The organism is Williamsia sp. 1138 (assembly GCF_002095435.2).
GTDB lineage: Bacteria > Actinomycetota > Actinomycetes > Mycobacteriales > Mycobacteriaceae > Williamsia.
This window is the reverse complement of the sequence record NZ_MJEJ02000050.1, coordinates 57,672-173,014: the sequence shown is the minus strand read 5'-3', so window position 1 is coordinate 173,014 and position 115,343 is coordinate 57,672. Positions and strand designations below refer to the sequence as shown.

Here is a 115,343-nt window from a genome sequence, read left to right as displayed (position 1 = left end):
CCTGGCGATCAGAATTGTCGGTGAGGTCACCGGTGAACGGTTGGCGTTGTTGCGCAAGGCCGATCTGATCGCCCGCGAGGAATTGACGACCGCCGGACTCGACAACCAGATCTGGCAGTGCCCTGTGGTTCTGCTCGCCGATGTGCGCAGTGTGGGCGTGCAGGGCGACGGGCGAACCTACGGTCACCCGATCGTGCTGCGGCCGGTGTCGAGCGAGGATGCGATGACCGCGGACTGGACGCGGATTCCCTATGAAGTTCTGGAGATCATCTCCACCAGGATCACCAATGAGGTGCCAGAGGTGAACCGGGTGGTGCTCGATGTGACCAGCAAGCCGCCGGGCACCATCGAGTGGGAGTGATCGGCTAACTGTCCGGCGGCGATGCGGTCGTCGACTTCTTCGCATCGGGACCCCTGCCGCGGCCACCGCTGAAGATCAGGGTGAGTCCGACGATGACCGTGACACCGAGGATGACCCACGGACCGGCCCCCGACCCGTCGATGTCGGGACCGCCGAGCAGTCCCCAGACCGCGACGAGCGCGACGCCGATGCCGACCAGGGCCTGGGTGGGTGAGAACTTACTCACGGATGACCTCCACGTTGCCGATGGTCGTGTCGGCGTCGATGGTCAGCACCGGACCTGCCGTCCCGTCCGTGCCGCCGTCGAGGCCGTCGGGGCACTTCGCCTCACCGATCGCCGCGTCACACGTGGTGCGCAGATTCATGTCTTTCGGCGCGATGATCTTGAACTCTCCGACGCCCAGGTCGATGGAAACCTTCTTGTCCGCAGTGAGGTCGACTGCAGTCAGATCGAGTTCGCCGGACCCCATCATCAGTGTGTACTCGTCCCGGATATCGGCGCTCGTCAGTGGTTTCCAATCGCGGTCGCCGACCGGGCCGGACGGCATTCCGTCGATCAGCGAGGCCACCACGACGAAGCCGGCCATCGCGATCGCCACGGGGATCAACCCCGCGCCTCGTCGGAGGAAAGCGCCGACCAAGAGGCCCGCAGCGACCACCGCCAGTCCGATCGAGGCCACTTTGACCGGGTCGAGCCAGTCGGTGCCGACCGAGATCGCTGCAGCCACACCGGTGGCGATGACGGTGAGACCGAGTACCACCGGGGTGAACCTCGAGCGCGGACGGGCGTCGGTTTCCGGCTCTGTGGGTTCGGGTAGGTCCCACGCAAAGGGAGCGGCTCCCAACGGATCCCACGCCGGCGGTGTCGGGACTAGCGGGTCCTGCGAGCTGCCGGGTGAGTCTTCTGTCGCACCCTCGGGAGCGACGGTGCCATCACTCGCCGGCGCGTCCTTCAGCCACGCCCGTGGAGTCCAGCGCTGGAACGCTTGTCCGGCCTCATCGATCCCGCCGGTCGTCTCCTGCCACCAGGACCCGGGCGCAGCGGACTGTGCGACGGGTCGCTGACCCACCGTGTCGGCACTGGTGCCTGGTTCCGGAATAGGGGTCCGCTGGTACAACAGCCACCATCCCAGAGCCATCAGTGCGAGTCCGGCGACGCCGCCGCCGCTCCAGGCCAGATGGGGCCCGGCGACCAACGCGACGACCACGACGATGACGATGCCGACGATGGTCGGGGGATGCGACGAAGCATGCCGGAATCCGTGCAGCAGGCGGTTGGCATGGGTGTCCTGCGCGGCAGCTCCGGCCGACGCCGAGCCCTCGGGTAACAGGATCCATGCGGCGATGTAGATCAGGATGCCTGCGCCACCGAAAAGAGCCGAGACGATGAAAGCGACCTTGACCAGCGTCGGGTCGACCTTGTACCGCAGGCCGATGCCTGTGGCGACACCCGCGATGGACGAGCCCGCCGCCGCACGGGCAGGTCGGGTACGCCAGATGTTGTGGAGCTCGTCCGAATTGAACGGCGAACCACTCTTCGTGCCTTGATGCTCGGTATTCGTCATCGTCGAGCTCCGCTTCGCTTTTTATACGTCATCATGGTCGAGCTCCGCTCCGCTTCGTCTCCGTCTTCATGGTCGAGCCGGCCTGAAGTTCATGCCTCAATTCTGGGCACCGAGCGGAGGGTTGACCATCGGGATTCACCCTGATCTGCCCCCTGGACTTCGATCTGGGTAACAACCCTGATGTGCACAGCGGTCCTCGCATGCAAGTATCGAGTGATGCCCACAGTCGAACGCGTGCACCGCCGCGATGGTGGCCGTGTCATCGGCGGTGTTGCCGGTGGCGTGGCCGATCACCTTGGCATGGATGCATTTCGGGTGCGGGTCGTCTTCGTGATCTTGAGTGCGCTGGCCGGGGCGGGTGTGTGTGCCTATGGGCTGCTCTGGTTCATGTGCCCGCCCGGCACCGACACCGAACCGCCGAGCAGCTCTGAACGCAGGCAGGGCATCGGTCTGGCCATCGTCGGTGTGGTCGCCGTGGTGTCGGTGGGGTTCGTGGCATCCGGAACGCCTGCGCAGTTCCTCATCCCGCTGGTCGTCGTCGCCGTCGGCGCCTCGCTGGTCTGGCGCGAACTCGACTCCAGCTGGCGTCCGCGATCAGGGTCGGCGCGTGCCCTGACCTGGACCCGGATCGCCGGTGGCGCAACACTTGTGGTGGTGGGTCTCGTCGTTGTCGTCCTGGCGGGAAACAACCGGATCGGTGGGCTGAGCGCGACGCTGCTCGCGGTCGCGGCGACGGTCCTGGGTGTGTTGCTGCTGACCATCCCGTTGTGGTTGCGCATGGCACGGATGCTCGGCGCCGAAAGGGCTGCCCGGATCCGCACCGCGGAGCGAGAAGAAATCGCTGCACACCTTCATGATTCGGTTCTTCAGACGCTCGCGTTGATCCAGAAGCGTTCTGCCCACGGGGACGAGGTGCAGCGGCTGGCGCGCAGCCAGGAGCGGGAGTTGCGCAACTACCTGTTCGGGGGTGTGGGCCCGCAGAGCGAATCGCTGACCGCCGCGTTGAAGTCGGTGGCAGCCGAGGTCGAGGACCACTACGGCGTCGAGGTCGAGGTTGTGACCGTCGGGGATGTCACTGCCGACGACCCTTCCTGGAGCACCGAACAACGCCGATGGGCCGCCCTCATCGCCGCCTCGCGGGAAGCCCTCGTCAACGCCGCCAAGCATTCCGGGGAACGATCGGTCGACGTCTACGCCGAGGTCGATGGTGATCTGGTGGAGGTGTTCGTCCGCGACCGCGGCATCGGTTTCGATGCCGACCAGGTCCCGGAGGATCGGCGCGGGGTGTCGGGCTCCATCAAAGGCCGGGTACAGCGACACGGCGGTACCGTTGACATCAAGTCGACGCCGGGTCGCGGGGTCGACGTGCGGATGGCCATGCCGCGCGGGAGCGAGCCCTCGGGCCCTCCGGAAGGTGGCGAGGACACCGAGTCCATCCGGGAAACGGTGAACCGAGAGCGGGAGAGATGACCGGGCGAAGCGAGCCGTATCGGGTGTTCTTGGTGGACGACCACGGTGTGTTCCGTTCGGGGGTGCGAGCCGAGCTTGCCTCGGAGATCGACATGCAGGTGGTCGGCGAGGCCGGTGCGGTGGCCGATGCAGTCACCGGGATCCTGCAGTCGAGTCCTGATGTGGTGCTCCTCGACGTGCACATGCCCGCCGGCGGAGGCATCGCGGTGCTCCGGGGGATTGCCGACGCAGCCCCCGAGAAGGCCCCGGTGTTCTTGGCGCTCAGTGTGTCTGATGCCGCCGAAGACGTGATCGCGACGATCCGGGCCGGGGCACGCGGCTACGTGACCAAGACGATCGGTGGTCCGGAGCTCGCCGATTCGGTGCGGCGCGTGGCCGACGGGGATGCGGTGTTCAGCCCGCGGCTCGCCGGGTTCGTACTCGACTCCTTCACAGGGCGTTCTCCGTTACCCGAACCCCATCTCGACCCGGAACTCGATTCCCTGACGCCCCGGGAGATGGAGGTCTTGCGACTGCTCGCCCGCGGTTTCACCTACCGTGAGATCGCCGAGGATCTGGTGATCTCCATCAAGACGGTCGAGACACATGCATCGAATGTGCTGCGAAAGACTCAGCAGTCCAACCGAAATGCGCTGACCCGCTGGGCTGCCAACCGCCACATCAGTTAGTTCCGCATAAACCCAGGTACTCCAGGCAGACCCAGGTGTTGCAACACCTGGGTGTGCCTGGGTCGGCTGGGTTTGTTCAGCGGATGACTGCGATCAAGGTGATGGCGATCGCCGCGAGCACCACGAAGACCAGGAACACCGCGGCGGCGAGGCCGAGGTGCCGTGACTGCTGCTGTGGTGGTTGCTGCCCGAAGACGGGATACGACGGTTGCGAGTGCTGGGTGACCTGCCAGGGGTCGGGGGCGACGGGTGGATAGGGGTGCGGGGCATCCTGCCGTGCTGCGCCGGATGGCGTGACAGCGGGGAGGCCGGACTCGGTGGTGGTGGGGATGCGCCGGGTCGGGGGGCGTTGCGGCCGGTTCGATGAGGTGCGATCGAGCGGACTTGCCAGGATCATCGCCGTGTTGCCGTTGTCGCCCGCGGCCACCTGTGCGAGCCGGTCGCGAACCTCGGCCATGGTCGGGCGGCGGGCAGGGCTGGGTTCGAGCATCGCGAGCAGTGCGCCTTCGAGGTGACCCGACCGTTTCGGCGGGTTGATCTCGCCCCTTGCCACCCGGTGCAGGAGGACCAGCGAATTGTCGTCGATGCCGAAGGGTGGCTCACCTTCGGTGGCGGTGAAGAGCGTGGAGCCGAGCGAATAGACGTCTGATGCCTCGGAGGGATCGTCGCCGCGGGCGACCTCCGGCGCAAAATATGCCGGGGTGCCGGTGATGACCCCGGTCTGGGTGAGTTGTACGTCGTCTTTGGATCGGGAGATGCCGAAGTCGGTGAGTTTGACCAGGCCGGCATTGCGGCCTTCGGCGATCAGGATGTTGCCCGGCTTGATGTCGCGATGCAGGATCCCGGCGGCGTGTGCCTCTGTCATCGCATCCGCGATCTGGGCGCCGATCTGCGCGACCTGGTGCACGGGCAGGGTGCCGGTCTGATGAAGGATCTCGGCCACACTGCGCGAGGGCAGGTACTCCATCACCAGCCATGGTTCGCCCGACTCCAGGGCCACATCGTGCATGGCGATGGCGTTGCGGTGACTGAGCCTGGCGGCGATCCGGCCCTCACGCATCGCCCGCTGGCGCATCTGGGCGGCTGAGTCCTCGGTCATGCCTGCCACCGAGAGGACCTGTTTGACGGCGACCTCGCGGTCGAGCAAGGTGTCGTGGGCCAGCCACACGGCGCCCATGCCGCCGCCACCGATCTTCGAGCGCAGCCGGTAGCGCCCGGCGACCAGATAGTCCGGGCCGGGAACGCGGTATGCGGAGGCGCTCACGTGTCCGACCTTAGTGGACTGATGAGGCTCAAGTGGACGGTGTGCCTGGTGTGTGCGACTCGCCCAGACAAATCTGGCCGACGCGCCGGTCGATGTTGACGCTTGTCGGAGGGCTGTCCTACGCTCAGAAAGTTCGAAAATGTGTTCGAGTTCTGACGGTGGCCCACCTTCCCTGAGCCGCTTCCTCATCTCGGTGAGGAGTGATCTGGAGGTGCGATGCGGGTGATGGAGACAGTCCCGGACAAGGCTGCGAAGCTGGCGATGTTGCGGCAGACCCTGGCTTCGGCAACCACCAGGGCGCGACCGGAATCAATTGTGCCACAACGTCAGATGTCGGCAGTGACGACGCCGCAGGAGAAGTACTCCGATCGGGATCGGCTTGCTGTCCCGCCTGCGCTCGAACAGTTGTTGCCTGCGGCGGGGTTGGTGAGGGGCACGGTGGTGGCGCTGGAAGGAGCGCGTTCACTGTTGCTCTCACTGATCGCCCAGGTGAGTGCTGACGGCGGACATGTTGCGGTGATCGGACAGCCGCAACTGTGCTTGCTGGGGGTGGTGGAGATGGGTGGTGATCTGTCGAGGATCGCGGTGATACCAGATCCCGGCCCAGATCCCGTCGAGATCGCCGCGGTGCTGCTCGACGGGCTCGATCTGGTGGTGGCCGGACTCGGTGGCATCTCGGTGCCGCCGTCCCGCAGTCGCGTGGTGATGGCTCGTGCGCGCAGTAAAGGCGCAGTCCTGGTGGTCACCGACGGCACCTGGTCGGGGGCGCATGTCAAGCTGCAGTCGAGGGTCTGCGATTACCGGCATCAGCCTGTTGCACGGCGGCGTGGTTACGGCCGCCTCGGTGGGGTGTCGTTGACGGTGCGCTCGGTGGGGCGTGGCTTTTCCGGTGCCAGTACCCGACTCGATGTGGTCGACAGCGGGGGACGAGTGCAGTTGGTGGACGCCGTTGCCGAGCAGCATGATTCGGTTGCTGCGTCGCGCGAGTCGGACACCATGAAGGTGGCGCTGTGAGCGGTCGGGTGTTCGGTCTCTGGTGTCCGGATTGGCCGGCGGTGGCCGCGGCGTCGGACATCGACCTCTCTCCTGATCAGCCGGTCGCGGTGCTGGGGGCAGGGCGGGTGATCGCGTGCTCGGCGTCGGCGCGGGCGTTGGGGGTGCGCCGGGACATGCGTAAACGTGATGCCCAGGCCAGGTGTCCGCAGTTGACGGTGGCCGACAACGATCAGTGCCGTGACGCCCGGTTGTTCGAGCCGGTGGTGGCAGCGGTGGCCGAGCTGATTCCTCTCGTGGAGGTCCTGCGACCCGGTCTGCTGGTATTGCCTGCGCGCGGTGTCGCACGGTATTTCGGCAGTGAGGAGATCGCCGCAGAGAAACTGACGGACATCGTCTCCGCGTGCGGTATCGAATCCCAGGTCGGGATCGCCGACGAGCTCTTCACCGCGATCATCGCCGCCCGGCGGGGCATGGTGATCCCCGTGGGTGCAGGCGCTGATTTCCTTGCTCCACTGCGCATCTCCGAATTGGCGGTGGAGCCCAGCATGTGCGCAGATGATCGCCTCGCGCTGGTCGACCTGTTGTGGCGGATGGGACTTCGGACAATCGGCGACTTCGCCGGTCTGTCGGCCGCGGACGTGGCCACCCGATTCGGGGCCGACGCCATCTACGCCCACCGCACGGCCCGGGCCATGCCGCAGCGTCCGCCGTCCGGTCAGGCGCCCCCACCGGACCTGGTGGTGGAGCACCAGTGCGACCCGCCCGTGGATCGGGTGGACGCTGCGGCGTTCATCGGACGCCGGCTGTCGGCACAGCTACACGATGTGCTGGCGGCGGCGTCGGTGGCCTGCACCCGGCTCACCGTGCAGGCGGTCACCGACAGTGGCCGCGAGTACTCCCGAACCTGGCGCTGTGCCAATCCGCTCACTCCCGACGCGACGGCCGACAGGATCCGCTGGCAACTGGAGGGCTGGCTGTCCGGGCGCAATGCCGCGGACCGGCCGGATGGGCCGGTGGTGTTGCTGCGTCTCGACCCGGTGGAGGTGATCAGTTCGGGCGCATTGCAGTTGGGTTTCACAGGTGGTGGACTTACCGGCGGGGACGGGGAAGTGGCCGAACGGGTGCGCCGGGCTCTCGTGCGGGTGCAGGGGTTGCTCGGTGGAGATCGGGTGCAGATACCCCTGCGCAGTGGTGGCCGTGGTCCCGGACAACAGATCACCCTGGTGCCGTTGGGTGACGAACTCGTACCCGCGGCAGACCCGCAGGCGCCGTGGCCGGGACGGGTGCCGGGTCCGTCCCCATCCATACTGCCGATGGCGCCGGTGAGTGTGCGAGACGCCGAGGATCATCCGGTGGAGGTCACCGGACGTGGTGGTTTCACCGGGGAACCGGCCAGTCTCACCTGGGGCAGCCGGACCTGGCGGCTGAACTGGTGGGCCGGTCCCTGGGCCACCGACGAGCGATGGTGGTCCGAGTCGGAAGCAGGCTCACACGGTGGTTCGTATGCCAGAGCTCAGGTGCTGCTCGAAGATTCGCGGGCGCTGCTACTGCACTATCAGCAGGGGCAGTGGACGGTGGAAGGGGTGTACGAGTAGCCCCCCGACGAAGACGCTCCAGCTTTACGAAGACGCGCCACAAATATGTGGAGCGTCCTCGTAATTCTGGAGCGTTTGAGAAATCACTGCCTGTCGGGCCGAGAGAGCGTACCGAGAAAGAGTGGTAAACCTGTTGCGGTGTCTATGATCTGAAAGACGAAAGGCCGGTTCGCGACAAAGAACTCGGCGGGTTCCTGCGGCGGCAACGCAGTGACGCCGACGTCGATCTGGGTGACCGATGCCGCGAGGGTTCCCTTTTCTCCCACAGTGATGGTGCTGTCCTGAGCTGCTGCCGTGACCGCGAGTTGCGGACTGATCGCTGTCAGATCGGCTGCGTCACCGAACAGATCGCGAACACCGAGCTGTTGCAGAACGGCCTTCAGGTCCACCGATGTCTTGATATCCCACTTCGGCAGCCTCACCTTGGTCAACGTCTGCGGCGCCCCCCGCAGGGCATCGGAGGCGTTTGAGAGTGCCGCATCGGTGAAGAAGGTGTCCATGCCCGCCTCAGGCAGGAACACCTGCATCGCCAGGCCGGCCGAGTACGGCAGTTGCACTCCGGTCCAGCCTGCTCCACGACCGAACGGCACGGTGACAACTGCGTTCATCATGTCGACTTCACCGATCTCGCCGTTCGCGGACGTGAAATCAGCGGGGGCGGTCGATGCCGGGGAGAACGGCTGCTCCCACGCGGCGGCGAGGAACACGGTGGACAGCAGACTGATCACCGTGTCGGGATCGTAGGTCGTCGGGGTTTCGGAGATCTGGCCACCGGTGTTGATCGACAACCACCTGTTGATGGCCGCCTCCGTCTGCGACGCCGCGAAATCGACCGGGTAGACGCCACTGTCGAACACGCGCCCCAGGGTCGCGAGGTAGTCCTGACCCACATCGAGTGACTCGTCGATGAAGATCCCGGTGGCCTCGTGAAACACCGGTGGCGTCGGAGGGTTCTCTTTGTCGACGTCGCCGGGATTGCCGTCGATCCGGTCGAGCTGACCGATCATCGCCGCGATGGCGTCGTCATCGGTCGCGCCGAGCGCCGCATCGAGTTCGGCGGCGGTGGTGCCACCCGCGCCGGCGCGCAGCATCTGCAGTGCGAGCATCGCACCCCACGGTGAAACCACCTTGTTGACATCCAGCCCGGTCTGCCGCAACATGTCGATACCGAACTCGGTGGTGCCCTCGACCAGTTCGTTTGCGGCGGTGCGTACTTCGTCGATACCGATTTCGTCGAAACGAACTCCGGAGGCCTTGGTCAGTTGCGCAGTGGAAGTCGCCTCCGCGCCTTGCGCGCACGCGGTGACAGTCAGTGCGGCGGCGATGACCACCGCCCAGATCGGCTTCATGCGTTCGCCCCGCGGGCGGTCACCGGCCATCTGGTCAGTGTGCCGTGATGGTCGACGATCACCAATTCGTCGGTCAGATTGACTGCTGTACACACGTGATTGGGAGCCAGTCGCACCCGGTCGCCCAACCCGGGTCGCTCAGCGGAATCGGTGAAGTCGACGGTCGCGTGGTGCTCGGACAACGACGAGACGCGGGCGTCGGCGAACTCCGGCAACCGGCCGCCCCCGGTGGTCCAGGCCGGGTGATCAGCTCCGACCGCCTTGCTGCCCGCATCGAGGACGGCTTTGTTGCCGTCGAGATGTACAACCGTGGTCACCACGGTCAGTGCCACATCCGTCAAGGAGCACACACCCAACTCCACCTGTTGGGCATCGTTGAAGGGATAGACCCCGGGCCGGATCTCCGTGAGCACGGTGGGATCGGCGTGGGCCACCGACGGTGTCGATCCACCGCTTCGGATCACCGGATCGATGTCGACTGCCCGCAGTGACTGGGCGGCCATCGCCAGTGCGTTGGCCTCCTGGACCCCGACGGCCACCGGTCGGCCCGGAAAGTAGCTGTGTCCGGGAAACGTGAAGATCCCGAGGACCTGTAGACCTGCCGCCGCGGCGCTGTGCCCGATGTCGCCCGCCCGCTGCGGATGAACACCGGTGCGGTGCTGACCACTGTCGACCTCCACGACGACTCGTGCGTGTGGCAGGTGATGCGCCAGACGGGCGGCGCCGGCAGTGGAATCGACCGCGAGTAGAACGTCTGCGTGTTCCATGATGGCGCGGAGCCTGCGGGCCTTGCCCTCGGTGAGCCACAGGGGATAGGCGATGAACAGGTCGCTGACCCCGGCTGCTGCGAAGATCTCTGCCTCGCCCACGGTGGCCACCGTCAAGCCGATTGCGCCGCGGGAGATCTGACGGGCCCCCAGTTCCGGGCTCTTGTGGGTCTTCCCGTGTGGTCTCAGCGCGAAACCGGCGGCGGAGGCGAACTCGGCCATCCGGTCGAGGTTGGCGTTCAGCACCACTTCGTCCACCACGGCCAATGGCGTGTCGAGTCCTGCGGTCGCAGCCAGGACTCTGGAGATGCGGTCGGTGTCGTCGCCGCTGTGGGAATCTTCCGAAGGAGCTACCACGAAATCCCTGGTATTCGGTTCAGTGTCTTGCGGGCCGCCCGGCGGGCGCCACTTTCGACCATCGCCACGCGGGCTGGTCGGGCGAGTGCATGGGCGCGGTCGCGTACATCGTGCGCCCGTGAGATCACACCTGTTTCCCGATTGGCGTCTGCGGCGTCGGTTTTGCCCTGGGCGGCAGCGGAATCGGGGAAGAGCAGATAACCCTGGTGATGCAGTCGGCCGGTCAGCTTCGGCGTGAGGAACTGGCCGATCTGCGCGAGGGTGCCCAGTGGGGTGTCGATACGTCGTGGCTTCTCGACGATGCCCCGCACCACGATCGCCGCCGCCGTCTGTGGACTGAGGACCCGCGCATTGTCGTACGCCTCGGTGGGCGCGATCATCTTGGTCCGCGTCAGCGGCATGTGGATGTTGGTGAAGGTGATGTGGTCGGAGAGCGTTTCGGTGGCGGTGACGTCGCTGAACGCCTCCAGGGCAGCTTTCGACGCCACGTACGCGGCAAAGCGCGGGCCGCGCGCCTGCACACCGATACTCGACACATTCACGATGTGCCCGACGTTGCGCTCCTTCATATGAGGCAACAATGCCAGAGTCAGGTGCACCGCGCCGAAGTAATTGACAGCCATTGTCCGTTCGTAATCATGATTGCGGTCCACCGCGTCGATGGTCGCCCGTCGAATCGAGCGCCCGGCGTTGTTCACGAGAACGTCGACGTGGTCGTGTTCGGTGAGGATTGCCTTGATAGTGAGGTTCACCGCCTCGCTGTCGGTGATGTCGCAGGGGTAGGCGTAGGCCTCGCCGCGGTGTCCGTTCTGTGCGGTTTGTTCGGACCGCAGTTCATCGACCGCCGCCTCGAGTTCGTCGGCGCCACGGGCCAGCAGGAAGACCACGGCGCCTTTGCGTACGCATTGCCGGGCGGTCTCCTTGCCGATACCCGCCGAGCCCCCGGTGATCAGTATGTGTGATCCGGCGAGCGGCCCTGCCGGGTTGCGCCGGCGGTGCCGGCTGGGGTCGAGGTGCTCATGCCAGTACCGCCAGAGGCCGGGTCCGTAGTCGGCCAGGTCGGGTAGGGCCACCCCGTAACCGGCCAGTACTCCGAACGTTTTGTCGGCCTTGAAGATCGTGGGGATCGAGAGGGTGTCGAGGATGGCGGGCGGGATGCCCTGCTGCCGGGCGATGAGATCCCGTCCGGTCCGGATCACCCCGTGTGAGCTGCGGTCGACGACTGGCGCAACGAATCGGTGGGGTACCAGGTCGCGGCCGTGCGGTCCGGCGAAGGCAGGCGCGATCGCGTTGTACATCTCGGTGATCGTCTGGGGATGCGGACTGACGAGATGGAACACCTCACCGCCGGGATCGGGGGTGCCGGGCGGTGCCTCGGCCAGATCGTGCCGCATGAGGGTCACGAGTGCATCGGCGACGAAATCGACGGGCACCATGTTGGTCAGACCCATGTCGGGCATGGGGACTGTCCATCGGGAGGGGAGCCGGCCGAGTTCGCGCAGATAACCGAAGAAGTAGTACGGACCGTCGACCTTGTCCATTTCGCCGGTGACAGAATCACCTACCACGATCGCAGGTCGGTATACCCGCCAGCGAAGGTTTTCGGCATCACGGACCAGTCTCTCGGATTCGAACTTGGTGCGGTGATAGGGAGACGGGAATTGTTGTCCCAGATCGAAATCGGCTTCGGTGAACTCGCCGGCGTGGTCGCCCGCGACCGCGATCGACGACACGTGATGCAGCATCGCGCCGCGCTCGCGTGCGAATGCGATGACCCGGGCGGTGCCGTCGACATTGGCGCTCTGCTGATCGGCGGCGCTCGCGGCCATGTCGTAGATCGCACCCAGGTGCAGAACGTGTTCGATGTTCGACAGGTCGTGTGCGGTGGTGTCGACGCCGAGATCTGGCGCGGTCAGGTCGCCCTCGACGGCCGTGATGCGATCGCCGCCAGGCCAGTGCGCCTTCGCGGTGGTCAATCGCTGCACAGAGCCCGGCCGGACCAGCACGAACACCGTCGAGTCGCCCCCGGGTGACTCTTCGGCCTCGAGTGCGGCGAGTAGTAGGCGCAGAACACGGCGGCCGATGAAGCCGGTGCCACCGGTGATGAAGTAGTCGGACATTGATGCGCTCCTCCTTGAAAGGTGAAGCCCCGCCAGAGGCGCTGTCCCCACCCGCGAACCGACATTGATGTAACGAGGGTAACAGGTAACTTGTCTGTCGAATGTATGTTCGATATAGTGAGGTATGGGCTGGCACAATGGCCCTCCGACCTGGTCGGAGATGGAGCGCGTTCTTTCCGGACGGCCGACTGCTGGTGGGCGTCCGGGTGAGACATTCGCCGGTGACGGTGGTGACAGTCCGGCCTGGTCGCGCAAGCGGGGGCCCTACGAGGCAGGTGCTCTTCATCGCGGTGTTTCTGACACTCGGTACGCCGAATTGCACGCCCACACCTCCTACAGTTTTCTCGATGGCGCCAGCAGTCCGGAAGAGATGGCCGAAGAGGCCTACCGGCTCGGGCTGGAAGCGCTGGCGATCACCGACCACAACGGTTTCTACGGCGTGGTGCGGTTCGCCGAGGCGGCCCTGGAGTGGGAACTGCCGACGGTCTTCGGGTCCGAACTCTCGCTGGAACACGACTCGGCCCGCACGGGGGTGGCCGACCCGGATGGTGCGCATCTGCTGGTGCTGGCCCGCGGCCAGGAGGGCTACCGGAGATTGTCCCGGCAACTCGCGGACGGGCACATGGCGGCGGGCGAGAAGGGGTTGCTCCGATTCGACATCGACACCCTGGCCCAGGCCGCTGCCGGGCACTGGCTGATCCTCAGCGGCTGCCGTAAAGGAAGTGTGCGACAAGCCTTGTCGACCGGCGGTCCGTCCGCTGCGGAAGCGGCACTACGGGCGTTGATCGAGAAGTTCGGTCGCGAGAACGTGGTGATGGAGTTGACGGCGCAGGGCGCCGCCGATGACGATGAGCGCAATGCCGCACTCGCCTGGGTGGCCCGGCGCAACCGCGTCGCCACGGTGGCCACCACCGGCGCCCATTTCTCGGCGCCACATCGCAGGCGGTTGGCGATGGCGATGGCCGCGGTCCGTGCCAGGCGCAGCCTCGACGACATGGACGGTTGGCTCGGCCCGCTGGGCGGGGCGCACCTGCGCAGTGGTGACGAGATGATGCGACTGCTCAGCGCGCATCCCGACGCCATCGACAACGCCGCGATGCTGGCCCAGGATCTGGCGTTCGGGCTGCACTTGATCGCGCCCAAACTGCCACCGTTCGATGTGCCCGAGGGTTACACCGAGAGTTCGTGGCTACGTGAACTGACGGCCAGGGGAGCGCTGGAGAGGTATGGCCCACCCCAGAGTCACCCGAAGGCATATCAGCAGATCGAACACGAATTGAACGTGATCGACTCGCTCGGATTCCCCGGCTATTTCCTGGTGGTACACGACATCGTCTCGTTCTGTCGCACCCACGACATCCTCTGTCAGGGTCGGGGCAGTGCGGCGAACTCGGCGGTCTGTTACTCCCTCGGGGTCACCGCGATCGATCCGGTGGGGAACAGCCTGTTGTTCGAACGATTCCTGTCCCCGGCCAGGGACGGCCCGCCGGACATCGATGTCGACATCGAATCGGACCGCCGCGAAGAAGCCATCCAGTACGTGTACCAGCGGTACGGCAGACAGAACGCCGCACAGGTGGCCAACGTGATCACCTACCGCGGCAAGTCGTCGGTCCGCGACATGGCCCGTGCGCTCGGCTATTCGGTGGGACAGCAGGATGCCTGGAGCAAACAGGTGCAGCGATACGACAAGGCCCAGCCCACCGACAGTGATATCCCCGATGACGTGCTCGAGCTGGCCGGTCAGATCAACGGCATGCCCAGGCATCTGGGGATCCACTCCGGCGGGATGGTGATCTGCGACCGCCCGATCGCCGATGTATGCCCCACGGAATGGGCGAGGATGCCCAATCGCAGCGTCTTGCAGTGGGACAAAGACGACTGTGCGGCAATCGGATTGGTGAAGTTCGACCTGCTGGGTCTCGGTATGCTCTCGGCCATCCACTACGCCATCGACTTTCTTGCCGAGCATCGCGACATCCACGTCGATCTGGCAAAGATCGACCTCACCGAGGCCGCCGTCTATGACATGCTCTGCAAGGCGGACACCGTCGGGGTGTTCCAGGTGGAGTCGCGGGCGCAGATGGCGACCCTGCCCCGGCTCAAGCCCCGTGAGTTCTATGACCTCGTCGTAGAGGTCGCGCTGATCCGGCCGGGTCCGATCCAGGGCGGTTCGGTGCACCCGTACATCCGGCGCCGCAACGGCCTGGAAGAGCCCACCTGCGAACACCCCTCGATGGAACCGGCATTGCGCAGAACGCTCGGGGTGCCCCTCTTCCAAGAGCAGCTGATGCAACTGGCGGTGGACGTGGCGGGCTTCACGTCCGCAGAGGCCGATCAGCTGCGTCGGGCGATGGGGTCGAAGCGTTCCCCGGAGAAGATGGAGCGACTGCGGGCACGGTTCTACGAAGGAATGGAAGAGCTGCACGGCATCACCGGTGAGGTGGCCGACCGTGTCTTCGAGAAGATGGCCGCGTTTGCCAATTTCGGCTTCCCAGAGAGTCATTCGCAGAGTTTCGCCTCGCTCGTGTTCTATTCGTCCTGGCTCAAACTCCACCATCCCGCCGCATTCTGCGCCGCCCTGATCAAGGCGCAACCCATGGGTTTCTACTCACCACAGTCACTGGTCGCCGATGCCCGGAGGCACGGCGTCAAGGTGCACGGGCCGGACGTCAACCTGTCGCAACCGCACGCGGACCTGGAGAACGCCGGCTTGGACGTACGGCTCGGGCTCGGCTCGGTGAAGCACATAGGTATCGACCTGGCCGAGGCGATCGTCGCCGAACGCGAATCAGGTGGGGCGTTCACCAATGCCGCCGACCTCTCTCGGCGCTGCGACGTCAACACCCGGCAGCTCGAGGCGCTCGCGACCGCAGGTGCGCTCGAATGCTTCGGGACCAGTCGGCGCCAAGCCCTCTGGGATGCGGGTGCGGCAGCGCAGGAGAAGTCCGACCGGCTCCCGCTGCACGAGATCAACACCTCGCCCACGCTGCCGGGGATGAGCGATGTCGAGATGGCCGCCTCGGACGTCTGGGCCACCGGGGTCAGCCCGGGGAACTACCCGACCGAGTTCATCCGGCCACAACTGGACGCCCTGGGCGTGATCGCCGCCGTCGATCTGCTGTCGGTACCCGACGGCTCGCGGGTGCTCGTCGGGGGAGCGGTCACTCACCGGCAGCGGCCCGCCACCGCGTCAGGGGTGACCTTCGTAAACCTCGAGGACGAGACCGGGATGATCAACGTGGTCTGCTCGGTGGGGTTGTGGGCCAAGTACCGCAAACTCGCCCAGACGGCCCCGGCCCTGCTCATCCGCGGCCGGGTGCAAAACGCTGAAGGAGCCGTGACCGTGGTGGCAGAACGCCTCCAACGCATGGACCTCAGAGTCGGGACGAGGTCAAGGGACTGGGCTTGAGAGGTGCTGGTTTGGCTCGCTCCGCTCGCGGGCTGTCGGCCCTTCAGCGCGTCGTCTTCCTTCGTCGACTCGGTCGCTGCGCTCCCTCGCTCCTCCGTCCAGACAACGCGGGGCCGACCGCCGGGTCCTCGCATCGCTGCGCTCGCTCAGACCTTCATGCGTGTGGTTCCGTCGAGCGTGCCGAAACAGCCGCTGACCGTGCCGCAACAGTCGTTGAGCGTGCCGCAACAGTCGTTGACCGTGCCGTTGTTCGCATCGAGCGGGCCCATAATCGCTTCTGTGGACGACATCGTGGTGACCGTCAAGCCGAACAGTCGCAAGGGGCCGCTGGTCGAGGTTGCAGACGACGGTGCTCTGACGATTTTCGTGCGTGAACCAGCCACCGAAGGCAAGGCCAATGCCGCCGTTGCGCTCGTGTTGGCGAAGCATTTCGGCGTGGCCAGGTCTCGCGTCATCCTCACCGGTGGTGCGACCGCTCGCACGAAAAGGTTTCGTATCGACCGATAGTCGATACGATGGCACCTGTGCGCGGTGGGGAGGTGAGAGTGGGTTCTTCGAACCCGTCTCAGGGGCAACCCCTGGGTACATCTCACAGTTGGTATCAGCGTCCGACGCCGTCGGGCACGCTCCGCGTGCTGCGCGGCGCCGCCGACACAGGTTCGTGGTCACCTCCCCGCCGCGTATCCGACTCATGACCGGCCCCGCTTCATGACCGACAGCTATTCCCTGGGTGGTCTGGGTCCTGACTTGCGCCTGTCCGCCGACTCGGTCGAGCAGCTGCTGACCAGGCTCGAGGTCGATCCACGGTGGACGGTCTCAGCGATCGTGGAGATGCTCGTGGCGACGATGGAACAGGCTGTGGTCACGGAGCTACTCGGAATGCTGCTCGAACGATTCCCCGAGCGGCCCACCGATCTGGCCGCTGTCCGCACCTTCCTCACGCCGCTGATAGGCGCGCCGCGCCGACGCGCGTTCGAGGATCCGGACGAGCCGAGCATGCGCTTCGACCTGCCCCGGTTACATGACTACTCGGACGTGGCCCGCTGGCTCAACCTGACTGTCGGCGAACTGGAGTGGTTCGCTGATCGCGGTCACTGGCTACGTACGAAAGACGGCCCGCTACAGCATTACCGGTACTGGCAGGTGCCGAAACGCCACGGCGCCCGGATGATCGAGGCCCCCAAACCCCACCTTCGGGAAATCCAACGGCGCATGCTGCGCACCATTGTCGACCACATCCCACCGCATCGGGCTGCCCAGGGGTTCGTACCCGGCACCTCGACCGCAAGCTTCGCCTGGCCGCACACCGACCGGCCGGTGGTGGTCAGGCTCGACCTGCGGGACTGCTTTACCTCGATCGGAACAGCCAGAGTACGGGCTGTTTTCGACGCGGTGGGCTACGAGAGGACCGCGAGGGTCCTGGCAGAACTGTGCACGACCACCACGCCCATCAGCCATCTTCGGCACATCGATCATCGGCAGGCGACGCTGCTGAGGCAGCGGCACCTACCGCAGGGGGCGCCGACCTCTCCGGCGTTGGCAAATCTCGTCATGCGTGCCATGGATCGCCGCATCTGGGGATACGCGCAGCGAAACAGATTGCATTACAGCCGGTATGGCGATGACCTGGCGATCTCAGGCGATCACATGAACCCGGAAGCAGTGTTGTGGGTGGTACACCGCATCATCGCCGACGAAGGGTTCACCGTGCATCCGGACAAGACGAAGACGATGCGTGCGCATCAACGCCAGCAGTTGGCCGGGCTGGTGGTCAACGATCAACCGCGCGTCGCCCGACATGACTACGACAATCTGCGTGCATTGCTGCACAACGCGATTCGTACCGGCGCGCAGGGGCAGAACAGGTCGGCGCACCCGAACTTCCACGCGCATGTCCACGGCAAGATCGCCTGGATCGGGGCGACCAGCCCGCGGCGCCGAAACATCTTGCTGGCGTTGGCGGAGCACGTGGACTGGGACCGCTGAAGATGAACACCCCGCGACCGCTCTATGCCTCCGAGCGGAAGGCGCCTAACATCGGTAAATGAGCCTGAGCAATTATTCGAGCAATCTCGACCGCCAAACGCCCGGTGCTGCGGACCCCAGCGACACCAAGCAGAATCTCGACGCCCAACTCGAGCACGTTCTCGGACTCGAGGACGGCTGGCAGGGTGCCGGCTCACTGGCCCCGACCTCGGCTGCCAAGGAATTCTTCGAGAAATATTTCGACGGGCTACAGAGTTCGTACTGGGCGGAATCAACGCCCACCGCGACCCCTGAAGGGGGGCTCCACATGGAATGGAGCCGCGACGGCAGTGCCTACTCCGCAGACATCCTGGCAGGCGGTCAGCTGCTGCTGAACGTGGTCGCCCCGACCGCGGCAGACAATGCCGAACTGCATATCGAGGAACCGACCACCGCGATGCTGCGCAAGTTCATCATGCGTGGACTGCCGATCGACTGATGCGCAGACCGGCTACACCGCGCCAGGAAACCCGTGCTGTCGCCAGGCCTCGTACATCACGATGCTGGCGGCGTTCGCCAGGTTGAGTGATCGCCGCCCTGGCAGCATCGGAATGCGAACCCGCTCGGTCACGTGAGGGTCTGCGAGCACGGTGTCGGACAACCCGGTCGGTTCGGGACCGAACAGCAGCACGTCGCCCGGTTGGTAGCTGATGTCTGTATAGAACGTGTCCGCGTGAGCGGTGAACGCATAGACCCGTTGTGGGGCAAGTTCTTTCCAGGCGGCGAACAGGTCGGGGTGGACGGTCACCGAAGCCATGTCGTGGTAGTCGAGCCCGGCTCGCTTGACCTTTGGTTCCGACAAGTCGAAGCCGAGCGGTTCCACCAGGTGTAATTCACACCCGGTGTTGGCGGCGAGCCGGATCGCATTTCCCGTGTTCGGTGGGATGCGAGGTTCATGGAACAGCAGTCGAAACACCCCCTGAGCTTGCCGCACGGGTCGCACCGTCGACAAACCGGTGTCAGCCCGGTAGTGCCCATCCTGACTCCACGGACCTCGCGCACCGGCTCGGTTCGTCCCCCGCGGAGACGAACAACGCTGTCAGCATGGGTACGGCGTGGGCGAGTGCAGATTCGGGTAGGGGACCGCCTGCCACCAGAGATGCCAGCCCGTGCCCGATCATCCACTGCTGGGTCGCCAGCGCGGTCGGATCGAGATCGGACCGGAATCGTCCTGCGCTCGAACAGCGTTCGGCGCCGATGACGAGATGGTGCAGGCTTGCCTCGGCTGCAGCCGCGTCCTCCAGATCCGCGCTGGTGTCGAACATGACCCGGTACAGATCGGGGTTCTGCAGCGCGTTCGACAGATACGCGACGCCCATCATGGTCTGATCGCGGACCGGATCGTCGGACATCTGCAGGTCGGAGAGTCTGGCGGCGAGGCGAGTGAAGCCTTCTTGGCGCAGCGCCTTCCACAGGCCGTCCATGCCGTCGAAGTAGGTGTACACCGCCATCGTCGACACCGACGTCCCCGACACCAGAGAACGCAACGTCACCGATTCCCGCGCACGGAGCATCTGTGCTGCGCGTTCGATCAGCATCGACCGGGTCTGAGGATTTTTTGTCCGAACCATGGCACCACAATACATAACATTGCTATATTTACGATACGGCGACCCGCGGGCGGCGCCGACGACCGAAAGGGAACCCCATGGCCGTAGAGCTGATCAACCCAGAAGGACTGCCGAAACCCGATGTGTACCGCCAGCTCTCGATCGCGACAGGATCCAGGCTGGTGTTTCTTGCCGGACAGGTGGCGAGGGATGCCGAGGGCAACCAGGTCGGCGCGGGAGACTTCGCTGCGCAGGTCGAGCAGGCATACCTCAACATCGGAACTGCGCTGACGGAGATCGGCGGCTCGTTCGACGACGTCGCCAAGCTGACCATCTACGTGGTGGATTGGTCGCAGGACAAGTACCCTCTGCTCGGTGAGGGCGTCGCGAGGGCGGCGGCGAAGCTAGGTGTCGATCCGGTGAAGCCCATCACCCTGCTCGGCGTCGCATCTCTCGGTGAACCCGACCTCATGGTCGAAGTCGAGGCGACCGCAGTGCTCGACTGATCGCCACGGGTGAGGCGTGTAGACATGGGCACATGAGTGTTGAGGTTTCCACCGACGAACGGTTCGACTTCGCTGACTTCTCCAATGAGGACTGGTCCGAGCGCGAGTATGTAGGCTGCAGCTTTGTTGAATCGGATCTGAGTGAACTGCGCACGCGCGGTGTGACATTCACCGATTGCGACTTCAGCGGGGCCAACTTCTCCCGATCGAGTCATAGCGCGAGCGCATTCCGCAACTGCCACTTCGAACGGGCGCATCTGAACAAGGTCGAGATGACCGACTGCAGCCTGCTCGGCACCGTGATCACGAACTCGCGCGTTCGGCCGATGACATTGATCGACTGCGACCTGTCGCTGACGTCGATCGGTGGTGTCGATCTGTCGGGGGTGGTGCTACGAGGTTGCCGGCTCCGTGAGGCCAACCTGTCGGATTCGACGCTGATCGGTGCAGACCTGTCCGGGGCCGACCTCACCGGGGTGCGCGCCATCGGCACGAAACTCGACAAGGCGGATCTGCGTGGTGCGCGAGTGGACCCGGTGCTCTGGCTGCAGGCGTCCGTGGTCGATGCCCTGGTGGACGCCGGCCAGGCGCTGGAATTCGCGGCGGCCCACGGCCTGCGTATCGGAGGGCAGGGGTGACCGCTCGATCGACGGGGCGAAAGCCGGCCATCGCACCGGTCAAGTGGACGCCGACCCCGGTGGACACCGCAGGCTGGCCCACGCCGCTGACACCGGAGATCACCGTGATCGACGTCGGCTCGCCCTCGCCCGAGGACGTCGTCGCCGATGATCGCGGCCGGATCTGGACAGGGACGGTCGACGGGAACATCATCGCCATCGACGCCGCTACCGGCCGGTGGGAAGTGGTCGCGAACACCGGCGGGCAGCCGTTGGGGCTCGAGGTCATCGGTGAGACGCTGCTGATCTGTGACAGCAGGCGCGGTCTCCTCTCGATGGAGTTGAGCAGTGGGGAGATCGAGGTCGTCCTCGATCACATCGACGGTGTGCCGTTGACGTTCTGTTCCAACGTCATCGTCACCCGCCATTCCGGCGGTTCGGCACCACGACCGGTCGAGCTGCACCTGACCCAGTCGACGACCCGGTTCAGCCTCGACGACTACAAGGCCGACATCATCGAGCACGGCGGGTCGGGACGACTGATCCGGGTGGACCTCGGGGACGCGGTGCGGCCGCCGCAAGCGACCGTTCTGCTGACCGGCCTGCAATTCGCCAACGGGCTGGTGCGCCATGACGGCCGGTTGGTGATCGCCGAGACCGGCGACCGCAGTCTGCGTTCATACCACCCGCTGACAGGCGAGAGTGACGTGCTGCGGGGTGGTCTGCCGGGCTATCCCGACAACTGTTCACTGTCTCCGGACGGTGAGCATCTGTGGCTCGCGATGGCGGGCCTGCGCAGCCGCCCGCTGGAACTCCTGGCGGGTCATCCACGTCTCCGGCGATTCGTGTGGACGATCCCGGATCGATTTCTCCCGGAACCGGACGCACCGCTGTGGGTGCTGAAGATCCACCTGCCGAGTGGGCGAGTGGTCGCCGACCATCGGGTCGATCTTCCGGGGTTCGGTCAGAGCACAGGAGTCGTCGAGAGCAACGGGCGAGTGTGGATCGGCGGCATCGGTTCGTCGCGCGTTGCGTGGTTCGACATGGTGTAGTGACGGGGCAGGCGCGGCCGGCGGGCGGAACCTGAAACAATGGCGTCGTGAGCGCAGTCGTACTTGATGGAAAAGCCACCCGCGACGAGGTCTTCGTCGACCTCAAGGAGCGTGTGGACAAGCTCCGGGATGTGGGCGTCACGCCCGGTCTCGGCACCATCCTCGTGGGTGACGACCCGGGATCGCAGGCCTATGTGCGCGGCAAGCACAACGACTGCGCGAAGGTGGGCATCGCGTCCATTCGTAAGGATCTCCCCGCGGACATCACCACGGAGCAGCTGAACGCCGCGATCGACGAGCTGAACGCCGATCCGGGCTGCACCGGCTACATCGTGCAGCTGCCGTTGCCGAAGCACCTGGACGAGAACGCGGCCCTCGAGCGCATCGACCCCGAGAAAGACGCAGACGGCCTGCACCCGATCAATCTCGGCCGACTTGTGCTCGACGGCGCCGGGACGGGTACGAGCGCGTTACCGTGCACGCCGCGCGGCATCCTGCATCTGTTGCGCCGGTATGACGTGCCGGTCAGGGGCGCTCACGTCGTCGTCGTGGGCCGCGGCGTCACCGTCGGCCGTCCGATCGGGCTGCTGCTGACCCGCCGCACCGAGAATGCCACCGTCACGCTCTGTCACACCGGCACTCGCGACCTGGCCGCCGAGGTCTCGCGGGCAGACATCGTGATCGCGGCGGCAGGGGTCCCCGGACTCATCACGGCGGCGATGGTCAAACCCGGCGCCGCGGTGATCGATGTCGGTGTCAGTCGAACGGCCGACGGGCTCGTCGGCGATGTCGCACAGGACGTCTGGGACGTGGCCGGGCATGTCTCACCCAATCCGGGGGGAGTGGGCCCGCTCACACGGGCGTTCTTGTTGGCGAACGTGGTCGAACGCGCCGAGGCCGCGTTGGTTCGCGCCTGATCGCGATGCCCAGTACCTCGGCCACCGAGCCGACCACCCCGGGCAGTGGTCGCGCTCGCGCGCGGCGACTGCATCGTGTTCGGCAACTGCGCTGGGTAGTGGTCCAATTACCGTTCTTGGCGGTGATGACGGTTGTCATCGTGGCGGCCATCTTCCTCATCGTCGATCGCTGGCGGCGCGGCGCGTTCGTCTTCGGATCGGCGGCCTTGCTCGCGGCCCTGTTGCGCGCGCTGATACCGACATCTCGGGTCGGACTGCTCGAAGTCCGCGGTCGCTTTTCAGACGTGGTCTCGATGACACTCGCCGGCGTGGCGATCCTCTGGTTGGCGACCTCCATCGACCCTTTGGGCACAGATTGATTACAATGGTTCGTGGTACTGCAACTTGAACTTGCAGCCAGTAAAGATGGAACACTTTCATCCTTACGGGCGATGCAGTTCGCAGAGGGCAGTGTTGGGGTGGTGAGAGCGGCCCCGCCGGGGGATGGCAGCAACTGCGCAACCCGGACGACCGAGACCATCATCGAGCCGGAAGAGAGTCATGACCACCTCACTGGGTTTGTCCGCAGGCAGTGGAATGATCCACTGTGTACTGCTGACCACCGATGAGGCCGGTCGAACTCACACGGTCAACCGCGTCATCGACGTCGACCCCACGGACGGACTCACCCGGGCCGGCCGGGTCAATTCCGGCATCGACCTCATGTTGGGGCAAGCGCGTGACAACGACACGAACGTGGGCGCGATCGGGGTCGCGTATCGAACCGACGAGCAGGCACGAGAAATCGCCTCACGCGGTACCGGCGCGAAACGCCAGATCCATCTCGTCGCGGAGACCGAGGCGGTTACGCACCACCTGATCTCCACCGGAGAGATCAACCGTTTCGGGTCCGTCGTGGTGGTTGATCTGGGCGACACCGGGATGAGCTTGTACACGGTTGATCCCGCGACCAGGCGCATCGGTCATCACCAGCGCAGTACAGCGGTGTCGGGCAACACGCTCGACGCCTTGCTCACCTCGGAACTCACCAGTACGGGAAGGGTCCGCGGCCGTCGCAAGTCCAGCGTGATGAGCGCGTGCCGGACGGCCAAAGAGGAGCTGTCCGTCAACGAATCAACGTCGATCATGATCGGCAACCCCGCACTGCCCGTGCCGGTGACCCGCACGGCACTCGAGCGGCTTCTGCGGCCGATGGCCACTGCCGCCGCGGATGAGGTCGCCGCGTACGTCGCGACCCCGCGTGCAGCGCGTCCCGAGGCGGTTGTCCTGGTCGGGGGTCTGGCCCACATCCCACTGCTGCGCGACCTGGTCATCGAGCGCAGCGGTCTCGAACCGATCTTGCCCCAGGCCCCGGAATCCGTCGCCGCGCGCGGCGCCGCAACTCTCGCCGCGGCCGGAACCAGGACCTCGACGTTGGCGTTCATCGGGGGACGACGCAGTCGCGACTGGCTGTCGGCAGCACCCCTGGCGGTTTTCGGCGCGTTACTCGCGGGAGCGTTGATGACGGTGTACGCCGTGGGGTCCTCGCTGGCGGGTAATCCGTCGACTCCCTCGACGCCGTCGTCGGTCACGGTCGAGGCCGAGGCGACGACCACGTCACCACCGCCGCCCTCCACCGGCGAGTCGCGCGTGCCGCCCGCGGTCACCTCGCCGCAGCAGCAGGTCTCGGTCACCGCGGCGTTGCCTCCGGCGACAGTCGGGGACAACAGCGGGATCGGAGCGGGAAGCGGTAATCAGGATCCAGGATGGGCGACAACGGAATTGCCCGCGCCGAGCGGACCGACCGAGCAGCCGTCGACCTCGACGTTGAGTACTTCACTGTGGCCGTTCCCGATCCCGTCGATCACCTGGCCACCACCGCTGGGTCAGCTGCCGTCGAGCGCGCCCGGCGCCACCGCGACGACGACCCCGCCGGCCTCCTCGTCGCCGTTGCCCACTACGCCGCCTGCGGAGAGTGCTCCGGCCGCACCGCTTGCGCCACAGCAGGACTCGGTGCCCACCACGCAGCCCGCGAGCTGATACGCCGTGGCCTGAAGCCGGCGGCTAGCGCCGAGCGAGATCTATGGTCTTCTTCAGAAGCTCTGCGATGGCGTCGAACTCGGTCAGGAAACCGTCGTGGCCATTGTCCGAATGCACCACGTGCAACCCGCCGACGCATCCTGGCATGAGTTCGGCCAGCTCGACCTGCTGACGCAAGGGGTAGAGCCGGTCTGAATCGATGCCACCGATGACGACGGGGACCCGGCAGCTTTGCAGCGCCGCTTCGACACCGCCGCGGCCACGCCCCACATCGTGGTGGTTGAGGACCTCGGACAGCACCACGTAGCTACCGGGGTCGAATCGATGCACCAACTTGTCGGCCTGGTGCTCGAGATAGCTCTGCACCGCGTAGCGGCCTCCGTTGAGTGGATCTTCGTCGCCCTGAGGCGAATTCGCGAAACGCTCGTCCAGTTCCAGCTCGTGCCGGTAGTACATGTGGGCGATGCGTCGAGCGATGCCGAGCCCAGCGGTGGGGGCACGGCCGGAGCCGTGGTAGTCGCCGTTCTGCCAATTCGCGTCCGAGGTGATGGCCGCGATCTGAGTGGTCTGAGTGCCGATCTGATCGGCCGACGCCCGAGCTCCGACAGCGAGGATCAATGCGCTGCGGACCCGGTCGGGAAAGCCGATCACCCATTCGAGTGAACGAGCACCACCCATCGAACCGCCGAGGACCGACGCGACCGAGTCGATCTGCAGGGTGTCCATCAGCGCGACCTCAGCGCGCACCTGGTCGAGCACGGTGATGTGCGGGAATCGCGAACCCCACACGCGCCCTTCGGAATCCAACGATGCCGGCCCTGTTGAGCCGCGGCAGCCGCCCAGGACATTTGCCGAGATCACACACCACTCGTCGGTGTCCACAGGACCGCCGGGCCCGATCAGCCCATCCCACCAACCGGGGGAGGGCTGATCGGGCCCGGCAGGTCCGGTGACGTGGGAGTCGCCGGTGAGTGCGTGTAGAGCGAGCACGACGTTGTCGCGTGCCGGCGACAACGTGCCCCAGCGTTGGAACGCCAGGGTCACGTTGTCGATGCGCTGACCGTTGTCCAACTCGAGAGGACCGACCGACACACTGGTCAACTGCCCATCCGGAAGGGATTCCCAGTCCGGATGAGTGCGCGGTGGCGTGTGCGGGTCGATACTCACCTCACTTGGCCGCGGCGAAGCCGGTGTCGAGGTCGGCCAGGATGTCGGCGATGTTCTCGATGCCGACGGCCAGGCGCACGAGGCCGGGGGAGACACCTGCGGCGATCTGCTCCTCCGGGATCAGCTGCGAGTGGGTGGTCGACGCGGGATGGATCACCAGCGAGCGCACGTCGCCGATGTTGGCGACGTGGCTGTGCAGGGTGAGTGCGTCCACGAACTTCTTGCCCGCGTCCACACCACCGGCGATCTCGAAACCGATGATCGCGCCTTGACCGCGGGGCGCGAGTTCCTGGCCGCGCTTGTACCAGCGAGAGGATTCGAGGCCGGCGTAAGCAACAGACTCGACCTGCGCGTGCTTGGACAGGTACTCGGCTACGGCCTGCGCGTTCGACACATGACGCTCGATGCGAAGGCTCAGGGTCTCGATGCCCTGCGCGATGAGGAAGGCGTTGAACGGCGAGATGGCGGCACCGGTGTCCCGGAGCCACTGGACCCGGGCCTTCAGTGCGAACGCCGGCGCACCGAGGTCGGCGAAGATCGCACCGTGGTAGCTCGGGTCCGGCGTGGTGAAGCCGGGGAAGAGGTCCTGGCCGTCACGCTGCCCGCGCCAATCGAACGTGCCCCCGTCGACGATCACGCCACCGACCGAGGTGCCGTGGCCACCGAGGTACTTGGTGGCGGAGTGGACGACGATGTCCGCACCGTGGGCGAGTGGGTTGATCAGATACGGCGTCGCGACAGTGTTGTCGACGATGAGCGGAAGGCCGGCCTCGTGCGCGACCCCCGAGATACCGACGAGGTCGAGGATCTCGTTGTTCGGGTTCGAGATGGTCTCACCGAACAGTGCGCGGGTGTTGGGCTGGATGGCGGCGCGCCAGCTGTCGAGATCCTCGGGATCCTCGACGAAGCTGACCTGGATGCCGAGCTTCGGCAGGGTGTAGTGGAAGAGGTTGTAGGTGCCGCCGTACAGGCGGGGGCTCGAGACGACGTGGCCACCGTTCTCCACGACATTGAGGATCGCGTACGTCTCTGCGGCCTGACCTGACGCGACGAGCAATGCCGCGACGCCACCCTCTAGCGCGGCGATGCGCTGCTCGACCGCGTCCTGCGTCGGGTTCATGATCCGGGTGTAGATGTTGCCCGGCTCTGCGAGACCGAAGAGATTCGCGGCGTGCTCTGTGTCGCGGAACGTGTACGAGGTCGTCTGGTAGATCGGGAGGGCCCGCGCAGAGGTCTGCGAGTCGGGGGCCTGACCGACATGGACCTGCTTGGTTTCGAAGCTCCAGTTGTCAGCCGGATTGACGTCGTTGTCAGACATGCAAGAATTCTCTTTCTCGGTCGGTGAAACATCCAATTGAAATTGGGCCCGACCTGCGGACCCGCGCTTGCTGCGGCGAACCGCAACCAGGTCATCACCCGGAGCACCCCACCGCGGTTGGAGGGTTGCCGGTCAGCGAGCCGGGGCTTGTTGCTGACACTCATGACCTTTCGCAGTAGAGGATATAACACGCGTGGGAGTCGCTGAGAACCCTCTCGCGCACCTCGATTCCTCTCCGTTTCCGGCTCCCGGATTCCCGTATCGTTCTTGCCCCGCCGACGACGGCACATGGCGGACGTGCCCGGTGGTTCACACGTTCGATGGATAGCTGTGATCGGAGGTGGGCTTTTATGATTGTTTCTTCGCCAGTAGCAATCATTCTTCTGCGATACCTCGACCGCTCGCAGTCACGACCACCAAGGGGCCGGTATGGGTTCGCACAGAAAGCGGGCTCGTGCCCGGACGAGTTCGGGGCGTCGTTCGATGGCCGCCGCTGCCACCGTGGCGGTGACCCTGCCGGTCGTCGGGTTCTTGGCTCAGCCGGCGAACGCGGCCGATGATCCGGTCGATTGCGCGCAAGGTCGCGTGTTCGTCGTGCCCGGAACCGCCGATCCGAACTCCTTGCACACAGCCGGCCTGGAGACGCGCTACGGAACGCAGGGCAAGGACTATCGGATCGAAGTCGTCGAGTATCCAGGTGTGCTGTGGCCCCTCGGTGCGACGTCGTACGACCAGAGTGTCGACGAGGGGATCGCGAACCTCGAGACCGCGGTGGCGGCGTATCACGCAGCGTGTCCGGAGCGGCCGGTCGTGATCGTCGGGTACTCCCAGGGTGCCCGTATCGCCGGGGACGTGTTGTCGGAGATCGGCCGTCGGCAGAGCTCGGTGGACATCGATCCGGCGCAGGTATCGGGTGAGCTGTACTCCGACCCGCGTCGCACCGGAGACGCCCAGGGTCGCGGCATCGAGTTGATCCTCCCGGGAGTACTCCCCGGCATCACCATGAACGGTCCGCGGGAAGGTTTCGGCGGCGCGAGCGTCACGCAGTTCTGCGTAGAAGGCGACCCCATCTGCGACCTGCAGGATCCACTGCATTACCCGTTCAGGGCCATCGACGGATTGCTGGGCTACTTCGTCAAACACGTCACCTATGACGACGACATCGAGAACGGTCCCGACGTCAGCGGCGGGCCCGCAGACGACGTGCTCATCCCATCTGACCCTGCGATCGGGGTCATCCTCAAGAGTCTCGGCCTGCCGTACCGGTACGTCGCTGTCGACAATCCACTGCAGTTCCCGGAACTCGCGGTGCTTCGTCCGCTGTTCCATGCCTTCAACGATCTGGTGGCACCACTGCCGCATCTCGGACACGGCGCATACCTACCGGATCTCTGGGTTCTTCGCGACGCCCTGTCAGGAAGTCCCGGTGCCTGGCAGGCGATCGGTGACAGCGCTCTCAGCATCCTGCGTTACCCGGAGAACTTCGTCCGCGACTGGATTGCCGAGATCGACCGGCAGCTCGACCAACTCGACGGCACCAGGCTCGGTATCGTTCCCGAGCCGCGCGCGGAGGCGCCCGTGTCCGCGACGCAACAAACCGCGACGGAGGTCTCGCCGGAGGGCCGGGTCTGGATCGAACCGGAAGATCTCCCGCAGACCGCCGCACCTGAACCTGCGTGGGTGTCGACCCCGCCGCCTGCGACCGAGCCGGTGGCGTCGAAGCCGGCCGCGGCGACCCCTGCGACCGCCGAGCCAACCGATGAGTCGGCCGCGCCCGACTGGTCACCGGCAGGCACGTTGGCACCCGCTTCTTCTGCGCCCACCTCGGTTGACGTCGCCCCGGCAGAGGAGCCCGGTGGCGGCGCTGTGGAACCAGAGCTTGAACCGGCGGCCGCATCCTGACGGAACCACAAACCCACCTACCTCATACACACCCAGCGGTGCAGCACGTGGGTTTGTCTGAGGTACATGGGTCTGTGTGGCCGGCGTGGTCTGCGCGGAACAGCACGAGAACCGATGCTCTCGACGCTCGGACTACGGGTATGCTGATTTAGCAGTACGCCCGTCATATTTTCTTGGGTGGTGCGGCCGGTTTCCTCGCGCCGTGTCAGATCGGATGCGTCGGACGTGCGCGCGACCGGACGAGGTCGCAGTAGACAAGCCCCGTTCGCAGGGCAGCACATCGCAGGAGGACGCGTAGCCATATGGGCAAGATCAAGGTCGAAGGAACAGTCGTAGAGTTGGACGGCGACGAGATGACGCGAATCATCTGGCAGTTCATCAAAGAAAGGCTGATCCACCCCTATCTGGACATCGACCTCGATTACTACGACCTCGGGATCGAGGAGCGCGATCGCACCGACGATCAGGTGACCATCGATTCCGCGAACGCCATCCTCGAGCACGGCGTCGGGGTGAAGTGCGCGACGATCACACCGGACGAGGCTCGCGTCGAGGAGTTCGGCCTCAAGAAGATGTGGCGTTCGCCCAACGGCACCATTCGGAACATTCTCGGCGGAACCATCTTTCGTGCCCCCATCATCATCTCGAACGTCCCGAGACTGGTTCCTGGGTGGACGAAACCGGTCATCGTCGGGCGCCACGCCTTCGGCGACCAGTACCGCGCAACGGATTTCAAGGTCCCTTCGGGTGGCAAGGTCACCATCACCTACACGCCGGACGACGGCTCGGAGCCGATCGAGCACGAGATCGTCCAGATGCCCCCCGAGGGCGGCGTCGTGATGGGGATGTACAACTTCAACAAGTCCATCGAGGACTTCGCACGGGCCTCGCTGAACTACGGCCTGCAGCGCAATTACCCGGTCTATCTGTCGACGAAGAACACCATCCTCAAGGCCTATGACGGCGCTTTCAAGGACATCTTCCAACATGTCTTCGACACCGAGTTCAAGGCCGAGTTCGATGCTGCAGGAATCCATTACGAGCACCGCCTCATCGACGACATGGTTGCCTCCAGCCTGAAATGGGAGGGCGGCTACGTCTGGGCGTGCAAAAACTACGACGGTGACGTCCAGTCGGACACCGTTGCGCAGGGGTACGGATCGCTCGGCCTGATGACCTCGGTCCTGCTGACCCCCGACGGCCGTATCTGTGAAGCCGAGGCCGCCCATGGAACGGTGACGCGGCACTACCGCCAGCATCAGCAGGGAAAACCGACCTCGACCAACCCGATCGCATCGATCTTCGCGTGGACCCGTGGCCTCGATCATCGCGGCAAGCTCGACAACACCCCGGAGGTCCGGGAGTTCGCGCAGAAGCTCGAAGACGTGGTCATCGACACCGTGGAGGGCGGCAAGATGACCAAGGATCTCGCTCAGCTCGTCGGCGGTGACCAGGCCTATCTCACCACCGAGGAATTCCTGGGTGCGATCGACGAGAATCTCGAAGCGGCCATCAAGGCGGGCTGACCCCGGTCGGCGACGGCCGTTCGCATCCGCGTCGGCCCAGGGCTCGTGTCCTCTGTGTGGCAGTTCACGGCCAGTTGCGGAATGGTGCGGCGCCTGCGACGGTTTGCACCTTAGTCATTTCGGCAACGGAGCCGTCACCCCGAACGTCCCGAGAGGATGGTCCATGTCTGCAGTCAGTGCCACCGCCCCAGCTCCAACGGGGGAGATGCGTGGCAGCAGACGGACCGTCATCCTCGCCCTGGCCCTCGGTGCCTTCGGTATCGGTACCACGGAGTTCGTCGCCATGGGCCTGCTGCCCTCGATCGCGCAGTCGCTGGGAACCACCGAGCCAACCGCCGGTCATGTGATCTCCGCCTACGCGCTCGGTGTGGTCGTCGGTGCCCCGCTGATCGCGGCCCTGACCGCTCGGATGTCTCGGCGCACCCTGCTGATCGCACTGATGATCGCTTTCACGGTCGGCAATGCCGCCACCGTCTTCGCGCAGTCCTACGGCATGTTGATGTTCGCCCGCTTCATCGCGGGTCTGCCGCATGGTGCCTACTTCGGGGTGGCGTCGCTCGTGGCCGCGTACCTTGCCGGACCGTCGTCCCGGGCCAAGGCGGTGGGGCAGGTCATGCTCGGCCTGAGCGTGGCGAACGTTGTCGGGGTGCCCGCTGCCACCTGGCTCGGCAGCACACTCGGTTGGCGAGCGGCCTTCGTCGTCGTCGCCGTGATCGGGTTGCTCACCATCGCGGCACTCTGGTGGTATCTGCCGTCTCTGAGCGGCATGAAGATCACCAATCCGATGACAGAACTCGGTGCGCTCGTGCGTCCACAGGTGTGGTTCACCCTGTTCATCGGGATCGTCGGATTCGGCGGCATGTTCGCGTTCTACACCTACATCAACACGACGTTGACCAGCGTTTCGGGCGTGTCCGAGTCGCTCATCCCGATTGCGCTGATGCTCTTCGGGCTCGGCATGGTGGCCGGCAACCTCGCAGGCGGTTGGCTTGCCGACCGCGGAGTCGTCCGCGCCATCGCGATCGGCCTCGTGGCGATCATGGCGATGCTGCTGCTCTTCGCGCTGCTCGCCTCGAACGCCTGGGCGGCGTTGGCGCTCACCTTCCTGATCGGGCTGAGCGGGACCGCTCTGACCCCTGCGCTGCAGATCAGGCTGATGGACGTCGCCGATGACGCACAGACGCTGGCGGCCGCGCTCAACCACTCGGCGCTGAACATCGCGAACGCAGGTGGCGCATGGCTCGGCGGCCTCGTGATCGCGGCCGGTTACGGATACCGCGCGCCGTCGGTGCTCGGTGCGGGCCTCGCCGTGGCGGGCATGGTGGTTCTCGGTATGGCTCTGCTCTATGCCCGGCGGACCAGGAGGCGAGCGGCTCCCGTCGTCGAACAGCTGGTCACGGCAGACGCGCGATGACGTCGCAGGCCGGCGGGTCGGCCACGCCGTAATCGCAGCGGTGGTCTGGCCGCCTTTGCCGCGAGTCCCGCTCGATCTCGTGTCGGTGCCCGCCCGTAGGCTCGGCGGACGTGACGACAATCGTGACCACGATAAACGCAAACGGCATCCGCGCGGCAGTGAAAGAGCGGTCGGAACGCAATCTCGGATTGCTGCCCTGGCTGCGCGACACCGACACCGATTATGTTCTCCTGCAAGAGACTCGGGCCACCGAAGAGCAGACCTTCGAAGCGCTGGCTCCGGCGTTGGCAGCCGGGTGGCACTTGTGTATGAGTGAAGCCGCCATCAAAGGGCACTCCGGGGTCGCGATCCTGTCCAGAACCGAACCGGACAAGATCCGGCGGGGCTTCGGAAGCGACGAGTTCGACTCCACCGGTCGCTATATCGAGGCCGACTTCGGTGACTTGACGGTCGCGAGCCTGTACCTCCCGAAGGGCGCCGGTGATGGGCCGAAGAGGGACGAGAAGTTCCGCTTTCTCGACGAGTTCGCCGCGCATCTCGGCAAGGTCGCACGTAAGCGTCGCGACGTTGTCGTCGGCGGTGATTGGAACATAGCGCCCACCGAACTCGACCTGAAGAACGCCAATGGAAACGTGAAGAACCCGGGCTTCCTGCCGGAAGAGCGGGCATGGGTGGCCGGTCTTCTCGAGAGCGGCTGGAACGATGTCGCGCGGGAGCTCGCCGGGGACGTCGCCGGACCGTATTCCTGGTGGAGTTGGCGCGGCAAGGCATTCGACAACGACGCGGGCTGGCGGATCGATTACCAGCTGGCCAACAAGCGACTGGCCGCCAAGGCGACGAAGTCCTATGTGCACCGCGCCGGCGCATACGACCTGCGGTGGTCCGACCATGCGCCGGTCACAGTGGAGTACTCGTAAAACCGGTCGCGGCCGGATGAGAGAATTCACCGGTGAGTGACGTGACAACCGAGACCAGCCCACCGCAGCGGCGCAAACGCGTCTTGTCGGGCATCCAGCCGACCAGCGATTCGTTCCACCTCGGGAACTATCTCGGTGCCGTGCAGCAGTGGGTGAAGTTGCAGGATGAGTTCGACGAAGCGTTCTACTTCATCCCGGACATGCATGCCATCACCACGGCGCATGATCCGAAGGCGCTGCGGGAGCGGTCCAGGCGCAGCGTCGCCCAGCTCCTCGCGCTCGGGGTCGATCCCGGGCGCGCGACCATCTACCTGCAGTCGCACGTCCCGCAGATTGCGCAGCTGACCTGGGTGCTCTCGTGTCTCACCGGTTTCGGCGAGGCGAGCAGGATGACGCAATTCAAGGACAAGTCGGCCAAGGCCGGCGTCGACCACGCGAGTGTCGGACTCTTCACCTATCCGATCCTGATGGCCGCCGACATCCTCACCTTTCAGGTCGACTCGGTGCCGGTGGGCGAAGATCAGCGTCAGCATCTGGAGCTGACCCGAAACCTTGCGCAGCGCTTCAACTCCCGGTTCGGGAAGACCTTCGCGGTGCCGGAGGTGTTCATCGTGAAGGAGACCGCGAAGATCTACGATCTGCAGAATCCGGCCGCCAAGATGAGCAAGTCCGCAGAGTCCGATTCAGGACTGATCAACCTGCTCGACGATCCCAAACGGTCGGCGAAGAAATTGCGCTCTGCCGTGACCGACAACGGGCGCGAGATCGTCTTCGACCGGGCGGAGAAGCCCGGCGTCAGCAACCTTCTGACCATTCAGTCGGCATTGACGGGTGCCTCCGTGACCGATCTGGTCGCGGGGTACGAGGGGCAAGGTTACGGCCAGCTCAAGGTCGACACCGCGGATGCGCTGACCGCGTTCGTCACGCCGCTGCGCGAGCGTTTCGACGAGTTGCTCAGCGACACCGCCGAAATCGACCGGGTGCTCGCAGCGGGTGCCGAGCGTGCCCGAGAGGTCGCTTCCCGAACATTGCAGATGGTTTATGACAAAGTTGGGTTCGTAGCACCCAGCTGAGATGGACTGACCTACCGAACGGGGAAACCGATGTCACCAGCGCGCCACCCGCGAATCGGGGGTCGCGACTCCACGAACGTCGACACCAAGGCGCCGGAGCGCAAGTACACACCTGCGACCGAAGACAACGCTGAAAAGCCATCCTTTCTCGACAAGCAGCGCGCGGCTCGTCCCTGGTTGGACCACCTCGTCGAGGCAGGTCAGCGCTATCAGGGCAGCAAGGGTGACTACTTCGCGGCCGGGACAACGTATTTCAGCATCTTCGCCTTGTTCCCGCTACTGATGATCGGGTTCGCCGTGGCGGGCTTCGTCTTCGTCAACAACCCCGATCTACTGGACCGCGCGAAGGAGAAGATCGCGGAGTCGGTGGACGGCAGCATGGGGGACCAGCTGACCGATCTGATGAATCAGGCGATCGACTCCCGTACGACGATCGGTGTCATCGGTCTGGTGGTGGCGCTGTACGCCGGACTGGGCTGGATGGCGAATCTGCGCATGGCGCTGACGGTGCAGTGGGGTGATGAGCCCGAGTCCGACGGCGTGGTGAAGACCAAGCTGGCCGATCTCGCGGCGTTGCTCGGGCTGTTCGCGGCCATGGTGGTCACCTTCGCGCTGTCGGCCCTGTCGAGCAGCGGTCTGACGGCCAAAATCCTCGAATGGCTGCAGCTCGACGAGCTTCCGGGAGTGTTCATAGCGATCAGGGCTGTGTCCATTGTCCTTTCGATCTTCGCCTCGTGGCTTCTCTTCACCTGGGTGATAGCGAAGTTGCCGCGCATCGCGTTGCCCCTGAGGAACGCGGCGAGGGCGGGTCTGCTGACGGCCGTCGTGTTCGAGATCTTCAAGTTCGTGGCGAGTTTTTACCTGCAGTCGGTGATCACCGGCCCTGCGGGCGCCACGTTCGGCCCCATTCTGGGCATCATGGTGTTCGCGTTCATCACCACTCGCATCATCTTGTTCGCGACTGCGTGGGCCGCGACGGATCCGCGCAATCGTAAGTACGAACCGGCCTCGATTCCGGAGCCGGTGGTCATCGATCCGCGTGTGCAGGTACGCGAGGGCCTCGGGCCGCGCGGCGTCGCGGCAGCCATCGGGACCGGTGTGGTTGCTGCCGTGGGTATCTCGGCGGCGCTGACCCGGCGACGGTCCTAGTCGCGTGTGATCCGGAGTGCGAGCGGCGTCAGTGTCGTTTGTTCATCCGCAGGCCGGCGTACACGAGGCCGACGACGACGAGAGCACCGATCAACCCGATGAACAGTCGAACAGTCCAGTCGGTGCCGGACTCGGACTCGGGGGCGGCGACCCGATTGCCGTCTCGGGGCTCGGCGTCTGCGGATTCGGTCGGCTGGCCCGGCTCCTCGATCAGGGTGCCGATGTTTCGCTCGGCGGGCTGGGCGTATCCGTAGTCGAGCATGGCCTCGGCCTGGCGCCAGAACGAGCCGGGCCCGTCGTTGAGTCCGTACATCTGCACGATGAGGATCTGGCGGCCGTCACGCTCTGCCGCGCCGACGAATGTTTTTCGGGCATCGTCCGTGTACCCGGTCTTCCCGGCGATCATGCCCGGATAGCTGTAGAGCAACTGGTTCATGTTGTAGAGGTCGATACCAGGGTCGCCGGACGGGGTGGTTTCCACCGTGGTCTCGGTCGACGGTTCGGTCCCGTCGGCGTCGGTGGTCTCCGTGGGCATGCCGGGATATCCCGGGAACCGGAGTTCGTCATGCCGTGAGATCTCGACGAACTCGGGAAATTGCAGGGCCGCACGGAAGATCAGCGCCTCATCGTAGGGTGAGCTGCTCATGCCGGGCCCGTCGAGACCGGACGCGGAGGCGGCGCGGGTGTCGGTTGCCCCCAGTTCCGCCGCCTTCTCGTTCATCTTCTCCACGGCCGCGTCCTGGCCACCGAGTTCGCGGGCCAGAGCGTGCGCACAGTCGTTGCCAGACACCAGCATGAGTCCGGTGAGCAGGTCGCGGACGGTGTAGGTGCCGCCGGGACCGACTCCGGCGGCGTCGCCCTCGACCTCGTCGTCTTCCTGGGTGCCGGTGATCGTGGCGTCCAGATCCAGTTCGTCGAGGACCACCAGGGCGAGCAACACCTTGATGGTGCTGGCCGGGCGGTAGCGGCCATGCGGATCCTTCGCTGCGAGCACCTTCCCGGCGGTCAGATCGGCGATCAACCAACCAGCGGCGGTCAGGCCTGCAGGCACGGGAGCGGCTCCAGGGGCGAGGACGACCCCGCACCCTCCGAGCAGGTCTCCACCTACCGGAGGATCGGGTACCGGCAGCGGTGCAGGGGACGGCACGCCGGCCGGCACGACCTCGGACTCGTCGACGGGCGGGACCGGGGTGGTCTGGTACGGGCACCCATCGGTGACCGTCTCGGGCGCCGGTACGCCGATCGGTGGCGTCAGCGTGACGGGCGCGGCGGTCACCACGACAGGTCCACTGAGCGATAGCAGGAGTATCAGCGCGGCCACCAGGACCGAAGCACGCTGTAGTGGTCGGATCATCGACTGCGACAGTACCGGTCACAGTGCACTTCAGGTGTCGTCATATGGCGGAATTCGACCGTTTGGTGCAGGGATTCGGCCAGATGCCTGCCCGACTACTCGGCTGGAGCGGCATACGATGGCCTGATGAGCCGTGGAGCCTGTGCCGGGCGGCGCCCGACGGACCGTCGTCGGTGGGCGCGGGTGGCCGTCGCGACCGTGGTCGTGGCACTGGTTGCCGCTGTCGCCGGATGTGGGACAGGCAGTTCGGGGGAAGATCAAGACACCTCCCGCGTGTCGACAACCGCCGCCGGACTACTCCTGGACGGTCGACCCTGGTGGCCGATCGGGCTGAACGCCTATCAGCTCGGTACCGATTGGACGCTGAACAACGGCTGCGGGGCGCAGGTCGACCTCGACTCGTACTTCGGGGCCTTACCGAAGGATTCGGTCACCCGGTTCAATCTCTTCGCCTCCATGGCGGTCGACAAAGACACCCACGAGACCGACTTCTCCCGGTTGGATTCGATCTTCGACGCCGCGGGCCGACACGATCAGTTACTGGTACCCGTGCTGGCCTCAGGTGAAGGTGCCTGTGAGGACGGCAAATTCAAAGACCATCAGTGGTACTCCTCCGGATGGGACGACATGCCGCCGGAGACCGCGCCGATGCCCTATGCACGCTGGCTCGACACCGCAGTGGCCCGCTGGGGCTCCTCGTCGACCCTGGCCGGGTGGGAACTCGTCGGCGAGCCAGAGGCTAGCAACTGTGGTGACGCGGCGTGCAGCTGGCAGGCCCGAACCTGCCCGGCCGACGCCGCGCACGTGTTGCGTTCGTTCTTCGACGACGCCGGCGCACGGCTCAAGTCGCTCGATCCCGACACCCCGGTATGGGCCGGACTCGCCGGCGGTGGACAGTGCGGGGCGCAGTTCACCGAGTACGGCGACGTCGCCGCATCGGCGGGCATCGACGTTCTCGACTACCACGACTACAGTCCGCAGGAGCTGATACCGGGCACCCAGCACGATGGACTGGCGATTCGGTTGACGCAGGCGCAGGCGGTGGGCAAACCACTGGTCGTGGCCGAGATGGGGCAGCCTGCGGGGGGCTGCGTCCGTTTGCAGGAACGGGCGGACACGCTCGCGCGCAAGGTCTCGGCTCAGAGCGAGGCGGGTACGGCAGGTGCCCTGTTCTGGTCGTTCGTGCCGGATCCTCGACTCGGTGAGTGCACCTTGGACATCGGGCCCGGCGATCCCATGTTCGGCGTCATTCGCAAGTTGGCGGCCTAGTCGGACGGTTTACCGCCGCGTCGATCAGTCGTCAACGGAATCGAGGACCCGGTAGATCCGCCACACCGGCTGACTTTCGCCGTCGTTGGGCACTTCGAGCGCCAGCGTCGCGATATCGGCGCCGGTCTCGTAGAGCGTCGGATATCGGAGGTTCAGTGCATCTGATTCGCCTCGGCCGGTGTTGGGCACCGAGAGCAGATACTTCACGTTGTTGGCCGCGGGATCGTTGAGGATGGCGGTGAAGTCCTGATCGGATGGAACAACGAAGGTCTTGGGTTTCGTCGAGGCGACCACGACGGCGAAACCGTAGACGGTGTCGGTCAGGATCGACCCCTCGGGCAGATCGAGTCCGTCGAGGTACCGCGCCATCTCGCGCTCGGTCGAGAAGGTCGCCGCGATGCGATGTTCGGTGGCCTTGCGGGCGGTGACGTTGTCCGGTTCGGGCGCGAGCACAGCTCCGAGCGCGTACTCCTGGGGAGCATAGTGCGGCTTGCTCATTCCCCACGCCGAACTGGGAACGGTGACCGCCAGTAACAAGGCCGCGGCGACGAAAGCGGGCCACTTCGGGGCGTGGCTGATCCGGTGCCGGGGTGCCGGATGGCGCGATGGCGAGAGCGTCTGAGTCGGCGCATATTTGCCGCGCCGCTTGGTGATCGTGCAGGCACGGGCGGGCAGGAGCAGGATGGCCGTCGTCGCGGCCAGCGGTACTGCGAGGATGTAGAAGCGCAGGAAGCCGAACGTGGAACCGCTGGCGTAGCTGTAAGCCTGGAAGGCCAGCACCGCCCCGAAGATCAAGACCGGTACGAGCAGGGGTATCCAGTCGCGTCGCCACCAGCCGGCCACCCCGGCCAGCACCAGAAGTGGGATCAAGGTCGGCGCGAGGAGCAAGGTCGAGGTGAACGAGAACTCGAGGCCGGGTACGAACTGGCTGGGGGTGTCGGCCCCCGATTGCTGCATGATCGACGAATTGCCGTACTGCGAGCTGAATTGGGCGAACGCCTGTCCGGTGATCAGCCAACTGGTGGCTGCCCAGCCGAGAAATGCGAAGAAGCCGGGCGCCGCGACCAGTCCGCCGTCGAGGACGGCACGACGCCAGCGCAGGTGCGGGACACTGCGAAATGCCGTGACCGCGGCCACGAAGATCGCGGCAGCGCCGATGGCTGCGACGGCGTCGTACCGGGTCAGGTAGCCCAATCCGAGCGCCACGCCGGCAGCAGCCAGATGGTGGACATCGTCGTCCGTCGCCCAGGCGATCAATCGGCGGACCGCCCAGCAGGTGAAGAACACGAACGGAGCCTCGCTCATCCCGTTGGAGCCGTAGAACACGATCATCGGATTGAAGGCGAAGAGAACGGTGATCAGCAGCGTGAACGAGCGTGGGAGGCCACGATCCGCGCCGATACCGAGCACCTGTACCGCGGCGCCGGCCATGAAGAGGGCCGACATGATCACTCCCGAGTAGGCGAGTTCCGTCATCGGCTGCCAGATCTCGCTGAACCCCACGGCCGGTAACTGCACGAGAGCGGTGAGCGGCGTGAAGATGAAACCGATTGCGGCGACGTGGGGATCGCGGCTGAAGAGCACCGTCTCCGCTGATGAGACCCTGGACAGGGCATCGCCGATGATGAAGCCATGACGGACACACAGGTAGTACCCCACCACCAGATAAACTGCGGCGCAGACGAAGTAGACGATCGTGCTGAGGCGTCTGCTACCCATTGCCACTCTCCGCACCGGTCGGCGCATCGCCGGGGTTCACGTCGGTCTTGACCGAGAGGCCATGGAAGGTCTTCTCCCAGTACGAGGGGTTTCGGATCAGTTGGTAGCACCCCTTCGCGGACGCGATGCTCATCATCACCCAGTAGATGGGGACGGTGAGCGCTGGTAGCAGGAGATCGGGACGGTCGTCCTCACGGATGGCGATCAGGTTCATGTAGATCGTGGCGCCATTGCCGAAGATGAGCGAGACCAGTGCCGGAAAGTAGATGTACCAGGGGAACACCTCGCCGATGAAGGCCGGCTGGCCGAGAAACCACATCACCGTGATGAGCCAGAAGACGAGATTCAGGCAGGCGATTACGGGGGTTCCCGCCAGTAGCAGCGTGAATCGGATGAAGCTGACGGCGCCTATCGCTTTCCACAGTGTGACCGGCCGACGCACATGCACCAGCCAGGTCTGCAGGTAGCCCTTGTACCAGCGTGATCGCTGACGGATCCAATTGATCGGGTCGCTGTTCGCCTCCTCGAGGGTCACCGAGTCGATCACCGCTGTGCGGTAACCGGTTTCAGCGATCCGCACCCCGAGGTCGGCGTCTTCGGTGACGTTGAAAGGATCCCACGCGCCGATCTCTCGCAGGACAGAACGCCGCAGATGATTCGACGTGCCACCGAGCGGGATGGGTGCGCGACTTCGCATCAGCCCGGGGAGCAGGTAACCGAACCACAGTCCGTAGTCGTTGGTGAACCATCCGGTCAACAGGTTCTGCCTGCCGTTGTGGAACGCGAGTTTCGCCTGCACGCACGCGATCGAATCGTCGCCGTCGGCGAAAGCGAGGACCGCACGCCGCAATTGGAGCGGATCCGGGAGATCTTCCGCGTCATAGATGGTGACGATCTCGCCCGTGGCGAGGTGGAGCCCGTAGTTGCAGGCCTTGGGTTTGGTGCGCGGTTCGGCGGGCGGCACCAGCACGATGGTGATCATCTCGACGCCCTTGCACGCCTCGGCCGCGTTGATCGTCACGTCATCGTCCGCTTCGAGCAGCAGCAGGACCTGCATCTTCTCGGCTGGGTACTCGATGGCGGCCATCGCCCCGATGAGGTCGGCCACCACCTCGGGCTCGTTGTAGGCGGGCACGAGAATCGTGTACATCGGGAGTTCGGAGTCCGGGACGGCCCGGGCGCGTTCGTCACTGATGGAGATGGGGCCGGACGCGAGCCCGCGCCGGAAGATCAGGAGCCGGTCGCCGAGGGACCCGACGTAGAAGAGGGTGCAGAGCCCGATCAGCGAGGTCGCGGTGGCAACGGGTTGCCAGATGGCAAGACCGATGACGATGACGCAGAACCCGATCAGCACGGCCTTCTGCCATCCCACCACCGCGGTGGAGGCGGATCGCAGCGGGTCGACCGCGCGCAAACCCTCGATCGCGTCGAACAGGGCGGTGGTCTTGAACTCGTCGGAGTCCGGGTCCATCCCGTCGGTGCTCATGCCGTTCGACAACGGGGCACCGCGTCGCAAGCCCTCGGGTTCGGAGGGCCCTGTCATGAGGCCTGCCTTGCGGGTTCGAGTTGTGCGGCGACCAGTTCCCGACCCAGCACGGTGAGCATCCCGGCGTCCTTGAAGTTCGGATTGTTGTTGTCCACCACCGAATTGCCGCGGATGAGGACGGTGAACAAGGTGTTGAGGTTGTCGACCAAAGCGTCCTCGGGTTTTGGGAACGGTGCGTCTGCGTCATGGTTGTCGACGGTGAGCAGCGTGACTCGCTGGGCGGCGGACCTGTTGCGCCAGGTCCATGTCAGCTTGGTCCAGGTCACCAGCAAGGTGTCGTCGACGACGGTGAAGATCTCGCCGACGACGTCATTGCCCAGATCGATCTCGCGGCCGTTGCTGGATCGGGTCGCGGTCATGTTGTAGATGACGTTGTCGGGGTACACGGAGAAGGCCACCGGCCGGAGGGTGGTGACGCTGTCGACGACGACGGTCCTCGGCCGGGACAGTTTGTCCCAGGCGGGGTTTCCTTCCTCGGCGAGCAGGCGCTGGCGGATCAGGTTGGATGTGCGACCGAAGAAGCGCTTGACGAAGTCGTACTCGGTGACATCGGTGGTCTGCCACCCTGCTGGGGCGATGAGGGGGGAGCCGAACTCGAGTGCGTTGTCCCGCAGCACAGGCGGCGCTGTCGACCGCGGCAGACTGATGAGCGACAGCGCCACTGCGAACGCGGTCACCATGGTGACGGCCAGCAGGATGGTCTTCGCCGAGAGTGGATTGATGGGACGGTCCATGGGCGTTTTCGCCGTCCCGCGTCTGGAATAGAGATACATCGCCTCGGCGACGAGCGCGGTGGCCAGCAGTGGAGGAATTTGGGTGTACGCCATGACCGGAGCAGTCGGGAACGTGACGTACATGACCAGCAGGATTCCCATCCCGACGACCACTGTGCCTGCCGCCCCGATCAGTCCACGTCTGCGGGTGCGGCCCACCGCCAGAGCGGTCGCGCCTGCGGCCAAGACGACCATGACTCCGGCCGCAGCATATCGGGTGCCGCCCAGCGTGATGACGATGATCCGAAACCCGAGCGGGAAGACGGTCAGCAAGAGTAGCCATACCAACGCGAAGCGGGACACGGGACGCAGCCCGAACAACACCACAGCGGCACTGACCACGAACAACCACATCGCAAGTAGGTCGAGCCGTATGAGGTGGTATTGGTCGGCGTACCTGCCGACCAGGACCCCTTTGATCAACAGGGCCAGCACCAAACCCATGAAACCGATGATGAAGTCGGTTTGCCGGTCATGAATGGGGAGCTCGCCCGAACGACGCCTGGCCACGCCCTGAGCCGCGAGCAGCGCGAGCCAGGGGATCGCGAGGACATATCCGATCAGGCTGCCGGAGTACGACTCCTCGAGCACACTCGCCAGAGAATCCCAGAACGCCACCAGCGTGAGGACGGCGATCAACGCCCAGCGGAAGATGATCCGGTAGACCGGGTGCAGGGACGAGAAGAGCGGAAATTCAGCGGCCGCCACCTGAGATCAGCTACCTGGTTCGCGGCGCCGGCTGCGCAGGATCAAGAATCCGACGCCAAGTGCGATGGCGACGAGCACGCCCGCCCCGATCCAACGGACCAGCTGCTTGTTGTCATCGTCCCCGGAGGTGGATTGCTGGGAGTCGGCATCCGTGATCATCGCTATCGGATCCCGGTCGGGTACCGCGATCAACGCGTTGCCGTTCAGTGTGATCCAGCGCTCTTCGTCTGCTTCGAGCCAGCGGAGCAGCGAGTCGAGTTGTCCCGCAGCGCCCGTCGAGGAGGCCACCAGTACCGTCCGGTCGCCGTCCCGTACGGTCTGCAGCGATCCGAATGCCACTGCCGGGTCGAGCGTCAGGGTGGTCTTCTCTCCGGAACTGTCGACTCCCTCGATGTCGATCGGGCCACCTGCGGTGGTACTCACCGGCAGATCGATGCCCGGCTCATTCCAGCCGTCGGCTGAGATCAGGATCGCCGGATTGCTCGATGAGACAGCCTCTCCGAGGGGAACCACGGTGGTCTCGATCGGCACGGAGCTCAGCCGCTGCAGACCGGTGACGATGCTGGACGCACGCGCCGTGTCGGCCAGAGATCCCACGGTCAGACCGATCTGCACCGATGGCATGAAAGCCTGCGGAATCGACTGGAATCCGGGCGGAACAGGTGGATCTGCGGGGGTGCTCTGTACCGGGCTGTCACCGTCGATGGTGAGTGTGATGGGCGAGCTCTGGCCGCATCCACCGGTGTCACCGGCCGCGTCGACGGCGACATTGAGGTCGGTGAAGCGCTGCAGCAGCCGGTCGGGGATGTCGACCCACTTGTCGATCGTCCCGTTCGGGTCGGCGACCCACCGGGAGATCACCTGATCGCCGACGGAAACGACCACCTGCCCCCCGTAGTTGGGCGGCAACGGTGTATACGAACCCTTGAGATTCACCCGGATGTTCCCGGCCGGTCGTCCGAGGCGGGTCTGGTCGATGCCGATGGACACCTGGGGGTCGGTCAAAGCCGTTGCGCTGATACCGGGTTCGCCCAGGTCGCGCAGGGTGGTCGAGTCGGGAGGCAATTGCGGGCTGACCCGCAGCGGTCCGGCCACTGCTCTGGAGCTGACCGCGAGACGGGAGATGTCACTGGTCAGCAGGAGGGTCTGGTTGCTCAGTTCGGCTGCGGGACCACTGATCACCAATGCCGGCACTCCGGGGCCCTCGAGCAGGGTGACCCCGCTGGTCGGTTGTTCGATGATCGTGATCTGGCGCTCGAGTGGCGCGGAGGGGGTGTCGGGTGCGTTCCGGCCGGCCGGAAGTCCCTGCACCACAACTTCGACTGGCTGAGCCCCGTAATACGCGACCACCGCCGACGACAGCGCGACGGCAGCATTGGATTCGCTCTGGCTGGGCGTCTCGGGAACGGACACCGTGAGCTTCTCCAGAACGGGCGGTAAGAACTCTGCCACCGACGTCGGCGCCGTTTCGGTCCCGGTGAACGCCACCGAGGCGTCGGTTAGGCGCATCGGGTCTGCCTTGTCGAACACACAGAGCCCGCCGGCGGGCTCCAGGAACGACTGCAGCGTTATCGCGACAGAGTTCTCGACGACGGTTGCCCCGCGCAGGGGAATCGTGATGGGTGCCCGGTCAGCGGTGGGGACGTCGACCCGGGAGAGCGTGCGATCCTGCTGGACGGCCGAGATGCTGCCGCCTTGCAGATTCGGGGGTAATTCGACGGTCGCTCTCAGCTCGGAGGGAGCGAGGCCGGAAGGCACCGGGATGGTGACCGTCTGGGTTCCTTGCTGTCCGAAGAAGGACAGGGTGTCACCTGCGCCGAGCGTGGGCAACGCCAAAACAGGTGATTGCGAGGGGGATCCACCGTCGCCGGGCGCCGCCACGGCTGAAGGAAGCGCACAAGCCGGGATCACCACAATTGCAGCTGTGGTGATCGCGGTGAATATGCGAAGGGACCGCTGATATGCCGGAGTCATCACGGTCATAGTAAGCAGCAAACAGAATGTTTTTGCGGTCGAACCGCGCTTCAGTACGCCACGGTTATCGAATTGGTTCGCAAATCACCGTGTCGGTTTGAGGGCGAACTCGGCTCAGAGCCCGCCACCGGCAAGAAATCCGGTGACGCTGGCGTCGCTGGCCGGTTCCCATCCAACGAGCGAGCGCGGCGTTTCGACGATCGAATATCCCGATGCGTCACCTTCCAGCGAGGTCGAACGCACCCGGTCGACCCCGACGGGTACGTCTCCCGCCAGTGTGACGCGATTCACCCGGCGGAATTGCTTTCCGAAATCGGCGACACCGTAATGCTGGGTGGACCGGTTGTCCCAAATGGCCACGTCGCCGTCATTCCAATTCCACCGGAATGTGTTGTCAGGTCGTTCGATGCGTGCCTGCAGTAACCGCAGCAGGTCTGCGGTCTCCGACGTCTTGAATCCGGAGAACGATTGCACGAAATGCCCGAGGGTCAATGCACGCTCGCCGGTTTCCGGATGGACCCTGACGACCGGGTGTTCGGTGCGGAAGACCGTCTTGGAGAACTCGGCGCGGTAGGCGGCATCGGAACTGTCGCCGACCGTGAGGTGCTCCGCGTAGTCGTAGTCATTGGAGTGGACGGCGCGCAGCTGGTCGGCCAGGGCCCGCAGCGGCAGCGGCAGCGCCGCGTAGGCCGCCACCGTCGACGCCCACATCGTGGCGCCACCGTAGCTCGGACGAACGGTGGGCCGCAGCACGGAGATCTTCGGGATCCGGTCGACGAACGTGACATCGGTGTGCCAGGAGTTCGCGGCCCCCTCCAGCGGCAGCAGGTCTTCGCCGCGAGAGAGCACTGTCGGATGAGCCTTGGTGGGGGTGCCGAGCAACGCCGCGAAGGCGTACTGTGCGTCGTCGTCGAGATGCTGCTGACCGGTGAAGATGACCGCCTTGTGGGTGGCGATCACCGCGCGGATGGCCTCCACCGTCTCGGCATCGAGATCGGCGGACAGTCGGACGCCGTCCACCCTGGCCCCGAGGTGTTCGCCGAGCTTGGTCACCGTCAGCAGATCTGCCGGACGCGAGGGTGAATCTGGGGTGACGACGGGGGATTCGGCAAGAGCGGTCATGACTCCAGTTTGCGTCTGACCGCAGATCCTCGACACCTTAGACTCACGCTGATCGGAAGTAGTTCGCCTGGGTGAGGATCTATCCCTCGGTGATGAACCCCTGCGCCACCATCCAGTCCCTCGCCACGATGGCGGGGTCGCGGCCGTCGACGTCGACCTGCTTGTTGAGCTCGGTGATGACCTCGTTGGTGAGTGCTGCAGTCACCGGTGCGGTGACCGGCGCTATCTCCGGGTGCTTCTCGAAGAAACTCGCCTTCATCGTGACCGACGGGTTGTAATGCGGGAAGAACTGTTTGTCGTCGGTCAGAACGGTGAGTCCGAGCCCGGCGATTCGGCCGTCGGTGGTGAACACCTCGCCGAACTTGCATTGGTTACCGGTGGAGGTCGCCTGATAAATGATTCCCACCTGAAGAATCGGTGTCTGGGCCTGGGCCGGATCGAATCCATATGCGGCCGCCATCCCCGGGAAACCGTCTTGCCGGGCCCGGAATTCGGTGTCGACACAGGTGGCTGCCGCGGCTGGATTGGTTTTGACCAGTTCCGCGTACTCCGAAAGATTGGTCACGCCGGTTTCGTCGATGACCTTTTGGCTCGCCGCCAGGGCATAGGTGTCGTCCATGGGTCCGGGTTCGAGCCAGATCATGTCGTTCTTGGCAAGATCCTCATCGCGTACGGCCTCGAATTGCTCCCTGGTGTCCGCGATGGGTTTTTCGTGCCCGAGATAATTGATCCACGCATTGCCGGTGAATTCGTAGGCGACATCGACCTGTCCTGCGATCTGAGCGTCCCGGGTACTGCGCGAGCCCACGATCCCGGTCATGTCGCGGACCTCGGCGCCTGCGGCGACGAGGGTGAACTCGAGGATGTACCCGAGGATGACCTGCTCGGTGTATTCCTTGGAACCCACGGTGATCTCGACGCCCTTGAGGCCCTCGTTCTCGGTGATCGATCCGGGGCCGACCTTCAGTGGAACCGCGCCACCGGACGACAGTCCGCATCCGGCGAGGACCACTGCGCAGATGAGTGCGATCACGACGGGGAAGACTCGGCGCCGCGGTGAGGAGTGCGTCATGCGCGCACTCCCTTCGGTCCCAGGTAGTACTCGGCGAGCGCGCCGACCCAATCCACGAGCAAGGCCAGGCACACGGCCAGCACGCTGCCGAGGATCAGGGTGACGTTGTCGCGCAGTTTGTACCCCGTGTCGATGAGGACTCCGAGTCCACCTGCATTGACGAGGAAGCACAGGGTGGCGGTACCGACCGCGAGCACCAGGGAGGTGCGCAGCCCGGCGAGGATGTACGGCACGGCGAGCGGGAGTTCGACCCGGAACAGGATCGACGAGGGCGACATCCCCTGGCCTTGGCCGGCGTCGATCAGGGACTTGTTGACCTGGTCTATTCCCAGGATCGTGCTGCTGAACACGGGGAGCAGCGAGTACACCGCAATGGGGAGGACACCGATCCAGAAGCCAGTCTCACCGGTCCAGAGGAAGAGCAGCACGAGCAGACCGACGGCAGGCGCCGCCTGACCGACGTTCGCCACGCCGATGAACGGCGGTCGCAGAAACCGGGCGCGACCGCGGGTGACCAGGATCCCCGCGGGGACACCGACGAGGACGACGATCGCCGTCACCGTGATGGTGATCAGCAGATGCTGCCACACCAGCGTGCTCACGTTGCCGACGCTGACGTTGACCTTCTGTGTCGCCGTCAGATCCTGGCTGAAAGCCCAGAAGATGACCGCGGCGGCGGCGATGACCACCAGGATGGGCTGGATGATCAGACGCAGTTTGTCCGCGGTGCTGATCGAGGGTGTCGGCGCCTCGACTGCCGTGGTCATTTCGTGAGGTCCGGGGCATCGGCGACCTCGCCGGCCGGCGGGTCTGCGGCGGGGGTGTTCCGCAGGTGGGTGATGGTCGAGATCAGCGTCTCCAGGGTGACCACACCCTGGTAGCGGTTACCCGCACCCGCGACGACGGCGGACGCGTGGTCTTCGGCAAGCATCGCTTCGAGCGCATCTTGCAGGGTGGCCTGGATGCTGATCAGTTCGTTGAGCGGTTCGGCGACGTCGTCGACGGTGTTCGCCTGTCGTAGCCGCCCTTCCCGCACCCAGCTCACGGGACGCTCGCGGTCGTCCAGGACGACGGCCCAATCGTGCTCGCTGGTGGCGAGTTCTGTGCGCAACACGTCGACACTGTCTCCGAGATGGGCCGTGGGCCGGCTCTCGAGATCGATGTCCTTGACGCGGACCAGTCCGAGCTGACGAAGTGAGGCGCCGGTGCCCACAAACCCGGCGACCGTGTCGTCCGCAGGATTGGCGAGGATGGCCTGCGGGGTGTCGTACTGCAGAATCTTCGACTGCTGACCCAACACGGCGATACGGTCGCCGAGTTTGACGGCCTCGCTGAAGTCGTGGGTGACGAACACGATCGTCTTGCCCAGTTCGCTTTGCAGTCTCAGCAATTCGTCCTGCAGCGAACTGCGGGTGATCGGGTCGACGGCGCCGAAGGGCTCGTCCATGAGCAGGACCGGCGGATCCGCGGCCAGGGCCCGCGCGACACCGACCCGCTGCTGCTGCCCTCCGGACAATTGCCGCGGGTACCTGCCCGCATACTGAGCCGGATCGAGCCCGACCAGATCGAGGAGTTCGTCGACGCGGTCGGCTATTTTCTTCTTGTCCCACTTGAGCAATCCCGGGACCAGCCCGATGTTCTGGCGGATCGTCATGTGCGGGAAGAGGCCGGCCTGCTGGATCGAGTAGCCGATCGAGCGGCGCAGTTCGGTGGGCTTGATGGACAGCGCGTCTTTGTCACCGATCGTTATCTTGCCCGACGTCGGTTCGCTGAGACGGTTGATCATCCGCATGGTCGTGGTCTTGCCGCAGCCGGAGGGTCCGACGAACACCACGACGTCGCCTGCGGGAATGTGCAGTGAGACGTCATTTACAGCAGGTGTTTTCGACCCGGGGTACGTCTTCGACACGTGATCCAGCGTGATCTGCACGCCGGTGGGGTTTTCGGTGCGCAGACTCTTGGAGACTGCGGCTGACTGTTCTGTCACCGGATGCCTTTCGACGTTGTGAGCCGTCCGAGAAGTACGTAGAGAGCGTCGAGAACGAGGGCGAGGATGACGATGAGCAGGGTGCCGCTCAGCGCCATCGGCACCGCGGTCGGACTACCGACGCGCGCGAGGCCGGCGAAGATCAGGTTGCCCAGCCCCGGCCCCTTGACGTACGCGGCGATCGCGAGGACGCCCATCGCCATCTGGGTGCTCAGCCGCATACCGGCGAGAATCGCCGGCCATACGAGCGGGAGCTCCACCCGCACGAGGGTGATCACCCGGCCCATGCCGATACCTCTGGCGGCGTCGATGAGCGCGGGTTCGATGTTGTTCATCCCGACGATCGTGTTCCGGATGATCGGCAGCAACGAATAGAGCACCAAAGCCGTGATGCTGGGGATCACGCCGAGCCCGACGAGGGGGATGAGCAGGCCCAACAGCGCGAACGAGGGGACGGTGAGGACTGCGCTCGAGATCGAGGTCGCCAAGTTCGAGGCGATGTCGTTGCTGTAGGTGAGCAGACCGATCACGACCCCGATGACGGTGGCGATGATGACGCTCTGGATGACCGCACTGACGTGCTGGTAAGAGTCGAAAACCAACTGGGATTGGTGCGACGTGATGTAGTCCCACAACGCGTTCAAGCGATGGCCCCGCTTTCCTCGTCCTGCGACCCCCACGGGCGCCACGCCGCTTTGTCGACGTACCGAACAGTCGTATCGACCAAATAAACCACGATCAAACATTGGTGTGGTGAGGAAACGGTCGACTCGTCAGGGCGCGGGCGGACCCATCGATGCGTCCGTACCTGTTGAGGGGAGCGCCGATGAGACTGGCGGGGACTTTAAATCAGGGCGAGTGAAAAGCCGCGGCATCCGTGCCGCCGACCGGGCCCTTACAGACGCCGACCGTGCCTTTTCCGACGCCGACCGGGCCCTTTTCGACGCCGACCGTGCCGTTTCCGACGTTGAGCGGGCCTTTTTCGACGCCGACCGGGCCGTTTCCGACGCCGACTCGGCCTTTCTTGCCGCCGAACCTGCCGACGTAGACCGTAAGCGGCAGGAACCGCTACAGTCGGCGACCGGAAAAGCCCGCTCGGCGTCCGGAAGAGCCCGCTCGGCGTCCGGAAGAGCCCGCTCGGCGTCCGGAAGAGCCCGCTCGGCGTCCGGTAGGGCCCGCTCGGCGTAACCGGGTCAGATCTTGGTGTACGCCTCCGTCAGGACCGATCGCAGGATCTGCTCGATCTCGTCGAACTCGGCCTGGCCGCAGATGAGGGGTGGAGCCAGCTGTACGACGGGATCTCCGCGGTCGTCGGCGCGGCAATAGAGGCCCGCGTCGAACAGTGCCGTCGAGAGGAATCCGCGTAGGACCCGCTCGGACTCGTCGGGGGAGAAGGTCTCCTTGGTCGCCTTGTCCTTCACCAGTTCGATCCCGTAGAAATAGCCTTCACCGCGCACGTCCCCGACGATCGGCAGATCGTTCAGTCGCTCCAGGGTCGCGCGGAAGTCCGGAGCGAGCTCCTTGACCCGGCCGGTCAGTCCTTCGCGTTCGAAGATGTCGAGGTTCGCCAGCGCCACCGCAGCCGACACGGGGTGCCCGCCGAAGGTGTAACCGTGGGCGAAAGAAGTGGTGTTGTCGTTGAACGGCTCGAACAGGCGGTCGGAGGCGATCATCGCGCCGATCGGCGAATAGCCCGAGGTCATGCCCTTGGCGCAGGTGATGATGTCGGGGATGTAGTCGAAGTCGTCGCATGCGAACATCGAGCCGATCCGACCGAACGCACAGATCACCTCGTCGGAGACGAGCAGGACGTTGTACTGGTCGCAGATCTCGCGTACCCGTTCGAAGTAACCGGGCGGCGGCGGGAAGCAGCCGCCGGCGTTCTGGACGGGCTCGAGGAACACGGCGGCCACGGTGTCGGGGCCTTCGAACTCGATGGCCTCGGCGATCCGGTCCGCCGCCCAGCGTCCGTACGCCTTGGGGTCGTCGGCGTATTCGGTGGCGCGGTAGATGTTCGTGTTGGGAACGCGGAAGGCTCCCGGTGTCAGCGGTTCGAAAGCCTCCTTCAGTGCGGGGATCCCGGTGATGGCGAGGGCGCCCTGCGGGGTGCCGTGGTAGGCGATCGACCGCGAGATCACCTTGTGCTTGCCGGGTTTGCCGGTCAGCTTGAAGTACTGCTTGGCGAGCTTCCATGCACTCTCGACGGCCTCACCACCGCCGGTGGTGAAGAAGACCCGGTTCAGGTCTCCGGGTGCGTAGGCCGCGAGACGTTCGGCGAGTTCGATGGCGGGCGGCGTCGCGTAAGACCACAGGGGGAAGAAGGCGAGCTCTTTGGCCTGCTTGGCGGCGGCCTCGGCGAGTTCGTCGCGGCCGTGACCGGCCTGGACGACGAACAGGCCCGACAACCCGTCGAGGTAACTGCGGCCGCGGTCGTCGAAGATCCTGGCGCCCTCGCCGCGGGTGATCACCGGCGGTGTGGTCTGGTCGCCGTGTCGCGAGAAGTGTCCCCACAGGTGACGCGCCGAGCGGGCGCCGAGGCTGGTGGTCTCGGATTCGAGAGCGGTCATCGGGTTCCCCAATTGTATTGTTGTTTGACCAGTTTCAGGTAGACCAGAGTTTCGGTTCCGGTCACTCCTGGCTGCGATCGAACCTTCTTGTTCAACACCTCGAGCAAGTGCTCGTCGTTTTCACAGACCACCTCGATCACCACGTCGAACGAGCCGGCCGTGAGCACCACGTAATCGATCTCCTTGACTTGGGCGAGGGCTTCCGCCAATTCGCCGGTGTCGCCGGTGCAGCGGATCCCGATCATTGCCTGGCGGGCGAAGCCCACCTGCATCGGATCGGTCACCGCCACGATCTGCATGACGCCTGCATCGCTGAGTCGTTGAACCCGGTTGCGCACCGCGGCTTCCGACAGGCCCACCGCCTTGCCCACCGAGGCGTACGAGCGTCGGCCGTCGGCCTGCAGCTCCTCGATGATCTGCTTGGAGATGTCGTCAAGGACTATCGGTTGCTGATCGGTCATGGCCCCGATTCTTGTCGATGCGCAGTCAGGTTCGATCGTTGCACTGCCATCGTTACGGATTCCGCACATTTCCGCAACACAAACAGATGATTTGGTCGTCATTGGGCGGTTTCGCTCGCGGAATTCGCAGTCCCTGGGTACTGTGGCTGACAGTTCAGACGATGACAGCCACCCGTTCGACGAAGCCCACGAGGACAGATATGAGCAACCACTCGAACTTCGCCGCCGGATGGGTCGGCGGCGGCGACCACGTCGGTACCGGTCCGGACCATCAGGTGATCAACCCTGCCACCGGAGGCGTCGTCGCGACCACGGCGCTCGCGACCGCTGCGGACGTCGACACCGCGGTGGTCACGGCCCGCGCGGCCCTGGGCGAGTGGGCGGGTGCGACCCCTGCCGAGCGCAGCGCGGTCCTGGCAAGACTTGCAGCGGGAATGGCCGCTTCCTCAGCGCAGCTGGCCGACGAAGAGGTGGCCCAGACCGGCAAGCCGATCCGGCTGGCGAACGAGTTCGATGTTCCGGGGTGTGTCGACAACACGGAGTTCTTCGCAGGCCTGGCACGCAATCTCGAGGGCAAGGCCAGCGCTGAGTACTCCGGCGACCACACCTCGTCCATCAGGCGTGAACCTGTGGGGGTCGTCGGATCGATCACGCCATGGAACTATCCGCTGCAGATGGCGGTGTGGAAGGTCATGCCTGCCTTGGCCGCCGGCTGCAGCGTCGTGCTCAAGCCCGCCGAGCTGACACCACTGACCACGCTGACCTTGGCCCGTCTGGCGACCGAAGCGGGTCTGCCTGACGGGGTGTTCAACGTGCTGACCGGAACCGGCGCCGAGGTCGGCGCCGCGATCGCGGGTCATCGCGGCGTCGACGTCGTGACATTCACCGGATCCACCGGGGTCGGCCGACAGGTGATGTCCCAGGCGGCCGTCAACGGAACTCGCGTGCAGCTCGAATTGGGTGGCAAAGCACCGTTTCTCGTGTTCGACGACGCTGATCTGGAGGCGGCGATCCACGGCGCGGTGGCCGGATCGCTGATCAACTCCGGCCAGGACTGTACGGCGGCGACCAGGGCGATCGTTGCCAGGCCCCTTTACGACGACTTCGTCGCCGGCGTGGGTGAGTTGATGAGCAAGGTTGTCGTGGGAGACCCGACCGATCCGGCCACGGACATGGGACCGCTCATCTCTTTTCCGCACCGCGACAAGGTGTCCGCAATGGTAGATCGCGCCCGCGATGCGGGTATCCGGGTGGTGACGGGCGGTTCTGTGCCCGACGGTCCCGGTGCTTACTACACACCGACCCTGCTGGCAGACGTGCCCGAGCACGCCGAGGTGTATCGCGACGAGATCTTCGGTCCGGTGCTCACCGTCAGCCCGTTCGATGGCGACGACGACGGCGTGCGCCGGGCGAACGACACCGTTTACGGCCTGGCCGCTTCGGCCTGGACCAGGGATCTGTACCGGGCGCAGCGGGCGAGCCGAGAGATCCGCGCCGGCTGCGTGTGGATCAACGATCACATCCCGATCATCAGCGAGATGCCGCACGGCGGTGTCGGTGCATCCGGGTTCGGCAAGGACATGTCCACCTATTCGCTCGACGAGTACCTCACCATCAAACACGTGATGAGTGACATCACAGGAGTTCCTCACAAGCCATGGCACCGAACAATTTTCACGCTGCCTCGTTAGACAGATCCGATGCGTGGGCGGAGGCGCCCACCGCCCGTGGCACGGCGATGGTCTCAGGCGCCACGCCGGCACCATATTGGCTCGACCGGTCGGAGCGCCCCGCGCCCAGACCGCGGTTGGCGGGCCAGGCGAGTGCCGACCTGGTTGTCGTCGGCGGCGGCTTCACCGGTTTGTGGACCGCGGTACAGGCGGCCGAGGCCGACCCGACGCGTTCGGTGATGTTGCTCGAGGGCGATCGCATCGCCGAAGGCGCGTCGGGCCGCAATGGCGGATTCTGTTCTGCGAGCCTGACTCACGGACTGTCGAACGGGATCGACCGTTACGCAGACGAACTCCCCACACTGCTACGCATGGGCGTGGCAACGCTCGAGGAGATCGAGTCGACGATCACCCGCCTCGGAATCGATGCCGACGTCGAGCACACCGGGGAACTGGATCTGGCGAGCTTCGATTGGCAGGTGCCCGACCTCGAAGAGGCCTACGCGCAAGGCAAGCGTTTCGATCAGCCGCTTCGTCTGCTGGATGCCGACGAAGTCGCGAAGCATGTCACGAGCCCGATGGCCCACGGCGCCGTGTACGACCCCGACGTGATGATGATCGACCCGGCGAAACTCGCCTGGGGGCTGGCTGCGGCGGCGGAACGACTCGGGGTGCGTGTGCACGAGCACAGCGAGGTGACGGCCATCGCGTCCGTCGGCGACCGGGTTCATCTGACGACCGGGTACGGCGGCGTCGACACAGCGAAGGTCGTCATCGCGACCGCGGCGTCGAAACCACTGCGCCGCAAGCTTCGATACCTGATGGTGCCCGTCTGGGACTACGCGCTCATGACCGAGCCGCTGACCGAGAAACAGTTGGCGTCCATCGGCTGGTCGGGTCGACAGGGACTCGCCGACTCCGGCAACCGTTTCCACTACTTCCGCCTTACGGCCGACGATCGCATCCTGTTCGGCGGATGGGACGCCGTCTACCACTACGGCGGCGACACCGACCCGCGCCGAGCGCAACGCCCGAGTGAGTTCGGGTTGCTCGCGGAGCACCTGCTGCAGGTGTTTCCGCAACTCGAGGGCATCAAGGCGTCGCACACGTGGGGCGGGATCATCGATACGTGCTCGCGGTTCAACAACTTCTGGGACGTCAGCATGGGCGGCAAGGTGGTGTCGGTGCTCGGATTCACCGGATTGGGTGTCGGCGCCTCGCACTTCGGGGCGCGCACAGCGCTCGATCTCGTCGATGGCCTCGACACCGAGCGCACCCGGCTGAAGATGGTGCAGTCCAAGCCCATTCCGTTCCCGCCCGAGCCGCTGCGGTGGTTCGGCATCACCGTCACCCGACATCAGTTCGCCCGCGCAGACCGCAACAAGGGTAGACGCGGCCTCTGGCTCAAGGCCATGGACGCTGCAGGTATCGGCTTCGACTCCTGACGCCTCCGATCTTGGTGGGTTTCGGCGAGCGTTTTCGCAGGTCGAGGTCGCCAGAACCCACCAAGATCGGGGGTCGGGGGTCAGGGCTTGTAGTCCTTGGGGACGACGATGATCGGGGCGTCGGTGTTCTTGAGGATCCGCGCGGAGGTGGAACCGAGAAATGCGCGGCGTGGGGGAGCGAGCCGGCCTGACCCGATCACCACGACATCTCCCGGCCCCCAGCGCAGCTCCTCGAGTGCTTCCTCGAGGGAGTTGCCGTCGGCGACCAGCGATTCGATACCCGATGTCCCACCGCAGCTCTGCGCGGCCACGGCGAGATTGGCCTCGGCTGCGGCGATATGACGACTCCTGACCTCGGCGGATTCCTCGTCGTCGCCGGAGAGATCATCATGCGAGACCAGCGACAGCAGACGCAGATTGAGCTTGCCCTCGCCGGCGAGGGCAAGCGCGAACGGAAGGGGCGTGTCCTTCGACTCGGCGGTCGGTACCGCGACGGTCAACGTGGTGATGGTCGGGATGTCGACGCGGCTGTAGCCGCGTGGCGCCAGTGCGACCGGTACCGGCGAGGCATGGGTGAGCGCAGAGGAGATGGTGCCCAGGGTGTGTTTGCCCAGGATGCCATCGCTGGTGCCGCCCACCACGATCATGGCCGCCTTGCTCGAGACAGCGAAGTCGATCAGGCACTGGGGAAACGATTCTGCGACCGGGGTGTGCCGTGCGACCTCGATACCGTCCGGGATGTCGGCGGCGACCTCGTCGAGCCATTGTTCGGCCTTGTTCACCAGTGCCGCCTCGTATCCGGCCCGGCCAGGGGAGCCGTCAGGTTCGGTTGCGCGGACGACACACACCAGGTCGATGGCGGCCCCCGTCGCTTTCGCGATCGCGATGGCCAGGTTCACCCCGTCGTCGCCGGTGTCGGTGTAGAGATAACCCACGGTCAGCCTCATGAGGTGGTACTCGCTTTCGTCGCAGCCCTGGTGGTGAGAGGTGTCGGGGCGAAATCAGTAGACATCGGGCACCTTGACCTCGGTATCGGCGTTGAGAGTCTTGCCCTTCCAGAAGTCCTTGGGGCCGAAGGCGAAGCACAGGAGCATCAGCGGGATACCGAGGACGAGCATGCCGACACCCATGATGAACACGCCGCCGACGCCGGCGATCGAGGTGGACCCATAGTCGGTCGCGTACATGTCGATGGCGCTCTGGACGAACGCCCACGTCATGGCAAGGGCGCCGATCAGCGGGAAGATGCCGCGGAAGAACAGGTTTCGCGTCGATGCGAACAGTGAACGGCGGAAGTACCAGACGCACGCGTAGGCCGTGATGCCGTAGTAGAACGCGACGGCCAGACCCAGTGACGAGATCGAGTCGGCCAGGGTGTCGTCGCTGACGAGCGAGAGCACCAGGTAGAACATGAGTGCCGATGCACCCATGACCGCCGTGCCGAATGCCGGGGTCATGTACCGCGGATGGACCTTGGCGAACCGCTTCGGGATGGCTCCGTACACAGCCATGGACAGTGTCCCGCGGGCCGTGGGCAGGATGGTCGACTGCGTCGAAGAGAGCGCCGAGACGGACACGGTCAACAGGAGCAGTGAGGCCATGATCGAGCCGGCCACGGGATCTCCGAGGATGGTCAGGACGTCGCTCGCATTGTCGGGGTTGTTCAAACCGATTCCCTCTTCACCGAATCCGGCGAACGACTGGATCGCGTAGGCGACGAGTACGTACGTGCAGACCAGGATCAGTGTCGTGAGAACCGCCGCACGGCCGGGTGTCTTGGCCGAATCCTTGGTCTCTTCTCCGACGGCGAGGCAGGCGTCCCAACCCCAGTAGATGAAGATGCACAGGATCACCGCTTCAGCGATGGACGACGCGCTCAGCCCGCTCGGCCAGATCCAGCTCAGGCTCGGGTTGATGGCCTGGGGGCCGGCCTTGTCGAAGCCGACCTTGAACAGCGCGATGACGCTGGCGACGATCAGTACGCCGAACTGGATGACGATCAGCACGTTCTGCATGCGTTCGCTGATCAGGATGCCGCGAATGCTGACCCAGGTCATCATCACGATGAGGATGCAACCGAGGCCGACCTTGATCCAGATGTTCTCTGCCCAGGAGTCCAGGTGCAGGAACCGCAGCAGGTAGACACCGGCAACCTCGGCGACGTTCGCGAGCACGATGATGGCGGATACGGCGAGTCCCCAGCCGCCGATCCAGCCGATCCAGGGGCCGAACGCCTTGGTGCCCCAGGTGAACGTGGTGCCGCAGTCGGGAGTGTCCTCGCCTAGCTCGCGGTATGCGAAGGCGATGAGGAGCATGGGGATGAACGCGAGGATGAACATCGCCGGGGCTTTTTCGTGGACGGCGGCGACGACGAAACCGAGGGTGGCGGCGAGGCTGTAGGCCGGTGCGACGGCCGAGAGGCCGATGACGACGTTGCCGACGAGTCCTAGGGAGCCTGAGCGCAGGCCTTTGTCGGGAACTTCAAAAACTGGCGGATCCGAAATGGCCATGGGTGTCTCCGGACGGTGAGGGGATCAACTAGCTTACCGTACGGTTTCGCCAGTGTAGGCGCTCAATAACGACGGATTTGTTTCCAATTCAGTAACACGACGACTGAATCAGTCGTGGGCACGCCGGTGGACGCCGTGGTTGGCGGGCGGCTGGCCTACGCGCCATCAATCTGCTGAGGTCGCGCAACTAATACAGTCCCACCCCGGGGGCGCCCTCGCCAGTCGATTCCCGGACTGACTCCGACGCGGCACCCAACCGGTTCACACACCGCAATCCGCTCCGCTTCCGTGGCCGGGATTGAACTGGATGGGCCACCGGAAGCGAAGCGGATGTCTGGGAGAGTGCGAGTGCCTACTCGGCGGGTGCGGCAGCTGCTGCTGCGGCAACGGCCTTCTGGCGACGTGCGACGACGAAGCCGGCACCTGCGCCTGCGGCGGCGAGCGCACCCACGGCCACCTTGCTGCCGGTGAAGCGATGGCCGAGGGCTGCATCGACGGAGTACTTGCCCGGACCGGTCAGGGCAAGCGCAGCTGATGCGAGTCCGAGAATCGCGGGGTATTCGTAGCCACCTGAGGTGGCGAAGAACCCTGCCGGTTTGTGCACCGAAGCGGCACCCACCATGGCACCGACGGCGCCTGCAGCCGCGAACGGTGTTCCGGCGCCCGCGACCAGAAGGGCGCCGCCGGCTTCACTGATACCGGCCAGGGCGGCAGAGGGCTTGGCGGGCTTGAAACCCATGCCGTCGAAGGCGCCGGCGGTGGCGTCGAGGCCGTGGCCACCGAACCAGCCGAAGAGTTTCTGGGTGCCGTGAGCGAACAGGGTGCCGCCGACGCCCACGCGAAGCGCGAGAAGTCCGACGTCGAGGGTGGGGCGGCTACGTGTAGTGGTCATCTGGTTTGTTCTCCTAACGAGTCGCCCCAAACAGTACTCCGGTCCGTTTACCGATGCACTTTGCCCCGGCGAACGTCGATAGAGGATCATGCCCTGTTGTGAATCCTTCGCAGAATTCAGTCAGCGCGCCCGACCCTGACGACATCGGATCTCGAATCGACCCGGTGCTCGCGCGGAGTTGGCTGCTAGTCAACGGACTGCAGTACGACCGTTTTCAGGCCGCAGCGAACTCGCGCGCAGATATCGTGGTCCTCGACATCGAGGACGCGGTCGCGCCCAAGGACAAGCTTCTCGCCCGCGACAACGTCGTCCGTTGGATCGCTGCGGGAAATCGTGATTGGGTGCGTGTCAACGGATTCGGAACGCAGTGGTGGGCCGACGATCTGACGGCACTGAGTCAGGTCAAACTCGGCGGTGTGATGCTGGCGATGGTCGAATCGGTCGACCACGTCACCGAGACGGCGAAGCGACTTCCGGGGGTGCCGATCGTTGCCCTCGTCGAGACAGCACGCGGTCTCGAACGGATCAGCGAAATCGCCTCCGCGAAGGGAACGTTTCGGTTGGCCTTCGGTATCGGTGACTTCCGCCGCGATACCGGCTTCGGCGATCAGCCGGCGACCCTCGCTTACGCCCGCTCCCGGTTCACCATCGCCGCCAAGGCAGCACACCTGCCCAGCGCGATCGACGGCCCGACGGTGGGTTCGTCGGCCCTCAAGCTGAGCGAAGCCACGGCGGTGAGCGCCGAGTTCGGGATGACGGGCAAGATCTGCCTCACCCCGGATCAGTGTGCCGCCGTGAACGAGGGCCTCTCACCCTCGCACGAGGAGATCGCGTGGGCGCTGGAGTTCTTCACCGAGTACGAAAAAGACGGTGGACAGATCCGCAACGGATCCGACCTGCCCAGGATCGCCCGCGGCACCAAGATCCTCGACCTCGCCCGTGCCTACGGCATCGAGTTCAACGAGGAGTACGACGACCCGGACCACATGCCCGCGCCGTCGGACACGTACCACTACTGAGGTCCACCCTCTCGGACCGCGAACTGCGCCGCGCCCGCTGATCTGCTCCAGTTTCGGGGATCTGCTCCACTTCCAGAGCGCTAGAAGTGGAGCATCTGTCTACAACTGGAGCAGATAGTGGGTGGGCCGGCGTCGACCCCACACCCATCGGGGGCGAGTGCTCAACCCGATTCGCAGGACACGCCGCCAAAGGGGAGCGGGTTCACCACCAGCACCCGGTTCGCGCCGTCGACGAGCCAGGCCGCACCCCGGTTGTCCAGGGACGCCGAATGGACTGTCGCGGCATCCGGCCCACGCAGGACTCCGCACCGCTCGACCCCGTACACCGGGGACCGTCCTGTCAGAAACTCCTCGGGGTCGGGGCCCGGCCACGGAACCGTTGCAGCCGGGTCCTCTGCGGCCTCGAGTTCGAAGACGGTGACCTCGTCGGGGACAAGGTCTTCGGTTGGTCGACCGTCTGCGAGACCTCGTGCAGCGTCGATCAGTTCGGCGAGTCGGGCGCGTACCGCCTTCTCGTCGGCGCTGAGCCCTTCGGTGAAGCGCGAGCCGTAGGCGTAGACGCTCAGGGTCGCGGGAGCGGTGTCGGCGTGCAGGGTGAACGTGGTGTTGCCCTGGTCGGTGACCTGCGGATCGCCGGCGTCGGTCGAGGGGGAGATGAGCCCGCCCGCTTCGGTCGCGGCGACGAACCTGGCCACCTCGGCGGGTTCGACCCGCGACACGGAGTAACTGCCGGGGAGGTCGTAGTTCTCGAGCGGGTTCCGCAGCAGGATGCGACCGTCACCGTAGATCGCGATCGCCGGCGATTGGAGAGAGAACATGATCGTGGGGCTGTACCCCGGTCCAGAGCTCACCGCGAACACGATCTGATCGGCGGGAAGTGGGGCGGGTTCGGCGGTCGGTGCGCCCGGCGAGTTCGTGCTGCATCCGGTCAGAATGGCCGCGAGCACCAGCCCACACGCCGCGTAGATGTTGCCGGTACCCATGTGCCAGAGGCTAGCGCGGGTCGGTCCCGCGGTGGGTCACCGGACCCCAGAGCGCACAGTGGCCGTCGCCCGGTGAGGGCGACGGCCATTACTTGAAACGAGAGATCGAAGCTCAGCGAGCAAACATCAACGCGCGCTTGACTTCTTGGATTGCCTGCGTGACCTGGATGCCGCGGGGGCAGGCGTCGGTGCAGTTGAACGTGGTGCGGCAGCGCCAGACGCCGTCGACCTCGTTGAGGATGTCGAGACGCTCGGCGGCACCTTCGTCACGGCTGTCGAAGATGAAGCGATGAGCGTTCACGATGGCGGCCGGTCCGAAGTAGCTGCCCTCGTTCCAGTACACCGGGCAGCTCGTCGTGCAGCACGCGCACAGAATGCACTTGGTGGTGTCGTCGAAACGCGCCCGGTCGGTCTGGCTCTGGATCCGCTCGCGAGTCGGCTCGTTGCCGCTGGTCATGAGGAACGGCTTGACAGCGCGGTATGCGTCGAAGAACGGTTCCATGTTCACGACGAGATCCTTCTCTACCGGCAGGCCCTTGATGGGCTCGACGGTGATGGTGATCTCTTTGGACTTGTCCTTGGGGAGCATGTCCTTCATGAGCAGCTTGCAGGCCAGCCGGTTGACGCCGTTGATCCGCATGGCATCCGACCCGCACACACCGTGGGCGCACGAGCGGCGGAAGGTGAGCGTGCCGTCGAGGTAGCCCTTCACATACAGCAGCAGATTGAGCAGCCGGTCGGTCGGCAGAGCCGGCACCCGGAAGCTCTCGAACCCCTGTGCGTCAGGATCTTCCGGGTTGAACCGGCTGATCTTGAGCGTGACCATCGTGGCCTCGTCGGGAACCGGAGGCAACGGTGGATCGTCGTGGCGTACGTCGGCGATATCGGTGGTGGCAGTCATCAGTACTTCCGCTCCATCGGCTCGTAGCGCGTCTGGACCACTGGCTTGTAGTCCAATTCGATGTCCGACAGGAGGGCGTCACCCTTCTTGTAGGCCATCGTGTGCCGCATGTAATTGGTGTCGTCGCGATCCGGGTAGTCCTCGCGAGCGTGCCCGCCGCGCGATTCCTTGCGGTTCAGGGCGCCGACCACGGTGACCTCGGCCATCTCGAGCAGGAAGCCCAGCTCGATCGCTTCGAGGAGGTCGCTGTTGAAGCGCTTGCCCTTGTCGTGCACGCGGATCGAGCTGTACCGCTCCTTGAATCCGTGGATGTCGGTCAGGGCCTGCTTGAGCGTCTCTTCGGTACGGAACACCGAGGCGTTCGCGTCCATCGAGGCCTGCAGCTCGGTGCGGATGTCGGCGACCCGCTCGTGTCCGTGCTCGGACAGGACCAGCTCGAGCCATTCGTCGACCATCTTGGTCGGTGTCTCCGGGAGCTCGGTGAACTCGTTCGCCAGCGCGTACTCGGCGGCGGCGATACCTGCCCGGCGGCCGAACACGTTGATGTCGAGCAGCGAGTTGGTGCCGAGTCGGTTGGCACCGTGCACCGAGACGCAGGCGCACTCACCCGCGGCGTACAGGCCATGGACGACCTCGTCGTTGTTGGCCAGCACCTCACCGTTGATCTTGGTGGGGATGCCACCCATGACGTAGTGACAGGTCGGGAACACCGGCACGTACTCGGTCACCGGGTCGACGCCGAGATAGGTGCGCGCGAACTCGGTGATGTCGGGGAGCTTCTCGTTGAGAACCTCCTCGCCGAGGTGGGTCACGTCGATGTAGACGTAGTCCTTGTTCGGACCCGCGCCGCGGCCCTCGAGTACCTCGAGGACCATGGAGCGGGCGACGATGTCGCGAGGCGCGAGGTCCTTGATGGTCGGGGCGTAGCGCTCCATGAACCGTTCGCCGTCCGCATTGCGCAGGATCCCACCTTCACCGCGCACCGCTTCGGAGATCAAGATGCCGAGGCCGGCAAGGCCGGTCGGGTGGAACTGGTGGAACTCCATGTCCTCGAGGGGGAGTCCCTTGCGGAAGACGATCCCCATCCCGTCACCGGTCAGGGTGTGGGCATTGGAGGTGGTCTTGTACATGCGGCCCGAGCCGCCGGTCGCGAAGACGATCGACTTGGCGTGGAAGACATGGATCTCACCGGTGGCCAGCTCGTAGGCAACCACACCGGTAGCAACCTTCTCGCCCTCGGAGTTCTCCGTGAGGCAGATGTCGAGCGCGTAGAACTCGTTGAAGAACTCGACGTCGTGCTTGACGCAGTTCTGGTAGAGGGTCTGCAGGATCATGTGGCCGGTGCGGTCTGCGGCGTAGCAGGCGCGGCGGACCGGGCTCTTGCCATGGTCGCGCGTGTGGCCACCGAAGCGACGCTGGTCGATCTTGCCCTCAGGGGTGCGGTTGAACGGCAGCCCCATCTTCTCGAGGTCGAGAACGGCGTCGATGGCCTCTTTGGCCATGATCTCCACGGCGTCCTGGTCGGCGAGGTAGTCGCCGCCCTTGACCGTGTCGAAGGTGTGCCATTCCCAGTTGTCTTCTTCGACGTTCGCGAGTGCGGCGCACATGCCGCCCTGTGCGGCGCCGGTATGACTACGGGTGGGGTAGAGCTTGGTCAGCACCGCGGTACGGGTCCGGGGGCCTGCTTCGATGGCCGCACGCATCCCGGCGCCGCCTGCGCCGATGATCACCACGTCGTAACGATGTTCCTGCATGTGTACTTGCTCCGTTTCCAGGGCCGGATCAGACGCTGTTGACGTCGAAGGTGAGCAGGGCGTAGGTGCCGGTGAGCAGCACCAGGATCATCGACAGTGCCAGGAGCACGTTCAGCCAGAAACGCGTCGAGTCCTTACGGGAGTAATCGGCGATCACGGTGCGCACACCGTTGCCACCGTGCAGCTGGGCAAGCCAGAGCATGCTGATGTCCCAGACCTGCCAGAAGGGATCTTTCCAACGTGCGGCCACGAAGGACGCGTCGATCCGGTGCACGCCGTCGTCCCAGGCCAACATGATGAACATGTGGCCGATCGTCAGGATGATCAGTGCGAGACCCGAGAAGCGCATGAAGAGCCAGGCGTTCTTCTCGAAGTTGCCGCCCTTGGCCCGCCGCGGTGAACGGGGGTTGTCGAGGCTTGCCGGACGGTCGTGGTCGGTGCCCACGACCTTCGCGAGGATGGGGCTGTTCGGAGTGGTCATCTGCGGCGCCTCCTAAAGGTGTTCCACGATAAGTTGCAGCAGGCGTATCGCTGCCGCGCCGAAGAGGATCGCGAACAGGGTCAGGATGGTCCACAGCATCTGACGCTGGTACTTGGGTCCCTTGGACCAGAAGTCGACCAGGATGATCCGAACACCGTTCAGTGCGTGGTAGAGGACACACGCGACCAGGCCGATTTCCATCAGGCCGATGATCGGGTTCTTGTACGTCTCGATGATCTCCGAGTACTTGTCCGGATCGATGCGGATCACGGCCGTGTCGAGCACGTGTACAAAGAGAAAGAAGAAAATCGAGACACCGGTGATCCGGTGCAGTACCCAGGACCACATGCCTGGGTCACCCCGATACAGGGAACGTTTGCGCACCGGCGCGGGCGCGGTCTCTGTAGGAATGCTCATCGAGAAATTGGCCTCCAACATCGTTGATGGATGCGTCGAGCGCGGTTCCGGCTGCTCGATCGTGGACCCACGAAACAAACCATAAACCCAAGCTGAACCAGGGAGGAATCCTCCCCGAGTCGACAAGAGCTGCAATGCATCTCGATTTAGGGTTGCCTTACCATTGTTGCGATGTTAAGTGCGGTCCTCGTGCGGGCCCGCCGGTGTACCGGTAAGGTCATCTCATGGCCCCTGAAGTCAACTGGAAACTGTTGCGCACCAAAGCTTTAGACGCCATGCGGGGCGCCTATGCGCCCTACTCCGACTATCCGGTCGGCGCCGCGGCCCTAGTCGACGATGGGCGTTTCGTGACAGGTTGCAATGTGGAAAATGTCTCATATGGTTTAGGCCTCTGTGCCGAGTGCACGCTGGCCGGAAACTTGCACATCACCGGTGGTGGGCGCCTGTTGGCGCTCTCGTGCACGGACAGTCGAGGCGAGGTGCTGATGCCGTGTGGGCGCTGCCGGCAGGTTCTTCTCGAGCACGGCGGTACCGAGATGTTGATCGATCATGCCGACGGACCGAGACCGCTCGGACAGCTGTTGCCCGACTCGTTCGGGCCTGCCGACCTCGAGGCGGGACGGCTCGCGTCTGGAGGTGAACACCGTGGGTGAGAGTTTCGACGCCGTCTCGGTGATCGCGACCAAACGCGACGGCGGTGCCCTCAGCGATGCCGAGATCGACTGGGTGATCGATGGGTTCACCGCGGGCGAGGTCCACGACGAACAGATGTCGGCCCTCGCCATGGCGATACTGTTGCGAGGCATGGACCGTCGCGAGATCTCGCGGTGGACCACCGCGATGACCAACTCGGGGCAGCGAATGGACTTCAGCGGCCTCCGGCGCGCCGGCAGACCACTAATGACGGTCGACAAACACTCGACGGGTGGTGTGGGGGACAAGATCACCCTTCCACTCGCGCCGCTGGTCGCTTCGTACGGAATCGCGGTGCCTCAATTATCCGGACGTGGCCTGGGTCACACAGGAGGCACTCTAGACAAACTAGAGGCGATAGCCGGGTGGCGCAGCGATCTGAGCTACGACGAGATCGTCTCGCTGCTGGAATCCGTGGGCGCGGTCGTGTGTGCGGCTGGAGCGTCTCTGGCGCCGGCCGACAAGAAGTTGTACGCGTTGCGCGATGTGACAGGAACCGTCGAATCGATCCCGCTCATCGCGAGCTCCATCATGAGCAAGAAGATCGCCGAGGGCACGCAGGCCCTGGTGCTCGACGTCAAGGTCGGCGCCGGAGCCTTCATGAAATCGGAGGCCGATGCCCGCGAACTCGCGCAGATCATGGTCGAGCTCGGCAACGAGGCGGGCGTCCGGACGTCCGCGCTCCTCACGTCCATGTGGGAACCGCTGGGGATGACAGCCGGCAACGCGCTCGAGGTCGCCGAGTCGCTGGAGGTGCTCTCCGGTGGCGGTCCGGCCGACGTCGTGGAGCTGACCGTGGCCTTGGCGACGGAGATGCTGGCCGCTGCCGGGATGACCGGTGTCGACGTGACCGACAACCTGCGCAACGGCAAGGCGATGGATGTGTGGGAGGCGATGGTCCGGGGCCAGGGCGGCGACCCGAAGGCGGCACTCCCGCAAGCCGACCATTCCGAGACCATCTCCGCCGAGTCGGCAGGCGTGATCGAGTCGGTCGACGCGATGTCGGTGGGCAGAGCGGCCTGGCGTCTCGGTGCGGGACGGGCACGGCAAGGTGAGTCGGTTCAGGCCGAGGCCGGTGTCCGGATGCACGTGCGTTCGGGTGACCGCGTCGAGGCGGGCGATCCGTTGTTCACGATGTACACCGCCACGCCCGAGAGATTTGCCTCGGGAAGGGCCGCGCTCGCGGGCTCGACCGTGATCGGGTCGACACCGCCGCAGACCCTGTCGAGGGTCATCGATCGCGTTACGGTCGAGGCATGACAACGTCGCCGCTGGATCTTCCGTCCATCGCACTCGCTCCCAAGGTGCTTCTCCACGACCACCTCGACGGTGGATTACGTCCTGCGACCGTGCTCGAATTGGCCGAGGAGATCGGATACGACGAGCTACCAGCCGATGACGTTGCCGCCGTGGGCGCCTGGTTCCGAGAGGCAGCCGACAGCGGTTCCCTGGTTCGCTATCTGGAGACGTTCAAGCACACGGTCGCCGTGATGCAGACCGCCTCCTCCCTCGAACGGGTGGCCCGTGAGTGCGCCGAAGACCTCGCGGACGACGGGGTGGTGTACGCCGAGGTGCGCTTCGCACCCGAGCAGCATCTCGAGGACGGACTGACCCTCGACGAGGTCGTCGAGGCAGTTCTGCGGGGATTCGAGGACGGTACCGCGCAGGCTGCCGGCCGGGGACGGCGGATTCAGGTGCGTACGCTGGTGACGGCGATGCGACACGCGGCCCGCTCCCGCGAGATCGCCGAACTGGCGGTGCGGTTCCGCCACCGCGGGGTCGTCGGATTCGACATCGCGGGCGCCGAAGCCGGCTACCCGCCCAGCCGGCATCTCGACGCCTTCGAGTACATGCGGGCGAACAATGCCCCGTTCACGATTCACGCCGGGGAGGCATTCGGGTTGCCCTCGATCCACGAGGCGATCAGCTTCTGTGGGACGGATCGGCTCGGTCATGGTGTGCGGGTCATCGAGGACATCGCTCTCCCCGTCGGCGCGGATCCCGCAGCAGCGTCATTCCCGGACGCGAAACTCGGCGATGTGGCGAATTATGTGCGGGACAAGCGGATCCCGTTGGAACTGTGCCCCAGTTCCAATGTGCAGACGGGAGCAGTCGCGAGCCTCGCCGAGCACCCGTTCAACGTGCTGGCCCGCCTGCGTTTTCGCGTCACGGTCAACACCGACAATCGGCTGATGGGCGACACGACCATGAGTCGTGAGTGCAAGGTGCTCGTCGACCAGTTCGGGTACGGATGGTCCGATCTCGAGCGGTTCACCGTCAACGCGATGAAGTCGGCCTTCATCCATTTCGACGAGCGCCTCGCGATCATCGACGACGTCATCAAACCCGGCTACGCGGTGCTGATCGGCTGATCTGCCCGGCGTGCCGATACTGCCGCTCAGCCTGCCAATACGGCCGCCGAGCGGGCGGGACTTCGCGCCGAGCGGCCCCTAGTCGCGCTTCTTCTCGAGCCGGGTCTCGAACTCGTGCTCGAGCGCGCGCCACGCCTCGGACTCGTTGTCGAACGGCGCGCTCGGAGCCATCCGCTTCGGGTCGGGGTTGAGTGCGTAGTTCACGAACCAGCCCAGCGGAGTGGTCGAGCCCAGCGCCTCGGCGACCGAATCGTCGTCGGCGAAATCAGCAGCATCGGTGAGCAATTCGACCGCGAGTTCGAGTTGCCGCCGATCGATGCGGCGCGGGCCGTCCGCGATGTCGTCGGTCAGACCCGGCAGTACATACACATTGTCGTCGTAGACATCGATCTCGAGCGATCCGTCGGTCGCGGCGATCTGGATCTCCTCGAACGTGCTGACGGCTGACAGGTCGTGTTCGTTGTCGTCGGCCAGGAAACGCTCGAGGGCACGCTTGGAGCCGAAGGCGAAGATCTTGCCGTTCTTGCCGAGGAACACCGGATCGTCGTCCAAATAGCAACGCAGTGAGAAGAACTCGCCGGCGCTGGTGATGATCTGAATCGGATCGATGCCGACCGAACCCCAGAAGTCGTCTTCGTCGATCTCGTCATCTTCGTCCTCGAGATCGTCATCTTCTTCGACCGCGTCATCGTCATCGTCATCGTCGGTGTCGTCACCCGCCACCAATTCGACGTCGTCGTCCGGCTCGTCTTCGTCTTCGGCGCTCGCGGCAGCGAGTATTTCGGCCTCGGCGACGGAGACAGCCTCCGCGTCGACCTCGGGGGTCTTGATGACGGCGTCGATGGCGTCGATGACGTCATCCCAGCGCTTGTCGATGAGAGTTCCGATGCGCTCCCACAACTCCGCGCCGTCTTTGCCGACGAAGTTACGAGTACCCGTGGTGACAGCACCGAGGATGGGGTTCCCGTTGAAGAACTTGGTGATCGCGGTCAGCTCGCAGACTTCCCCGATGATCCTGACGATCTCGAGGACGTCCTCGAGCTTCGCGATCACCTCGGGGGTCGGATCTTCGGAGGCCAGTTCGGGAACCGCGATCAGGTCGTAGGAGTGGCCCTCGGCCGGCTCGAGCTCGTCGGCCTTGAGGCCGACCACCGTGTTCCAGGCGGGATGCTCGACGAGATCGTTGTCGGTACCCGAGCGAATGAACGCAACGAGCTCTGCGACGGAGCTGAACCCGTACAGGTCCTCTTCGAGACCGAGGAAGGCCTCCCACTCGTCGTCGCCCTCGCGCCAGCGCGGAGCCCACAAGGTGAACGTGTTGCCCTCGGTGATTCCGAGTTCGATTGGGACGATGTCTCCGGCCATGGGGACAGAGCCTAGTCACCGACCCCGAGCGTCGGCCACCTCGCCTCGCCCGAAGTGCACGAGGTTTGCCGAGATTTCCTGATCTGGTCGCGACCCGGCGACTTCACTGCGAGGTCAGCGCCGCGCGGATCGGGCGGGCAGATCAGTTCGGCCGGTAGAAGCCTTCGAAGGTCTGGTCCAGGTTCGAGGTTCGTACCGGGTTGACCTGAACAGGATCTCCCGCCTCAACCATCTGTCCGTTCCCGATGTACATGGCGACGTGTCCGGACCACACGGCGAGATCGCCAGGCTGTAGATCGGCCTGTGCCACCTGGACCCCGGCGGTGTCCTGTTCCTGTGCCAACCGGGGCAGCTCGACTCCGGCTTCCCGATAGGCCCACTGCGTGAGGCCGCTGCAATCGAGCCCCTGCCCGGGTGATGTACCTCCCCAAACATAGGGCACACCCTGCTGACTGAGTGCTGCCCGAACTGCTCTTGCTGCGCGTTCATTGGGTGCGTAAGCGACCGAACCGTCCGGCAGGGTGATCGCGACCCCGGTGCCGCCCGGGTTGGTTGCGGTCAGTCCGGCCGGCACGGTGGTCGCCGGGCCCTCGCCGTCGCCGGGCCCGGTTCTTCCGGCGGCGGCCTGCACCGGACCGAATGCGGCGTTACCGAGATTGCCCAGCTCGGTACCGACACGGGCGAGCTGGGCGTCGACAGGGTTCGACCCCGCCGGTGCGGGAGTGCGGCCGATGGCCAGTAGCCGGTCGGTGTCGGTTCTGAGCTCGGCGCGGGTGCGCTCGACGGCGTCGATGCCGCGCTGCAGATGTGCCATGGCGACCGGAATGACGGCCGCGAGACCCGCCGGTGTGTAAAGGGCCGGCCCCATGGCTGCGGTGACGGCGACGAACGAGTCGAGTATCGCCTGTAATTCGCCCGCTGCCCGCCGGATCTTGTCGCCCGCAGACTCGATGACATCGGCGATCTCGGCGCTGTCGTCGGAGAAATCTGCTGCATCGGTGACTGCGCGGTCCAGAACTGAGATCGCGCGGGCAGCACCCACCCCCGTCCAGGCGGGTTCGAGTTCGCTGTTGATGCGCACCTGCCGATTGCGGGCGTCATCGAGAACAGTTGCAGTGGAGCGTAACTGGGCCGCGGGGGCACCTGCAGGCAACTCGCCGGTGCCCAGCGCGGCGAGCAGGGCCCGCAGCGGGATGATGAGCAACTCGATCGGGATCATCGCGCGGTCGCCGCGATCTGTGCGGAATTGGTGTCGTCTGTGCCCGTATAGGTGTCGACGGCATGTGCCAGGCCCTGGCCGAGCGCAACCATCCTCGTGGCGAGATCGTCGATCTCTCGGCAGTGCCGGTCGGTGACCATCACCGCGGCCGCGGTGAACTCGGCCCCGATCAGGCCGAACGTCGGTGCCAGCACCGCCGCGTCGACGCGCCCGGCGAGGGCCTGGGCGGCGATGTCGGCTGCGACCGAGCGGGTGCCGGCTGCAGCGGTGGTCAGGGCGGCGGGATCAACGGAGACCGAACTCATGTGCATACGACGCAGTGGTCGGGGGTGTCGGTTCCCTCGTAAGGTGAGTCCATGCAGATCCGAGCAGTTGATCATCCACTGGCCGCCGCCAGGCTGACCACCCTCCGCGATGAGACCACCGGCAACGCGGCTTTTCGCGGTGCACTCTCCGATCTCACCCAGATGCTCATCTACGAGGCGTTGATCGGCGCGCCCGTGACCGAGGTGCCGATCACGACACCCGTGGTCGCGACGACGGGGGTGAAGCTGGCGTCGCCGCCCCTGCTCGTCCCGGTGCTGAGGGCCGGTCTGGGCATGGTCGAGCAGGCACACGCGATGGTGCCGGAGGCGAATGTCGGATTCGTGGGGATCGCGCGGAACGAGGAGACCCGGGAGCCGGTGCCTTATCTGGAGTCACTGCCGGACGATCTGACCGGCCAGCCGGTGTTCGTCCTCGATCCGATGCTGGCCACGGGCGGGTCGATGCTGCACACGATCGAGTTGCTGGTCTCCCGCAAAGCCACCGACATCACCGCGGTATGCGTCGTCGCGGCCCCTGAAGGCGTTGCTGCGCTGGAGAACTCCGGGTATCCGGTCCGACTCGTGACCGCGGCCATCGATGATGGACTCAACGAGGTCGCCTACATCACACCGGGTCTCGGTGATGCGGGCGATCGCCAGTTCGGTCCTAGGTAGCGCGCGCGGCCCAGCGGCCGCCCTCCCGGCGCACCTGCACGGGGTGATCGAAGCACTTCGTGATGGTCGCCGAGGTCAGGGCGTCGTCTACGTGGCCCTGGACCACTGATTCACCGTCGCGGAGCAATAGCGCGTGACTGGTGCTCGCGGGAAGATCCTCGAGGTGATGGGTGACCAGCACACTCGCCAGGTCGGGAACCTCGCGGCGCAGTTGATCGACGCTGGTCAGGAGTTGTTCGCGCGCAGCCAGATCCAGACCCGTGGCGGGTTCGTCGAGAAGGATCAGCGACGGCCTGGCCATCAACGCCCTGGCGATGAGCGTTCGTCCCCGTTCACCCTGGCTCATGGTGGTCCAGACCGAGTCTCGCCTCATGCTCATGCCCAACAAGTCGAGAAGTTCGTCGGCGTGCCGATGTTCGACGTCGTCGTACTCGCGTCGATGGTCCAGTTCCGGGGTGTTGGTCAAACCGGTGAGTACCACGTCGTGGGCCGTCAAGGGCAGGTCGAGGCGATGCCTCGGATCGACATGTCCGATATGGGTGCGTAACTCGCGCATGTCGACGCGGCCCAATCGGCGCCCGAGTACGTCGACGGTGCCGCGGGTCGGGTGTCCGAACGCGCCGAGGATGTTCAGCAGGGTTGATTTCCCGGCGCCGTTCGGACCGAGCAGTGCCCAGTGCTCGCCAGCGTTGACGGTGAAACTGATGTCGCGCAACAGGTACCGTCCACTCCGGACCACATCGATGTGAGCGGCGTGAAGGACTTCGTGTGGAGCAGTTGTGTCCACGGTGTCAGTTGGCCCAGTAGTAGATCATCGGTTCGGAGGCCAGCACGGCTCCGCCTTCGCTGATGGTGAGAGTCGATCCGTCCACCACGTATGTGGTGTTGTTGTTCACTGCGGTGAACCGGCTGCCCGAACGGGTCGGATATTGGATCTCGATGGCACCGCCGTCGGCAAGGCCCTTGTAGTAATACCGCCCGGTCTGCTCGCCCACCTGGCAGACAACAACTTTCGACCGGTTGGTCTGTCCGATCATCACCGCGGGATCACCGGTTGCGTTGCAGCGTGGACCGCTGAGAAAACCTTGGCCGTCGGCGCCGGGCACATTCGGATCGGGGCGATTCGGGGTGGTGGTCGGTGTCGCCGTCGTGGAGGTCAAGGTGCTGGTCGGCACTCCGGTGGAGGGCGTCAAGGTGACGGTTCGGGTGGCCGTCTGCTGGGTCGGGGTAGGAGTGGTACTCGTGCTCTCGGCGTTGTCCTCGTCGGACGGGATCAGCAGGAACCCCAGCAGGACGGCACCGGCGAGGACCAGGGCGCCCGCGACGATCGCACCGATGACCACCGGAGACGCCCACGGCGACTTCGGTGGCGGTGTCGGGGGGTAGTTGCCGCTCACGGGCTCACCCTACCGGCGTACCGACGCCGCGAACTCGGCCACCTGGGCACCGAGCGCGTCGAGCCGCGCCCGTGCCAGGGCCTTGGCGTTCCCGAGTTCGGTGCGAGGTGCCAGCGCCACTTCCAGATAGAACTTCAGTTTCGGCTCCGTCCCGGAGGGGCGCGCGATGACGCGAACCTGGTCGTGGTCGGTCGAACCGGTGAATTGCACGGCGTCGGTCGCCGATGGTCCCGGCCGGGTTGAGAAGTCCTCCACCGAGACCGCGGTGCCCGCGAGGCGCGGTGGTGGGTCGGTGCGAAGGGCCGTCATCACGTCGGCGATGTCGCTCAAATGATCGACACGGATCGCATACTGGGCGGTCGCGTGCACACCGAACTCGGTGAACAAATCATCGAGGCGATCGCCGAGATCCTGGCCGCTCGTGAGGAGTCGCTCGGCCAGCACGCACACCGCGACGGCGGCGCTGATGCCGTCCTTGTCCCGAACGGCGTCTGGGTCCACGCAATGGCCGATCGCTTCCTCATAGGCATAGACCAGTCCGTCGCCGGCACGGACCAGCCACTTGAAACCGGTGAGGGTGGTGACATGCCGGGTCCCAGCGGCCGCTGCGATCTTGCCGAGCAACGTCCCCGACACGATCGTGCTGGCCACCAAAGCGTTCTCGCCGCGGTGGCCGTCGACGATCTCTGCGCCGAGCAACGCGCCGGTCTCGTCACCGGACAGCATCCGCCATGCGCCGTCCACGCAGGCGCCGACAGCACATCGGTCGGCATCGGGGTCGAGCGCGATTGCCAGGTCGGCACCCGAGTCCCTGGCGAGGTCGAGCAGCAGATCGGACGCGCCCGGCTCCTCGGGATTCGGAAACGCTGCGGTGGGAAAGTCGGGATCGGGGCTGTGTTGCAGACCGACGACGGTGACATCGTGAAACCCGCACTCCCGCAACGCCTGTACGGCGATATCCCCGCCGACGCCGTGCATGGCCGTCAGCGCGACGCGGACGCGTCGCCGCTCCCGGCTCCCGAACGTGGTGACCAGGCGCGCGAGGTAACGCTCGAGGTTGGCGCGGGCTCGGCTGTCCGCGGCGACCGCGGCCCGGGGGATGTCCTTCGCGGGCCCCACCTGGGTGATGAGTTGCTCGATCTCGGCGTCTGCCGGCGGGATGAGCTGAGCTCCCTCGTCCAGGTAGACCTTGTAACCGTTGTCCGCAGGTGGGTTGTGCGACGCCGTGATCTGGATGCCTGCGACGGCGCCGAGGTCGCGGACGGCGAAGGCGACGAGCGGTGTGGGCCCGGGTTCAGGAAGCGCGATCACATCGAATCCCTGCGCCGCAAGAACTTGCGTGGTCGCGGAGAAGAAGTCTTCGGACCCATGCCTGGCGTCGCGGCCGACGACGACAGAGCCGCCGCGGTGGCCGTGATCGATCAGCCATTGCCCGACACCCGCCGTGGCGCCGCTGACCACCGCGACGTTCATGCCCGCCGGTCCGGCCCGCACCGGACCGCGCAGGCCTGCGGTACCGAAATGCAGGGTGCCCGAGAAACGCTCAGCCAACGATTCGGGATCGAGCCCTCGCAACTCGGCCCGCGTCCGGGGGTCGGGGTCTGCGTCGATCCACGCCTCTACCTGCTCATCGGTCATCGCCGGCTCAGATCTGTTCGATGACCTGGGCGAGCAGGTGGCCCATCCGGGTCGCCGACGAGCGCCCCACGGCGAGCACTTCCTCATGATCGAGAGGTTCGCCGGTGATACCCGCCGCCAGATTGGTGACCAGTGAAATGCCGAGTACGTCAAGCTTTTCCGCTCGGGCGGCGATTGTCTCGTGGACCGTCGACATCCCGACGAGATCTGCTCCGAGCACTCGCAGCATCTTGATCTCGGCCGGTGTCTCGTAGTGCGGTCCCGGGAGACCCGCGTAGACCCCCTCGGCCAACGACGGGTCCACGCTCTGCGCGATCTGACGTAGACGTGGGGAATACGCATCGACCAGATCGACGAATTGTGCACCGGCCAAAGGGGATCGTGCCGTCAGGTTGAGGTGGTCACTGATCAGTACGGGTTGCCCGACGGTCATGTCATCGCGCAGACCACCTGCAGCATTGGTCAAAACCAGTGTGCCGACACCGCAGGCGGCGGCGGTGCGGACCGCGTGCACCACGCTCGCGAGCGGATGACCTTCGTAGGCATGAGTTCTGCCCAGTAGGACGAGAACCGACCGGCCGCCGATCCGCAGGGAATGGACTGTCCCCGAGTGTCCCTCGGCGCTCGGGGGAGTGAATCCGGGCAACTCGGCCATCGGGACACTGGCAGCAGGCGTTCCCAGGGCGGCGGCCGCCGGAGCCCATCCCGAGCCGAGAACCACGGCCACATCGTGGCTCGCTGCACCTGTTGCTGTGGCGATGGCATCGGCAGCCGCCTGGGCGGCGCGCGCGGGGTCGGTCGTCGGATCTGCGTTTGAACCTTGCTCTGGCATGGTCACAACCTTAAGACGATATGGTCGCTCCATGCCGTACGTGACCACCAATGACGCTGTACACACCCTGTATCTCGGTGCTGAGGGCGCCGAACTCGACGAGAAGAACCCGGAGAACAGGTTCGGGATCGACTGGCTCGACACCGTGAACGCCCAGCTCGATCAGGTCGTCGAGAGCGCGCCGGGTGCGCTCGTGATCACCGCCACCGGGAAGTTCTTCTCGAACGGGCTCGACGTCGACTACATCGCGGCCAACGGTGACAAGCTGCCCGCCTACCTCGATCGCGTCCACGCGCTGTACGTGCGCGTCTTGACCCTGCCCATCCCCACGGTCGCGGCCATCAACGGACACGCCTTCGGGGCCGGGGCCATGCTGGCCCTGTGCGCCGACCATCGGATCATGCGCACGGAGCGGGGGTTCTGGTCCCTTCCCGAGATCCTGCTCGGGATGCCCTTCACGACGGGCATGGCCTCGCTCCTGCGGGTTCGTGTGCCCGACGCGACGGTGACCGAGGCGATGACCACCGGTCGGCGCTACGGTGGCGCCGACGCCGCCCGGGCCGGGATCGTCGAGCACGCTGTGGACATCGATCAGCTCCTGCCCGCTGCTGCAGACATCGCCGCAGGTCGTGCGTCCGTCGCGGGTCCCACTCTCGCGCTGATCAAGAAGGGTCTGCGGGCACCGCTGCTGGCCGATCTCGAGCGGCCGACGCCGCCGTCGCTGCTCGGCTGAGTCGAACCGAACACGTGAGGCGCGGAGTGGGAGAATGACCTGATGACTCACATCGGGCGGCAAGGCGAACGCGCGGTGCGCGCGGTCGCCGGTGACCTGGTCGAGTTGTCGCATTCATTGCATTCCGAACCCGAGTTGGCGTTCGAAGAGCATCGCAGCGCGGCCAAGGTGTCCGAGTTGCTCGCCGGGTACGGATTCGAGGTGACGCCGGCGGTGGCCGATCTGCCCACCGCGTTCACCGCCTCGTACGGCTCCGGAGACCTGGTCGTTGGTCTGTGCGCGGAGTACGACGCGCTCCCTGGGATGGGCCACGCCTGTGGGCACAACATGATCGCCGCGATGACCGTTGGTGCCGCTCGCGGTTTGGCCGACATCGCCGATGAGCTGGGCATCACCGTGCTCGTGCTGGGTACGCCCGCCGAGGAGACCGGTGGTGGCAAGATCGTGATGGCCGAGGCCGGTGTGTTCGATCCGGTGGCCATGTCGATGATGGTTCATCCCGGCCGCGCGGATGAGATCGCCGCCAGTTCACTTGCACTCGCCGATCTGGCGATCCGCTACACCGGCCTCGAATCCCATGCTGCCGCCGCTCCCGAGCGTGGCCGCAACGCGGCAGACGCCTTGACGGTCGCGCAGGTGTCGCTGGGGCTGTTGCGCCAGCACCTGAAATCCGGTCAGCAACTGCACGGCATCGTCAGCGATGGTGGTCGCGCCCCGAATATCGTTGCCGGACACAGTGAACTGCTGTACTACCTCAGAGCACGTGACCAGCTGTCGCTCGATGATCTGCGTGAACGTGCCGAGGGATGCTTCGCGGCTGGTGCGGTGGCGACCGGATGTTCCTACGAAGTCGCGACGGTGTCACCGACCTATCTCGAACTGCGGCAGGATTCCCGATTGTTGTCTGCCTATCGTGAAGCGATCGCCGAACTCGGCAGGCCCGTGATACCGACCGGCCTCGAAGGGGTTCGGCCTCTCGGGAGTACGGACATGGGCAATGTCAGTCACGCGATGCCGGTGATCCACCCGCTGATCGGGATAGACAGCGGTGGCGCCGGGACGCACGAGATCGAGTTCGCGGCTGCCGCGGCGTCGGGGTCGGCAGATCGGGCCGTCGTCGACGGGGCGGTGGCACTGACCGCGACTGCGGTGCACGCGGCGCTCGATCCGGTGTTGCGAGACGAGTTGCTGCAGGAGCACGAACAACGAACGGGTGGACAACCGCAGACAGCGGGCAAAAAACGATGAATGTGTGCAGAAGATGAGTGGGCAAGTGGTGGATTCGGAACGCTTTCTGAAAGAGCTGGACAACTGGATCGGAGAGAACAGCGCGCAGTTGGTGGCCTGGCGCCGGGATTTCCATGTGCACCCGGAACTGTCCCGGGGTGAGCTGCGAACGACCCAGGTGGTGGTCGACGAGCTGCTCAAGGCCGGGTTGTCGCCACGTGTTCTCCCGCAAGGTGTCGGAGTCGTATGCGACATCGGGCCGGCAGGTCCGCTCGTCGGCCTCCGGGCAGACATGGATGCGCTACCGATCGCCGAGCTGACGGGGCTTCCGTTCTCGTCCACCGTGGAGGGTGTCTCGCACGCGTGTGGGCATGACGGGCACACCGCTATCCTGCTCGGCGTCGCCAAGGCATTGGCGTCGATCGGAGACCTGCCCATCGGCGTGCGATTGGTGTTCCAGGCAGCCGAGGAAGTGATGCCCGGTGGAGCGCTCGACGCGGTGACCGCGGGCGTCACCAGGGGGGTCTCGCAGTTCTATGCGCTGCACTGCGACCCGAAGCTCGAGGTGGGCAAGGTCGGACTGCGCGCGGGCCCGATCACCTCGGCCGCCGACCACGTCGAGGTGGTGCTGCATTCGCCGGGTGGACACACGTCGCGACCACATCTGACCGCTGATCTGGTCTACGCCATGGGGACGGTGATCACCGGGCTGCCGGGTGTCTTGTCCCGCCGGATCGATCCGCGGACCAGCACGGTGATGGTGTGGGGCGCAGCGAACGCCGGCGACGCACCCAATGCGATCCCGCAGGAGGGCCGTCTGCGCGGCACCGTCCGCACCGGGGACCACGCGACGTGGGCGTTGCTCGAACCGCTGGTGCGCGAGATCATCGCGGGGTTGCTCGCGCCGCTGAGCGTTCGCTACGACCTGATATACAAGCGCGGTGTGCCACCGGTGGTCAACGATGCGGTTTCGACCGAACTACTCAGTCAGGCAATCGCTTCCGTGGGACCGAACGCGCTGGCGGACACACCGCAATCGGGTGGGGGTGAGGACTTCTCCTGGTACCTCGAGAACGTTCCTGGAGCGATGGCGCGGTTGGGCGTGTGGAGTGGGCACGGTCCGCAGGTCGACCTGCACCAACCGAACTTCGACCTCGACGAACGGGCGTTGGCCGTCGGGGTGAGGACGCTCGCGGGGGTCGTCTTACAGGCGGGGTTGCACGCCCGATAGATCAGGACTCCGCTGAGGGAGATTCTGGGCCGGGACCGACATTCCGGGATTCGCGGAGACGGAGTTGATGGACGTAGTCGTCCGGGGCGCCGGCGATTTCTGCGGCCTCGGCCATCACTCCGAGATACCTGGCCGAGGGCAGACCGCCCTCGAACGCGTCGAGCACGTACAGCCATGCCAGGACCGGGCCGTTCGCGGTGTGGATGCGGGCCCGGATCTTGCGGTGGATCTCGAGCTCGGATCCCTCCCAGCGGTCCAGGCTGCCCTCGTCGTCCTCGGTGACGTCGTAGAGCACCACGAACACGCGGGCGTCGGGATCGTCACGGTCCTCGGTGACCGTGGCGAGGGCGCCTTCCCAGCCGATGTCACCGCCGCCGAAGGTCAGCCGCCATCCGTACAGCCACCCTGTTCCCGCCATCGGCGAGTGTGGAGCCCGCTCGAGCATCTGCTCGGGGTGCATGTTTGATCCGTACGCGGCATAAATCGGCACGGGAGGAGCCTAGATGGTCTGCTCCCCATCGGGAAAGCGGGAAGGGTGATCGACTAGATTCGACACGTGGCGACACCCCCGCCGACAGCCCATCAGGCCCATCCGACACCCCAGGGAGTTGACCTGAAATGACAAAGATCGTGATCATCGGCGGAGGACCGGCCGGCTACGAAGCGGCCCTCGCCGCGGCCAGCTACGGCGCCGACATCACCGTGGTCGACAGCGACGCCATGGGCGGTGCCTGTGTGCTGTGGGACTGCGTTCCGTCGAAGACGTTCATCGCCTCGGCGGGGATCCGAACCGAGGTGCGCAGAGCTGTTGACCTGGGGATCAACCTGAAGTACGACGGCGCGCTGGTGTCGCTGCCGCAGATTCACGAACGCGTCCGCGACCTTGCTTTCGCGCAGTCCGCGGACATCCGGTCCAGGCTCCTCACCGAAGGCGTGCGGATCATCCACGGGCGGGGTCGGCTGACCGAACCCGAGGTCGGGTTCGCCGCCAGGCACCGCGTGGTGGCAACCCCGTTCGAGCTGGACGGCACCGATGGCCCCGAGGAGATCCTCGAGGCGGATGTGGTGTTGGTCGCCACCGGCGCGTCGCCGCGTGTCGTCCCCGGTGCCGAGCCGGACGGCGAGCGAATTCTGAACTGGCGGCAGATGTACGACCTGAACGACTTCCCTGAGCACCTCGTCGTCGTCGGCTCCGGCGTGACCGGTGCCGAGTTCGTGCACGCCTACACCGAGCTCGGCGTGCAGGTGACGATGGTGTCCAGTCGGGACCGGGTTCTGCCCGGCGAAGACGAGGATGCAGCGCTGGTTCTCGAGGACGTGCTCGCCGAGCGTGGCGTCAAGCTCGTCAAGCATGCCCGCGCCGACCGGGTCGAGCGGACCACCGACGGCGTGATCGTGCATCTCGCCGACGGGCGGACGGTGGAGGGCTCTCACTGTCTGATGACGGTGGGTTCAGTGCCGAACACCAGCGGACTGGGCCTGGAAGCTGTGGGCATCGAATTGGCGCGCGGTGGATACCTCCAGGTCGACCGGGTGTCGCGGACATCGATCCCGGGGATCTACGCAGCCGGCGACTGCACGGGACTGCTGCCGCTGGCGTCGGTTGCGGCGATGCAGGGACGTATCGCGATGTACCACTCGCTCGGTGAGGGCGTGACCCCGATCAAGCTCAAAACAGTCGCGTCGGCGATCTTCACTCGTCCAGAGATCGCCACCGTCGGCGTGACCCAGGCGGCCATCGACTCCGGCGAATACCCGGCGAGGACCGTAATGCTGCCGTTGGCTACTAACCCACGCGCCAAGATGAGTGGTCTGCGACGGGGATTCGTCAAGATCTTCTGTCGGCCCGCGACCGGTGTGGTGATCGGTGGAGTCGTGGTCGCACCCAACGCGTCCGAACTGATCCTGCCTATCGCGTTGTCCGTGCAGAACAAGCTGATGGTGAGCGACCTGGCGCAGACGTTCTCGGTATACCCCTCCCTGTCCGGATCGGTGACCGAGGCCGCGCGGCAGCTGGTTCGGCACGACGACCTGGACTGAGGTCGGTCCGCCAACAAATTCGCGCCACCTGCCGGCGTTCGCGCCAGGTACAACCGGCGCGTACGCGTGCTAGTGGCGCGTATTTTGTGGTTCACTCGCGAATCCCAGCTGGTGGGATAGTCATTTCATACTTCGAGCAGCTGGGGTTAGCCTACTTGCAGTAGCGGCGTACACCTGAGCCGTTGTTCGGTGACCACACTCATCACCTCCTGTCGTAATTCCCGTCGTCTTCTTCTGGAGTGTGGTTGTGATGATCCTTGATTCTGCATATGCGCCGTCCCACGCAGTGGCCAACATCCGCGGCTCGGCCATCCGTGATCTGTTGAAACTGACCGAGCGGCCGGACGTCCTGAGCCTGGCCGGTGGTCTGCCGGCGACGGAACTGATTCCGGCGCAGCGGATCTCTGACACCGCGGCCCGTGTGAGTGCCGATCCGGCCTCACTGCAATACACGGTGAGCGCCGGCGTGATGTCGTGCCGTGAGGTCGTGGCCGACTATGTCGGATCGCGCGATGTGGAGCAGGTGCTGTTGACCCACGGATCGCAGCAGGCGCTGTTCTTGCTGGCGCACGCTCTGCTGAACCCCGGCGACCTGGTGGTGGTCGATGATCCCGTGTATGTCGGTGCGTTGCAGGTCTTCCAGTCGGTGCGAGCTCGGATACGAGCTCTGCCGATCACTGCGCACGGTGTCGACGTCGAGTTGTTGCGCCGATGGCTCGAAGCCGGCGAACGGCCACGGATCATCCATACGGTGAGCAACTTCCACAACCCGGCGGGTGTGTCGACGTCCGAATCGACGCGGATCGAGCTGGCGCGGCTGGCAGAAGAATACGGTTTCCTGATCATCGAGGACGACCCGTACGGACAGCTCAGGTTCACAGGACAAGGCATCGAACCTATTGCTGCGCACAGTGATCGGGTGGTTCTGCTGGGTAGCGCCTCGAAGGTGTTGGCACCTGCGCTGCGGGTGGGATGGATGAGCGGCCCGCCCGACGTGATCCGTTTGGTGGAGCGCCTACGCCAAGGCGCCGATCTGTGCGGGTCCACATTCAGTCAGTTGGTTGTCGCGGAACTGCTGGGTGACCAGACGTGGTTCGCTGAACACGTCGGTGTCATTCGGCAGGAGTACGGTTCGCGGGCAGCGGCTTTGGCGTCAGTGCTGCGAGGCACATTCGGCGAACGGGTGACGTTCGCCGAGCCGGAAGGCGGGATGTTCTGTTGGGTGCGCATGCCTGGGGTCGACACCTCGGGATTGCTGTTGCATGCGGTGGCGGCCGGGGTCGCCTTCGTTCCTGGAGCGGCATTTGGTGTGGAAGCTGATTTCAGCGACTGCCTACGGTTGAGCTTTGCAACGCTGACGCCCGAAGAGCTCGTCGAGGGTGTGCGTCGGCTGGCGGTCGCCGTCGCGGCTTCGAACCGAGAGGATTTGTCGCACTGACAAATTCGCGCCACTTGCGTACGTTCGCGCCGGTTGTAGGTGGCGCGTATGTGTGTGGGTGGCGCGAACTATGTGAACGGAACGACTCGAACAAGCATTCGTCAGAGTCGAAAAGTGTTGCTATGATTGGAGAAAGCGTTCGATCGAGGGTCTGGGGGGGACTTCGGATGGCTGACTCTTCGTCTACTGATTTACCGGTTGTCCCTGTCCTGGTCGGTAAGTATCTCGAGCTGGAAGTGTTGTTGGCGGAGATTGCTGACGCGGGTTCGTCTGATCTTGATGATGTTCAGCTCAATGAGCTTGTGCGGGTGCATGAACGAATTTCCCGGAAGTTGGAGTTCGTTGGGCTTGATCGGCTGTTGGAGGTCTCCGATCGGTCGTCGTTCGTCAAGGCGGGGTATCCGTCGTTGTTCGGGTTCGCGCGCAAGGAGTTGCGGCTGAGCAAGGGCGCGACCGGTGAGCGGACGAGGGCGATGGAAGCGGTCGCGAAGTTCCATACCTTGCAGGGTGAGCAGCTGCCGGCGAAGTGCCCAGCGACGGCCCGCGCGTGGGCGGAGGGTGCGATCGGGTTTGCCCATGTCGGGGTGATCTTGGATGTGCGCAAGGAGATCCCATCGAAAGCCGGTCCGGATGTGTTCGATGTGGTCGACCAGTGGATGTCTGACGATGCCAGGGACAAAGACCCGACCGAGCTCAAAGAGTCGGGCCGCGACATCCTCGCGCGGGTCGATCCAGATGGGTCGTTGACCGATGATGCCGATCGCGCCCGCAAACGCACGTTCACCAAAGGGTCGCAAGGTGTGGACTTCATGGCCACCGTCACCGGTCGGCTTGATCCGCAGACGTACGCGATGCTCGAGACGGTGATGGATGTGTGGGCGGCGCCGGGGATGAACAATCCGGCCGACCCGGACAGCCCATCGGGTGCGATAGACGACCCCGCCCAGGACGGGCAGTTGATCGAGGCCGCCGCCCAACGCGACACCCGCAGCCTCGGGCAGCGGCGCCACGACGCACTCAAAGCGATCCTGAAGACCATTCTCGAATGCAACCTGCTCGGAAAATCCCATCGAGGGTTGCCGGTGCAGATCATCGTCAACCTCACCAAGCAGCAACTCGAGGAGGCGGCGGGGGTCGCGACCACGGCGTCCGGGGTCGACATCCCCGTCAAGGATCTGCTGGATCTGGCGGCGCGATCGGACAAGTCGCTGGCGGTGTTCGAGAACCATTCGGCGGCGGTGCTGTACTTCGCGCGGGCCAAACGGGTCGCGCAACTCGAGCAGAGGTTGGCGATCATCGCCCGCGATCGGGGATGTAGCTTTTCGGGCTGCCGGATGCCCGCGACGTGGGCCGAGTTCCATCACGTGCTGGCGTGGATCGACGGTGGCCTGACCGATATCGACTCCCTGACCCCGGCCTGCGTGCCGCATCACCGGATGATTGGGCCCGGCAAATGGGCGACAGTGATGATCACCGAAGGACCCGACACAGGCCGGGTGGCATGGATACCACCGGTCTACGTCGATCCGGAGCAAAAACCCCGGGTCAACCGGGCCCATCACGTCAACGAGAGCATCGAAGCAGCCTGGATCGAGATCCTCGCCCAGCGCCAAGCGGCACTCGAAGAACGCGAAGACCAACTCCAACTCCCACCACCGCCCACCCCGCCTGACGACGGCGGCAGCGATGATGGCAGCCATGGTGGCAAGGCCGCCGACCCGCCTGAGCAGGGCTGATAAAGCCCACCAGCACTGAGCACGGCATCAGAACGTTTCTGGTGTCGCGCTCAGTGCTGTCTGTTGGAACCGATCGCGATCCGCTAACGTCCTATCTCTGGCGTGGGGTGTATCGCAGGGGTTCGAGCGAGGGGGAGTCGTGACTGATGAAGTGAAGTTCACCAACGAGCAGTGGGACGCACTGGCTGAGGCGGCGGAGGTGTTCGCGAAGGCGCTTGACGAGGAGCACGAGAGCCTGGCGAACATTTTGACCACAAATTGGGCTGGCGAATGTGCAGAGGGTATCGGGACGATCGAGAACCTTCGGATGGTCCTCGCTGACGGCGGAGTCAGCTCCTTCTCCGGCGCCATTAAGTCTGAATCGGACTACATGCGGTCTCTTGCCACGCAATGCCGTTTAGCAAAGGCGAGTTTGAGTTCGGCTGATCTGGAATCGACAAACGACTACCACGATGCGTCGTAGGATTCTTCTTGCTCTCGCTCTTCTTCCTCTACTAATTGCTTGTCAGGTAGATACAACCGATACGCGTGCAGTACCCGCCGAACTTTTGGGGAGTACCAGCGCGACACCTACCTCAACGGCGGCTACACCAGTCAGCTTGCCATTCGAGAATCGTTTTCCCAACCGATGGAACCCGTCGAATGATGGTACTTCGTACGAGCCCTGCGTCGCTTTCTCTGACGAGGAGTTGCGCCGATTTCAGGTGGATCCGCGGGAGATAGAAGACGCTGCGTTAGTGAACGGTCAAGGAATACGAGGATGCAGTTGGACCATGCCTGACTCTTTTTCTATGAGCCAGTTGGTGACTAATTCGCAATCCCTTGAGGCCTACAAGAGGGGCACCATTGAGAATGACTGGCACTCAGACTTCGCGGTTGAAGACAGAGTGGTTGGGTTCTTTTCACTGGTCCACGGAACTTCGAAGGCGTGTTCAACATACGTTCAATCGGGCTCTGCGGCGGTCGTTACCCATATCATTCCTTCGACGTCTGCCAAGGGAACGACGATTGATACATGCAAACTCGCCATCGATTTCACCAGCGCCTACATAGACAAAATTCCTGAGTGACGTCAGCCAGCCTTCTGAGCGGCGGATGTCATAGACTCCAGACTCAGTCAAGCGCTGGCGGAGACGCTGACCGTGAGAATCGGGGGACAGTATGGCGCCTAAGGGCATAGGTCAGACGGACTGGATCAGTCATGCGATCGATGAGATGAAGCGCATCTGCGCCGGAATGGACCCGAGTTCGGCAAGCGCGGACGCTGAGGCCATTCGCCTGATTGCATCTCGCATCACCCTCGCTGCGGATATGTACTACGCCAAGCTTGCTGCGCTGTACCCCGAGGGTGATTTCCATGGTGAATCTGTCACCGGGTCGCGGCATGCGACGATCGCCGGTATCAGGCACATGGATGACTCGGCGGCTGTCGGAATCAAGATTGCCGATCAGATCAGTGCGATTTCGTCCATCCTGTCGTCGACTCAGGGGAGCGTCGCTGATCTGGATGCCGAGTTTGGCACCAGCCAAAGTGCGGCAGAGCGCTTTCAGCAACAGCAACAACTCGCCAAGACCATGACGGACGTCTACAGCAATCCTGTGATCGGCGCGAACAGCGCAATGCCGGAATACTCGGCACCGCCCCTCCCGCAGTTGGGCGGTGATTTCCAGCCGATCAACACCTCCACCGCAGGTACTGGTGCGGGCGGCAGCGGCTCAGGTGACAACAACTCGGGACTCGTCGGCGGGTTGGCCGGTGGCGGCGGACCACAAGGACCGGGTGGGCCGGGCGGACCCGGCGGCCCGGGTGCCGGGCAGATCTCGTACGGTGGAGACCCAGCCGGAGACGTCCCGCTGTCCCTGGGTAACCCAGCGCAAACGACGGCCGCGGACGCCGAGGGCCCGGGATCCGGCCCCCTGAACGGTGCATTCGGAAGTCCCATCCCTGCCGGCGGAACAGGGGCGGGCACCACCAATGCGGCGCTGAACTCGGCTCGCGGCCAGTCGGGGAGCGGGCTCGGTAGTCGTGCCGGCACCGGCGGTGGCAACGGCTCCGGTGGCAGTGGCTCCGGTGGTGGAGGCGGCGGGCGCGCAGGTGGCGCGGGCGGTATCGGCGGCGCCGGATCAGAGCCGAATCCGCTTGCCCGACGGCCGATCACTCCGCTCGCGACACCGTCGGCCGGAACCGGCGCAGCGCCGGGATCCGGCCCGGCAACATCCACGCGTGGCGGCTCCCCGATGGTCCCACCCGGCGGAGCCGGACGAGGCGGTCGCGACGCCAACGGCGAACACCGAGCGGCGTCCTATCTGCACACCAGGGAGAATGCTGAGGAGATGATCGGGCCTTTGCCGCTGGTTGGTCCTCCGGTTCTCGGCGATTGGGCCCGACCCGTCGACACCAGCGCCGCGGACGTGACGCCGATGAACCTCGATGCGCCGACCGACAACCGCGACAACGACCGTCGTGATGACAACAATTCTGACAACAACGACACCCCCAGCCGGACATGACCGGCCGCAGGGCTCATGCCAGGTTGTAGCTGCGCTCGACCGCTGTGTTCCATTCGGCGAACCGGGCGTCGCGGTCATCGGCGTCCATCGCCGGATCCCACTGCTTGTCCTGCGCCCAGTTGTCGCGGATCTCTTGTTCGCTCTCCCAGTATCCGACGGCAAGACCTGCCGCGTACGCGGCTCCGAGGGCAGTGGTCTCGTTCACGACGGGCCGCACGACCGGAACGCCGAGGATGTCCGACTGGAACTGCATGAGCATCTCGTTGACCACCATGCCGCCGTCGACCTTCAACGTCGACAACTCCACGCCTGAGTCCGCCTGCATCGCTTCGATGACTTCTCGTGTCTGAAAGGCTGTGGCCTCCAGCGCAGCTCGGGCGATGTGCCCCTTCGTCACGAACCTCGTCAGCCCGACGATCACCCCGCGGGCATCCGGACGCCACCGGGGCGCGAACAAACCAGAAAACGCCGGCACGAAATACACGCCGCCGTTGTCGTCAACGAGTTTGGCGGTCTCTTCGATATCGCTGGAGGAGTTGATCAGACCGAGGTTGTCGCGCAACCACTGGATGAGTGAACCGGTGACGGCAATCGACCCCTCCAGAGCGTAGATCGGTTTCCGGTCGCCGATCTGGTAGCAGACCGTCGTCAACAAACCGTGACTGCTGTGCACCACCTCTTCGCCCGTGTTGAGCAGAAGGAAATTGCCTGTGCCGTAGGTGTTCTTGGCTTCGCCCGGTTCCAGACACGCCTGCCCGAACGTCGCGGCCTGCTGATCGCCCAGGATCCCCGCGATCGGTACGTCCGCGAGCCGCCCCCGCTCGCGCACCTTTCCGTAGACCTGCGACGAACTGCAGATCTCAGGGAGCAGACTGGTGGGGATCTGCATCTCCCGGCAGATGTCCTCATCCCATGCGAGGGTCTCCAGATCCATCAGCATCGTGCGCGAGGCGTTGGTGACGTCGGTGAGATGGCGTCCGCCATCGGGGCCGCCCGTCATGTTCCACACCAGCCAGCTGTCCATTGTCCCGAAGCACAATTCACCGGCTTCGGCGCGATCGCGGGCACCCTCGACATTGTCGAGCAGCCACCGGATCTTCGGTCCCGCGAAGTAGGTCGACAGCGGCAGCCCGGTGCGCTGCTGATAGCGTCCCGCGCCCTCGTCGCCGGCCAACTCCTCGCACAGTTTCGCGGTCCTGGTGTCCTGCCACACGATGGCGTTGTGGATCGGCTCGCCGGTGGACCTGTCCCACACCAGGGTCGTCTCACGTTGATTCGTGATACCCAACGCTTTGATGTCGGCGGTCTGCAGGTCCTCCGACGCCAGCGCGGCCGCGACGACACGTCGGGTGTTGCGCCAGATCTCGACGCCGTCGTGCTCGACCCACCCGGCCTTCGGGAAGATCTGCTCGTGTTCCACCTGTTCCGAACTGACGACGTTGCCGGAATGATCGAAGATCATGCAGCGCGTCGACGTGGTTCCCTGATCGATGGCGGCGATGTAGCCGGTGCTGTTGGTCACGTAGTCGAGTTTCCCACGACACCGCTGCCGATCCGGCGAAACCGGGCACACCGGGATCGCTCACCCTGACCGACTAGTTACCAGCGGGTAACGTGGTTCGCGGCACGGCACATCACCTGTGACCAGAGGAGATTGCGATGAGTGCGTCTGCATTCGACCCGGACCGACCAGCTGACCTCGGCCCTCGCTATCGGGACAATGCCTGGCAGCGACTGTCGACTGAGCAGTTCGACGTGGTCGTGGTAGGTGGTGGCATCGTCGGGGTGGGTACCGCGCTGGACGCCGCGACCCGCGGTCTACGCGTCGCGCTGGTCGAAGCCCGCGACATCGCGTCCGGCACGTCGAGTCGTTCATCGAAGATGTTCCACGGTGGTCTGCGCTACCTCGAGCAGCTCGAGTTCGGGCTGGTTCGCGAAGCCCTGCACGAGCGCGAGTTGTCCCTGAGCACGTTGGCACCTCACCTGGTCAAGCCGCTGCCTTTCCTTTATCCGTTGACCCACCGGGTGTGGGAGCGGCCGTACGTGGCTGCCGGCCTGTTCCTCTACGACTCGCTGGGCGGCGCCAAATCGGTCCCGGGTCAACGACATGTGACCCGCTCGGGCGCACTGCGCATCGCTCCAGCCCTCAAACGCAACTCACTCTCGGGCGGTATCACCTACTACGACACCGTCGTCGACGATGCCCGCCACACCTTGACGGTCGCCCGCACCGCATCGCATTATGGTGCGGTCATTCGTACGTCGACGCAGGTCACCGCCTTCCTGCGGGAGGCCGACCGCGTCAGTGGGGTGCGAGTCCGCGACACCGAGACCGGCGACACCGCGGAAGTTCGCGGTCACTGCGTCATCAATGCCTCGGGCGTCTGGACAGATGAGATCCAGGCACTGTCGAAGCAGCGTGGCCGTTTTAGGGTCCGTGCCTCGAAGGGCGTGCACATCGTGGTCCCGCGCGACCGGATCATGAGCGAATCAGCGATCATCCTGCGTACCCCGAAGTCCGTGCTGTTCGTGATCCCCTGGGAGACACACTGGATCATCGGCACCACCGACACCGACTGGAACCTCGACCTCGCGCACCCGGCGGCCACTCGGGCTGACATCGACTACATCCTCGAGCGCGTCAACGAGGTGCTGGTGACGCCACTCGGTCATGACGACATCGAAGGCGTCTATGCGGGCCTTCGGCCGCTGCTCGCCGGTGAGAACGACGAGACGTCGAAGCTGTCCCGCGAGCATGCGGTCGCTGAGGTCGCACCGGGGCTGGTGGCCATCGCGGGCGGCAAGTACACGACGTACCGGGTGATGGCCGCCGACGCGGTGGACGCCATCACCGACTTCATCCCCGTGCGGGTCGCGCCGTCTGTCACCGACAAGGTTCCGCTGGCAGGGGCCGAGGGCTATCACGCCCTCATCAACCAGTGCGATCAACTCGGTCAGCGATTCGGATTGCACCCGTATCGGATTCGCCGACTCCTGAACCGTTACGGGTCGATGATCGACGAGGTGCTCGCGTACGCGAAGAAAGACGAGAGCCTGCTCCAACCTCTGGCCGCCGCGCCGCAATACCTACGGGTCGAGGTCGTCTACGCCGTGGTCAGCGAGGCGGCGCTGCACCTCGAAGACGTACTCGCCCGCCGGACCAGGATCGCCATCGAGTACCCCGATCGCGGTGTGAACTCGGCCAGGGAGGTGGCCGAACTCGTTGCGCCGCTGCTCGACTGGGACACCGAGAAGAAGGAGTTCGAGATCGAGACCTACCTGGCGCGTGTCGAGGCCGAGGTCTCGTCCCAACGCCAGCCGGACGACGAGTCTGCCGACGCCCTCCGCGCGGCCGCGCCGGAGTCCCGGTCCGAACTTCTCGAGCCGGTTCCGGTTCCGGACTGAGACACCGGCTATCGAGCGGGCTCGTATCGGAGCAGGGTGACCTCGTCCTCGGGGTGGTCGAAGAACACCGGCCGCACCCGCATGCCGATGTGTAGCTCGGAGGGGTCGGCGTTGACGATCTCCGTCGACAACCGCGGACCTTCGTCCCACTGCACGACGGCCAGCAGCTGCGGGACCGAGTTCGCGAAGTGCGGCGACACCGGCTTGCGGGCGACGGTGAAGGTGTACAACGTTCCCTCGCCGGAGATCTCGCGCCATTCGAGATCGTCCGCGAGGGTTCCGGGCGCCAGGATTCGCGGATAGAACACGTAGTTCTCGAGAGACGGCGAGTACTGGATACGGATCCGGTGCTCGAGCAGCGCATCCCAGAAGGGCGCACTCACCGGTGTCTTCACCGGCATGGGTGGGGTGAATGTCATGGCGTTCACGCTTTCTAGTCGCCCTGCAGGACCAGGGTGGTTTGCTCGCCCATCACGCCGCCGTTGCCGGACACGAAGGCCCGATTGCAGTCGGGCACTTGAGCTTCGCCGGACCGGCCCATGATCTGACGGGTGGCGTCGCAGACGTGGTGCATACCGCCGGCGAGTCCCGCTTGGCCGAATCCGAGCTGACCGCCCGCGGTGTTGAGCGGGAAATCGCCACGGAACGTGAGGTCATGGGAGTTCACGAACTCCATCCCCTTGCCCTTCTCGCAGAACCCGGCGTCTTCGAGACTCATCAGCACGGTGATGGTGTAGCAGTCGTAGATCGACACCATGTCCATGTCGGAACGGTCGAGCTGGCTCATGTCGAAGGCGGAGTCGGCGGCATGGGTGATGGGCGTCTGCAGCAGATCCTGGGCGTAGGTCGGAGTCTTGTACGCGACGTGCTCGCCGAATCCCTTGATCCAGACCGGCCGGTTCTTGGAACGCCGCGCCACGTCCGAGGATGTGACCAGCACCGCAGCGCCACCCGAGCAGGGCATGACGATCTCGAGCCGGTGCAGCGGGTCGGCGATCACCGGACTGGCGAGGACGTCCTCGATGGTCAGTGGCTTGTCGTAGAAGATCGCGTCGGGCGTGTGGTTCGCATTCACTCGTTGATCGACCACGATCTTCGCGAGCGCGCGCTCGTCATAGCCGTAGACCGAACCGTAGAGCTGCGCGATCTGACCGTAGGGACCGTTCTGGCCGAGGTTGCCGAAGGGGATGTCGAACTCGGCCTGCGGAGAACCGAACCGGTTGGACGACGATCCGTAGAGCAGGATGTCGGTGAGGCTGTCGGGGAGAGGCTTCTTGGGTGAGTGGGGGACACCGTAGTCGGCAGGGAGCACGCACAGCACGGCCTGACAGATACCGAGTTCGACGGCGGCGGCCGCCCGCCAGACCATCGCTGCCGCCGAGGCACCGCCGAGGTCGACCACCTCTGCGAAATTGACTCGCGCGCCGAGGTATTCAGCAATGGTCGAGGGGACGAACATCTCCGATTCGAGCAGGGTCGAGGTGACGATGCCGTCGATCTCGATCCCGGTCAGCCCTGCATCGGCGATCGCCGAGGCAGACAGCGTGGCCCACTGTTCCAGCGTGAAGCGAGGCGTCCGGGTCGATATTTTCTGCGGTGGCAGCTCGGTGTACCCAACGATTGCTGCATCGCCCCGAAAGCCCATGGGTACTCCTGCGCGTCAACTACCGGATAAGAAGGACGTCCGCAAACATACTAGAACTGGGATCTAGTTTTCAACCGGTGCCAGTTCTGCGGGTCCGAAGATGAAGTCCATGAAGCGGTTGCAGAGCCGGTGGACGTCCTCCATCGTTCCGTCGTGATAGACCGCCGAGGTCAGGGCGGTGTTAATGATGGACCACAGCATGATGGCCGCGTCTTCTGCTGCGCCGGGGCCGAGTCGCGCGAAGTCGTCGGCAAGCGTGTTCTGGCACACCGTGAAGAATTGGCCGAGCAATGCCTTCGCGTTGGTGTCCGCGCTCGACTGCAGGATCACGTGCACCTGGAAGAAGTGCTGCCTGCGCTCGAACGAGGAGATGACGGCGTTCATCTTCGCGCGGATCTGATGCTCGGACAGGTCTTCGCCGGAACGCGCATAGGCCGGTGCCGCCCAGTCGAGCAATACCGCGGCGTAGAGATGCTCTTTCGACGAGAAATACCGGTAGAGCGTGCCGAGCGCCACGCCAGCATCCTGCGCGACATCGCGGATCTGGATCTGCTCGTACTCCTGCTCCTTGAGAGCAGCGTTGGCAGCCTTGATGATTCGCAAACGGCGCGCCTGCTGCCAGGCGGGCAACTCCGAACTGAGCGTTGCCGCCGCAGTAGTCGATGCCTGTTGCGTCATGAATGTTCCTTTGCGTATGTGAACCCCGGGCCCGGGTACAGCCTAGGACGCCGCGGCTCGGGCCGACGCCACATGGCTGTCTTGTCTCGGGGATGAAGCGATGCTCATCCGGTTCTGCGTAACCGCAAACCGCGGGGCGTCGGGTCGAAGCCGCTCTCTCGCAGGTGCTCGGCCAGGGCGCCGGTCAGGACGGGTTCGCCGTCGACGCGCTCGACGTACAACCGGTCCACCTGACCTCTGGTGACCACGCGAGCAAGCGCGGTCGTGGCCGCCGCCAGTTGGTCGGAATCGGTACTGAACGTCAGCACCGTCTTACCGCCTCGCTCGACGAACAGCACGAGATGACCGTCCACCAGCACCACCAAGGCGCCAGGTTTGCGGCCGGGCCGATGTCCCTCCGACTGCTGCGGCCATGCGAGGGCGGAGCCGTACGGGTTGGCGGGATCGGTCGCCGCCAGCGCGATGGCCGTCTGTCCTATCGTCTCGACCTCGTCGCGGAGTCTGTCGACCGTGGTGGTCGCGGCGAATTGCGCGCCGCCCAATCCGTCAATGTAATAGCCGCGCCGCACCTTCCCGCTGTCCTCGAACCCGGTGAGGGCCTTGTACACCCGAGAGAAGCCACCGACGATGCCCTCCGTCATCACAGCGCCCTTGGTGACGACGCCGTACCGGTCGAGAAGCGCCGTACATTGCGCCGCGACCGCGAGGGTGGGATCCGAGATCGGTGCCGGCAACACGAACCAACGTCCGGTCATCGATTGCGGCGCTGTGCGTGGGGTCCGGGCGAAACGTCGCCGACCGCGGTGCGCCGGCGCGCTTCGGACCGCACCGGGTTTACGGCCCGGGCCCAGTAGCGAGCGCACAGGGGTGAACGTATCGTTGCTGATCAGCCCGGCCCACGCGAGATCCCACAGCACCATCTCGAGCTCTGAGCCGAGCGGGGTGACACCACCGACGGCCATCGACTCACTCAACTGCCGGAAGAAGAACGCGCCGCCGGGGGCCAGATGGTCGAGTACCCGCTGATGCAGCTCACCCATGTCGATCTCGGCGGGGGTCGGCAGGCTGTCCTCGGCGAGATCGGCCGGATGCAGGCTGATCCACCCGTCGGAACCGGATAGTCTCCCGTGCCCGGCCCACAGGACTTCGCCACCGGCGGTCAGTTCGTCGAGCATGTCGGGTCGGTAGTCGGCGACGCGAGCAGGTAAGACCAGGGACTCCCACGCAGACGCCGGTATGGGAACACCGGCGAGCTGATCGATGACCGCTGACACGCCGTCGATACCCCGCAGCCGCGACTGCCGGGTGACGTGCTGCCAGCCGGTGACGAACCGCGCGTAGGTCTCGTGGCTGACGGGCGCCACCTCGGCTCGACTCGCCGCCAGTGAGGCTCGCCGGAGCCCGGAGAGAACCTCTGTGTTGCACCACTGTTCACTGCTGCGCAGGGTGCCCTCCGGTTCGGGCCGGAAGTCTCCCTCGACGACCCGCCGCGAACTGGCGAGCCGGACGAGGGTGTCGCGTACCACTGCGACACCGAGGCCGAGCGCAGTGGCTGCGTCGGCGGCCACGAACGGTCCGTGCGTACGGGCGTAGCGTCCGATCAGATCGCCCAGCGGGTCGTCGACGGGTTCGAGGAACGCCATCGGAAGTCCCTGCGGGGGAGGGATGCCGAGCCCGTCGCGGAGCCTGCCCGCATCCTCTGCGGCGGCGAACAACAGGGAGCCCCCGCGGGGCACCTCGATCGCTCGGCCGGCCGACACGAGTTGGGCGAGCAACGGGAGGGGTTCATCACCGGTGAACCGCGCGGCGACGTCGGATTCACTGAGTGGTCCGAGCCATCGCAACAGATCCGCGATGCCCTCGATGTCGCGGGCCTGGCGGTCGGGGTGCAGGCGCTGGAGTTTGGCCTCGGTGTCGGCGATGACGTTCTGGTCGAGTAACTCTCGCAGATCCACTCGACCCAGCAGTTGTGCGAGCAACGCGGTGTCGAGCGAAAGGGTCGCGGCGCGGCGTTCGGCGAGTGGTGCGTCGTCGGCGTACATGAACGCGCCGACGTAGCCGAACAGCAGCGACGAGGCCATCGGCGACGGTGTCTCGGTCTCGATCTCGATGACCCGCAGTCGTCGATCGGCGACTTTCGTGAGCATGCCGACGAGCGCGGGGAGATCGTAGACATCCTGCAGACACTCGCGGAACGCCTCGAGGATGATGGGGAACTGCGGGAACTTTCGCGCCACGTCGAGCAACTGCGCGCTGCGCTGACGCTGTTGCCACAACGGGGCGCGCTTGCCGGGATTGCGGCGCGGCAGCAGCAGCGCGCGGGCGGCGCATTCACGGAAGCGTGAGGCAAACATCGCCGAACCACCGAGCTGTTCGGTGACGATCTGCTCGATCTCGTCGGGATCGAAGTGGAAGAGCGCAGCCCCGGGCGGTTGATCATCGGTGTCGGGGAGACGCACGATGATGCCGTCGTCGGCAGCCGAGACGGCACCGTCGATGCCGTAGTCCTGCTGCAGGCGAGCGGCCACCGCGCTCGCCCATGGCGCGTGAACACGTAAACCGTAGGGGGAGTGCAGGATCACCCGCCAGTCGCCGAGTTCGTCGCGGAACCTCTCGACGAGAAGCGTGCGATCGGTGGGGAGGTGGCCGGTGGCGGCCTGTTGCTCGGAGACCAGTTGAGCGAGGTTGTCGCGGGCGAACTCGTTGAGCCCCAGCCGCTCTGCGTGTGCACCGAGCTTGCCGGGCTTGGACAATTCGCCGACGAACTTGCCGATGGCCTCGCCGAGTTCTGCCGGCCGGCCGATGCTGTCGCCGTGCCAGAAGGGAAGTCGTCCGGCCTGCCCGAACGCCGGCGTCACGAGCACTCGATCGTGGGTGATGTCTTCGATACGCCAGCTGGTGGCGCCGAGCGCGAAGACATCTCCGACACGGGACTCGTAGACCATCTCTTCGTCGAGTTCGCCTACCCGCGTCTGTTTCTCGCCGACCATGTACACCGCGAACAGGCCTCGGTCGGGAATCGCGCCACCGGAGGTGACCGCAAGTCGCTGGGCGCCCGGCCTACCGGTGAGCGTCCCCTGAGCGCGGTCCCAGACGATGCGTGGCCGCAGTTCGGCGAACTCGTCGGACGGATAACGCCCGGACAACAGGTCGAGAGTTGCATCGAAGACCGGTCGCGCCAGAGTGGCGTACGGCGCACTGCGGCGGACGGTCTGGTACCAGTCGTCGACGTCGATCGTTCCGGTGGCGCACGCGGCGACGGTTTGCTGCGCGAGTACGTCCAGCGGATTGGCGGGAACGGTGAGTTCCTCGATCAGTCCGTCGGTCATCCGCTCGACGAGTACCGCGCACCGCAGCAGATCTCCGCGGTGCTTGGGAAACAGCACGCCCTGGCTGATCTCGCCGACCTGGTGGCCGGCGCGCCCGATCCGCTGCAGGCCGCTCGCCACCGAGGGGGGCGCCTCGACCTGGATCACCAGATCGACCGCGCCCATGTCGATACCGAGTTCGAGGCTGCTGGTGGCCACCACGCAGCGCAGGCGGCCGGACTTGAGCTCGTCCTCGATCTGCCCCCTGACCTCTTTGCTCACCGAGCCGTGGTGGGCGCGGGCCAGGAGCGGTTCGGCTCCGGAGCTGATACCACTGCCGAGCATGTGCGCCGGGGCCCCGCCGGGAACCGCGGGGTTGGGCGCAGAGTCGGTGGGCCCGCCGAGGCGGGTGGCGTGCACCTCGTTGAGGCGGGCCGTGAGCTGTTCGGAGAGCCGACGCGAGTTGGTGAACACGATGGTCGACCGGTTCTTCTCGATGAGATCGACGATCGAACTCTCGACATACGGCCACAAGGAGCCGGCCGCGGGCGCCGACGCCTCGTCGTCGATCTCTTCGCTGCCCGCGATCACCGGGATGTTGGTCATGTCGGCGACCGGGACGTTGACCGACAGGTCGAAGGTCTTGGCGGCGGGCGGTTGGACCACAGTGCACGGCCTGCTCCCCGAGAGGAAGCCGGCGATTCGCTCGGGCGGACGCACGGTTGCCGACAGTCCGATGCGCTGAGCCGGTTTGTCGAGCAGTGTGTCGAGACGTTCGAGGGACAACGCCAGGTGGGTGCCGCGTTTCGTGCCGGCCACGGCATGCACTTCGTCCACGATCACCGTCTCGACGTTCTCCAGCGTCTCCCGCGCTGCCGAGGTGAGCATGAGGAACAGCGACTCGGGCGTGGTGATCAGGATGTCGGGCGGCTTGCGCAGGAGTTGTCTGCGCTGCGCGGCCGGGGTGTCGCCGGAGCGCACGCCGACGGTGATGTCCGCGATCGGCTGGTCGATCTGCTGCGCTGCCCGGGTCAGGCCGATCAGCGGGGCACGCAGGTTCCGCTCGACATCCACGGCCAGTGCCTTGAGCGGTGAGACATACAGAACCCGGGTGACGGTGGTCGACGCCTCGGACTCCGGCCGCGACAGCTGATCGAGTGCCCACAGGAATGCCGACAGCGTCTTGCCTGAGCCGGTCGGCGCCACCACCAGCGTGTTCTCGCCGGCGGAGATGGCGTTCCACGCTCCGAGCTGCGCCGAGGTCGGTTCGGGGAACGCCGAGGTGAACCACGCCCGGGTGGGCGCGGCAAAGCGGCCCATGACCTGCTGCGGCTCGAGCCCGGCGGGGGCTGAGGGGGAGGACTTGCGGGCGGCCATTGCTCCATGATCCACGAGAGGTCGGACATCGTCGGTGGTCTGGATCTTCCCTGCAGTTGACCGGGTAAAACGCAGCGGAATACAGTCACTGCGGACCAGGTGAACGGGAAATCCGGTGTGAATCCGGAACGGTCGCGCCACTGTGAGTTCCGTCGGGCTCTGCCCGGTGGGCGAGTCAGGGCTCCGGCACTTGGTGACACACACACGCATGACGCGGGACGCGTAATCCCGCGAGAGGAGATACCAATGTCCAGTTCGTCAATGGCGCAGTCCCTTTCGGCAAAGCCGGCCCTGGCTATAGCGGTGCCCGACGTGTCCGCGATCAACGCCGCGCTGTGGCTGACCGCCACCACGCTGGTTGCTGCTCTCGCCTACTATTTCCTCGGCTTCGACCAAGGGGCGGTGTCCGTTTTCGGCAGTGACACCCACGTTCACGAGTACATCCACGACGCCCGCCATTTCCTCGGCTTCCCCTGCCACTGAGCCACCGCAGCCGCTGAGGAACTGAAGTACATGGAAAAGAAGTTCATCGGCGCAGGCCTGCTCTCGGGCCTGGTCGCCGGAATTCTCGCGTTCGTTTTCGCACGCATCTACATCGAGCCGCTGGTCGAACGGGCCATCGGTTACGAAGAGGGCCGTGGCCACGCCGAACTGGAACTGGCCGGTGGGGACGCCGGTCATGAGCACGGCGAGGTGTTCAGCAGGGCCGTTCAGCAGAACTGGGGTGCCAGTACGGGCACCGTCGTCTTCGGCCTGATCATCGGCGCGTTCTTCGCGGTCGTCTTCACCGTTCTCTGGTCGTACGTCGGCCGTCGCTACCCTCTGGTCGATCCTCGCGTCGTCGCCGGGCTTCTCGCCGTCGGGGGATTCGTGGCGGTGTACCTGGTCCCGTTCAGTGCATACCCGGCCAACCCTCCCGCTGTCGGCAGCGACGACACCATCGGTGCGCGCAGCGGGGCCTACCTGACGATCGTGCTGCTGTCCGTGGCATTCCTCATCGCGGCGACCGTGCTCGCCTTCTGGCTCGCGCCGCGAATCGGTGGTCTGCTCTCGGCGCTCGCCGGTGGGGTTGCCTACTTCATCGCGGTCGGTATCAGCATCGCGCTGCTACCGAGTTTCGACGAGGTACCCGGACCGCTGCTGGACGGCAACACCATCGTGTTCCCCGGCTTCCCGGCTGATCTCGTCGGCGACTTCCGGTACTACTCGATCGTCAACCAGGCGATTCTCTGGGGTGTCCTGGGGCTCGGGTTCGCGCTGTCGCTCACCTGGATCGGCAAGCGCGCCGCCCGCGAGCAGACCGTCGGAACACCTCAGGGAAGCGTTCGCTGAAACTACGATTGATCACCGCGGCCCGCACCGGGCCCAATGCGGCACTGCGGTTCGGTGCGCACGACGATCCACTCGACAAACGCGGTCGCGCAGAGTGCGCGCGGCTGCGTTTGTCGTTTCCGGACACAGTCCGTATCGCACCGGATCGATCGGCGACCGAAACAGCCGCCGAGATCGGTGCGGACGGAGTCATCGACGACGCCCTGAAATCACTGGATCTGGGGCGATGGACAGGTCTCGCACCGGACGAGATCGATCCACTGGACCTGGGGGAGTGGTTCGGCGATCCCGGCGCGAATCCTCACGGTGGCGAGAGCATCACGGCGTTTCTCGCGCGCCTGAGTGCCTGGCTGGAGACCGCTTGGACCGTCGATGTCGGTGCGGTGGTCGCGTCCGGAACTGCACAGGGCCTCGTCGCAGCGGCCACGGGGATGAGTTTCTGGGGCGTCGAGGTCGCCCCTGCCGGGGTGATCGATCTCGAACGCCGAGGTGGGCGATGGCGGCTCCAGTTGGGCTCGACCAATATCTGAAACCTGTTCCTGAAAATGATTTCAGATTCTAGTATTGGCAGAAAGCACGATCGCTGACGCTAGGGGAAACTGCATGTTCGAGTGGTCCGAAGAAGACCTGATGGTGCGCGACGCGGTACGCGGGTTCATCGACAAAGAGATCCGTCCGCACGTCGATGAACTCGAGACGGGCGCGCTACCGCCGTACGACATCATCCGGAATCTGCTCAAGACCTTCGGTGTCGACGCCATGGCCACCGATTCCCTGGAGAAGGAGTTCGCCCACGACGAGGCCGTGGCCCGCGGAGAGGCCGAGCCCAAGAAGCCCTCGCCAGGGGCGGGTATGACATCGATGGGCTCGATCCTCAACATCGAGCTGGCCGGCGTGAGCTTGGGCATCGTCGCCTCGATGGGGGTGAGCCTCGGGCTGACGCCCTCGACGATCCGGTCCAAGGGCACCTTGGCGCAGAAGAAGCGCTGGCTTCCGGACCTGGTCACCATGAACAAGGTGGGAGCGTGGGCGATCACCGAACCGGACTCGGGCTCAGATGCGTTGGGCGGCATGAAGACGACCGTCAAGCGAGACGGTGAGAACTACATCCTCAACGGGCAGAAGACCTTCATCACCAACGGACCGTTCGCCGACACGATTGTCGTCTTCGCCAAGCTCGACGACGGTGATGCGAGTGTCGACCGGCGTCGTCGCAAGGTGCTCACGTTCGTACTCGACAAGGGCATGGAAGGCCTGGCGCAGGGCAAGCCGTTCAAGAAGATGGGCATCATGTCCTCGCCGACCGGAGAGCTCTTCTTCGACAACGTCAAACTCGACAAAGACCGTCTCCTCGGCGAAACAGAAGAGGTCGGTGCGAAAGGCGGCGGTGACGGCGCGAAGGCCGGATTCGTGCTCGAGCGCGTGGGCATCGCCTCGCTGTCGCTCGGCATCATCAACGAATGCCAGCGCTTGTGCGTCGACTACGCCAAGCAGCGCATGCTGTGGGGTAAGCCGATCTCAGAGCTCCAGCTGATCCAGCTCAAATTGGCAGAGATGGAGGTCGCCCGCTTCAACGTCCAGAACATGGTGTTCCACGCGCTGGAGCGTGCACAGTCGGGCAAGCCTCTGGACCTGGCAGAGGCCTCGGCGATGAAGCTCTATTCCTCCCGGGCAGCCACCGATGTCGCCATGGAGGCGATCCAGTTGTTCGGGGGTAATGGCTACATGACCGAGTATCGGGTCGAACAACTGGCCCGGGATGCGAAGTCCCTGATGATCTACGCCGGCAGTAACGAAATCCAGACCACTCACGTGGCCAAAGGTGTGCTGGCCAGGTAGTTCGTAGTACAGAACCCACACAGAGCGGGGCAAACCCAGCAGCCGGGGCTGCTGGGTTTGTCGGCGTTCGGGGGCATGTCCGGGCAGCCCGCGGGGGAACTTACAAACAGACTGGACTGTTTCTTAATTCTCCGCTAGCCTCCTTGGTGTGGCGACCAACACAGCAACAACCCATGAGACGGATGCGGCCAGAGCGCCGACCCGTACGCAGGCCGAGCGCACGGCGCAGATGCGTGCGCGCCTGCTCGATGCGGCCATCTCGTGCCTCGTCGACAAGGGCTATTCCGGTACCAGCACGCAGGAGATCTCCCGCCGTGCCGGTGTGTCCCGGGGTGCCCAACTCCATCACTTCCCGACCAAGGAGTCGCTGGTGGTGGCGGCGGTCGAGCACCTCGTCGAGCAGCGGTTGGCCGAATTGCTGGAGGCTCACGCCGCCGGACAGGACGCGAGCGTGGAGGTGTTCCTCGACGCGTTCTCCGGGCCCCTGTTCTACGCCGCACTCGAACTGTGGATCGCCGCCCGCACCGACCCTGCGCTGCATGCAGCGGTTCTGCCCCTCGAGGCGCGGGTCAACGAGGCCATCAACACCGGTGGCGCCGTGATCTTCGGCGACCGCATGACACCCGAGGCAATAGAGATCAGCGTCGAACTGGCGCGCGGACTCGCCGTCTCGGCGCTGTTCCGCAACGACAAGTCCGACCAGGAGCTCCGCAAACGCCTGGTACCGATATGGGAGGCCATGGTGACAACCAAATGACCGCTATCAAGACCGACAGGGCGCCGCTCGCAGCGTTGCCCACACACGTGGACACCCTGATCGTCGGCACCGGCTTCGCCGGATTGGCCGCCGCGCACAGGATCTTGAAAGGTAACCGCAACGCGGACATGATCCTCATCGAACGGGCGGGCGACGTCGGTGGGACCTGGCGCGACAACACCTACCCCGGTGCCGCCTGCGACGTGCCGAGCAACCTCTACTCGTTCTCGTTCGCGCCCAGTCCGGACTGGTCGAACAACTATGCGCGCCAACCGGAGATCTTCAGATACCTGCGGTCGGTCGCCGACGACTTCGGGTTTCGCGAGCGCACACTGTTCGATTGCGAGCTGCTGAGCGGACGCTGGGATCCGCAGCTCGCGCGTTGGGTCGTGGAGACCTCGCGCGGAGTGGTCTCCGCGAAGGTGCTCGTGGCAGCCACCGGAACGCTGTCGAATCCGAGCCTGCCGAATGTACCCGGCATCGGCGACTTCACCGGCACGATGTTCCACAGCGCCACCTGGGATCACAGTTTCGATCCGACCGGAAAGCGCATCGCCGTAGTCGGCACCGGCGCCTCGGCAATCCAGTTCGTTCCCGAATTAGCCGAGCCTGCAGCACATCTGACGGTATTGCAGCGCACGCCGGCATGGATCATCCCAAGGCTCGATCGGCCGGTCGGCAAGCTCGAGCGTGCTCTCTACCGAACGTTGCCCCCTGCCCAGAAGATCGCTCGCGGGGGTCTGTACCTGTATCGCGAGGCGTACGTCGTCGCGTTGGCGAAGTTCACGTTCTTGCTTCCGTTGTTCAAACTGCTGGCGAAGACCCAGTTGCGCAAACAAGTGAAAGACCCTGTGCTGCGCAAGAAGTTGACGCCGAAGTTCACCATCGGCTGCAAGCGGATGCTGCTGAGCAACACCTGGTTACCTACACTGGCGCGTCCGGACGTGAGCCTCGTCGACCACGGGGTGTCCGCAGTGACAGCCGACGGTGTGGTCGACTCGTCGGGCGTCGAGCACAAGGTGGACGCGGTGATCTTCGGAACCGGTTTCACCGCCACGGAACCACCGGTCGCGAAGGTGCTCCACGGCACCGATGGTCGTAGTCTCGCTGACATCTGGGACGGTAGCCCCAACGCGTACCGGGGAACCACGGTCCACGGGTTTCCGAACCTCTTTCTGATGTACGGTCCGAACACCAACCTCGGACACAGTTCGATCGTGTACATGCTCGAGTCGCAGGCCAACTACATCAGCTCCGCACTAGAACAGATGGCTGACCGGAACTTGGTCAGTGTCAACGTGAATCAGCGTTCCCAGGACTTCTACAACTCGGCGATCGACGAGGGGCTCGACGGTACGGTCTGGAACTCCGGTGGTTGCTCGAGCTGGTACTTCGACAAGAACGGCAGAAACTCGGTGATGTGGCCGACGTTCACCTGGGGATTCCGGCAGTTGCTGCGCTCCGCCGATCTCGGTGACTACGAACTCGACACGAACGACACACCCGGTGGTGCAGATCTGCCTGCGCGCCGCCCACAGGAAAGCGAGTCCGCATGAACGACTATGACGTGGTGATCGTCGGCTCAGGGTTCGGTGGATCGGTGGCCGCGCTGCGACTGGCCGAGAAGGGCTACAAGGTCGCGGTACTGGAGGCAGGCCGCCGATTCGCAGACGACGAACTGCCCAAGACGAGTTGGCGACTCCGCAAGTATCTCTGGGCACCCTGGATGGGTTGTTATGGTGTGCAACGGATTCACCTGCTCCCCGATGTGCTCGTGATGGCCGGCGCCGGCGTCGGCGGCGGTTCCCTGAACTACGCCAATACGCTGTACAAGCCGCCCGCCAGGTTCTTCGAGGACCCGCAGTGGGGGCACATCACCGACTGGCAGGACGAACTCACGCCGTACTACGACCAGGCTCGGCGAATGCTCGGTGTGGTGGACAATCCGAGCGTGACCCCGGCGGACAAGGTGATGCGTTCAGTCGCCGACGACATGGGGGTCGGCTCGACGTTCACCACGACGCCGGTCGGGGTCCTGTTCGGCAATCCCGGTGAGCAGGTACCGGATCCGTTCTTCGGGGGAGCCGGACCGGAACGGACCGCGTGCACCGAGTGCGGTTCGTGCATGACCGGGTGCCGGGTGGGTGCGAAGAACACCCTGGTCAAGAATTACCTTCATCTGGCAGAAGAGGCCGGGGTCACGGTGCTGCCGCTGACGACGGTGACGGCGGTACGTCCTGTGGGCGATGACTACGAGATCGTCACCCGTCGTACGGGCGCGAAGATCCGGCGCCGCGAGAAGAGCATTTTCGCGGGGCAGGTCATCTTCGCCGCAGGCACCTACGGCACGCAGAAGCTGCTGCTCGCGATGAAGGAGACCGAACAGCTCCCGCATCTGTCCGACCAGCTGGGGTCGGTGGTGCGCACCAATTCCGAGGCGGTCCTGGCCGCGACGGCTCGCGACCGCAAGACCGACTACACCGAGGGTGTGGCGATCACGTCGTCGTTCCATCCCGACGACCACACGCACATCGAACCGGTCCGCTACGGCAAGGGCAGCAACGCCATCGGGCTGCTGCAGACCGTGTTGTCCGACGGTGGGGGCAAGGTTCCCCGCATCCTGAAGACCGTGGGTGTGGCACTCCGCCATCCCGGAGCTTTCGTCCGGAGTCTGTCTGTACGGCACTGGTCGGAGAAGACCGTGATCGCCCTGGTGATGCAAACCGACGACAACTCTCTCGAACTGGGTTCCAAGCGCGGTATTTTCGGCAGGCAACTGACCAGCCGGGCGGGCGCAGGCGATCCGCCACCGGAATGGATACCGCAGGGCCACGAGGCGATCCGGTTGCTGGCCGACAAGATCGGGGGAGACCCCGGTGGATCGATGGCGGAAATCGTGAACATCCCGATGACCGCGCATTTCATCGGTGGTTGCGTAATCGGCGCGAACCCGGGCGAAGGCGTCGTCGATCCCTACCACCGGATGTTCGGTCATCCCGGACTGCACGTGGTCGATGGGTCGGCGGTCAGTGCCAACCTCGGCGTGAACCCGTCACTGACGATCACCGCGCAGGCCGAACGCGCCATCGCTTTCTGGCCCAACAAGGGGGAGATCGACGAGCGTCCCGAGCTGGGTACCGAATACCAGCGGATCTCGCCGGTGCAGCCGGTGTCACCTGTTGTGCCAGAGCGCGCGCCGGGGGCCCTGCGGCTTCCGCTGTTCGTCCGCGACCGCGAGTCCGAATCCGTGAAGGGAGCCTGCTGATGTGGAGTGTGGCCGAATCCGACGTCGACCCCGGCGAGGTGCCGGTCAGCGCGCCGCCACCCTGGCCCGCGAATGTGCGTGCCACCATCTGGTGGCACCGCAGCACCCAGGCCGCAAGAGACATCGGTGCCCAGTCCGCCGGGGACTCCGAGTCCACTATCGGCATCACACTGGGTATGGTCGTCGACTACCTCGATTCGCCGGTCGGCCCGTATCGCGAGATCCTCGCCAGCCCCGTGTTGCGGCGGCCCGGCGGCGGGCTGGGTGCGCTTCCGCGCATCTCGGTACCTTTCATCGCCGTCGACTCCGCTGCCTCGGTGCACGGTGGCCGCGAGCACTGGCAACTGCCCAAAGTGATGGCCACGTTCACCGGGGACGTTCTCGCAGGCGCCGGCGCGAGCGGTCCGGAATGGGCCGTCCAGACCCAGTCCGACGGTCGCGGCCCCGCGTTTCCGATCAAGGGCGGGATCGGCTTCGCGCAGCCGGCTGCCGGTGGGCTGGCCATCGCGGGATCGAAACTCACCGGGAAGGCCCGGTATGCCCGGGTGACGGTGCTCTCGGACGGCCCGACGTTGACGTCCTGGCTCACGGCAGGTACTCACCACGGCCTGCAGATCGTCTCCGGGCGGATGGAAACCGGCCTGGGAACGACGATCTCGACCCGCTGATCGACCCTCCACCACCCGTTTTCGTGCGGTCCACCGGCAATCGCGGGTGGGCCGTGCGAAAACGGGTGGGAGAGGGCGATGCGGCCCCGGAATCACCGGTTGATGGCGTGCCAGACCCTCGGAGGGTTCATCGGTAGCTCGTACACCCGCACGCCGGTCGCGTTCCGGATGGCGCTCTCGAGTGCAGGGGCCACCGGGTTGTAGGGTGCCTCGCTCATCGACTTGGCGCCCAGCGGCCCGATCGCATCGTAGGTGTCGGCAAAGTAGACCTCGGTGTCGGGGACGTCGGCGATCTGCGGGATGTGGTAGTTGCGCAGTACCTGGGTGATGACGTGACCGTTCTCCAGGATCATCTCTTCGTAGAGAGAACTGCCGATCGCCTGCGCCGCACCGCCTTCGACCTGGCCGCGACACTGCTGAGGATTCATCACCACTCCGGCGTCTGCGGACTGCAACGAGTGCAGGATCCGCACTTCGCCGGTGGAGGTGTTCACCCCCACCCGGAACGCGTGCACATTGAACGCGGTCGACCGCGGGCTACCGTCGTGCTTGCCCTCCGCCGCCACCGGTCCGCCGTACGCCGCAGCGATTCTGGCCAGGTCGATGAAGTCCGAACCGGCCGCAATGCCCTGTGGTCCCAGTACGCATGCCGTCGGGTCCACGTCCAGGGCCCGGGCTGCGACATCGATCATGCTCGCCCGCAATCGATCACACGCAGAACGCAAGGCCTTGCCCGCGACGACGGTGCCGGCAGATCCGAATGCGCCGGTGTCGTAGCCGATCTCGTCGGTGTCTGCCTGCCGAATCGTGATCTGGCCCGGGGGGCACCCCAGCGCGGAGGCAGCGATCTGGGTCAGCACGGTGGTGGTCCCGTTGCCGAACTCGGCGGTACCCACCGCGGCGATGTACTCCCCGTCGGTGGTCAGCGTCATCGCGGCCTCGGCGAAGTGTCCTCGTGGCGGGATGGTGGCGATCATCGCCGCCGCCATGCCTTCTCCGATCTCCCACTCGGGCAGTTGCCGGAGTTCGACGCCCCCACGTACCGGGTCGGCTCGACCCGCGAGCAGCGCCTGTTGTGCGAGATCGATGCACTGGTCCAGTCCATAACTGCCGAACTCGAGATCTCCCTCCTCGATCTCCCACGACACAAAATCATCACCGGGTACGACGACATTGATTCTGCGCATCTCGAACGGGTCGATATCTAGGCGGGCCGCCAGTTCATCGATGGCTCCCTCGATACCGAAGGCGACCTGGCCGAGTCCGTATCCACGGAAGGCGCCCGAGGGAATGTTGTTGGTGTACACCGCGCGTGCGTCGACATGCTTGTTCGGACTCCGATAGAGCGCGACGGATTCGCTGCAGCCGTGGAACATCACACCGCCGCTGTGGTTTCCGTAGGCCCCGGCATCGGAGAGCACCGACACCGACAGTGCTGTGAGCACGCCGTCCGCCCCTGCCGCGGCGGTGACGTCGACCCGCATGGGGTGACGACACGGTGCGATGGTGAATTGATCGGTCCTGGTGAACTCGTAGACCACCGGCCGTCCGGTCTTGAGCATCGCCAGCACGACGAGGTCTTCGGTGAGCAATTCCTGCTTGCCGCCGAATCCGCCGCCGACCCGCGCTGCGTACACCCGAACCTGATCTCGCGGCAGGTCGAAGATGTGGCACAGCTCGTCGCGGATGAGGAACGGCACCTGAGTGCTCGAGCGCACCACGATGCGACCCTCGTCATCGCGCCAGCCGACCGCGCCGTGGGTCTCGAGGTGCGTGTGCTGTACCCGGGCGGTCTGCCAACTGCCGGAGACCACCGCACCGCCTGTGTCGCGCGCGAGCGCGATACCTGCGTCGATGTCGCCCACCGTGCCGTCCAGTGCGGCGACGAGGTTTGTCCCGGGGTCGGCGATCCGTGCCTCGGGACCTTTGTCACCGTGTACGAGTGGCGTGCCCGGCTCGGTGGCGAGGGCGGGGTCGAAGTTGGCCGGGAGCACCTCGTACTCGGTGGTGATCAGGGAACTCGCCCTGCGTGCGATGGTCATCGAGTCCGCGACCACCGCGGCGACCCGCTGACCCACGAAGCGCAGGGTGACATCGAAGACCCGTCCGTCGTCCGGGTCGTCGAGCCGGTTGTCGTGGCGGGCGGTCGAGAAGAGCACTCCGGGGTCGTCTCGATGGGTCAGCACCGCACGCACCCCCGGAACCTGTTCCGCGGCAGTGGTGTCGATGGCGACGATGCGGGCGTGGGGGTGCGGACTGCCGATCACTGCGACGTGGCCGAGATCCGTGGGGAGGCGATCCATCGTGTACGGCTCCGTGCCGGTCACTATCCGCGGCGCGGCGGGTGCCTGGACGGATTTGCCCACCGACACCCCGGGATCGCCGGGTGCGACCTTCTCGGTGCCCACCACTTCGTCGAGTGCATCGCGGATGGAGCGGTAACCGGTGCAACGGCACAGGTTGCCCTTGAGGCTGTTCGGCAGGTCCGAGCGCTGATCCTCATCGAGAGCACTCGCGGTGACAACCATTCCGGCCGTGCAGAATCCGCATTGGAAGCCGGCAGCGTCGACGAACCTCTGCTGCATCGGATGCAGATTCTCCGGTGTCCCGAGGCCCGCGACCGTCGTGATCTCGGCGTCCGCGACCCGGTGTGCGGGGACGATGCAGGAGTGTTGCGCCTTGCCGTCGACGAGGACTGAACAGGCCCCGCAATCTCCCGCGTCGCAACCTTTCTTGACATCGTCCCGGCCCTGTTCACGCAAGAAAGAGCGTAGGCATTGCCCTGGCGCCGGAACGGCGTCGACGAACTGACCGTTGATCTTCATGGTCGACCGCCCTTCATGCATTCATTCGTGGCTCGGACAGTTCCACGACCACAGCCCTCGTGAGTACCCCTGTCACTTGCCGACGCCAGCCGGCTTCGCCATGCGGGTCGGAGTAGTAGGCGTCGGTGGGAATCGCCGCATAGACCTGCTCGAGCACACGCGTGGGTGCTGTGGAGTCGGTGGCGATCACATAGGGGACATCTGTTGCGGCGGTGACCGACACGACGATCCCGGCCGGTGCTGCGCGGCCGATCACCACGGCCCCCGACCGCCCGAGTGGCGACATCGCCGTCTTGCGCAGGATCGTCGGCTGCCGTAGTGCGGTGGCGGGAAGCCGAATCGACCGCAGGACGTCACCGGGCCGCAGGATGGTGTGAGCGATCCCGGTCACGAATTCGGCTGTCGAACAGCGGAGGTCGGTCCCATCGGCCCGCCAGATCAGCAGCTCGGCGTCGAGCGCGGACGCCATCGAGATCATCGCTCCCGCCGGGAAACCGAGGCAGATGTTGCCGCCGACGGTGGCGTTCTGCCAGATCTTGAACGACGCGAGCAACGCCTGCGCGGCCTGCCGGAACACGGTGGTGGCAACCCAATCCGCTGGGTAGGTGGCCGTCACGAGTGAGGAGATGCTGCAGGTCGCAGCGATGTCGAGTCCGGCGTCGGTCATGGTCAGGTCGGGCCAGTTCATTCCGCTCAGGTCGACGATCCGGCGCAGATGCAACTGCGGTTCGCTCATCAACCACGTTCCGCCCGCCATCAATCCGTCGGTCGCGCACAGGTCGGCGAGATCTGCGCGGGTACGTGGCATCGAGACCGAGTCGATGGTGTGCAGGTCCATCAGCCGGCCTTTGCGATCAGTGCCATGTGCGCCGCAGCCACCTTCGCCGCGATCACCTCGGCATCGACACCCGTCAGTTCGCCACCGCTCACGACGACCTCACCGTTGACCCAGGACCGTTCGATGGGTGGCACATCACCCAGGACCAGTGCGGCCACCGGATCTGCGATGCCGCTGTGACCCAGGCCGTCGAGTCGCCACAGCACCAGGTCGGCAAGCTTGCCCGGCTCGATGGATCCGAGATTGCTGTAGCCCAGCACCTTGGCGCCGCCGAGAGTCGCCAGTTCCAGTGCGGTCCGCGTGGTCAGCGCTGTCGGTCCGCCGATCGCCCGTGCCATCATCACGGCCTGATGCGCTTCTTCGAGTAGTCGGCACGACTCGTTGGATGCCGAGCCGTCGACGCCGAGGCCGACCGGGACCCCTGCCGCGAGCAGATCCCGAGTACGGGCGATCCCGGCGCCGAGGCGGGCATTGGAGGTGGGGCAGTGCGCGATTGCGCTCTGCGTTGCGGCCAGGGTGGCGATGGACCTGTCGTCGAAGTGCACGCCATGCGCAAACCAGACATCGGGACCGACCCAGCCGACGCTCTCCATGTACTCGAGCGGAGTGCAACCGAAGTGCTCTGCCGTGTAGTCGGATTCGTCGACAGTCTCGGCGAGGTGCGTGTGCAGCCGGACGTTGCGCTCCCGCGCGAGTTCCGCGGACGCGCGCAGCAGGTCGGCCGTCACAGAAAATGGGGAGCACGGCGCGAGGGCGATCTTGATCATCGCGTCGGGGGACGGATCGTGCCACCGCGAGATGGCATCCGAACTCGCGGTCATGATCTGATCGATCGTCTCCACGACGCTGTCCGGTGGCAGGCCACCGTCCTTCTCGCTGAGATCCATCGACCCCCGGGTCGGATGGAACCGGACTCCGACGGCCTGCGCGGCACGGATTTCTGCCGCCAGCAGGTCACCGCCTTCTTTGGGAAAGACGTAGTGGTGGTCGGTACTGGTGGTGCAACCGGAGAGCGCGAGCCAGCCGAGTGCACCTGTGGCAGCGACGTTCACGGCCTCCTCATCGATGCCCGCCCAGATGGGGTAAAGGGTGGTGAGCCATTGGAACAGGGTGTGATCGGCTGCCAGGCCACGGGTGATCCACTGGTACAGGTGGTGATGGGTGTTGATCAGCCCCGGGGTCAGGATGCATCCGGTGCCGTCGATCACCTCACTGGCGTCTCGGAGCTCATCGTCGACAGCGCCGTCAACTACCGCCGAGATCGTGTTGCCGACGACGACCACCGATCCGCTGCGCAGCTCACGTCGCCCCGCATCCATCGTCACGATGAAGGCGTTCTCGATGATTGTGCTCATGGCGCCACCGTACGACGACGGAGTTACAGAAAAATGACAACTGGCCACGGCGGACCACCTCGGAGTCCTACCATTTGCGAGTCGGGCAATTCGGGTACAGGCTAGCTGGAATCTGTTCCAGGCAATGGAAGGATCCGAAATGACGCAAGCGACAGTCAATCCGCCACCCAAGGCCGAACCCGAACTCAAGCGGGTGATGGGTCCACGCCTGCTCCTGCTGTTCATCGTCGGCGACATCCTCGGCGCCGGTGTGTACGCCGTGACCGGGCAGATGATCGACAACGTCGGCGGCATGGCGTGGTTGCCGTTCATCCTCGCCTTCGCTGTTGCGACGTTGACGGCGTTCTCTTACCTGGAACTGGTGACCAAGTTCCCGCAATGCGCGGGTGCGGCGTTGTACACGCAGAAGGCGTTCGGTATTCACTTCGTCACGTTCCTCGTGGCGTTCGCCGTGGTGTGTTCGGGCATCACCAGCGCCTCGACGTCGTCGAATGTCGTTGCCGGCAACTTGTTGGAAGGTTTGCACGAATCCTTCAGCGACGCCGATGGGCTCGGATGGTTCAACGTCCCCACGGGGACGGGTGCGCAACTGGCTGTCGCGTTGGGTTTCATGGTGCTGTTGGCGCTGATCAACCTGCGCGGCGTCGGTGAATCGGTCCGTTTCAACGTCGTTCTCACCCTGGTCGAGATGCTCGCCCTCATGATCGTGATCGTCATCGGGTTTGTGGCCGCCGGCCGCGGCACCGGTGAGGGCGACATCGGGAACCTGGTGGTGTTCGAGGACGCCAACGACAAGGGCTGGTTCCTGGCCACCACGATCGCGACGACGATCGCTTTCTTCGCGATGGTCGGTTTCGAGGACTCGGTGAACATGGTCGAGGAGGTCAAGGAACCGCAGAAGATCTTCCCCAAGACGATGCTCACCGGTTTGGGCGCTGCCTGCCTGATCTACGTTCTCGTCGTGGTCGCGGTGATCGCGGTGCTGCCGCTGGACTACGACTCCGGTGATGAGGGGATCTTGCTGCACGTGGTCCGGATCGGTGCACCCTCGGTCCCGATTGATGAGATCTTTCCGTACCTGACCGTGTTCGCCGTGGCGAACACGGCCCTGATCAACATGCTGATGGCCAGCAGGCTGATCTACGGAATGTCGAAACAACGGGTCCTGCCGCGGTCACTCGGTAAGGTCCTGCCGAATCGCCGCTCGCCCTGGACCGCGATCATCTTCACGACGCTCCTCTCGTTCGCTCTCATCATCGTCGTGAACCAGTTGTCCGGTAATGAGGTGGTGGCGGCACTGTCCGGGACAACCGGCCTGCTGCTGCTGTGTGTGTTCGCAGTCGTGAACGTCGCGTGCCTTGTCCTCAAACGAGCCCAGGACAAGACATTCTTCCGGGCCCCGGTCTGGATCCCCGTCCTGGGCGCGGTGCTGTGTCTGTTCCTCGCCGGGCCGTGGGCTCGCACCGACACCCAGATGATCCAGTACAAGATCGCTGGAGTCATGCTGCTGCTGGGCGTGGTGCTGTGGGGCGTGACGTACGTGGTCAACCGGATGGAAGACCGGGGAACCGGTTTCGAAGACGCTGCGGCGCTCGAGAACGACGACACCCCGGTCAAGTGACCGGACGCGGCACCGGTCAGCGAACGGTGGCTGGGTAGGGCAGATCGCTGCTCTGCCGTTCGTCGACCACCACGGGCCTACCCAACTGTGGAAATGCGCGTTGTGGACAGGATGGGCGGTCGCACACCTTGCAGCCGGCGCCGATCGGCACGGTGATGGCGGGATCGTCGACAGCGATGCCCGTCGAATAGACGAGCCGATCGGCGTAGGCGACATCGCAACCAAGGGCGACCACGAACATCTTCTCCGGCGAACGGTACCCGGCCGACGCGGTCCGCACTGTGCGGGCAATCCACAGATATGTCCGACCGTCGGGCATCTGAGCCACCTGGGTCAGCACCTTGTCCGGCTGCGCGAAGGCTTCGTGCGCGACCCACAGCGGGCAGCTTCCTCCGACTCGTGAGAAGTGAAAAGCTGTAGCAGACTGACGCTTCGAAATATTTCCCGCGCGGTCGATCCGGACGAAGATGAAGGGTACGCCGCGTTGACGGTTGCGCTGCAGCGTGGAGAGTCGGTGACAGACCGTCTCGAACCCGACTTGAAACCGCAGCGCCAGTTTGTCGACGTCGTAGCGCTCGGTCTCGGCAGCCGATCGGAACTTGTCGTACGGCAGCAACAGGGCACCCGCGAAGTAGTTGGCCAGGCCGATCCTGGCCACCGATTGCGACTGTTCGCTGAGCGTGTTGTCCTGCGCCAGGATCGAGTCGATGCGGTCGGCATGCTCCAGAAACGCCAATTGGGTGGCCATCTGGAATGCGCGCTGCCCGGCATCGAGTCGTTGCGCGATGCGCAACAGCTGAGTTTCTGAGTCGAATACCCTTTTACGAGAGCCGATCTCGCCGTCGTCATTGTCGATGACAACCCGCACGTCGTGCTCGAGAAGAAGATATTCGGCCAGTTGAGAGTCCAGTTCTCCGACGCGTAATCCCTGCGCCTCGAATGTCGTCTCGGCGGCTCGGTCGAGTTCAGGGATGTGATTGCGGCGGTCGTAAAAGAAGTCTCGAACCTCCTCGAAGGGCATGGCCGGGAAGACAACTCCCGGGTTCTCCGACTGATCGGGCGCCGCGCCCGCCCGATAGGTCTCGAGTTCGGTCTGGGCCGCATGGAGTCTGCGATGCAGGCCGATCAGGGTACGTCCGACCGCGGGCATCCTGGCGATCAGTTCGTCGAGTTCGGATTGCCGGATGTCGGCTGCCTCGGAGTGCTCGCCGAGCACCTCGCCGAGGTCGGCTATCAGCCGGGCGTCGGTGTCCGCAGAGAAGAAGTGTGCGGGCAGGTCGTAGGTGTCGGTGAGCCGGAGGAGTACCGCGACGGTCAGCGGGCGCTGGTCGTTCTCGAGTTGGTTGACGTAGCTGGTGGACAGTCCTAGTCCCTGCGCGAGTGCTGACTGGGTCAGCGATCGTTCCTCGCGGAGACGACGCAGTTTGGAGCCGACAAACATCTTTGCCACGGCCATCACAGTAGCGGGTCGGTGTTCGCAAAGTTCGCAAACAGCAACGCTGATTTACACAAAAAAACGCATCAGCAAGGTCTTTTCCGGTGCTCGATGCTCTGCGTACTGTGCGAATCATGATCAAACACATCGTTCGGACCCGTCGTAGCGCCGACGATTTCCCGCGCTCTGAGCACCTGGCGCAGAAGATCGCCGAGGTTGCCGCAGATCCGGTTGCCGTCCCGGAGGAGACAGCCGAGATGGTGCGCAACCGCATCATCGACAACGCGGCGGTCAGTGCGGCCTCCGTGATCCGCCGACCGGTCACGGTCGCCAGGACACAGGCGCTCGCACACCCGGCCGTCGATGGCGGCGCCGGCGTCTTCGGGGTCGCGGGTGCCTTCTCGCCGGAGTGGGCCGCGTGGGCGAACGGTGTCGCGGTGCGTGAACTCGACTACCACGACACCTTTCTCGCTGCCGAGTACTCGCATCCCGGTGACAACATTCCCGCTCTGGTCGCGGTCGGACAGCATCTCGGCGTCAGCGGCGTCGACCTCATCCGCGGTCTGGCCACCGCCTACGAGATCCAGATCGATCTGGTTCGGGGAATCTCGTTGCACAAGCACAAGATCGATCACGTCGCACATCTCGGTGCCTCTGCGGCCGCGGGATTGGGCACCATGCTGCACCTCGACGAAGGCACGATCCATCAAGCCGTTGGACAGGCCGTGCACCTGACCACCGCGACCCGGCAGTCACGGAAGGGTTCGATTTCCAGCTGGAAGGCCTTCGCTCCTGCCCATGCCGGCAAGATCGCCATCGAGGCTGTAGACCGCGCGATGCGCGGCGAGGGCGCCCCGTCGCCGATTTGGGAGGGTGAAGACGGTGTGATCGCATGGCTGCTCGACGGACCGGATGGCGCCTATGAGGTGCCGCTGCCCGAGGCCGGCGAGGCCAAGCGGGCGATCTTGGACAGCTACACGAAGGAGCACTCGGCCGAGTACCAGAGTCAGGCCCCCATAGACCTGGCCCGCCGACTCCGTGATCGGATCGGTGACACCGCGCAGATCGAGTCCATCGTGCTGCGCACCAGCAATCACACCCATATCGTCATCGGAACCGGATCGAACGATCCACAGAAATTCGATCCCAAGGCGTCTCGCGAGACCCTCGATCACTCGGTCATGTATATCTTCACGGTCGCGCTGCAGGACGGCGTCTGGCACCACGAGACGTCGTATGCCCCGGAGCGTGCCGGTCGAGCGGACACCATCGAACTGTGGAACAAGATCTCCACCGTCGAGGATGCGGAATGGACTGAGCGCTACCACAACCCGGATCCGGAGAAACGCGCCTTCGGGCCCGTGCAGTGGTCACGCTGAAGTCAGGTGAGGTGATCACCGACGAACTCGCTGTGGCCGACGCGCATCCACAGGGCGCCCGACCGTTCGCCCGCAAGCAGTACGAGGGCAAGTTCACCGATTTGGCAGCGCCCGTCATCGACTCGGCGGAGCAGGATCGGTTCCTTGCCACCGTCGCGGACGTCGCCGAACTGCCCGCGGGAAGGCTCGGCGAACTGAACATCTTGGTGCGCCCAGAGGTGCTCGCGACAGCTCCGGTCATCCCGAACGGGATCTTCTGATGGCGGGCCATCGAAGCGGTTCGGGCGCGGGTCATCTCCTCGGCTCCAGTGTGAGCGCCGTGAATCGTCGGATCGCGCTGCGTCGCGGACTGAGCAGCGGCTCTATCGTGCGGATGCCGGGTGCGTTCTCGCCCCTGGTGGCGAAACTGGTCGCCGACATCGGCTTCGAAGGTGTCTACGTTTCCGGAGCGGCACTCTCTGCCGACCTCGGTCTCCCGGACATCGGCCTGACGACACTGTCCGAGGTCACCGACCGTGGCAGGCAGATCGCCGCGGCCACCGATTTGCCGACGCTGATTGACGCGGACACCGGTTTCGGTGAACCGATGAGTGCCGCTCGCACCATCACGATGCTCGAGGATGCCGGCCTGGCGGGCTGTCATCTCGAAGATCAGGTCAATCCGAAACGTTGTGGGCACCTCGACGGCAAGGCGGTGGTGCCCGCGGAGCAGATGCTCGGCCGGATCAAGGCCGCGGTGTCGGCGCGAAGAGATGAGAACTTCGTCATCTGTGCCCGCACCGATGCCCGCGCCATCGAGGGGTTGGACGCGGCGATCGACCGGGCCAAGGCGTACGCCGACGCCGGCGCGGACCTCATCTTCACCGAGGCCCTCACCGGTCCCGAGGAGTTCGAGGCGTTCCGGAAGGCGGTGGACCTCCCGCTGCTGGCAAACATGACCGAGTTCGGCAAGAGCACGCTGCTCTCCGCCAACCAACTCGAGGATCTCGGTTTCAACGCCGTGATCTACCCCGTGACCACTCTGCGTTTGGCGATGTACGCCATCGAGGTGGGGCTACGTGAGATCGATTCCAGTGGAACGCAATCAGAGATCGTCGAGACCATGCAGCACCGCAGCAGACTGTACGAGCTCCTGCGCTACCCCGATTACAACGAGTTCGACCAGAACATCTTCGACTTCACGATCCCGGGAGGGTCTCGATGAGCACACCCACTATTCACAAGGGGTTGGCCGGCGTGGTCGTCGACACCACAGCCATTTCCAAGGTGGTGCAGGAGACCAACTCGCTGACGTACCGCGGTTACCCGGTGCAGGACCTCGCGGCGCGCTGCAGCTTCGAAGAGGTCGCATTTCTGCTCTGGCACGGCGAGCTCCCGAGCGACAGTCAGCTGAAATCGTTCACTGAACGCGAGCGGTCCTACCGACGTGCCGATCGATCTCTGTTGAGTCTGCTCAACCGGATCCCAGACAACTGCCATCCGATGGACGTCGTGCGGACGGCGATCAGTTTTCTCGGCGCCGAGGACCCTGAGGAAGACAACGCCGCGCAGAATCTCGACAAATCGCTACGCATGATGGCGGTGCTCCCGACGATCGTCGCAGCGGACATGCGGCGCCGTCGAGGGCTCGATCAGATCCCGCCCGACATGCACCTCGGCTACAGCGAGAATTTTCTCAACATGTGTTTCGGTGAGGTGCCCGATCCCGTCATCGTCAGTGCCTTCGAGAAGTCGATGGTTCTGTACGCAGAGCATGGATTCAATGCCTCGACCTTCGCCGCCCGCGTCGTCACCTCGACCCGGTCGGACATCTACAGCGCGGTCACGGCGGCCATCGGGGCGCTGAAGGGGTCGCTGCACGGTGGTGCGAACGAAGCCGTCATGCACGACATGATCGAGATCGATCGGCCGGAGCGGGCGCGCGAGTGGCTGGAGACCAAGCTTGCCAACGAGGACAAGATCATGGGATTCGGTCACCGAGTCTATAAACACGGCGATTCCCGCGTACCCACGATGAAGGCGGCGCTCATCGACGTCGCCGCGCAGACTGACGGCGGCCGCTGGCTGGCAATCTCTGACGTGTTGGAAGAGGCGATGCACGCCGCGACCGGCATCAAGCCGAACCTCGACTTCCCGACCGGCCCGGCCTATCACCTGATGGGTTTCGCGATCGAGTCGTTCACCCCGATTTTCGTGATGAGCCGCATCACGGGTTGGACCGCACACATCATCGAGCAGGAAGGAGCCAATGCGCTGATCCGCCCACTGAGCGACTACAGCGGCCCCGTGCAACGCACACTCAGTGCCTGACCCTCTGTGAGTTCTACGTTCGGTCGTAGAGTTGTCAGGCCGTGCAGGAAACCAGCGGAGGCGACGTCGACCGCCTGAGGTCGGCGGTCGCATTCTGCGATTCGCTGCACCGCGCCGGGTGAAGTCGTGGTGAGGTTGTCCAGTGTCCGCAAGCGTGGAGGAGCGTTGATGTTTCGCAAGGTGTTGGTGGCCAA

The 115,343-nt window shown here is 65.1% G+C and carries 99 protein-coding genes, 1 pseudogene and 2 riboswitches (2 of these 102 cut by a window edge); of the genes and pseudogenes, 52 read left to right on the top strand and 48 right to left on the bottom strand.

Going from position 1 to position 115,343, the window contains the following annotated elements:
• Positions 1-361: the final stretch of a glutamine-hydrolyzing GMP synthase gene (guaA, locus tag BH683_RS21695; RefSeq protein ID WP_210405254.1), read on the top strand. It extends 1,235 nt beyond the left edge of the window; 361 of the gene's 1,596 nt are visible here — the last part of the coding sequence; the start codon falls outside the window, past its left edge; its stop codon occupies positions 359-361.
• 4 nt (positions 362-365) lie between these two features.
• Here the strand turns inward: guaA and BH683_RS21690 are convergent, their stop codons facing one another.
• Both BH683_RS21690 and BH683_RS21685 read right to left on the bottom strand, forming a co-directional pair.
• Positions 366-587 (bottom strand): hypothetical protein, encoded by a 222-nt coding sequence (locus tag BH683_RS21690; protein WP_084838355.1) that lies wholly within the window; start codon positions 585-587, stop codon positions 366-368.
• A complete protein-coding gene (locus BH683_RS21685) occupies positions 580-1,926 on the bottom strand; it encodes a PspC domain-containing protein (RefSeq protein WP_084838354.1) in 1,347 nt (448 codons plus the stop codon). Before BH683_RS21685 ends, BH683_RS21690 begins: the two co-directional genes overlap by 8 nt.
• Positions 1,927-2,142: 216 nt before the next feature.
• Here BH683_RS21685 and BH683_RS21680 point away from each other — a divergent pair, with 216 nt between their 5' ends.
• On the top strand, positions 2,143-3,396 hold the full coding sequence (locus tag BH683_RS21680) for an ATP-binding protein (protein ID WP_084838445.1): 1,254 nt from the start codon (positions 2,143-2,145) through the stop codon (positions 3,394-3,396).
• Positions 3,393-4,064, top strand: a complete 672-nt coding sequence (locus BH683_RS21675) for a response regulator transcription factor (RefSeq protein ID WP_084838353.1) — start codon at positions 3,393-3,395, stop codon at positions 4,062-4,064. Before BH683_RS21680 ends, BH683_RS21675 begins: the two co-directional genes overlap by 4 nt.
• Before the next feature lie 76 nt (positions 4,065-4,140).
• Here the strand turns inward: BH683_RS21675 and BH683_RS21670 are convergent, their stop codons facing one another.
• Positions 4,141-5,328 carry a serine/threonine-protein kinase gene (locus BH683_RS21670; RefSeq protein ID WP_084838352.1) on the bottom strand — a complete coding sequence of 396 codons (1,188 nt, stop codon included), beginning with the start codon at positions 5,326-5,328 and terminating at the stop codon, positions 4,141-4,143.
• Positions 5,329-5,544: 216 nt separating this feature from the next.
• On the opposite strand from BH683_RS21670, the gene BH683_RS21665 reads away from it, so the two are divergent.
• Both BH683_RS21665 and BH683_RS21660 read left to right on the top strand, forming a co-directional pair.
• Positions 5,545-6,342 (top strand): hypothetical protein, encoded by a 798-nt coding sequence (locus tag BH683_RS21665; RefSeq protein ID WP_084838351.1) that lies wholly within the window; start codon positions 5,545-5,547, stop codon positions 6,340-6,342.
• Positions 6,339-7,919: a DNA polymerase Y family protein gene (locus BH683_RS21660; RefSeq protein ID WP_084838350.1), complete on the top strand. Its 1,581-nt coding sequence runs from the start codon at positions 6,339-6,341 to the stop codon at positions 7,917-7,919. Before BH683_RS21665 ends, BH683_RS21660 begins: the two co-directional genes overlap by 4 nt.
• Positions 7,920-8,002: 83 nt before the next feature.
• Here BH683_RS21660 and BH683_RS21655 read toward each other — a convergent pair whose 3' ends face one another.
• Genes BH683_RS21655 through BH683_RS21645 form a run of 3 tightly spaced genes read right to left on the bottom strand, consistent with a single transcriptional unit; the run spans position 8,003 to position 12,512 of the window.
• The gene (locus BH683_RS21655) at positions 8,003-9,298 is read right to left on the bottom strand and encodes a serpin family protein (RefSeq protein ID WP_084838349.1); all 1,296 of its coding nucleotides are present in this window, start codon (positions 9,296-9,298) and stop codon (positions 8,003-8,005) included.
• Positions 9,265-10,332 (bottom strand): alanine racemase, encoded by a 1,068-nt coding sequence (locus tag BH683_RS21650; RefSeq protein ID WP_281492331.1) that lies wholly within the window; start codon positions 10,330-10,332, stop codon positions 9,265-9,267. Before BH683_RS21650 ends, BH683_RS21655 begins: the two co-directional genes overlap by 34 nt.
• Before the next feature lie 53 nt (positions 10,333-10,385).
• Complete coding sequence (locus tag BH683_RS21645) at positions 10,386-12,512, bottom strand: SDR family oxidoreductase (protein WP_084838348.1); 2,127 nt, start codon at positions 12,510-12,512, stop codon at positions 10,386-10,388.
• Positions 12,513-12,636: 124 nt separating this feature from the next.
• On the opposite strand from BH683_RS21645, the gene BH683_RS21640 reads away from it, so the two are divergent.
• Positions 12,637-15,924 (top strand): error-prone DNA polymerase, encoded by a 3,288-nt coding sequence (locus tag BH683_RS21640; RefSeq protein WP_084838347.1) that lies wholly within the window; start codon positions 12,637-12,639, stop codon positions 15,922-15,924.
• Positions 15,925-16,070: 146 nt separating this feature from the next.
• Here the strand turns inward: BH683_RS21640 and BH683_RS29065 are convergent, their stop codons facing one another.
• Positions 16,071-16,214, bottom strand: coding sequence for a hypothetical protein (locus tag BH683_RS29065; RefSeq protein WP_246833515.1), 144 nt, complete (start codon positions 16,212-16,214; stop codon positions 16,071-16,073).
• Here BH683_RS29065 and BH683_RS29060 point away from each other — a divergent pair.
• The 3 genes from BH683_RS29060 to BH683_RS21625 all read left to right on the top strand — a co-directional run bounded on the left by BH683_RS29060 (position 16,204) and on the right by BH683_RS21625 (position 18,388).
• Positions 16,204-16,431: a DUF167 family protein gene (locus tag BH683_RS29060; protein ID WP_246833514.1), complete on the top strand. Its 228-nt coding sequence runs from the start codon at positions 16,204-16,206 to the stop codon at positions 16,429-16,431. The two genes, BH683_RS29065 and BH683_RS29060, sit on opposite strands and share 11 nt — an antisense overlap.
• A 201-nt stretch (positions 16,432-16,632) precedes the next feature.
• Positions 16,633-17,910: a reverse transcriptase family protein gene (locus BH683_RS21630; RefSeq protein WP_084838345.1), complete on the top strand. Its 1,278-nt coding sequence runs from the start codon at positions 16,633-16,635 to the stop codon at positions 17,908-17,910.
• 58 nt (positions 17,911-17,968) lie between these two features.
• Positions 17,969-18,388, top strand: coding sequence for a hypothetical protein (locus BH683_RS21625; protein WP_084838344.1), 420 nt, complete (start codon positions 17,969-17,971; stop codon positions 18,386-18,388).
• 12 nt (positions 18,389-18,400) lie between these two features.
• Here BH683_RS21625 and BH683_RS21620 read toward each other — a convergent pair whose 3' ends face one another.
• Positions 18,401-18,865, bottom strand: a complete 465-nt coding sequence (locus BH683_RS21620; RefSeq protein WP_084838343.1) for a tRNA (cytidine(34)-2'-O)-methyltransferase — start codon at positions 18,863-18,865, stop codon at positions 18,401-18,403.
• 43 nt (positions 18,866-18,908) lie between these two features.
• Positions 18,909-19,520, bottom strand: a complete 612-nt coding sequence (locus BH683_RS21615; RefSeq protein WP_084838342.1) for a TetR/AcrR family transcriptional regulator — start codon at positions 19,518-19,520, stop codon at positions 18,909-18,911.
• 77 nt (positions 19,521-19,597) lie between these two features.
• On the opposite strand from BH683_RS21615, the gene BH683_RS21610 reads away from it, so the two are divergent.
• From BH683_RS21610 to BH683_RS21585, 6 genes are all read left to right on the top strand, one after another.
• Positions 19,598-20,005 carry a RidA family protein gene (locus tag BH683_RS21610; RefSeq protein ID WP_084838341.1) on the top strand — a complete coding sequence of 136 codons (408 nt, stop codon included), beginning with the start codon at positions 19,598-19,600 and terminating at the stop codon, positions 20,003-20,005.
• A 32-nt stretch (positions 20,006-20,037) separates the two neighbouring features.
• Positions 20,038-20,643, top strand: coding sequence for a pentapeptide repeat-containing protein (locus BH683_RS21605; protein ID WP_084838340.1), 606 nt, complete (start codon positions 20,038-20,040; stop codon positions 20,641-20,643).
• The gene (locus BH683_RS21600; protein WP_084838339.1) at positions 20,640-21,674 is read left to right on the top strand and encodes a hypothetical protein; all 1,035 of its coding nucleotides are present in this window, start codon (positions 20,640-20,642) and stop codon (positions 21,672-21,674) included. The genes BH683_RS21605 and BH683_RS21600 overlap by 4 nt, the downstream gene beginning before the upstream one ends.
• Before the next feature lie 47 nt (positions 21,675-21,721).
• Entirely contained in the window at positions 21,722-22,591 is an 870-nt protein-coding gene (locus BH683_RS21595) for a bifunctional methylenetetrahydrofolate dehydrogenase/methenyltetrahydrofolate cyclohydrolase (protein ID WP_084838338.1), read from the top strand.
• A gap of 5 nt (positions 22,592-22,596) precedes the next feature.
• Positions 22,597-22,950 carry a DUF3017 domain-containing protein gene (locus BH683_RS21590; protein WP_084838337.1) on the top strand — a complete coding sequence of 118 codons (354 nt, stop codon included), beginning with the start codon at positions 22,597-22,599 and terminating at the stop codon, positions 22,948-22,950.
• Between the two features lie 181 nt (positions 22,951-23,131).
• Positions 23,132-24,610 carry an Hsp70 family protein gene (locus BH683_RS21585; protein WP_084838336.1) on the top strand — a complete coding sequence of 493 codons (1,479 nt, stop codon included), beginning with the start codon at positions 23,132-23,134 and terminating at the stop codon, positions 24,608-24,610.
• Positions 24,611-24,634: 24 nt separating this feature from the next.
• Here the strand turns inward: BH683_RS21585 and BH683_RS21580 are convergent, their stop codons facing one another.
• A complete protein-coding gene (locus BH683_RS21580; RefSeq protein WP_084838335.1) occupies positions 24,635-25,777 on the bottom strand; it encodes a homoserine O-acetyltransferase in 1,143 nt (380 codons plus the stop codon).
• Position 25,778: 1 nt separating this feature from the next.
• Positions 25,779-27,095, bottom strand: coding sequence for a bifunctional o-acetylhomoserine/o-acetylserine sulfhydrylase (locus BH683_RS21575; protein ID WP_084838334.1), 1,317 nt, complete (start codon positions 27,093-27,095; stop codon positions 25,779-25,781).
• 58 nt (positions 27,096-27,153) lie between these two features.
• A riboswitch (SAM riboswitch) is annotated at positions 27,154-27,263 on the bottom strand.
• A gap of 261 nt (positions 27,264-27,524) precedes the next feature.
• Here BH683_RS21575 and BH683_RS21570 point away from each other — a divergent pair.
• The 6 genes from BH683_RS21570 to yhjD all read left to right on the top strand — a co-directional run bounded on the left by BH683_RS21570 (position 27,525) and on the right by yhjD (position 35,076).
• Positions 27,525-28,997 carry a PE-PPE domain-containing protein gene (locus BH683_RS21570; protein WP_084838333.1) on the top strand — a complete coding sequence of 491 codons (1,473 nt, stop codon included), beginning with the start codon at positions 27,525-27,527 and terminating at the stop codon, positions 28,995-28,997.
• 302 nt (positions 28,998-29,299) lie between these two features.
• Positions 29,300-30,523 (top strand): NADP-dependent isocitrate dehydrogenase, encoded by a 1,224-nt coding sequence (locus tag BH683_RS21565; RefSeq protein WP_084838332.1) that lies wholly within the window; start codon positions 29,300-29,302, stop codon positions 30,521-30,523.
• 205 nt (positions 30,524-30,728) lie between these two features.
• Positions 30,729-31,937: an MFS transporter gene (locus BH683_RS21560; RefSeq protein ID WP_246833522.1), complete on the top strand. Its 1,209-nt coding sequence runs from the start codon at positions 30,729-30,731 to the stop codon at positions 31,935-31,937.
• Between the two features lie 110 nt (positions 31,938-32,047).
• Positions 32,048-32,854, top strand: a complete 807-nt coding sequence (locus BH683_RS21555) for an exodeoxyribonuclease III (RefSeq protein ID WP_084838330.1) — start codon at positions 32,048-32,050, stop codon at positions 32,852-32,854.
• A 32-nt stretch (positions 32,855-32,886) separates the two neighbouring features.
• On the top strand, positions 32,887-33,927 hold the full coding sequence (trpS, locus tag BH683_RS21550; RefSeq protein WP_084838329.1) for a tryptophan--tRNA ligase: 1,041 nt from the start codon (positions 32,887-32,889) through the stop codon (positions 33,925-33,927).
• A 30-nt stretch (positions 33,928-33,957) separates the two neighbouring features.
• Entirely contained in the window at positions 33,958-35,076 is a 1,119-nt protein-coding gene (yhjD, locus tag BH683_RS21545) for an inner membrane protein YhjD (RefSeq protein WP_084838328.1), read from the top strand.
• A 28-nt stretch (positions 35,077-35,104) separates the two neighbouring features.
• Here yhjD and BH683_RS21540 read toward each other — a convergent pair whose 3' ends face one another.
• Positions 35,105-36,430, bottom strand: a complete 1,326-nt coding sequence (locus BH683_RS21540) for a D-alanyl-D-alanine carboxypeptidase family protein (RefSeq protein WP_084838327.1) — start codon at positions 36,428-36,430, stop codon at positions 35,105-35,107.
• 126 nt (positions 36,431-36,556) lie between these two features.
• On the opposite strand from BH683_RS21540, the gene BH683_RS21535 reads away from it, so the two are divergent.
• Positions 36,557-37,699 carry a beta-mannosidase gene (locus BH683_RS21535; RefSeq protein WP_246833513.1) on the top strand — a complete coding sequence of 381 codons (1,143 nt, stop codon included), beginning with the start codon at positions 36,557-36,559 and terminating at the stop codon, positions 37,697-37,699.
• 24 nt (positions 37,700-37,723) lie between these two features.
• Here the strand turns inward: BH683_RS21535 and BH683_RS21530 are convergent, their stop codons facing one another.
• From BH683_RS21530 to BH683_RS21475, 11 genes are all read right to left on the bottom strand, one after another.
• Positions 37,724-39,418 carry a glycosyltransferase family 39 protein gene (locus tag BH683_RS21530; protein ID WP_084838326.1) on the bottom strand — a complete coding sequence of 565 codons (1,695 nt, stop codon included), beginning with the start codon at positions 39,416-39,418 and terminating at the stop codon, positions 37,724-37,726.
• Positions 39,411-40,904, bottom strand: coding sequence for a glycosyltransferase (locus BH683_RS21525; RefSeq protein WP_084838442.1), 1,494 nt, complete (start codon positions 40,902-40,904; stop codon positions 39,411-39,413). The genes BH683_RS21530 and BH683_RS21525 overlap by 8 nt, the downstream gene beginning before the upstream one ends.
• 53 nt (positions 40,905-40,957) lie before the next feature.
• A complete protein-coding gene (locus tag BH683_RS21520; protein ID WP_084838325.1) occupies positions 40,958-42,445 on the bottom strand; it encodes a hypothetical protein in 1,488 nt (495 codons plus the stop codon).
• Positions 42,446-42,451: 6 nt separating this feature from the next.
• Entirely contained in the window at positions 42,452-44,419 is a 1,968-nt protein-coding gene (locus tag BH683_RS21515; protein WP_246833512.1) for a cellulose biosynthesis cyclic di-GMP-binding regulatory protein BcsB, read from the bottom strand.
• Positions 44,420-44,533: 114 nt separating this feature from the next.
• Complete coding sequence (locus BH683_RS21510; protein ID WP_084838324.1) at positions 44,534-45,541, bottom strand: TauD/TfdA family dioxygenase; 1,008 nt, start codon at positions 45,539-45,541, stop codon at positions 44,534-44,536.
• Between the two features lie 79 nt (positions 45,542-45,620).
• Positions 45,621-46,613 (bottom strand): glycine betaine ABC transporter substrate-binding protein, encoded by a 993-nt coding sequence (locus BH683_RS21505; RefSeq protein ID WP_084838323.1) that lies wholly within the window; start codon positions 46,611-46,613, stop codon positions 45,621-45,623.
• Positions 46,610-47,380 (bottom strand): ABC transporter permease, encoded by a 771-nt coding sequence (locus tag BH683_RS21500; protein WP_084838322.1) that lies wholly within the window; start codon positions 47,378-47,380, stop codon positions 46,610-46,612. The genes BH683_RS21505 and BH683_RS21500 overlap by 4 nt, the downstream gene beginning before the upstream one ends.
• The gene (locus BH683_RS21495; protein WP_281492328.1) at positions 47,377-48,600 is read right to left on the bottom strand and encodes a betaine/proline/choline family ABC transporter ATP-binding protein; all 1,224 of its coding nucleotides are present in this window, start codon (positions 48,598-48,600) and stop codon (positions 47,377-47,379) included. The genes BH683_RS21500 and BH683_RS21495 overlap by 4 nt, the downstream gene beginning before the upstream one ends.
• Positions 48,597-49,244, bottom strand: a complete 648-nt coding sequence (locus BH683_RS21490; RefSeq protein WP_084838439.1) for an ABC transporter permease — start codon at positions 49,242-49,244, stop codon at positions 48,597-48,599. The genes BH683_RS21495 and BH683_RS21490 overlap by 4 nt, the downstream gene beginning before the upstream one ends.
• Positions 49,245-49,793: 549 nt before the next feature.
• Positions 49,794-51,167 (bottom strand): aspartate aminotransferase family protein, encoded by a 1,374-nt coding sequence (locus BH683_RS21480; protein WP_084838320.1) that lies wholly within the window; start codon positions 51,165-51,167, stop codon positions 49,794-49,796.
• Positions 51,164-51,628 (bottom strand): Lrp/AsnC family transcriptional regulator, encoded by a 465-nt coding sequence (locus BH683_RS21475; protein WP_084838319.1) that lies wholly within the window; start codon positions 51,626-51,628, stop codon positions 51,164-51,166. Before BH683_RS21475 ends, BH683_RS21480 begins: the two co-directional genes overlap by 4 nt.
• Positions 51,629-51,828: 200 nt before the next feature.
• Here BH683_RS21475 and BH683_RS21470 point away from each other — a divergent pair, with 200 nt between their 5' ends.
• Together BH683_RS21470 and BH683_RS21465 are read left to right on the top strand one after the other, a co-directional pair.
• Positions 51,829-53,319, top strand: a complete 1,491-nt coding sequence (locus BH683_RS21470; RefSeq protein ID WP_084838318.1) for a gamma-aminobutyraldehyde dehydrogenase — start codon at positions 51,829-51,831, stop codon at positions 53,317-53,319.
• Positions 53,286-54,743, top strand: coding sequence for an FAD-dependent oxidoreductase (locus BH683_RS21465; RefSeq protein WP_084838317.1), 1,458 nt, complete (start codon positions 53,286-53,288; stop codon positions 54,741-54,743). The genes BH683_RS21470 and BH683_RS21465 overlap by 34 nt, the downstream gene beginning before the upstream one ends.
• Before the next feature lie 80 nt (positions 54,744-54,823).
• Here BH683_RS21465 and BH683_RS21460 read toward each other — a convergent pair whose 3' ends face one another.
• From BH683_RS21460 to BH683_RS21450, 3 genes are all read right to left on the bottom strand, one after another.
• Positions 54,824-55,690: a universal stress protein gene (locus BH683_RS21460; protein WP_084838316.1), complete on the bottom strand. Its 867-nt coding sequence runs from the start codon at positions 55,688-55,690 to the stop codon at positions 54,824-54,826.
• Between the two features lie 54 nt (positions 55,691-55,744).
• Positions 55,745-57,253 (bottom strand): APC family permease, encoded by a 1,509-nt coding sequence (locus tag BH683_RS21455; protein ID WP_084838315.1) that lies wholly within the window; start codon positions 57,251-57,253, stop codon positions 55,745-55,747.
• 352 nt (positions 57,254-57,605) lie between these two features.
• Positions 57,606-58,145, bottom strand: coding sequence for a DoxX family protein (locus tag BH683_RS21450; protein ID WP_084838314.1), 540 nt, complete (start codon positions 58,143-58,145; stop codon positions 57,606-57,608).
• 98 nt (positions 58,146-58,243) lie between these two features.
• Here BH683_RS21450 and BH683_RS21445 point away from each other — a divergent pair, with 98 nt between their 5' ends.
• Entirely contained in the window at positions 58,244-59,164 is a 921-nt protein-coding gene (locus BH683_RS21445) for a CoA ester lyase (protein ID WP_084838313.1), read from the top strand.
• 161 nt (positions 59,165-59,325) lie between these two features.
• Here BH683_RS21445 and BH683_RS21440 read toward each other — a convergent pair whose 3' ends face one another.
• The 5 genes from BH683_RS21440 to sdhC all read right to left on the bottom strand — a co-directional run bounded on the left by BH683_RS21440 (position 59,326) and on the right by sdhC (position 63,700).
• Positions 59,326-60,147: a hypothetical protein gene (locus BH683_RS21440; protein WP_084838312.1), complete on the bottom strand. Its 822-nt coding sequence runs from the start codon at positions 60,145-60,147 to the stop codon at positions 59,326-59,328.
• Positions 60,148-60,259: 112 nt separating this feature from the next.
• Positions 60,260-61,048 carry a succinate dehydrogenase iron-sulfur subunit gene (locus BH683_RS21435; RefSeq protein ID WP_084838311.1) on the bottom strand — a complete coding sequence of 263 codons (789 nt, stop codon included), beginning with the start codon at positions 61,046-61,048 and terminating at the stop codon, positions 60,260-60,262.
• Positions 61,048-62,802, bottom strand: a complete 1,755-nt coding sequence (sdhA, locus tag BH683_RS21430) for a succinate dehydrogenase flavoprotein subunit (RefSeq protein ID WP_084838310.1) — start codon at positions 62,800-62,802, stop codon at positions 61,048-61,050. The genes BH683_RS21435 and sdhA overlap by 1 nt, the downstream gene beginning before the upstream one ends.
• A 28-nt stretch (positions 62,803-62,830) precedes the next feature.
• Positions 62,831-63,283 (bottom strand): succinate dehydrogenase hydrophobic membrane anchor subunit, encoded by a 453-nt coding sequence (locus tag BH683_RS21425; RefSeq protein ID WP_084838309.1) that lies wholly within the window; start codon positions 63,281-63,283, stop codon positions 62,831-62,833.
• Between the two features lie 12 nt (positions 63,284-63,295).
• Entirely contained in the window at positions 63,296-63,700 is a 405-nt protein-coding gene (gene sdhC / locus BH683_RS21420) for a succinate dehydrogenase, cytochrome b556 subunit (RefSeq protein WP_084838438.1), read from the bottom strand.
• A 224-nt stretch (positions 63,701-63,924) separates the two neighbouring features.
• Between sdhC and BH683_RS21415 the strand changes: the two genes are divergently transcribed.
• From BH683_RS21415 to BH683_RS21405, 3 genes are read left to right on the top strand one after another with little or no spacing between them, the layout of a single operon-like run.
• A complete protein-coding gene (locus tag BH683_RS21415; protein ID WP_084838308.1) occupies positions 63,925-64,353 on the top strand; it encodes a cytidine deaminase in 429 nt (142 codons plus the stop codon).
• The gene (locus BH683_RS21410) at positions 64,346-65,653 is read left to right on the top strand and encodes a thymidine phosphorylase (protein WP_246833511.1); all 1,308 of its coding nucleotides are present in this window, start codon (positions 64,346-64,348) and stop codon (positions 65,651-65,653) included. Before BH683_RS21415 ends, BH683_RS21410 begins: the two co-directional genes overlap by 8 nt.
• Complete coding sequence (locus BH683_RS21405) at positions 65,650-66,765, top strand: adenosine deaminase (RefSeq protein WP_084838306.1); 1,116 nt, start codon at positions 65,650-65,652, stop codon at positions 66,763-66,765. The genes BH683_RS21410 and BH683_RS21405 overlap by 4 nt, the downstream gene beginning before the upstream one ends.
• Before the next feature lie 78 nt (positions 66,766-66,843).
• On the opposite strand, the gene BH683_RS21400 is transcribed toward BH683_RS21405, so the two are convergent.
• The 3 genes from BH683_RS21400 to BH683_RS28510 all read right to left on the bottom strand — a co-directional run bounded on the left by BH683_RS21400 (position 66,844) and on the right by BH683_RS28510 (position 69,654).
• Complete coding sequence (locus BH683_RS21400; protein WP_084838305.1) at positions 66,844-68,130, bottom strand: primosomal protein; 1,287 nt, start codon at positions 68,128-68,130, stop codon at positions 66,844-66,846.
• 142 nt (positions 68,131-68,272) lie between these two features.
• Positions 68,273-69,349, bottom strand: a complete 1,077-nt coding sequence (locus tag BH683_RS21395) for a C40 family peptidase (protein ID WP_084838304.1) — start codon at positions 69,347-69,349, stop codon at positions 68,273-68,275.
• Positions 69,346-69,654 carry a type VII secretion target gene (locus tag BH683_RS28510; protein WP_168187094.1) on the bottom strand — a complete coding sequence of 103 codons (309 nt, stop codon included), beginning with the start codon at positions 69,652-69,654 and terminating at the stop codon, positions 69,346-69,348. The genes BH683_RS21395 and BH683_RS28510 overlap by 4 nt, the downstream gene beginning before the upstream one ends.
• A 51-nt stretch (positions 69,655-69,705) precedes the next feature.
• On the opposite strand from BH683_RS28510, the gene upp reads away from it, so the two are divergent.
• Entirely contained in the window at positions 69,706-70,329 is a 624-nt protein-coding gene (gene upp / locus BH683_RS21385) for a uracil phosphoribosyltransferase (RefSeq protein WP_084838302.1), read from the top strand.
• On the opposite strand, the gene BH683_RS21380 is transcribed toward upp, so the two are convergent.
• From BH683_RS21380 to BH683_RS21365, 4 genes are read right to left on the bottom strand one after another with little or no spacing between them, the layout of a single operon-like run.
• Positions 70,322-71,116: an ATP-binding cassette domain-containing protein gene (locus tag BH683_RS21380; protein WP_084838301.1), complete on the bottom strand. Its 795-nt coding sequence runs from the start codon at positions 71,114-71,116 to the stop codon at positions 70,322-70,324. The two genes, upp and BH683_RS21380, sit on opposite strands and share 8 nt — an antisense overlap.
• Positions 71,117-71,120: 4 nt before the next feature.
• Positions 71,121-71,726 (bottom strand): hypothetical protein, encoded by a 606-nt coding sequence (locus tag BH683_RS21375; protein ID WP_084838300.1) that lies wholly within the window; start codon positions 71,724-71,726, stop codon positions 71,121-71,123.
• A 9-nt stretch (positions 71,727-71,735) separates the two neighbouring features.
• A complete protein-coding gene (locus tag BH683_RS21370) occupies positions 71,736-73,364 on the bottom strand; it encodes a phospho-sugar mutase (protein WP_084838299.1) in 1,629 nt (542 codons plus the stop codon).
• Positions 73,365-73,371: 7 nt separating this feature from the next.
• Positions 73,372-74,196 carry a purine-nucleoside phosphorylase gene (locus tag BH683_RS21365; protein WP_084838437.1) on the bottom strand — a complete coding sequence of 275 codons (825 nt, stop codon included), beginning with the start codon at positions 74,194-74,196 and terminating at the stop codon, positions 73,372-73,374.
• A 31-nt stretch (positions 74,197-74,227) separates the two neighbouring features.
• On the opposite strand from BH683_RS21365, the gene BH683_RS21360 reads away from it, so the two are divergent.
• From BH683_RS21360 to BH683_RS21350, 3 genes are read left to right on the top strand one after another with little or no spacing between them, the layout of a single operon-like run.
• Positions 74,228-74,929, top strand: coding sequence for an enoyl-CoA hydratase/isomerase family protein (locus BH683_RS21360; RefSeq protein ID WP_084838298.1), 702 nt, complete (start codon positions 74,228-74,230; stop codon positions 74,927-74,929).
• Between the two features lie 42 nt (positions 74,930-74,971).
• Positions 74,972-76,177, top strand: a complete 1,206-nt coding sequence (locus BH683_RS21355) for a M20 family metallopeptidase (protein ID WP_084838297.1) — start codon at positions 74,972-74,974, stop codon at positions 76,175-76,177.
• A 13-nt stretch (positions 76,178-76,190) separates the two neighbouring features.
• Complete coding sequence (locus BH683_RS21350) at positions 76,191-77,387, top strand: M20 family metallopeptidase (RefSeq protein ID WP_084838436.1); 1,197 nt, start codon at positions 76,191-76,193, stop codon at positions 77,385-77,387.
• Position 77,388: 1 nt separating this feature from the next.
• Here BH683_RS21350 and BH683_RS21345 read toward each other — a convergent pair whose 3' ends face one another.
• Positions 77,389-77,877, bottom strand: coding sequence for a gamma-glutamylcyclotransferase (locus BH683_RS21345; protein WP_084838296.1), 489 nt, complete (start codon positions 77,875-77,877; stop codon positions 77,389-77,391).
• 128 nt (positions 77,878-78,005) lie between these two features.
• Here BH683_RS21345 and BH683_RS21340 point away from each other — a divergent pair, with 128 nt between their 5' ends.
• From BH683_RS21340 to BH683_RS21315, 6 genes are all read left to right on the top strand, one after another.
• Positions 78,006-79,427: an NAD(P)H-quinone dehydrogenase gene (locus BH683_RS21340; protein ID WP_084838295.1), complete on the top strand. Its 1,422-nt coding sequence runs from the start codon at positions 78,006-78,008 to the stop codon at positions 79,425-79,427.
• A 250-nt stretch (positions 79,428-79,677) separates the two neighbouring features.
• Complete coding sequence (locus tag BH683_RS21335) at positions 79,678-80,865, top strand: PLP-dependent aminotransferase family protein (RefSeq protein WP_084838294.1); 1,188 nt, start codon at positions 79,678-79,680, stop codon at positions 80,863-80,865.
• Positions 80,866-81,173: 308 nt separating this feature from the next.
• Complete coding sequence (locus BH683_RS21330; RefSeq protein ID WP_168187093.1) at positions 81,174-82,601, top strand: HNH endonuclease signature motif containing protein; 1,428 nt, start codon at positions 81,174-81,176, stop codon at positions 82,599-82,601.
• Between the two features lie 139 nt (positions 82,602-82,740).
• Positions 82,741-83,064, top strand: coding sequence for a hypothetical protein (locus tag BH683_RS21325; protein WP_143696109.1), 324 nt, complete (start codon positions 82,741-82,743; stop codon positions 83,062-83,064).
• Positions 83,054-83,671 (top strand): DUF3558 family protein, encoded by a 618-nt coding sequence (locus BH683_RS21320; RefSeq protein ID WP_084838291.1) that lies wholly within the window; start codon positions 83,054-83,056, stop codon positions 83,669-83,671. The genes BH683_RS21325 and BH683_RS21320 overlap by 11 nt, the downstream gene beginning before the upstream one ends.
• A 145-nt stretch (positions 83,672-83,816) precedes the next feature.
• Positions 83,817-85,112, top strand: a complete 1,296-nt coding sequence (locus BH683_RS21315) for a hypothetical protein (protein WP_084838290.1) — start codon at positions 83,817-83,819, stop codon at positions 85,110-85,112.
• Between the two features lie 13 nt (positions 85,113-85,125).
• On the opposite strand, the gene glpK is transcribed toward BH683_RS21315, so the two are convergent.
• Positions 85,126-86,613, bottom strand: a complete 1,488-nt coding sequence (gene glpK, locus BH683_RS21310) for a glycerol kinase GlpK (protein WP_084838435.1) — start codon at positions 86,611-86,613, stop codon at positions 85,126-85,128.
• A gap of 158 nt (positions 86,614-86,771) precedes the next feature.
• Here glpK and glpD point away from each other — a divergent pair, with 158 nt between their 5' ends.
• Positions 86,772-88,517: a glycerol-3-phosphate dehydrogenase gene (glpD, locus tag BH683_RS21305; protein WP_084838289.1), complete on the top strand. Its 1,746-nt coding sequence runs from the start codon at positions 86,772-86,774 to the stop codon at positions 88,515-88,517.
• Positions 88,518-88,525: 8 nt separating this feature from the next.
• Here the strand turns inward: glpD and BH683_RS21300 are convergent, their stop codons facing one another.
• The 4 genes from BH683_RS21300 to BH683_RS21285 all read right to left on the bottom strand — a co-directional run bounded on the left by BH683_RS21300 (position 88,526) and on the right by BH683_RS21285 (position 95,525).
• Positions 88,526-88,936 carry an OB-fold domain-containing protein gene (locus BH683_RS21300; RefSeq protein WP_084838288.1) on the bottom strand — a complete coding sequence of 137 codons (411 nt, stop codon included), beginning with the start codon at positions 88,934-88,936 and terminating at the stop codon, positions 88,526-88,528.
• 14 nt (positions 88,937-88,950) lie between these two features.
• Complete coding sequence (locus tag BH683_RS21295; RefSeq protein ID WP_084838287.1) at positions 88,951-90,162, bottom strand: thiolase family protein; 1,212 nt, start codon at positions 90,160-90,162, stop codon at positions 88,951-88,953.
• Positions 90,163-90,225: 63 nt separating this feature from the next.
• Positions 90,226-90,840 carry a TetR/AcrR family transcriptional regulator gene (locus BH683_RS21290; protein WP_084838286.1) on the bottom strand — a complete coding sequence of 205 codons (615 nt, stop codon included), beginning with the start codon at positions 90,838-90,840 and terminating at the stop codon, positions 90,226-90,228.
• 104 nt (positions 90,841-90,944) lie between these two features.
• A complete protein-coding gene (locus tag BH683_RS21285) occupies positions 90,945-95,525 on the bottom strand; it encodes an ATP-dependent helicase (protein ID WP_084838285.1) in 4,581 nt (1,526 codons plus the stop codon).
• Between the two features lie 65 nt (positions 95,526-95,590).
• Positions 95,591-95,732: riboswitch (cobalamin riboswitch) on the top strand.
• A gap of 39 nt (positions 95,733-95,771) precedes the next feature.
• On the opposite strand from BH683_RS21285, the gene BH683_RS21280 reads away from it, so the two are divergent.
• The 8 genes from BH683_RS21280 to BH683_RS21245 all read left to right on the top strand — a co-directional run bounded on the left by BH683_RS21280 (position 95,772) and on the right by BH683_RS21245 (position 103,386).
• The gene (locus BH683_RS21280) at positions 95,772-96,008 is read left to right on the top strand and encodes a CbtB-domain containing protein (protein WP_240498445.1); all 237 of its coding nucleotides are present in this window, start codon (positions 95,772-95,774) and stop codon (positions 96,006-96,008) included.
• A 30-nt stretch (positions 96,009-96,038) separates the two neighbouring features.
• Positions 96,039-96,857: a CbtA family protein gene (locus BH683_RS21275; RefSeq protein ID WP_084838283.1), complete on the top strand. Its 819-nt coding sequence runs from the start codon at positions 96,039-96,041 to the stop codon at positions 96,855-96,857.
• An 8-nt stretch (positions 96,858-96,865) separates the two neighbouring features.
• On the top strand, positions 96,866-97,387 hold the full coding sequence (locus BH683_RS21270) for a histidine phosphatase family protein (protein WP_168187092.1): 522 nt from the start codon (positions 96,866-96,868) through the stop codon (positions 97,385-97,387).
• Between the two features lie 73 nt (positions 97,388-97,460).
• Entirely contained in the window at positions 97,461-98,696 is a 1,236-nt protein-coding gene (locus tag BH683_RS21265; protein ID WP_084838281.1) for an acyl-CoA dehydrogenase family protein, read from the top strand.
• Positions 98,697-98,925: 229 nt separating this feature from the next.
• Positions 98,926-99,453, top strand: coding sequence for a TetR/AcrR family transcriptional regulator (locus BH683_RS21260; protein ID WP_084838280.1), 528 nt, complete (start codon positions 98,926-98,928; stop codon positions 99,451-99,453).
• On the top strand, positions 99,450-101,009 hold the full coding sequence (locus BH683_RS21255) for an NAD(P)/FAD-dependent oxidoreductase (protein WP_084838279.1): 1,560 nt from the start codon (positions 99,450-99,452) through the stop codon (positions 101,007-101,009). Before BH683_RS21260 ends, BH683_RS21255 begins: the two co-directional genes overlap by 4 nt.
• Positions 101,006-102,718: a GMC family oxidoreductase gene (locus BH683_RS21250; RefSeq protein WP_084838278.1), complete on the top strand. Its 1,713-nt coding sequence runs from the start codon at positions 101,006-101,008 to the stop codon at positions 102,716-102,718. The genes BH683_RS21255 and BH683_RS21250 overlap by 4 nt, the downstream gene beginning before the upstream one ends.
• Complete coding sequence (locus BH683_RS21245; RefSeq protein WP_084838277.1) at positions 102,718-103,386, top strand: hypothetical protein; 669 nt, start codon at positions 102,718-102,720, stop codon at positions 103,384-103,386. Before BH683_RS21250 ends, BH683_RS21245 begins: the two co-directional genes overlap by 1 nt.
• A gap of 92 nt (positions 103,387-103,478) precedes the next feature.
• On the opposite strand, the gene BH683_RS21240 is transcribed toward BH683_RS21245, so the two are convergent.
• The 3 genes from BH683_RS21240 to BH683_RS21230 are packed head-to-tail and all read right to left on the bottom strand — an operon-like array spanning position 103,479 to position 108,404.
• Positions 103,479-106,211, bottom strand: coding sequence for a molybdopterin cofactor-binding domain-containing protein (locus tag BH683_RS21240; protein WP_084838276.1), 2,733 nt, complete (start codon positions 106,209-106,211; stop codon positions 103,479-103,481).
• Between the two features lie 13 nt (positions 106,212-106,224).
• Positions 106,225-107,049, bottom strand: a complete 825-nt coding sequence (locus BH683_RS21235) for an FAD binding domain-containing protein (RefSeq protein ID WP_084838275.1) — start codon at positions 107,047-107,049, stop codon at positions 106,225-106,227.
• On the bottom strand, positions 107,049-108,404 hold the full coding sequence (locus BH683_RS21230) for an 8-oxoguanine deaminase (protein WP_084838274.1): 1,356 nt from the start codon (positions 108,402-108,404) through the stop codon (positions 107,049-107,051). The genes BH683_RS21235 and BH683_RS21230 overlap by 1 nt, the downstream gene beginning before the upstream one ends.
• A 139-nt stretch (positions 108,405-108,543) precedes the next feature.
• Here BH683_RS21230 and BH683_RS21225 point away from each other — a divergent pair, with 139 nt between their 5' ends.
• Entirely contained in the window at positions 108,544-110,025 is a 1,482-nt protein-coding gene (locus tag BH683_RS21225; protein WP_084838434.1) for an APC family permease, read from the top strand.
• A 16-nt stretch (positions 110,026-110,041) separates the two neighbouring features.
• Here BH683_RS21225 and BH683_RS21220 read toward each other — a convergent pair whose 3' ends face one another.
• Positions 110,042-111,481: a short-chain fatty acyl-CoA regulator family protein gene (locus tag BH683_RS21220; RefSeq protein WP_210405252.1), complete on the bottom strand. Its 1,440-nt coding sequence runs from the start codon at positions 111,479-111,481 to the stop codon at positions 110,042-110,044.
• 113 nt (positions 111,482-111,594) lie between these two features.
• On the opposite strand from BH683_RS21220, the pseudogene BH683_RS21215 reads away from it, so the two are divergent.
• From BH683_RS21215 to BH683_RS21200, 4 genes and pseudogenes are all read left to right on the top strand, one after another.
• Positions 111,595-113,099, top strand: a pseudogene (locus BH683_RS21215) (MmgE/PrpD family protein).
• Positions 113,099-114,043: a methylisocitrate lyase gene (gene prpB / locus BH683_RS21210; protein ID WP_084838273.1), complete on the top strand. Its 945-nt coding sequence runs from the start codon at positions 113,099-113,101 to the stop codon at positions 114,041-114,043. The pseudogene BH683_RS21215 and the gene prpB overlap by 1 nt, the downstream one beginning before the upstream one ends.
• Complete coding sequence (locus BH683_RS21205) at positions 114,040-115,149, top strand: bifunctional 2-methylcitrate synthase/citrate synthase (protein WP_084838272.1); 1,110 nt, start codon at positions 114,040-114,042, stop codon at positions 115,147-115,149. Before prpB ends, BH683_RS21205 begins: the two co-directional genes overlap by 4 nt.
• A 168-nt stretch (positions 115,150-115,317) precedes the next feature.
• Positions 115,318-115,343, top strand: partial view of a pyruvate carboxylase gene (locus BH683_RS21200; protein WP_084838271.1) — the start only. 3,358 nt of this gene lie beyond the right edge of the window; only the first 26 of its 3,384 coding nucleotides appear in the window; it begins with the start codon at positions 115,318-115,320; the stop codon falls past the right edge of the window.

Excerpts from the sequence above, each read along its gene's own strand:
- BH683_RS21395 (WP_084838304.1), bottom strand. The coding sequence starts at position 69,349 with ATGATCCCGATCGAGTTGCTCATCATCCCGCTGCGGGCCCTGCTCGCC.
- BH683_RS21355 (WP_084838297.1), top strand. The coding sequence starts at position 74,972 with ATGACTCACATCGGGCGGCAAGGCGAACGCGCGGTGCGCGCGGTCGCC.
- BH683_RS21565 (WP_084838332.1), top strand. The coding sequence starts at position 29,300 with ATGGGCAAGATCAAGGTCGAAGGAACAGTCGTAGAGTTGGACGGCGAC.
- BH683_RS21225 (WP_084838434.1), top strand. The coding sequence starts at position 108,544 with ATGACGCAAGCGACAGTCAATCCGCCACCCAAGGCCGAACCCGAACTC.
- BH683_RS21460 (WP_084838316.1), bottom strand. The coding sequence starts at position 55,690 with ATGAGGCTGACCGTGGGTTATCTCTACACCGACACCGGCGACGACGGG.
- BH683_RS21530 (WP_084838326.1), bottom strand. The coding sequence starts at position 39,418 with ATGGGTAGCAGACGCCTCAGCACGATCGTCTACTTCGTCTGCGCCGCA.
- BH683_RS21275 (WP_084838283.1), top strand. The coding sequence starts at position 96,039 with ATGGAAAAGAAGTTCATCGGCGCAGGCCTGCTCTCGGGCCTGGTCGCC.
- BH683_RS21535 (WP_246833513.1), top strand. The coding sequence starts at position 36,557 with ATGAGCCGTGGAGCCTGTGCCGGGCGGCGCCCGACGGACCGTCGTCGG.
- BH683_RS21685 (WP_084838354.1), bottom strand. The coding sequence starts at position 1,926 with ATGACGAATACCGAGCATCAAGGCACGAAGAGTGGTTCGCCGTTCAAT.
- BH683_RS21570 (WP_084838333.1), top strand. The coding sequence starts at position 27,525 with ATGGGTTCGCACAGAAAGCGGGCTCGTGCCCGGACGAGTTCGGGGCGT.
- BH683_RS21250 (WP_084838278.1), top strand. The coding sequence starts at position 101,006 with ATGAACGACTATGACGTGGTGATCGTCGGCTCAGGGTTCGGTGGATCG.
- BH683_RS21335 (WP_084838294.1), top strand. The coding sequence starts at position 79,678 with ATGATCCTTGATTCTGCATATGCGCCGTCCCACGCAGTGGCCAACATC.
- BH683_RS21290 (WP_084838286.1), bottom strand. The coding sequence starts at position 90,840 with ATGACGCAACAGGCATCGACTACTGCGGCGGCAACGCTCAGTTCGGAG.
- BH683_RS21360 (WP_084838298.1), top strand. The coding sequence starts at position 74,228 with ATGCCGTACGTGACCACCAATGACGCTGTACACACCCTGTATCTCGGT.
- BH683_RS21465 (WP_084838317.1), top strand. The coding sequence starts at position 53,286 with ATGGCACCGAACAATTTTCACGCTGCCTCGTTAGACAGATCCGATGCG.
- BH683_RS21280 (WP_240498445.1), top strand. The coding sequence starts at position 95,772 with ATGTCCAGTTCGTCAATGGCGCAGTCCCTTTCGGCAAAGCCGGCCCTG.
- BH683_RS29065 (WP_246833515.1), bottom strand. The coding sequence starts at position 16,214 with ATGTCGTCCACAGAAGCGATTATGGGCCCGCTCGATGCGAACAACGGC.
- BH683_RS21340 (WP_084838295.1), top strand. The coding sequence starts at position 78,006 with ATGACAAAGATCGTGATCATCGGCGGAGGACCGGCCGGCTACGAAGCG.
- BH683_RS21630 (WP_084838345.1), top strand. The coding sequence starts at position 16,633 with ATGACCGACAGCTATTCCCTGGGTGGTCTGGGTCCTGACTTGCGCCTG.
- BH683_RS21585 (WP_084838336.1), top strand. The coding sequence starts at position 23,132 with ATGACCACCTCACTGGGTTTGTCCGCAGGCAGTGGAATGATCCACTGT.
- BH683_RS21365 (WP_084838437.1), bottom strand. The coding sequence starts at position 74,196 with ATGCCAGAGCAAGGTTCAAACGCAGATCCGACGACCGACCCCGCGCGC.
- BH683_RS21235 (WP_084838275.1), bottom strand. The coding sequence starts at position 107,049 with ATGGACCTGCACACCATCGACTCGGTCTCGATGCCACGTACCCGCGCA.
- BH683_RS21450 (WP_084838314.1), bottom strand. The coding sequence starts at position 58,145 with ATGACCACTACACGTAGCCGCCCCACCCTCGACGTCGGACTTCTCGCG.
- BH683_RS21320 (WP_084838291.1), top strand. The coding sequence starts at position 83,054 with ATGCGTCGTAGGATTCTTCTTGCTCTCGCTCTTCTTCCTCTACTAATT.
- BH683_RS21605 (WP_084838340.1), top strand. The coding sequence starts at position 20,038 with ATGAGTGTTGAGGTTTCCACCGACGAACGGTTCGACTTCGCTGACTTC.
- BH683_RS21510 (WP_084838324.1), bottom strand. The coding sequence starts at position 45,541 with ATGACCGCTCTTGCCGAATCCCCCGTCGTCACCCCAGATTCACCCTCG.
- BH683_RS21425 (WP_084838309.1), bottom strand. The coding sequence starts at position 63,283 with ATGACCACTCCGAACAGCCCCATCCTCGCGAAGGTCGTGGGCACCGAC.
- BH683_RS21515 (WP_246833512.1), bottom strand. The coding sequence starts at position 44,419 with ATGACTCCGGCATATCAGCGGTCCCTTCGCATATTCACCGCGATCACC.
- BH683_RS21500 (WP_084838322.1), bottom strand. The coding sequence starts at position 47,380 with ATGACCACGGCAGTCGAGGCGCCGACACCCTCGATCAGCACCGCGGAC.
- BH683_RS21205 (WP_084838272.1), top strand. The coding sequence starts at position 114,040 with ATGAGCACACCCACTATTCACAAGGGGTTGGCCGGCGTGGTCGTCGAC.
- BH683_RS21440 (WP_084838312.1), bottom strand. The coding sequence starts at position 60,147 with ATGGGTACCGGCAACATCTACGCGGCGTGTGGGCTGGTGCTCGCGGCC.
- BH683_RS21220 (WP_210405252.1), bottom strand. The coding sequence starts at position 111,481 with ATGGCCGTGGCAAAGATGTTTGTCGGCTCCAAACTGCGTCGTCTCCGC.
- BH683_RS21625 (WP_084838344.1), top strand. The coding sequence starts at position 17,969 with ATGAGCCTGAGCAATTATTCGAGCAATCTCGACCGCCAAACGCCCGGT.
- BH683_RS21540 (WP_084838327.1), bottom strand. The coding sequence starts at position 36,430 with ATGATCCGACCACTACAGCGTGCTTCGGTCCTGGTGGCCGCGCTGATA.
- BH683_RS21480 (WP_084838320.1), bottom strand. The coding sequence starts at position 51,167 with ATGACCGCTCTCGAATCCGAGACCACCAGCCTCGGCGCCCGCTCGGCG.
- BH683_RS21655 (WP_084838349.1), bottom strand. The coding sequence starts at position 9,298 with ATGGCCGGTGACCGCCCGCGGGGCGAACGCATGAAGCCGATCTGGGCG.
- sdhC (WP_084838438.1), bottom strand. The coding sequence starts at position 63,700 with ATGAGCATTCCTACAGAGACCGCGCCCGCGCCGGTGCGCAAACGTTCC.
- prpB (WP_084838273.1), top strand. The coding sequence starts at position 113,099 with ATGGCGGGCCATCGAAGCGGTTCGGGCGCGGGTCATCTCCTCGGCTCC.
- BH683_RS21665 (WP_084838351.1), top strand. The coding sequence starts at position 5,545 with ATGCGGGTGATGGAGACAGTCCCGGACAAGGCTGCGAAGCTGGCGATG.
- BH683_RS21230 (WP_084838274.1), bottom strand. The coding sequence starts at position 108,404 with ATGAGCACAATCATCGAGAACGCCTTCATCGTGACGATGGATGCGGGG.
- BH683_RS21260 (WP_084838280.1), top strand. The coding sequence starts at position 98,926 with ATGCGTGCGCGCCTGCTCGATGCGGCCATCTCGTGCCTCGTCGACAAG.
- BH683_RS21255 (WP_084838279.1), top strand. The coding sequence starts at position 99,450 with ATGACCGCTATCAAGACCGACAGGGCGCCGCTCGCAGCGTTGCCCACA.
- BH683_RS21405 (WP_084838306.1), top strand. The coding sequence starts at position 65,650 with ATGACAACGTCGCCGCTGGATCTTCCGTCCATCGCACTCGCTCCCAAG.
- BH683_RS21610 (WP_084838341.1), top strand. The coding sequence starts at position 19,598 with ATGGCCGTAGAGCTGATCAACCCAGAAGGACTGCCGAAACCCGATGTG.
- BH683_RS28510 (WP_168187094.1), bottom strand. The coding sequence starts at position 69,654 with ATGAGTTCGGTCTCCGTTGATCCCGCCGCCCTGACCACCGCTGCAGCC.
- BH683_RS21645 (WP_084838348.1), bottom strand. The coding sequence starts at position 12,512 with ATGTCCGACTACTTCATCACCGGTGGCACCGGCTTCATCGGCCGCCGT.
- BH683_RS21265 (WP_084838281.1), top strand. The coding sequence starts at position 97,461 with ATGTTCGAGTGGTCCGAAGAAGACCTGATGGTGCGCGACGCGGTACGC.
- BH683_RS21615 (WP_084838342.1), bottom strand. The coding sequence starts at position 19,520 with ATGGTTCGGACAAAAAATCCTCAGACCCGGTCGATGCTGATCGAACGC.
- BH683_RS21475 (WP_084838319.1), bottom strand. The coding sequence starts at position 51,628 with ATGACCGATCAGCAACCGATAGTCCTTGACGACATCTCCAAGCAGATC.
- glpD (WP_084838289.1), top strand. The coding sequence starts at position 86,772 with ATGAGTGCGTCTGCATTCGACCCGGACCGACCAGCTGACCTCGGCCCT.
- BH683_RS21470 (WP_084838318.1), top strand. The coding sequence starts at position 51,829 with ATGAGCAACCACTCGAACTTCGCCGCCGGATGGGTCGGCGGCGGCGAC.
- BH683_RS21245 (WP_084838277.1), top strand. The coding sequence starts at position 102,718 with ATGTGGAGTGTGGCCGAATCCGACGTCGACCCCGGCGAGGTGCCGGTC.
- BH683_RS21370 (WP_084838299.1), bottom strand. The coding sequence starts at position 73,364 with ATGACCGATGAGCAGGTAGAGGCGTGGATCGACGCAGACCCCGACCCC.
- BH683_RS21590 (WP_084838337.1), top strand. The coding sequence starts at position 22,597 with ATGCCCAGTACCTCGGCCACCGAGCCGACCACCCCGGGCAGTGGTCGC.
- sdhA (WP_084838310.1), bottom strand. The coding sequence starts at position 62,802 with ATGCAGGAACATCGTTACGACGTGGTGATCATCGGCGCAGGCGGCGCC.
- BH683_RS21295 (WP_084838287.1), bottom strand. The coding sequence starts at position 90,162 with ATGGGCTTTCGGGGCGATGCAGCAATCGTTGGGTACACCGAGCTGCCA.
- BH683_RS21640 (WP_084838347.1), top strand. The coding sequence starts at position 12,637 with ATGGGCTGGCACAATGGCCCTCCGACCTGGTCGGAGATGGAGCGCGTT.
- BH683_RS21560 (WP_246833522.1), top strand. The coding sequence starts at position 30,729 with ATGCGTGGCAGCAGACGGACCGTCATCCTCGCCCTGGCCCTCGGTGCC.
- BH683_RS21680 (WP_084838445.1), top strand. The coding sequence starts at position 2,143 with ATGCCCACAGTCGAACGCGTGCACCGCCGCGATGGTGGCCGTGTCATC.
- BH683_RS21300 (WP_084838288.1), bottom strand. The coding sequence starts at position 88,936 with ATGACATTCACCCCACCCATGCCGGTGAAGACACCGGTGAGTGCGCCC.
- BH683_RS21415 (WP_084838308.1), top strand. The coding sequence starts at position 63,925 with ATGGCCCCTGAAGTCAACTGGAAACTGTTGCGCACCAAAGCTTTAGAC.
- BH683_RS21315 (WP_084838290.1), top strand. The coding sequence starts at position 83,817 with ATGAAGCGCATCTGCGCCGGAATGGACCCGAGTTCGGCAAGCGCGGAC.
- BH683_RS21435 (WP_084838311.1), bottom strand. The coding sequence starts at position 61,048 with ATGACTGCCACCACCGATATCGCCGACGTACGCCACGACGATCCACCG.
- BH683_RS21455 (WP_084838315.1), bottom strand. The coding sequence starts at position 57,253 with ATGGCCATTTCGGATCCGCCAGTTTTTGAAGTTCCCGACAAAGGCCTG.
- BH683_RS21525 (WP_084838442.1), bottom strand. The coding sequence starts at position 40,904 with ATGAGCACCGACGGGATGGACCCGGACTCCGACGAGTTCAAGACCACC.
- yhjD (WP_084838328.1), top strand. The coding sequence starts at position 33,958 with ATGTCACCAGCGCGCCACCCGCGAATCGGGGGTCGCGACTCCACGAAC.
- BH683_RS21575 (WP_084838334.1), bottom strand. The coding sequence starts at position 27,095 with ATGTCTGACAACGACGTCAATCCGGCTGACAACTGGAGCTTCGAAACC.
- BH683_RS21350 (WP_084838436.1), top strand. The coding sequence starts at position 76,191 with ATGAGTGGGCAAGTGGTGGATTCGGAACGCTTTCTGAAAGAGCTGGAC.
- BH683_RS21505 (WP_084838323.1), bottom strand. The coding sequence starts at position 46,613 with ATGACGCACTCCTCACCGCGGCGCCGAGTCTTCCCCGTCGTGATCGCA.
- upp (WP_084838302.1), top strand. The coding sequence starts at position 69,706 with ATGCAGATCCGAGCAGTTGATCATCCACTGGCCGCCGCCAGGCTGACC.
- BH683_RS21240 (WP_084838276.1), bottom strand. The coding sequence starts at position 106,211 with ATGAAGATCAACGGTCAGTTCGTCGACGCCGTTCCGGCGCCAGGGCAA.
- BH683_RS21675 (WP_084838353.1), top strand. The coding sequence starts at position 3,393 with ATGACCGGGCGAAGCGAGCCGTATCGGGTGTTCTTGGTGGACGACCAC.
- BH683_RS21285 (WP_084838285.1), bottom strand. The coding sequence starts at position 95,525 with ATGGCCGCCCGCAAGTCCTCCCCCTCAGCCCCCGCCGGGCTCGAGCCG.
- BH683_RS21400 (WP_084838305.1), bottom strand. The coding sequence starts at position 68,130 with ATGGCCGGAGACATCGTCCCAATCGAACTCGGAATCACCGAGGGCAAC.